Genomic DNA, 114351 nt, shown 5'->3' with positions numbered 1-114351 from the left:
GTGAGCTGTTCGAGGCCGAGTCGCTGCTGCAGGACTGCCTGCAGGTGTGCCGCGAGCGCGGGGAGTTGTGGGTCAGCTCCTACGCCCAGTGGGCGATGTCGCGCACCAGGCTCGCGACCGGCAGGGCGGACGAGGCGCTGCACAGCGCCCGCGAGGGCCTGCGGATCAAGCGGCACTTCCACGACACGCTCGGGACCCTGCTGGTCCTGGAGACGACGGCGCGCATCCTCATCACGCTCAGGCAGGCGCCCACGGCGGCCAAGCTGCTGGGCGCGTTGCAGCAGAACTGGCGGACGGCGGGTCTGCCGCAGATGGGCGCGCCGTTCCTGACCGACGATCACGACGCGTGCGTCGAGGACTGCAAGTCGATGATGGGCGACCTGGCCTACAAGAACGCCTTCGAGAACGGCGCCCGGCTCGACCTCGACGAGGCGTCCACGCTCGCGCTCGGCGACCTGGACGCCCCGGCCGAGGACTGACCTCAGGGCCCTCGACGGCCCAGGGCCAGCGGGCCCCCAGGGCTCAGACCGCCCGGGGCCACTGGCCTCCAGTGTCGGACCGCATGGGCCAGCGGGTGCCGTCCGGCCAGGCGTGCACGTAGCGCGCGCTGCCCAGCGAGAACTCGATGTGCCCCCGTACCCAGTGCTCAAGGCCGCGGACGTAGGTGCGGACCGGCAGCGGGGCCCAGCTCTCCAGCGCCGCCCGCCGGTCGAGGAACGCGGCGATCGCCTGGTTGTGCATCTCGGAGACCTCCAGCAGGGCTTCCTGGAGGGTGAGGTCCTTATGGGTGGCCAGCACGGTGACGAGATTGTGCCGGGCTTTGTCGTTGTCGCGCTCCTTGGCGTAGGAGAGAAGGTCGTTGTCCCAGCCGATGAGGTCGCAGGCCAGGTCCGACAACATGCGTACGTCGGGGTGGTGCCATTCCTCGGCTTCGAGGCGGTAACCGCCGCCGCCGTCGATGAGGGCGAAGCAGGTGTAGGTGGCTCCGGTGATACGGCGCATCAGGACGTAGTCCTGCGGCGTGGGGATCAGGTCGACCTCGCGGTTGGCGGCCTCCCAGATCTGGGCGAACAGGTACTCCTTGACCGTGATGCGCCACCGGTCCACCTGGGCGGGGGTGGAGGCGTCCATGATGCGGTGGAGGAGTTCGTTCAGGGCGACTCCGAAGGGGTCCTTCTCGTCGGGCTCCCTGCGGCCGTCCAGGATCTCCAGGAGCGGGGGCAGGGCGCGGGCGAGCGCCGAGGCGCGGTGGCCCATCAGCTCGCCCTCGCAGAACGCGTCGTCGAACGCGAAGAGCCAGTTGTACCAGTCGTTGATCAGCCGGAGGCTGTCTCGTGGGACGTCGGGGTTGGTACGTGCCGCGAGCAGGCCGATCTTGGAGCGCCGGAAGTGTTCGATGGTGTCGGCGCCCTTGAGCATGTTTGAGGCGGCCAGCCATGCGTGGCTCTCCGCGTCGACCTCCGCGGCGTGCACGTTGATCTCGTTCGGGAACGGGCACGGGAGCGGAGGGATGTGGAGTGGTCGCCTACCGAAGGAATGCGCAGAAGTAGCCACTCCTTCAGCATGACGATCGGCTGTTCAAAAGGCCACACTCGACAACTTGGAGCCCTTTAATGCCTTTTTCACACTATGGATCCCTTTAAGTGAACCATTGGATAAACTCGTCATTTTCGAACATTCGGGCTGTGTCCAATGCGGACGGAGCACCTGCCCGCGGATCCGCCCCCGCCTCCAGCAGCGCTCTGACCACGTCCGACTCCTTCTTGAACACGGCCCCGGCGAGCGGCGTCTGCCCGCGGTCGTTCGCGCGGTCGGGGTCGGCCCCGGACGCGACGAGCATCCGTACGGTCTCGGCGTGGCCGTGATAGGCCGCGAGCATCAGCAAAGTGTCACCTTTGCTGTTGGACAAATTAGCCGGAACGCCAGCCTCCACGTAGGCGCGCAGCGTCTCGGTGTCGCCCGCCCTGGCCAGGTCGAACATCCTGGTGGCGAACGCTTCCAGCTCCGGATCCTCGTCCATCTGTCCCATTGTGCCTCGATAGGGTGCCCTGCACGGAATCGATCCGACTCGCCATAGGTTCTGGGGAAGAGTACCTAGGGAAAGGCTGTCCAACCGTGTTCGACCCGAAGGATCTCTACAGGCTCGCAGACGACGCGCCCGAGCTGACCGATCCGGTGTTGCTGTACCACTTCGACGGTTTTGTCGACGCGGGCGGCGCCGGACGCCTCGCGCTGGGCCACCTGCTGGCCGAGCTGGAGCACCGGGTCGTGGCGACGTTCGACGTGGACCGGTTGCTCGACTACCGGTCCCGGCGGCCCATCATGACCTTCGACACCGACCGCTGGGTCGAGTGTGAGACCCCCGAGCTGGCCGTCCATGTCGCCAACGACGCCACGGGCACGCCGTTCCTGTTGATGAGCGGCCCGGAGCCCGACCGGGAGTGGGAGCTGTTCACCCGCGCGGTGGCCGAACTGGTGGAACGGTTGCGGGTGAGCAAGATCGTGACGATGCACGGCATCCCGATGGCGGTGCCGCACACCCGCCCGCTTGGCATCACCATGCACGCCAGCCGCCCCGAGCTGATCAACTCGCAGACCAGCGCCTTCGGCCGGGTCCAGGTGCCGGGGAGCGCGGCGGCGCTGCTGGAGCTGCGGCTCGGCGCGCAGGGGCGGGATGCGGTCGGGTACGCGGTGCACGTGCCGCACTACCTGTCGCAGGCGGAGTACCCCACGGCGGCGGTGACCGCGCTGGAGGCGGTGACGCGGGGCACCGGCCTGGTGTTCCCGATGGAGGGGCTGCACGACGCGGCCCACCGTACGACGGCGGAGATCGAGGAGCAGATCCAGGCGTCCTCGGAGTTGTCGACCGCCATCAGCGGGCTGGAGCAGCAGTACGACGCGTTCGCCGGCGGGTCGGAGCGGGAGAACCTGATGGCCGAGACGACCCCGATGCCCACGGGCGACGAGCTGGCCGCCCAGTTCGAACGTTTCCTCGCCGAACGCGACGACGAATGACTCCCGTCCGGCCGCTCCCGGTTCCGCCGGGGCGGCCGGATAGCCTGGCCGGATGAGCGAGATCCGGGTCGGCCTGATCGGATACGGCACCGCGGGCGCGTACTTCCACGCCCCGCTGATCCACGCCACCCCCAGCCTGCGGCTGGCCGCGGTCGTGACCCGCGATCCGGCGCGGCAGGCCGAGGTGGCCGACAGGTACGGCGCCGCCGGTGTGGCGGACGTACGGGAGTTGTGGGGGCGCAGCGACCTCGTGGTGGTCGCCTCGCCCAACCGGACCCACGTGAGCATGGCCGCCGCCGCGCTCGCCGAGGGCCTGCCCGTGGTCGTGGACAAGCCGGTGGCCCGTACCGCCGAGGAGGCCCGCGAGCTGGTCCGGCTGGCCGAGGCGGCCGGCGTCATGCTGACCGTGTTCCAGAACCGGCGCTGGGACGGCGACTTCCGCACGGTCCGCCGGCTGATCGCCGAGGGACGGCTGGGCGACGTGCTGCGGTACGAGTCGCGCTTCGAACGCTGGCGGCCGGTGCCGAAGGGCGGCTGGCGGGAGACCGGCGGCGCGGAGGAGATCGGCGGCCTGCTGTACGACCTGGGCAGCCACCTGATCGACCAGGCGCTGCAACTGTTCGGCCCGGCGCACGAGGTCTACTGCGAGAGCGACGTACGGCGGCCGGGTGTGGCCTCCGACGACGACACGTTCGTCGCGCTGAGGCACGCGGGCGGGGTGCGCTCCCATCTGTGGGCCGGCTCGCTGGCGGCACAATCCGGTCCGCGGCTGCGGGTGCTCGGCTCGGCGGGGGCGTTCGTCAAGTACGGCATGGACGTGCAGGAGGAACGCCTGCGCGCCGGCCTGACGCCGGACTCGCCCGGGTTCGGCGAGGACGAGGAGAGCCGCTGGGGGCTGCTCGGCGCCGACGGCGACGCCCGGACCGTTCCCACGGAGCCGGGCGCGTACCTGGACTTCTACCGGGAGGTGGAACGCGCCCTGCGTGAGGGCGCGCCACCCCCGGTCGATCCGCGAGGAGCGATCGACACGCTCGCCGTCATCGAGGCCGCCCACCTGTCAGCCACCCAGCGCATGGTCGTCCACCTGGGCTGACCGCGAGGGGCGAGCGAGGCTTCAGCGCAGGCGGGCGTTCAGCGCGGTGGTGTCGGCCTCGGTCCAGCCGTGGCCGTGCAGCCAGCCCATCGGGCCGTCGAAGCGGTCGTCCAGCACCTTCAGGAACTGCTCGATGTAGCGGGCCCGGGGGCGGTGGTCGTCCGCCGGGCGGGAGTCGAGGTCGTCCCGGTAGGTGGAGCTCGCGCGCAGGCGCTTGAGTATCAGCTCCAGCCGCTCGCCCGTCGCCACGTAGTCGTCCACGATCGCCGCGCGGGTGGCTCCGGCGACCTCCAGCGCCAGGGCCGACAGCACGCCGGTGCGGTCCTTGCCCGCCGCGCAGTGCACCAGCGCGGCCCCGTCGTCGCGGGCCATGGTGCGCAGGGCCGCCACGACGGCGTCCGGACGGTCGCGCAGGTAGCCGAAGTAGAAGCCGGTCACGCGGAGGTCCTCGTCGATGACCCGTTCCTGCCAGGGCAGCACGCGGTCGCCGTCGATGGAGCCGGCCTCGACGTCGGTGTGCCGGCCGCCCTCGGCGAACAATGTCAGGTGGTGGTGGGTCACCTCCGGCGTGAGGGTCAGCGGGCCGGGCCCCTCCAGGGAGACCTCGGGGGTCGAGCGCAGGTCCACCACGTGGCGCAGGTTCAGCTCGCTCACCAGGAGCGACACGTCCGCCGGGGTGAGGCCCTGCAGGTTGTCGGCTCGGAAGATCCGGCCGCGGCGGGTGAGCCCGCCGTCGCGGGTGGGAAGTCCGCCCAGGTCACGTACGTTGACGGCGCCTTCCAGATCGATCCATCTTGTCATCTCATTCATCAGCTTGACCCTATATGTCCTCCAATCATGAGCGAATTCCTTGTTCATAACGCAGCATGAACGTATGGATCCACGAGCGCTGCCACCCCGGCTGGTGATCGATCCATCGCTGCCCCCGGAGGTCTCGGTCGAGTTGCGGTCGAGCCCGCACATCCTCCGTATGGCCCGTTCCGGCAAGCGGATGGACCCCAGCTTCAGTCCTGTCCTGCTCTTCGCGCTTCCGGCTCTGCTGTTGATGGTCTGGATCGTGACCGGCCAAGGCGAAGTCGCCTTCATCTCCGGCATCGGCATGGGACTGATCGCCCTCATCCGCTGGATGGCGCTGGACAGCTCCCACCGGATCGTCAAACGAAGACTGCGCCTGGCCAACACCTACGCCGACCGTTTCATCCTTCCCGAGGACCTGGACCGTCCCTGCCAGATGTTGTTGCGCCGCGCCCAGGACGCGGCCGAGGCCGTCCTGAATTCCAAGGTCCACAAGGCCGGGCTGATCGACTCGGTCGAGAACCAGGTGTCGCTGCCGGAGGAGATCTGGCAGATCTCCCACCGGCTGCGGCGGTTGTCGTCCATGCACGCCGAGCACGGCCGGCTCATCCCCCGCGAGCTGCCGCCGGGCATGGAGGACGCGTTCAAGCCGTACACCAGCGCCCTCGACACCGCCTGGACGTCGCTCTCGCACCGCGTACGCCACCTGGAGAAGTACGCCAAGCAGGTGCTCAAGGCGGACAAGGTGTTCCACGCGCACAGACGCCTGGAGGCGCTGGCCGCCAAGACCCCCGAGTACCAGCAGCTCCTCGCCGACACCGTACGGGACGAACTGGCGCACGAGCGCATCAGGGAGCTGGCCGACCAGGCGGCGCACGTGCGCAAGCTGTTCGAGGAGAGCGTCATGCAGGCAAGGCAGGCGGCCGGCGAACTGCTGAGAACGCCCTTCAGCGACACGTACGGCACCGGCGCGATCGGCCGCCAGGCCACGACCGGCCCGCAGCGGCACCCCTCGCGCGACTCCTGAGCACCGGGACGATCAGGGCCTGGCCTGGCGCAGGAGCTCAAGGGTGCGGCGCATGCCCGCCTCGTTCCCCAGACTGCGGTAGATCTCCCTGGCCTGCTCCAGCGGCTCGACCGCCGCGCCGTGCCCGCCCCCGTCGAGGTGCGCCTCGCCGAGGTAGCGCAGGCTCCTGGCCATCCACCAGCGATCCTCCAGCTCCTGGAACCCGTGCACGGCCCGGCGCAGCTCGTGCTCGGACTCCTCGATCCGCCCGAGCCTGGCCAGCGCCCGCCCGGCCGAGACCGCGTTGCGGGCCACCCCCCACGAGTCGCCGAGCGCCACGAAGATCTCCTCGGCCCGGCGCACGTACCCCAGCTCCCGCGCCCCGCCCGCCGGGTCGCCCACCTCGCCGGCGGCGCGCAGGCAGCGGGCCTCCTCCCACAACTCGCCGCGCTGCCTGAACATCTCGGCCGCCCGGTCGAGGCTGAGCCCGGCCTTGGTGAACATGGTGGCGGCGGCCCTGTGGTCGCCGGCCCGCCGATCGCCGCGCGCCTGGGCGGCCAGCACCTCGCCGTACGCGCGCAGCGTCTGGGCCTCGGAGTAGCGGTTGCCCGCCCGTTCGAAGATGTCCAGGGCGTCTTCGAGCAGCTCGCGGGCCTCCTCGGGGCGCCGTTCCGCCATGCGCATCTCGGCCAGGTTGCGCTGGGTGCGGGCCATCCACCACAGGTCGTCCTCGCCCTTGAACGCGGTGATCGCCCCGATCAGGTAGTCCTGGGCGCGGTCGAGGTGCCCGTCGCTGAACAACGTCATGCCGATCGTGCGCATGGCCCTGGCCGCCCACCAGGTCTCGCCGAGCTCGCCGAAGATCTCCAGCGCCCGTTCGGCCTCGCGCAGCGCGCGGTCGCGCAGGCCCATGCCGCCCCGTACGGCGGCGCTGTCCAGCAGCGCGATGGCCAGCGCGCGCCGGTCACCGGTACGCCGCGCCGCCTCGCAGCCGATGTCGGCGACCGCCGCCCAGTCGGCCCAGTAGGCCCGCAGCGAGTGGCACAGCGAGCAGAACGCCCTGGTCAGCCCCCATGTCAGCTCCCAGAGCCGGAGCTGCGCGGCCAGGTTGATCATGCCGAGCAGCGTGAGCCGTTCGGCGTTGAGCCAGTCGCCCGCGCCGAGCTGGCCCTCCGCGCTGGCCCGGCGCCCGCCCTTGCTCCAGTCCTGGGGCCAGCGGTTCTGGGCGGCCTCCTCGGCCCGGCGGCGGTAGCCGTGCAGGACACGTTCGACGGCGGACCTGCGGCGTTCCTCCTCGTCCTGTCCGGCCAGCTCGGCGGCGAACACCCGGACGAGGTCGTGCAGGCGGTAGCGCATCGTGCCGGTCTGGTCGGTGCCGGAGCACTCGGCGAGCTGGGCGTCGATCAGGGCTTCGAGCTGGTCGGCGCCGTCGAGGCCGGAGATGTCGAGCAGCTCCCCGGCCACCCACCCGGGCACGTCGGGCGCGGGCAGCGCGCTGAGCAGGCGCAGCAGGCGGCGCTGGATCCCGGTGCAGTCGTCGTAGCTGAGCTGCACGGAGGCCCGTACGCTCTTGTCCACGCCGTTGGCCACCTGGAGCTGGTCGAGGCGGCGGCGTTCGTCGGCCAGCCGCCCGGCCATCTCGCGCAGGGTCCACTGCTCGCGGGTGGCCAGGCGTCCGCCGCAGATGTTGATCGCCAGCGGCAGATGGTCGCACAGCCGGACGATCTTCTTGGCCGACTCCAGGTCGTCGACGACCCGCCCGCCGCCGGCCAGCCGGGCCAGCAGTTCCACGCCGTGCGCCTCGGTGAACACGCCGAGCCGCGTGTCGTGCGTGCCGTCCAGGAACAGCGGGGCGCGCGAGGTGACCAGCACCGCGCAGCCGGGCTCGGCCGGGATCAGCGGTTTGACCTGGGCGGCGTCGTGGGCGTTGTCCAGGCCGATGAGGATCCTGCGGCCCTTGGTCCAGGTGAGCCAGAGCGTACGCAGCTCGTCGAGGCCGCCCGGGTCGGTGGCCAGGCGCACGCCCAGGCCGCGCAGGAAGCCGATCAGCACCTCGTCGGGGCGTACGGGGGCGTCGACGCCGCCGCGCAGGTCGGCGTAGAGGCGGCCGTCGGGGAACCAGTTCGCGACCTCCTGCCCGAACCTCGTCACCAGCGCCGACTTGCCGACGCCGCCGCGGCCGTACACGGAGACGACCAGGGGCGGTGACAGGGCGGTGGACCTGCGGCGGGCGGCGAAGACCTCACGCAGGGCGGCGAGGGAGTCGGCGCGGCCGGTGAAGTGCTCGGGCACGGGCGGCCACTGGTCGGGCGGCAGGGCGCCGGGCTCGACCGGCGCGCGGCGCCGGGGCTTGGTCTCGGTGGTGGCCCAGGTGGTCACCCCGACGAGCAGCGCCGCCGCGAGTGTCACCCCGACCTTGGCGACCGGCGGGATGTCCCATTCCAGCGAGGCGGCCAGCACGCTCGCCGCGGCGGCGGCGAGCCCGGCCGAGACGGGCGCCGCCCAGGCGGCCCGCTTACGTCGTGGCTTGTCCGGTAAGTTCCCCGTCACCGAACACCCCCTTCCCGGGGGTGATTCAAGCGGATGGGGCACGGCCCACGCCAGCCGTACCCCATCTTCGCGCTACAGACCGATCACGTGACAGGTGGCCGTGGCGGTCTTGGTCGGATCGCTCTCCGAGGTGGCGGTGAGCTTGACGCGGGCCAGGCGGTCGCCGCCGGACGCGCGCACGGCGTTGACCGTCACCGGCGCCTGCTTGCCGAAGGCCACGGAGGCCAGGGCGTTGGGCAGCTGGGCGCTCCAGCCCTTGCCCTGTACCTCGGCCGTGAGCCGGTAGACGTCGGAGTTGAGGTAGGCGCTGACGTCCTCGGGGTGCTGCCCCTGGGCGGGCGCCGCCTTGCCGGTGTTGAACAGCGGGAAGGTGCAGGTGGAGATGTTCTTGCCGGTGGGGACGCCGGCCCCGGGCAGCACGCGGACGCCGCGCTTCTGCGGGCCCGAGCCGTCGAGCGAGCGGATGGCGACGGTGTAGGACAGCTCGCCGTCACGGTTGCGCTTGAGGTCGGTGACGTAGAAGTGCAGGCGGTTGGCCTGGTCCTCGTACTCGTACTCGCTGCCGGAGTCGGTGCCGACGTGGAAGAGGGCGTCCGAGAGCTGGCGGAAGTCGCCGACGGTGATCGGCACCTTGGTCCCGTCGGGCATCACGTAGTCGGTCATGCCGATGTCCTGCGGGTTGGCGTCGATCACCCACTCGAACGGCGCCCGGTCCTCGTTCTTGGTCTTGGCCAGGAGCACGCCGGCGTCGGGAGTGAAGGAGTCGGAGCCCATGCGGTCCACGACCTCGACCGTGTAGTTCTGGTAGCCGCCGCGGTCGCACAGCGGGTCGGTCGTGGCGCAGGTGCTCTTGTCGCCGGGGGCGTCGAAGGAGATGTTGACGCCCGACAACTCGTTCTGCCCCGGCTGTACGGCGCGGGCCAGGACCTTGGCCGTCACCAGGCCCGACTCGTCGAGAGCCTCACGCGACAGGCGCAGGACGTTCTGCTCGTCGACCATGCCCAGCTTGAGCTTGTTGCGCAGCATGTGCTGGGCGCCCATGGACGCGCCCGCCGTGGGCGGGATCAGCCAGCGGGAGTGCGGACCGCCCGGGCCGTTGAAGCTGCCGCGGCTGAGCATCTCCCAGATGCCGGTGTAGGCCCGGATCGGCGGCACCCCGTACGGGTTGTTGTAGTTGTCCAGCACGCCGAGGATGTGGCTGAACTCGTGGGCATAGACGGCCATGCCCGAGCTCTCGGCCTGGACGGAGTCGACGCCGATGTTGGCGTTGGGCCAGAAGTTGGAGGCCGCCTGCCAGGAGGACCAGTCGACGTAACGGGTCTTCAGCCAGTTGGGCAGGGCCGGGTCCGGCGGGCCCCACTCGTCGGGCACGTCCTCCTTGGTCGGGAACTTCATCATCCCGAACTCCTGCCAGGTGGACGACTCGTCCTGGCCGGCGCTGAGGTAGAAGATGAAGTCGTACTGCTTGGCGACGTCCTCGCCGACGGCGTTGATCCAGGCGTTGTGGCCGTCGGTGCGCAGGTTCTTGTTGCACGTGTCGCCCGCCGGGCAGCCGGAGGTGCCGTTGAAGCCGGGCTCCAGGGCGTACTCGTGGTCCTTGCCCGGCATCGTGTACGGGCCGAACCCGCTCAGCTCGACGCCGTACCGGCCGCCGGAGTCCTCCATCCAGTACTCGTGGATGGTGTGACCCTTGTTGAGGGTGTTCGGCGTGTTGAGGAAGTCCTGGTAGAACTTGGCCACCTGGTCACGCGGGACGTCATGGGCCTCGGCGCTCGGGTTCGCGTAGATCGTCGAGCCCTTGGGCTGGGTGACGACGAACGCCTGGTTGGGGTAGTCGAGCAGCACCAGCGCGCCCTTGAACGTGCGCTTGGAGCCCTTGACGGCCGGGTCGTTCCACTTCGTGCCGGGCGGCTTCTTGTAGTCCGCCCACGTCATGTGGTCCGGGTTCTCCCAGTTCTGCGGGTCGAGGGGCGTGAGGCCACCGGGAGGACGGGCGCGCAGCGTCTGCGCGTCGGCCGATTCGTCCTGCTGCCAGGGCTGGGTCTGCGGCCAGTGGTTCTGCCGCCACGGGTACTCAGGATCATCAGTGGGGGGTGCTGCGGAAGCAGGGGTCGCCATCAGGCTCACCGGGATCAGCACGATGGCCGCCAGCAAACCCTTCAGCAGCTTCTTCGGGGCGTTCACGGATCGACGGTATAGACGATATTGACGGAGATCACCGATCAGCTGTAGGGAAGACGTGTAGCAAGGCTTCCGACATTTGTTGAAATATCCAGCTTGACCTAGGTGGGCCTGTGGCGGATCTCCAGCGGATCGTGGACGACCTCGCCGCCCGTCTCGGGCGCCCTCTGCTCCTGGAGGACCGCGTCCAGCGCGTGATCGCCTACAGCGAGCAGAACGGCGCCATGGACGACATCCGCCGCGACTCCGTCCTGCGCCGGCACACCACCGCCGAGGTGCGCGAGTGGCTGCGCGCGGCGGGCGTGCACGAGGCGCAGGCGCCCCTGCGCACGGCCGGGGCGCCGCACCTGGGCCTGCTGCCGCGCGTGTGCGTCCCGTTGCGGCACACCGACGGCCTGCTCGGCTTCCTGTGGTTCATCGACTCCGGTCCGGCCATGTCCGACGAGCAGGTGGCCGAGGCGCCCGCGGCCGTCCCGGGGCTGGCGCTCGCGCTGTTCCACGAGAGCCTGGCGACCGGGCTGGCCTCGCACCGGGAACTGGAGGCGGTCACCGGGCTGCTGCGCGGCGAGCGGGACGCGGCCAGGCGGCTCATCGAGGCCGGCGCGTTCCCGCAGGCGCAGCCGGTGACCGTGCTGGTGGCCCGGCCGCGTTCGACCGAGCCCGACGACGCGCTGCGCCTGGCGCTGGAACAGGGGCTGCTGGCCCTGCGGCGGCGGCTGAGCGGGCACCATCCGCTGCACCTGGTGCGCTACGACCACGCCGTGCTGCTCACCGCCGGGCCGCCGGTCCCGCCCGACGAACTGCACGCGGCCATGCCGGTCCCGGTGGTCGTGGGCATCGGGCGTACGCGGTGCGAGCTGGCGCAGGCCGCGGACTCGTACGCGGAGGCCAGGCACGCGGCCGAGGTGACCGCGCGGGTGCCGGGGCTCGGGCGGTCGGCGGAATGGGCGCGGCTCGGCGTCTACCGGATACTCACCCAGCTCTCGGACCAGGAGGTGCATCCCGGGCTCGACGGGCTGCTGGCCGACGAGCAGTACCTGCCGCTGCTGGAGACGCTGGAGACGTACCTGGACCTGGCGGGCAGCGCGGTGGCGACGTCCCGGGCGCTGCGGCTGCACCGTACCTCGCTGTACTACCGGCTGCAGCGGGTGGAGGAGCTGGCGCGTACGGACCTGAAGGACGGCGGCGAGCGGCTGGCGCTGCACCTCAGCCTGAAACTGGCCCGGCTGTCCGGCCGCTACCAGCCCCGGGACGCCCGCGGCGGCGACTGATTGCCTTCCCCACCATCGCTCGCGTTTAATGCCAAAAGGGCAAATCCGACGGGAGCGCCGATGGCGGGTGCGAAGCGTGCTGTGCCGGTTCTGGGCAGGCGCGCGCCCGCGCCCGTCGTGGCCCACTCCGCTCCCCTGGTGCTGCCGGTCTGCGCCGCGCCCGTCCGCGACGGGACGGTGGTGATCAGGGGCGAGCGGGTGCTCCAGGTGGGCTCGCGGGAGGAGCTGCTGTCCAGCTTCCCCGTCACGCGGGAGATCCGCTGGCCGGGCCTGATCGTGGCCGGGCTGGTGGACGCCTGCTCCGCGCCCGCGCCGCCGGGCCCCGGGGTGACGACGCGGACCACCGTACTGACCGGCCCCGCCGACCTCACGAGCCTGCCCGGCGTCTCGTACGTCGAGGTGTCCAGCGCCTCCGAGCAGGAGTGGGAGGACCACGACCGGGACGCGCTGATCACCGCCCTGCGCGAGGTGGACCGGCCGTGCCCGGTCGGGATCGCGGCCGGGACCCGCGACCCGCAGGTGCTGGAGGACGTGGCCGTGCTGGCCAGGACGTTCGGCCTGCGGCTGCTGGCCGGGCTGGACCGGCACTCGCCCATGGCCCTCGACGAGGCGGGCGTGCTCGGCCCGCACTGTCACGTGGCCTGCGCCCGGCCGCTCGACCCCGGCGAACGCAAGCTGCTGCGGCTGCGCCGGAGCGTGATCGCCCTCTGCCCGCCGGGGCAGACGCGGGCCGCCGACGTGCTGGCCCTGCTGGAGGAGGGCAACCGCCTGGCCCTGGGCACCCGCGATCCGGCGGGCGGCGGGCCGGGCGACCTGCTCGGGCTCGCGGCCGTCGTCCGGGAGCGGGCCCGGGAGCTCGGGCTGCGCGTACGGGGCCTGGACCGCCGGCTGGTCGAGGCCGCGACGCTGGGCGGGGCGCGAGCCCTGGGCCTGGACGCCGGGCCGGGCCGGATCGGCTCGCTCGGGCCGGGCAGCCGGGCCGACTTCGCCGTCTTCGACGCCCGGGGACGCTACCCGTACTCGGCCCTGATGGGCCGCCCGCCCTGCCTCGGCACGGTGACGGGCGGCACGGTGACGGGCACGGTGACCGGCGGCACGCTCACCTGAACTGGGCGTCCACGGCGCTCAGCAGGTCGCTGAGCTGGTCCCGCTGGTCCTGCGACAACACCGCGAACAGGCTCTCGCCGGCCTCCCTGCGCGCCTCCCGCGCCCGTTCGGCCATGGCCCGGCCCGCGTCGGTGAGCACGACGAGCGTCGAGCGCCGGTTGGCCGGATCGACCTCCCTGCGCACCAACCCCGACCCCTCCAGCGCGTCCACGACGGGCGTCAGCGAGCGCGGCACGATCCGCAGCTCGTCGGCCAGTTGCACCATGCGCAGCGGCCGGTCGGCGGCGCCGAGCGCGCGCAGCGCCCGCGCCTGACCCGGATTGAGCCCGAGCGGCACCAGCCGGTGGACGTATCCGTGGCGCAGACGCCTGCTGACCAGGTGCAAGAGCTCGGCGAGCTCCTTCTCTCCCATGCCGCCAAGTTTAGCCGGAACAATTATGAGTTAACCTCTGTTTGAGTGGACATCCGAAAGGAGGCCCCATATTGGCCGACGAACCACGCGCGCCGCTGCGGCGCATCATCGGACTCTTCACCCCCTACCGCGGCCGGCTGGCCCTGGTGGGCTCGTTCATCCTCCTGTCGTCCCTGGTCGGGCTGGCCTCGCCGTTCCTGCTGCGCGAGGTGCTGGACGTGGCGATCCCGTCCCGCGACGCGCTGCTGCTCACGCTGCTGGCGCTGGGCATGATCGCGGTCGCGGTCACGACGAGCGTCTTCGACGTGCTGCAGACGCTCATCTCCACCACCGTGGGCCAGCGGGTGATGCACGACCTGCGCATCTCGGTCTACTCCCACCTCCAGCGCATGTCGCTGGCCTTCTTCACCCGTACGAAGACGGGCGAGGTGCAGTCGCGCATCGCCAACGACATCGGCGGCATGCAGTCGGTGGTCACCTCCACCGCCACCTCGATCATCTCCAACCTCACCACCGTGATCGCCACGATCGTGGCCATGCTCGCCCTCGACTGGCGGCTGACCGTGATCTCGCTCCTGCTGCTGCCGGTGTTCGTGTGGATCAGCCGGAAGGTCGGCGCCGAGCGCAAGCGCATCACCGCCGACCGCCAGCGCAAGCTCGCCGTGATCTCCTCGATGGTCCAGGAGTCGTTGTCGATCAGCGGCGTGCTGCTGGGCCGGACCATGGGCCGCTCCCCCGAGCTGACCGAACGGTTCGGCCGGGCCTCCGACGAACTGGCCGAGCTGGGCGTACGGACGAGCATGGCCGGGCGGTGGCGGCAGTCGTCGATCCAGATCATCATGGCCGCGATGCCCGCGCTGGTCTACTGGGCCGTCGGGTACACCGGCATCATCTCCGTCGGCACCCTCGTGGCCTTCACCACGCTCCAGGCCGGCCTGTTCCGGCCGACGGTGTCGCTGCTGCGGCTCGGCGTCGAGGTGCAGAGCTCGCTGGCGCTGTTCGGCCGCATCTTCGAGTACCTGGACCTGTCGGTGGACATCCACCCCGGCGCCCGCACCCTGGAACGGGTACGCGGCGAGGTGCGCTTCGAGGGCGTCGACTTCGCCTACGAGGACGAACGCACCCTCGACGCCGTCGACGTCACCGTCCCCGCGGGCACGACGCTGGCCATCGTGGGCGAGACCGGCTCGGGCAAGACCACCCTCAGCTACCTCCTCCCCCGCCTGTACGACGTGACCGGCGGCCGGGTGACCATCGACGGCGTGGACGTACGCGACCTGACGTTCGAGACGCTGAGCGAGGTGGTCGGGGTGGTCTCGCAGGAGACGTACCTGTTCCACGCCACGATCGCGGACAACCTGCGCTTCGCCCGTCCGTCGGCCACCGACGAGGAGCTGGAGGAGGCGGCGCGGGCCGCGCGCATCCACGACCACATCGCCTCGCTGCCCGACGGCTACGACACGATGGTGGGCGAGCGCGGCTACCGGTTCTCCGGCGGCGAGAAGCAGCGCCTGGCCATCGCCCGTACGCTGCTGCGCAACCCGCCGGTGCTGATCCTCGACGAGGCCACCAGCGCCCTGGACACCCAGACCGAGCGAGCCGTGCAGGAGGCCCTGGACACGCTGGCGCGGGGGCGTACCACGATCACGATCGCCCACCGGCTGTCGACCGTCCGCGACGCCGACCAGATCGTCGTGCTCGCCCGCGGGAAGGTCGTCGAGCGCGGCACGCACGACGAGCTCATGACCCTCGGCGGCCACTACGCCGCCCTGGTCGACCGGGACCGCCCCCTGGAACTGGTCTGACTTCCCCGTTCACCCCGTTCAAGGCCAGGACCCGTTCTGCCGCCCCGCCCCCTTCCGCCCCCGGCTGGAGAACGCCTGACCCCGGGACGGGCTTAGTCTCTTCACGTGCACAACACCAGATACGCGCCCAACGGCATGGTGTGCAGCGTCGACCACCTGGCCTCGGCCGCCGGGGTGGCCGCGCTGGACCGCGGCGGTTCCGCCGCCGACGCGGCGATCGCGGCCAACGCCGTGCTCGCCGTGGTCGCGCCCCACATGTGCGGGCTCGGCGGCGACCTGTTCGCGCTCGTCCACGACGGCTCGGTGACCGCCCTGAACGCCTCCGGCCGGGCCGGGTCCGGCGCCGACCCCGCCAGGCTGCGCGCCGAGGGTCACACCCGCATGCCGCACCTGCACGACATCAGGTCCGTGCCGGTGCCCGGCTGCGTCGACGGGTGGCTCGCCCTGCACGTCCGGCACGGCCGTCTGCCCATGGCCGAGCTGCTGCGGCCGGCGATCGGACTGGCCCGCGACGGCTTCCCCGCCTCCCCGCTGATGGTCGCGGGCGCGCGTACGGCGGCCGGACGGCCGGGCGGCGGCGACTTCGCCGAGGTCCGCGCGGCCGGCGACCGGGTGACCCGCCCGGGGGTGGCCCGCGCGCTGCAGGCCGTGGCCGACGGCGGCCGGGACGGCTTCTACCTCGGCGAGTTCGGGCAGGGCCTGATCGAGCTGGGCGACGGCGAGTACACCGCCGCCGACCTGGCCGCCCCCACGGCCGACTGGGTCGAGCCGCTGCGCGTACGCGCCTTCGGCCACGACGTCTGGTCGATGCCGCCCAACTCGCAGGGCTACCTGCTGCTGATGTCCCTGGCCATCCTCGACGGGCTCGACCTGCCCGGCTCGCCCCGCCATCCGGCCTGGGCCCACCTGCTGGCCGAGGCCGCGCGGGCCGCCGGGCACGACCGGCCCGCCCTGCTGCACGAGGACGCCAAGGACCTGCTCGACCCCGGCGAGATCGCCCGCCGCCGGGCCCTGGTCCAGCCGGCCGGACGGCTGCGCGTGCCCGTCCCCGCCGCGGACGGCGACACGACGTACCTGTGCGCGGTGGACGGCGACGGCATGGGCGTGTCGCTTATCCAGTCGAACGCGTCCGGGTTCGGCGGCATGCTCTTCGAGCCGCGTACCGGGATCAACCTCCACAACCGCGGCATCGGCTTCTCGCTGCGCCCCGGCCACCCGGCCGAGTACGGCCCCGGCCGCCGCCCGCCGCACACCCTGGCCCCCGCCCTGATCACCCGCCCCGGCGGCGCGCTCAGGACGGTCGTGGGCACGATGGGCGGCGACGCGCAACCGCAGATCCTGGCCCAGATCATCACCCGCCTGCTGCACCACGGCGAGGAGCCCGGCCAGGCGCTCGCCGCGCCGCGCTGGCGGCTGGCCGGCGGCGGCACCGGCTTCGACACCTGGGACGCCCCCGACGACGTCGTGCTCGACCTGGAGGAGGGCACGACCTGGGCCGACGGCCTGGCCGCGCTCGGCCACCCGGTGCGGACGCTGCCGTACGGGGGCTCCTTCGGCCACGCCCATCTCGTCGACGTCCGCCCGGACGGGATGCTGGCGGGCGCCGCGGACCCGCGTTCTCTCGTCGGAGCCGCGCTCGGCCGTTAGCCCACGGACAAGGATGAGCTACAAAACCCCCTAAGGCAGGCCAAGTGTGAGGATTTCGGTCCGTACGGTGGGTAGGGGGCGCAGTATGAGCGAACTACCTCCGGACCGATTCGGCATGGCCGACGAGCAGGACATCGAGGTCAGGGAGTGGACCGACGACCTCGGCCTGCACCACGAGGTCAAAGAGGACGACCCTCAGCACGAGGCCACACTCGACGAACGGCTGCGCCAGGAGCTGCCCGACCGCCTGCGCCGCGGCCCACGTGCGGAGCACCGGCTGACCGAGCCCGACGAGGGCGCCCACCCCGACACCGAGGACGAGGCCATCGGCGTCGACTGGGACGCCGACCGGGAGGACCTGTCGGCCGAGGAGCGCGCGCTGCGCATCGACCCCGACGAGGACCTCAGCTGACCCGTACGGGCCCGGAAAACCTCAGGTGAGCTGTCGCAGGGCGGGCAGCAGCGCGTGCAGGTCGTCGACGATCACGTCGGCGGCCTTCGCCTGCGGACGTTCGGCGTGCAGGAAACCCCAGGGGCCGCGGCGCAGCAACGCCGTGCGCATGCCAGCCCTGGCCGCCGGGAGCACGTCGTTGTCGAGCCGGTCGCCGACGTAGAGGATCTCGGCGGGCTCGTGGCCCGCCACCGAGGCCACCTTGGCGAAGAACTCCGGGGCGGGCTTGGACAACCCCCAGCCCTCGGAGGTGTGCACGGAGTCCACCGGCAGGTCCATCGCCACCAGGGCGTCGAAGGCGCGGCGGGGCTGGTTGCCGGCGATGATCACCTGGTATCCGGCCGCGCGCACGGCCGCCAGCGCCTCCCGGACGTCGGGATAGAGGTCGCCGTCGTCGAAGTGGTTGCGCAGCCCGGTGGGGTCGTCGCGCTCCCAGGCCGCGATCTCGGCCTCCACGTCGAGGCCGGGGCGGACGAGCTCGAACGCCTCTCGGTGGGAGCGGTCCAGCGCCGCCATGCCGCCCAGCGCGCCCATGAGCACGAACCTGCTCACGCCCAGCCGGTCGGCCCAGCGCGACCAGATGCGGGTCTCGTCGATGAGCGTCTCGCCGACGTCGAGCACCACAGCCCTGACCATCATTCCCCCTGTTCGTACGTGCGCCGCCCCGAGCTCAGGGCCGCAGCTTCTCCATCGCCTTGGTGATGCGCTTCTCCGACACGGGTGTGGGGGTGCCGAGGGTCTGGGCGAAGAAGCTGACCCGCAGCTCCTCGATCATCCAGCGGACCTCCCCCACGTCGGGGTCGCCCCGGCGGGCCGGGTGCAGGTGTTCCAGCAGGTCCTGGTAGTCGTCCTCGATCTTGTGCACGCGGTCCATCCACTCCTCGTCCCGCCAGGGCTCCTCGGGGAGCTTGATGAGACGGCGCTCGATGGCCCGCAGGTAGCGCAGCACGTCGGGCAGGCGGCGGGTGCCGGTGGCGGTGACGAACCCCTTGTGGACGAGCCTGCCGAGCTGCTCGCGTACGTCCTCGGTCGAGGCGCCGGCGCGCAGGCCGTCGAGGCGGGTGCCAATGGCGTGCCAGACGCTCAGGATCTGCTCGCCCTTGGCCAGCACGTCGGCCGCCGTGTCGTGCAGCTCGGCCCGGACGTGCTGGTAGAGCCGGTCGAAGCCGACCGGGTCCCAGGCCGGGCCGCCGAGGTCGAGCATCAGCTTGTCGACGGCCGCGTTGACCACGTCGTCGAACAGCGCCACGGCCCCGCCGTGTGGGCTGCGGGACAGGGCCAGCTTGGCCTGGTTGGACAGGCCGCCGAGCAGGGACCTGGCCGGATTGGTGACGTTGAGCAGGAGCAGGCGGCGGGTGCCGGGCCAGTGGGCGCGGCGCTGCTCGGCCGCCGTCTCGAAGATCTTGACCGAGACCGAGTCGCCCGCGTCGACGAGCGCCGGGTAGCCCTTCATCCGGCCCTGCTCGAACACCTTGGGCAGGGTGCCGAAGCTCCAGGTGCGCTGGCCGGTGCGCTCCAGGTCGTCGCCGGCCTCCGACAGGGTCTTGCGCAGGCGCGGCGCGAGGCGGCGCTTGAGCGCGTCGAGGTCCTTGTCCTCGGCGACCGTGCGCTTGCGTTCGTCGATCACCCGGTAGGTGATGCGCAGGTGGTCGGGCACCTGGTCGAGCTGCCACGCCTCGTGCGGCACGCGGACGCCGGTCAGCCGCAGCAGCTCGCGTTCCACGGCCTCCAGCAGCGGCTCACCACCCTGCCTGACGCCGTCCAGCACCTGCTTGGCGTAGTTGGGGGCGGGCACGAAGTTGCGGCGCAGGTGTTTGGGCAGCGACCTGATCAACGCGGTGATCAGGTCTTCGCGCAGGCCCGGGATCTGCCAGTCGAAACCGTCGGAGTTGACCTGGTTGAGCACCTGCAACGGCACGTGGACGGTCACACCGTCGGCGTCGGCGCCCGGCTCGAACTGGTAGGTCAGCCGCATCCGCTGGCCGAGTTGCTTCCAGGTGTCGGGGTAGTCGCGGGCGCTGACGTCGGCGCCCTCGTTGACCAGCATCTCCGGCGAGAACGTGAGCAGCTCGGGCTGCTCCTGCCTGGCCTGCTTCCACCACGAGTCGAAATGCCTGGCCGAGACGACGTCGGCGGGGACACGATGGTCGTAGAAGTCGTACAGGGCCTCGTCGTCGACCATGATGTCGCGGCGGCGGGCCCGGTTCTCCAGCTCCTCGACCTCTTCGAGCAGCCGCCGGTTGTCCTTGAGGAAGCGGTGGTGGGTGTCCCAGTCGCCCTCGACCAGGGCGTGCCGGATGAACAGCTCGCGCGACAGGTCGGGGTCGATACGCCCGTAGTTGACCTTGCGGCCGACCACGAGCGGGACGCCGTACAGGGTGACCTTCTCCAGGGCGATCACCGCGCCCTGGTTCTTCTCCCAGTGGGGCTCGGAGTAGGTGCGTTTGACCAGGTGTTGCGCCAGCGGCTCGACCCAGTCGGGCTCGATCTTGGCGTTGACCCGGGCCCACAGGCGCGAGGTCTCGACCAGCTCGGCCGACATCAGCCACTGCGGCTGTTTCCTGGCCAGGGCCGAGCCGGGGAAGACGGCGAAGCGGGCGTTGCGCGCGCCGATGTACTCCTGGATGGGCCGCCGCCCGTCGGCGGCGCGCTGCTTGTCCATGACGTCCTTGACGCCGATGTGCGACAGCAGCCCGGCCAGCAGCGACACGTGCACCTGGTAGGGGTCGGCCACCCCGCTGCCGGGCTGGGCGCCGAGGGCCTGGCGGACCTGGCTGTAGATGTCCTGCCACTCGCGGACCCGCAGGTAGTTGAGGAACTCGGACTTGCACAACCGCCGGAACGCGCTGGAGGACAACTCCTTCTGCTTCTCGCGCAGGTAGTTCCACAGGTTGAGGTAGGTCAGGAAGTCGGAATCGGGGTCGGCGAAGCGCCGGTGCTTCTCGTCGGCCTGCTGCTGCTTGTCCGACGGGCGCTCGCGCGGGTCCTGGATGGACAGCGCGGCGGCGATCACCATGACCTCGCGCAGGCAGCCGTTCTTGTCGGCCTCCAGCACCATGCGGCCGAGCCGCGGGTCGACCGGCAGGGTCGCCAGCTTGCGGCCGACGCCGGTGAGCTTGCCCTGGGCGTCGAACGCGCCCAGCTCGTGGAGCAGGTTGACGCCGTCCTTGACCTGGCGGCGGTCGGGCGGCTCGACGAACGGGAACGCCTCGATGTCGCCCAGCCCGATCGAGGTCATCTGCAGGATGACCGAGGCCAGGTTGGTACGCAGGATCTCCGGGTCGGTGAACTCCGGCCGGGCGAGGAAGTCCTCCTCCTCGTAGAGCCGGATGCAGATGCCGTCGGAGGTACGGCCCGAACGGCCCTTGCGCTGGTTGGCGCTGGCCTGCGAGATGGCCTCGATGGGCAGGCGCTGCACCTTGGTGCGGTGGCTGTAGCGGGAGATACGGGCGTAACCCGGGTCGACGACGTACTTGATGCCGGGGACGGTCAGCGAGGTCTCGGCCACGTTGGTGGCCAGGACGACGCGGCGGCCGGTGTGGCGCTGGAAGACGCGATGCTGCTCGGCGGCGCTCAGCCGGGCGTAGAGCGGCAGGATCTCGGTGTTGCGGAAGTCGGCCTTGGCCAGCGCGTCGGCGGCGTCGCGGATCTCCCGCTCGCCGGACAGGAAGACCAGGATGTCGCCGGGGCCCTCGGTGACCAGCTCGCGGCAGGCGTCGACGATGCCCTGCGTCTGGTCGTCGTCCTCCTCCAGCGGGCGGTAGCGGACCTCGACCGGGTAGGTGCGGCCGGACACCTCGATGATCGGCGCGTCGTCGAAGTGGCGGGAGAAACGTTCGGGGTCGATGGTGGCGCTGGTGATGACGACCTTGAGGTCGGGGCGCTGCGGGAGGAGCTGTTTCAGGTAGCCGAGGATGAAGTCGATGTTGAGGCTGCGTTCGTGGGCCTCGTCGATGATCAGGGTGTCGTACTGGTCGAGCAGGCGGTCGTTCTGCAGCTCGGCCAGCAGGATGCCGTCGGTCATCAGCTTGACCAGGGTGCGCTCACTGGCCTGGTCGGTGAAGCGGACCTTGTAGCCGACCACCTCGCCGAGGTCGGTGCCGAGCTCCTCGGCGATGCGCTCGGCGACGGTACGGGCGGCGATGCGGCGGGGCTGGGTGTGGCCGATGAGCCCGCGTACGCCGCGCCCGAGTTCGAGGCAGATCTTGGGGATCTGGGTGGTCTTGCCGGACCCGGTCTCGCCCGCGATGATCACGACCTGGTGGTCGCGGATGGCGGCCAGGATGTCGTCCCTGCGCTGCGAGACCGGAAGGTTCTCCGGATATCGCACCTCAGGTACGGCCTCGCGCCGCCGCACCAGCCGCTGCTCGGCCCGTTCCACGTCGGCGAGGATCTCGGTGACGATCTTGTCCCGGGCCTCGCGGGAGCGGACCCGGCGCATGCCGTCGAGCCTGCGCCGCAGCCGCCGCTGGTCGCGCGGCATGAGCTCGGGCAGGCGGGACTGGAGGTCGGCGAGCGGAGAGGACAACGAAGGTGTTCCCATACTGCTTTCAGGATATTTGAGCCCCGTGGCCCCGGAGCCAACGGCCCATGGTGCCCCACGTGGGCCGCCTCCCGCATCCCAATATCGCGGCGCCGCCCCGCCGCCGCGGCCCCTACCTCGCCGACCGGGTGGCGGCGTGGCGGGCGGCGCCGATGATGCCGGCCTCGTTCTGCAGGGCGGCGGGCACCACGGGGGTGTCGATGGTGACGTGCGGCAGGAACTTGTCGGCCTTCTTGCTGACGCCCCCGCCGATCACGATCAGGGCCGGCGAGAACAACATCTCCACGTGCTTGAGGTAGGTCTCCACCCGTTCGGCCCACTTCTCCCAGCTCAGGTCGTGCTCCTCGCGGGCCCGCGCGGACGCGCGGTCCTCGGCGTCCTTGCCGTGCAGCTCCAGGTGGCCGAGCTCGGTGTTGCACACGAGTGTGCCGTCGACGAACAGCGCGCTGCCGATGCCCGTGCCGAAGGTCAGGATCAGCACGGTCCCGCCCCGGTCGCGGCCGTGGCCGAAGGTCATCTCGGCGATGCCCGCGGCGTCGGCGTCGTTCAGCACCGTCGCCCCGCCGAACAACTCGGCGGCGTCCACGCCGATCCACGAATGGTGGACGTTGGCCGCCGTCCGCACGACGCCGTCCACGACCACGCCGGGGAAGGTGATGCCGACCGGGCCGTCCCACTCGAAGTGCTTGACGATCCGGCCCACCACCTCGGCCACCCCTTCGGGCTTGGCCGGCTGGGGCGTGGCGATGCGCAGCCGCTCCTGGACGAGCTCCCCGGCCTCGGTGTCCACCGGGGCGCCCTTGATCCCCGAACCGCCGATGTCGATGCCCAACACGTTCATGCCTCTCCTTCTCCCCCTCCCCGGACGGGAAAACTCGCCCGCCGAGATTTCCGGCCCGGCTGAACCCGTTCCGCGCCCTTCGCGTATCTCGCGTCACAAGCGCTAACTAGGAGGCAAGGATGCGGCTCCGCATCATCACACTCTGCGCTGTCGCGGTCGTTCTGGGCGCGACTCTCACCACCCCCGCGCACGCGACCACCAGGACCCGTTTCGACGTCATCAACCTTGTGTCGGACGTCAAGGGCAAGGCCCCCGTGACCGACCCCAAGGTCGTCAACCCGTGGGGCCTGGCCATGGGCAAGACACTGTGGGTCTCCAACACGGGCACCGGCACCGCCACCGTCTACTCCGGCACGGGCAAGAAGGAGAAGACCGAGGTGTGGATCCCGGGCGGCTCCCCGACCGGCCAGGTGTTCAACCCGGGTGACGGCTTCACCGTGAAGGGCAGACCGGCCACGTTCATCTTCTGCAGCCCGAGCGGCGCGATCACCGGCTGGAACGCCGAGGCGGACCCGTCCAACGCGGTCATCGCCGCGTTCACCCGCGGCGCCGACTACAAGGGCCTGGAGCTCGTACGCACCGGCGACGGCGACTTCCTGCTGGCCGCCGACTTCGCGCACGGGCGCGTCCACGCCTTCGACGAGAACTTCCGGCGCATCCGCCTGGCCGGCTGGCAGTTCCAGGACTCGCAGGTGCCCCGCGGCTACAACGCCTACAACGTGGCCGTGGTCAACGGCAGCGTGTGGGTGTCGTACGCGCTGCGCGACCGTACCACCGGCAAGCCCGTCTTCGGCGCCGGCAAGGGCTTCGTGAGCCGGTTCAACGCCGACGGCCGCCTGACCGGCCGCGTCTCCAGGGTCGGGCTCAACGCCCCCTGGGCCATGACCGCCGCCCCGCGCGGCTGGGGCCAGTACGCCGGCGCCCTGCTGGTCGGCAACTTCGGCGACGGCACCGTGCACGCGTACAAGGGCAACCGCCACCTGGGCGCGATCACCGCCTCCAACGGCCGGCCGGTCGTGCTCCCCGGGCTGTGGGACCTCGAACCCGGCACCGCGGCCACCGGCGGCGTGAACACGCTGTGGTTCTCGGCCGGCATCGACGGCGCCAAGCACGGCCTGATCGGGATGATCGCCCCCACCGGCACCCGGCCGACCTCCTCGGCCGCCCCCGCGAGCACGCCCGCTCCGACGCGCGGCACTCCGAAGTCGCAGTCGCCCTACGGCGGCAGTGGCGGCTACTGACCGGGTGCTTCTCGGACGTTCCCGGCGCGGCCCGCGCCCGCCGCGCCGGGAACCGCCGGTTTTCCCGGCCAAAACTTCAGCGAGATATGGACACGGAATGCGACGGAGCAGATACTCATCGTGTCAGTACCCTCATCCCTGCTGCCACGTCTCCCCCTTCAGCACCGCATACGCCGGCGTGCGCCGTGCTGCCCGGAAACCCGTGTCTGTCAGGGAACAGGACAAGGAGAGACCATGCGTTCCAAGAAGTCTCTGTTCCTTTCCGTCGCCGCCCTCGCCACCGCGGCCAGCGTGACGGCCACCGTCGTCGCCCTCCAGGGCGCCAGCCCGGTCTCGGCGGCCAGCCGCCAGGCGGCCCTGCCGCCCGGTTACCAGCTCGTCACCCTGCCCAACGCCAACGTCCCCAACTTCCAACGCCGCACGCTCTACTGCCCGGGGTCCAAGCACGTCCTCGGCGGCGGCGGCGAGGCCCGCGGCAACGGCGCGATCCTGGTCGGGTCGTTCCCCACCGACGACGCGCGCGGCTGGATCGTCCTCGGCCGCCAGATCGGCTACAACGACGTCGGCATCAGTGTCTTCGCGATCTGCGCCGACTGACCTCCCATCGGCCCCGCCCCTCGGACGGGCGGGGCCGATGCCCTTCGAGAGCTAACCGAGGACGGCCGCCAGGTCGGCGACGGTGCGGTAGTGAACGCCCGTCATGCCGAGTTCCCTGGCGGCTTCCACGTTCGGCAGCCGGTCGTCGACGAACAGGCAGCGCGCGGGCTCGGCCCCGGCCCGTTCGGCGGCGATCTCGTAGATGCGCGGGTCGGGCTTGGCCACTCCCACCCTGGCGCTGCTGACCAGGTCGTCGGCGAAATAGGTGAGCCCCAGCCGGTCGAGGTGCTCCTCCACGGTGTCCATGGCGTTGGTCACGATGATCACCGGCACGTACTGCTGGGCCTTGGCCAGCAGCGACATGACCTCCTCGTCCACCCAGAACGGCACCGCCCCGAACTCGGCCACCGCCTGCCGGGCCCGCTCGTCGCCGCCGAGGGCGACCGCGACGGCCTCCAGCCATTCCCGTTCGGTCATCCGGCCCAGCGTGGCGGGCATGATCAGCTCGGGGGCGAAGGCCGTGGCCATGAGCGGCAGGCCGTACCGGGCCTCGATCTCGGCCTGGAGGGTGTGGTCGAAAAGGCGCAGCACGCCATCGAGATCGGTGAGAACCGCGTCAAAGGGGAGCACAGCCACCATTCTGCCGCGAAGCACCGCATCCGCTGCTCCGAGAACGTTTCGCGTGCCACCAAAGCCCCCGGGCGACCGGCGGCACTACCATCTCCGAGACGGGATTCGGCATCGGAATGGTAGGGCATGGACGATCACCAGCTGCCACCTGAGTTGTGCCAGCTGTTCGCCGACGGCGGCAGGGGGCGCGGCCTGCCGCCGGGCCTGCCCGCGGGCGACGTGGTCTGGCCCGATCCCGCCTACACCCGGCAGATCGTGCCGGCGCGGCCGGCGTTCTGGATGAGCGACGAGCCCGCCGCGGGCGAGGACTGGTCGCTCATGCGGACCTGGCACCGGCACAGCGGCCTGTGGCCGGTCCTGCTCGACGAGTCCGCCCAGCCTTGGGCGATCGGGCAGATCGTGCCGGACGACCCGATGTTGATCGGCCACTTCACCGCCGAGGGGTTCATGACCGAGGTGTGGCAGGAGTGGGTGTCGCAGATGCCGCGCGACGCCCTGGCCGAGTTGGAGCCGTTCGGCGGGCTCTGTCCCGGCCTCGCGCCGCCCGGCGTGCCGCGCGCCGAGCCCGGCGACGTGGCCGACTGGCTGGCCCGCGAGCTGGCGCCCAAGGGCATGCCGCTCGGGCTGGTCGCGGCCGGCAGGGGGGCCGACGCGCTGGCGGTCATGGGCTGGCAGGGCGCGCTGCACCACAACGAGTGGATGGTGCCGATGGCGGCCGTCGTACGGAGCTGGGAGGAGCGGTTCGGGGCGCGGGTGGTGAGCGTCGGGTTCAACACGCTCGACCTGAGCGTGGCCGCGCCGCCCGCCGACATCGAGCACGCCCTGCACGTCGCCGCCGAGCACTGGACGTTCTGCCCGGACAACGTCGTGCAGGGACCGGGCGACCTCCAGGGGTACGCCGAACAGATCCTCGGCGCGTACGCGTGGTCGTTCTGGTGGGACTGAATCCCCGGTTTCTACGCTACTTTTGACCGGCGACAGGGAGGCGCGATCACAGAATGACACGGGGAGATCTCACTCCGGAGCTCCTGCATTCCTCGTCCTGGACGGACTGGCTGGTGCAGTCGGCGGGCATCCCTGTGCACGACGTGCCGCTGGTGTCGGTGGGGGGCGGGCTCGGCTCGTTCACCCTGGTCGACGTGCTGCGCATCCGGGGCGTGCCGATCCCCGCCCTGCGCGTGCTCTCCACCAGCGACACCCCGTGGCAGACGTGGGAGTACCTGACGCGCGTCTCGCAGTTGCCCGCGCACGAGCGCATCCGCTCCGACGCCGGCGCCCGCCCCGACAACATCTGGGGTTTCCCGTCCTACGCCGTCCAGGAGGCGTGGCAGGACGGCTCGTTCGGGCCGATCCTCCAGGTACTCGCCGAGCCGCTGTTCACCGACTTCTACAGCCCGCGCGCCGGGCTGGTCACGCAGACCTTACGACGCGAGGCCGACCGCATCGGCTACTGGCACATGCTGGCCAAGGGCCAGGTGCGCATGGTCAGGAAGCGGCTGGGCGGCGGGTACTTCACCGTGCTCACCCCGCCGCCGGGCAGCTCGCCGACCAAACGGGTGGTGCTGCGCTCGCAGTACGTCCACTTGGCCGTCGGCTACCCGGGGCTGAAGTTCCTCGACGACCTCCAGGAGTTCCGGCAGGCGCAGGGCGAGCGGTACCGGGTGGTCAACGCGTACGAGCCGCACGAGCACGTCTACGACCAGTTGCGCAAGCGGCCCGGCGTGGTGGTCGTGCGCGGCGCCGGGATCGTGGCCTCGCGGGTGCTCCAGCGCCTGATGGACGACCGGGAGCGCTACGGCCTGCACACCCAGATCGTGCACCTGTTCCGCACGTACGTGGCCGGCCCGCACGGCCCCGGTGTGTTCATGCGGCGCAAGGGCGGCGACGGCTGGGCCTACCAGGCGTTCACGATGCCCAAGTCGGCCTTCGGCGGCCAGCTCAAGGCCCAGTTCAGAAGAGCCTCGCCCGAGCAGCGGGCCAGGATCTCCGCGACGGTCGCCGGGACCACCACGCCGAAGCTGGCCCGCTGGCAGGAGCAGATGCGCAGGGGCCGGCAGGGCAACTGGTACCACCCGACGCAGGCCGTGGTCGACCGCATCGAACGGGCCCCCGACGGCCGCCTGGTCACCCACACGCGCAGCGTCGACGCCGCCCCCATGCAGTACGCGTCCGACTTCATCATCGACTGCACCGGCCTGGAGGCCGACATGCCGGAGCACCGGGTCCTCGACGACCTGCTCAAGCACGGCGGCGCCCAGCCCAACAAGGCCGGCCGGCTGCGGGTCGGCCCGAACTTCGAGGTGCTCGGCGCCGAGAGCGAGGGCGGCGTCCTGTACGCCTCCGGCGCCGCCACGGCCGGCAACCACTTCCTGGCCGTGGACAGCTTCCTCGGCATGCAGACCGCGGCGCTCGACATCGCCGCCGACCTGACCAGGCGCGGGTTCTGCAAGGGGCTCGGGCCGATGCGGTCCACCGCCCAGTGGCTGAGGTGGGCGGCCAACAGGAGGCCCGCTTGATCCCCACGCTGGCCGGGCGGTTGCAGACCCGGCTGTTCACGCTGGCCACCGTGGGGGCGGCGCTGACCGCGCTGATCACCCTGGTGTTGCCGATGTCCTTCAAGGACGCCTATCTCGTGCTGCTGGCCGTCGCCGTCGTGGGCGCCGGCTGGGAGCTGCTGTACCACCTGCTGATGCAGTTCCGCTGGGACAAGGACTGGCCGACGCTGTTCGGGCTGGTCACGGCCGTGCCCGAGGGGCTGCTGATGTGGGTGCTGCTGGACCGCGGGCTCGTTCCAGGGGTTGGGGGCCCGGTCCGGGCGTGGGCGTTCGCGGTGATGTTCGCGTTCGTCTGGCTCGGCCAATGGTTGTTCGTGAACGGGCCGATGCGGGTGTTGTTCGTCGACTGGCGGCTGCGCGGCGGCCGCCTGCTCTGATCACGGATCTGATCACGGAGGGGCAATGGGGGGCGTCGAGCTGGCTCGACCTCTGTACTTCTGGCTCGGGTTCCTGGCCACGGTGGCCGGGGTCGTGCTGCATCTGCCGATGTACCTGCACGGGGCCGACATGCACTACCGCCTGGCGGGCATGCCGATGGACCTGCCGATGGCGATCGGCATGGCGCTGATCGTGGCCGGGCTGGCCGTCACCGCGTACGGGCTGATCCCGCCCGGCGCGCTGACCGCCAGACCGGCGGCCGAGGTGCGGGTGCGCGCCTTGGACGACGCACGGATGCGACCGGCCCACATCGGGCTGATCGTGGTCATGTCGGTCGCGGTGATCATCGATGCCATGAAGCCGATCACGCTCGGCTTCGTCGCCCCCGGCATGGCCAAGGAGTACGGGCTGAAGTCCGCGCTCAACCCGGCCGGCGAGCTGCCCGTGGCGCTGCTGCCGCTGGCGGGGCTCACCGGGACGGTGCTCGGCTCGTTGTTGTGGGGCTGGATGGGCGACAAGATCGGGCGCAAGCCGTCGATCCTGTTCGCCGGGGTGTTGTTCATCGGCACCGCGATCTGCGGCGTCATGCCGGACTTCGAATGGAACCTGGCCATGTGCGTGGCCATGGGGCTGGGCGCGGGCGGCATGTTGCCGATCACGTTCTCGCTGCTGGCCGAGACGATCCCGGCGCGGCACAAGGGCTGGGTGATGGTGCTCATCGGCGGCAACCTGGCCGTCGCGTACCTGGCGGCGAGCTGGTTGTCGGCGTCGCTGGCGCCGACGTTCTCCTGGCGGGTGTTGTGGCTGGTCGGGCTGCCGACCGGGGTGTTCCTCATCCTGCTCAACCGTTTCATCCCCGAGTCGCCGCGCTTCCTGCTCGCGCACGGCCGCGACGCCGAGGCCCGCGCGGTCCTGGCCAGATACGGCGCCGCCGTCACCCCCCAGGACGCCGCCGAGGACGCGGCGCGGGACGTCGAGCGGGTGGAGGACGAGCACGCGGGCGGCTACTCGCGGCTGTTCCGCCGCCCGTTCACCGGGCTCACGGTCGCCGTCGTGGTCCTGGGGCTGAGCATCGGCCTGGTCACGTACGGCTTCCAGCTCTGGATCCCGTCGAACCTGCAGAAGCTGGGCCTGGACCAGCAGACGGCCGACCGGGCACTGCGCGACTCGACGTTGCTGGGCCTGCCGCTGATCTTCATCTCGGCCGCCATGTACGGCCTGTGGAGCGCGAAGAAGACGATCGTCACGCTGTCCGCGCTGGTCGGGGCGGCGCTGGCGGTGCTGGCCTTCTCCGGCGAGACGCTGGCCCAGGACCGTACCTGGTTGTACCTGCTGCTGGCCGGGCCGATCGTGGGGACGGCGACGATCGCGGCGGTGCTGGCCGCGTACAGCTCGGAGATCTATCCGACCCGGGTGCGCTCGCGCGGCTCGGGGTTGTCGGCGGGGATGGGCAAGGCCGGCGGCGTGGCGGTGACCGCCGTGCTCGTGGGCGGCGCCGCGGCGCCGTCGATCGGCACGACCGCGCTGCTCGGGGCGGTCCCGCTCATCCTGGCCGTGGTGGCGGTGCTGGCCTTCGGGGTCGAGCCGTCGAAGGGCGCGGCCGACGATCCGGCCACGCCCGCCCCGGCCACCACCGGGGCCTGACGCTCACGGGACGCGCGCCGGGGCCTTCACCAGGGCCCCGGCGCTCATGGGATGCGCGCCACGGCGCCGTACGGGCTCGACGAGCTCGGCCGGTCGGCGCAGGCGGCGTCGGGGTCGCCGGGCCGCCACTCGGGGACCCACACCAGCCCCGGATCGACCAGCACCAGACCGTCGAGCAGCGCCGCCACCTCTTCCCTGCCGCGGATCGCGTGTCCGGGCAGCGTCATGGCCAGCAGGTCGCGGATCGCGGGCAGCAGCTCGCCGGGCACGCCGTCGAACGTGGTCTGCAGGAGCGTCAGGTAACTGTCGTCCGGCGCCACCTGGCGGAGCCGCTTGATCACATAGTGGACGTACTCGTCGTCGTTCAGGCTGTGGGTGGACAGGAGCAGCACGGCCATGGGGCGGTCCCAGTCGAGGAAGCCGCGCAGCACCCGGTCGTCCAGTACCGCGTCGATCTCGCGTAGATCGCCTTCGACCACGCGGACCAGATCGGTGGTCGGCTCGATGGTGGCCCGCGCGCCGGCCAGCACCATCGGGTCGTTCTCCACATAGACCACCCGGGCGGGCGCGCCGCCGAGGCCGTCCATGGCCACGTCGTGCAATTGGCCGCCCGCGGGCAGACCGCTGGGCACACCACTTCCCACAATGACGAACTGGTCCACGCCTTCGGCCGCCAGATGACGCACCACGCGGACCAAGAACTGAAGGACCGCCCGTGCCGCGGTGGTCGTCACGGAGGCGGCCAGGTCATATCGGCGTACCGCGTCACGGTCCGCCGAGAAATTGTTCTTCCCGCCCGCGGCCGCGTCGAGCACACGGGTGATACTCGCTCGGGTCATCTCCAGCTTCGCCAAGTTTCGGATGGCACGCTGACGCATTGAGTGTTGCCCCTTTCCCCTCGCCCACATTCTCGGGAAAAGCTGATCCTTTCGGACCCCACTCGATGACCCAGACCATATGATCCTCGTTGCACGCCGGAAGACAACAGGAAAAGCATGAATTCTCTGGAAATATGCGTTACCGGAATGGCGCACTGATCATTTACCGGTCGCTCGACCGGTGGCTGACTACCCAGGAAAGATCATTTTCCGATCGAGCGCGAGAGGCGTTCGCGGTGGAACTCCAGCACCTCGTACGTCTCCTCGCGCGTGGTGGTCGTCACCGACAACTTCGTGAACGCCTGGTGGTAGGTCTCGACCTCGGCGGCGTCGGTGATCAGCTCGTCGGACTCGATGCCGTGGGCGCAGGCCACGTCGGGCTCGAACGCCTCGGCGAAGCGCCACAACGTGAACGGGCCGGTGCGCGGCACGTACGCGGGGTCGTCGAGGGGCACGACGTGCAGTGAGACGTTGGGCCGCTTGGCGTGGTCGATCAGCAGGTCGAGCTGGCGGAGCTGGACGTGCGGGCCGACGATCGAGCGCAGCAGCACGGCCTCGTCGATCACCGCCCACAACACCGTGCCGCTGGCCGCGGCCAGCGCCTCCTGGCGGGCCATGACCAGCGCCAGGGCCTCCTCCACCGACGACTGGCCGAGCGTGGCCGGGCCGGTCACGGTGAGCGCGGCCCGCGCGTAGTCCTCGGTCTGCAACATCGGCGGCACGAACTGGGTGTGGTACGTGCGGATCACCGTGGCCCGCTGCTCCAGCGCGTACGCGGCGGACAGCCAGACGGGCACCGACTGGGCGTCGTACCAGGCGGTCTCGCGCTCGCCCCTGGCCAGCGAGAGGACGTACTCGCGGATGGGCGGGGCGGCGACGCCGTAGAGGCCGAGCAGGCGCTCGACCGTGATCGGCGCGGGCGCGATGCGGCCCTCCTCGATGGCGGGGATCGCGGCGGCGCCCTTGCCGAGCGCGACCTCGACCTGCTCGACCGAGAGCTGCGCGCCGGCGCGCAGGCTGTAGAGCCGCTTGCCGAGCGCCCGGCGCTGCGAGCCGTTGAGCGGCGTGGCGGCGTCGGGGATCTCGGGGGCCGGCTCGGGCTCGCCGGACAGGCCCTCGGCCCGGCGCGCGAGCTCGACCACGCCCCGCAGGACGGACAGCGAGCCCTCGGACAGCCCGGAGGCGGACAGGCCGATCGAGGCCGCCCGCAGTTGCAGGTCCTCGACCGCGCCGGACTCGTAGTGCTCGTCGCCGACCAGCCAGCCCACGCTCACCTGGAGGCAGGAGGCCAGCGCCCGGAGCACCTGAAGGGTCGGGTTGGTCTGCTTGCCCGTGCGCAACTGGCTGACGTAGGCGCGCGTGATGGGGATGCCCGCCTCGGTGAGGGCGGAGGCGACCTGGGCACCCGTGAAGCCGCGCTTGGTCAGCGCGAGATCGAGCCGTTCGGCGAAGTTCGCCACGGCGCACCTCCTACCGCCCGTGAACTTTTCCAGCCTAAGGTACGAGACCCCCACTGTCCCCTGCCACGCCGGCAAGCTCTGCCCGGCGGGTAGGTATCAACTTATTCGCAAAGTGTGAGTTGACATAGCCCCTCTTTCCAGCACAGTATCGGAGCGCGTGGTAACTGAGGCTTAACAGCCCGGACGATTCGCAAGAGTCTCCGGCGAGGAGGTGGCCGGACGTGACCATCGGTTCCCCCGACAGCTCCCGCTTCCTGGAGGATCCGGTCTCCCGGGGTCAGGAGCAGGTCGTCCGGCGCATCTGCGCGCGTGTCGCCGGGCCGCTGACGGGCCGTGACATCAATGTCGCCGGGCTGCCGCTCGGCGGGGTCGAGATCTGGCTGGACAACCCGCGCCACCGCTGGCGCCTCTACCACGGCATGGCCCGCGAGCTGCGGCTGGCGGGCTGGCACACCGAGCCCGGTCCCGACCGGCTGCTGCTGCTCGGCTGGAGCCCGGTCTGCCTGAGCCACCGCGCCAGGATGCTGGGCGCGGCCCTGTCCGGACGGCTGGCCGACTTCGACCGCACGTCGTTCGCGGCCGTCATGATCGCCACCCGGCTGCGGCACGAAGGGCTGCCCGCCGCCAGGCTGCCCGCCGAGGTGGTGTCCCGCTGCCGCGACGCGCTGCGCTGGCCCGCCCGGCTGGCCGATCTCGACGGCCTCGAACGCCGGTCCACGCTGGAGCCGATCCGGCTCAGGCTGGCCCAGGTGGCCGGGCTGGAGTCGAAGGTGAGCCGGCGCTGCGCCGAACACCTCGCGCTGGCCTCCAGGGTCGCGCGCACGGTGGCCGGCGGCGTGCCGCCCGCCCGTTCCCGCGCCTCCGGGCCCCGCGCGGGGCTGACGGAGCGCATGGTCTGCGTGAGCGTGCCCAACCGGGCGTCCGCCGCGCCGGCCGCGCTCGACCCGGGGGCGGCGCGATGACGTCGATCCCCCTCCCCCGGCGCCGGGCCTCGCCGCCCGCCGGCCCGCCCGCACCTCGTGCGGCTCCGGTGGCGGCCCTCATACGGCCGGCTCCGGCACCACCCCATCCCTCCGGCACCGTGCGTCACGTGCTCGACAAAGTCGGCGCGGTGCTGCCGGCCAGCGCGGTAGCGGCTGGCGTGCTGGCCAACTCAAGGGGTGGTGCCTGGGGCCGGCTTTCCTCGCGGTCGCCCGCCTGCGCTCAGGCGGCGGCCACCGCGATCGCGGCGTCCGGCGTGCCCGCCGCCGCGATCGATGCCACCGGCGCGGGGGCGCCGCCGGGCGGGACGCTCGGCGTGACGGGCGCCACTGCTCTGATCGACCGCCCCCCGCTGGGGCAGGCGCCCGCGCGCGCCCCCGTGCCGGTGGCAACGACGTCCGCGGGCCGGTTCCGGCCCGCGTCAAGCAGATCCGCGATCGACAGGAGTGATCATGCTCACCGACGAGGTGTCCAGGCGGCAGCCGCACGAGGTGCACGCGCGGGGCGCGCGTCCCTCGCCCCCGGAGCCCAGGAGCGAGGGCCGGGACGATCCGGCGCCCGTCCAGGCCCCGGCGCGCACCGTCCACCGGCTGCGCCGGATCCGGCAGGTGTCCGTCCAGGCCATCGGCGAGATCGATCAGGCGCTGGCCTGAACGCCATGCCGAAAGTCCTCGATCCCGGGGGTGTGGAATGAGCCGTGGCCGGGTGGGCGTGATCGTCGCCCCCGCCAACCCCTCGGCGGAGCCCGAGCTGACCCGCCTGCTCGGCTCACGCGCCGACATGCACGTCACCCGCTTCCCCGTACACCGGAACGTGTCACTCGCCGAACGGCTGGAGAGCTACAACCACGCCCTGCCCGGCATGGTCTGCGCGTTCGACGGCCTGCCGCTCGACGCCCTGGTCATGGCGTGCAGCGAGTCGCGCTACCTGCTGGGCCCCGACGACGACGCCGACCAGTGCGCGCGGTTGTCGGCCTCGACCGGCGTGCCGTTCGCCTCCTCCACGCAGGCGACCAGGGAGGCGGTCGAGCACGTCGGCGTGAGCGACATCGTGCTGGTCTCGCCGTACCAGCCGTGGCTGACGGAGCTGGCCGAGCGGTTCTGGAAGACGGCGGGGCTCAACGTGACGCAGGTCGTACAGGTGCGGGCGGCCAAGGGCGGCTACTCCTCGTACGCGGTCACCCCGGCCGAGCTGATCACCCAGGTCGAGCGGGCCGAGCATCGGCGCGACGCGGTGCTGCTGTTCACCGGCACCGGCATGGCCACGCTGCCCGTGCTCGGGCCGCTCAGCGCCGGCAACGACCGCACGCTGCTCACCTCCAACCTCTGCACCGCCTGGTGGGCCCTGTCGCACGCCATCGGCGAGCCCGTCACCCTCACCCGCGTGCCCTACCGCCGCCACATGGCGGAGCAGGGGAGGCGCCCCGCATGAACGGCGTCATCGTGGTCGGAGCCGGCCCGGCGGGGCTGACCGCGGCGCTCTCGCTGGCCAGGGCGGGGATTCCGGTCACCGTGCTGGAGCGGGAGAGCGAGCTCGCCGTGCAGGCGCGGGCCTGCACCTTCCATCCGGCCACGCTCGACCTGCTCGACGAACTGGGCGTGGCCTCGCAACTCGTCGCCAAGGGCCGCGTGGTCGACCGGGTGCAGTGGCGCGACCGGTCGGGGATCGTGCTGGCCGAGATGGGCATGAACCGGCTCAACGGCCTGACCAAACACCCGTTCAGGATCCACGCCGACCAGGCCGCGCTCACGCCGCTGCTGCTCGCGGCGCTGTCCGCCTACCCCGACGTCGACGTACGCTTCGGCACCCGCGTCGACGGGGTCTCCGAGGGCGGCACCGGCATCCGGGTCCGTGTCGGCCACACGTGGGCGCGGGCCCGGTACATGATCGCCGCCGACGGCGGCCACAGCACCGTACGCGGCTCGCTCGGGTTGCCCTTCCCCAGGTCGGCCTACCCGATGCAGGCGCTGCGGGTGTTCACCGACTCGCCGCTCGACCGGCTGCTGCCGAGCCTGGGGCCGCTCACGTACGTCCGCGACGTGCAGCAGTCGTGCACGCTGCTCGCGCTGCCCGACCACTGGCGGATCATCTTCAAGATCCCCTGTGACGCCACCGAGCCGCTGTCGTCGCCGAACGTCTCGATGCTGGTCCGCCGCGCCCTGCCGGGGGCCGGCGGGCCCATCCACGTGACCGGCGCCGACCGGTTCGGGTTGTCGAGGGGCGTACTGACCTCCTACCGGTGCGGACGGGTGTTGTTCGTCGGCGACGCGGCGCACCTGACCTCCACGGTCGGCGGCCTCCACATGAACGCCGGCATCCACGACGCCGTCGAGGTCGGCCAGGTGATCGCGGCCGTGCTCGGCGGTTTCGCGCCGCCGACCGCGCTGGAGGCGTGGGCGTGGCGGCGGCGGGCCGTGCTGCTGCAACGGGTGATCCCGCGCGGCGAGACGCGGCCGGCCGGCGTGCGCGAGCGCGACAGCGCCCGGCTCGCCGCGGCGATGGCCGGGCTGCGCGCCATCGCCGGCGACCCCGAGGCCACCCGCGCCTACCTGGCGCAGGCCTCGCTGCTCGACACCGTACCCGGCTCCGCCGGCGGAGCCCGGCCCCGCTGAGACCCTTGAGGAGGTGTGACACCGCATGTGGCGAACGCTCTCGGACGAAGCCCGCCAGGCCATACGCGAGATGTGCGACACGCATGGCTCCCGCCTCTACGACTACTGCCGCACCGAGCTGGCCGCGGGCGACGCCGAGCAGGCCGTCGCCGGCACGCTGGTGTCCGCCCACCTCTACGCGGACCGGCTGCCCGACCCGGCCCTGCACACGCCCTGGCTCTACGCCCTGGCGCGGGCCCACCGGGCGTTCGTGGCCAAACCGGCCAGCATCGGCTCGTGGTCGCGTCCCGGGCGGATGTCGGAGCTGCTGCCCGAGGCCCTGCTCTCCCTCGACCGCCCGCTGCGCGAGCTGCTCGACCTGTCCCTGCGCCACGGCCTGTCCGACACCGAGCTGGCCACGGTCTTCAGCCTGAGCCCGGACGAGATCCGGTCCGTCGTGGCGCGGGCCTCCGACGGGCTGGAGGGGTGGTTCGCCGCGATCATCGCCGCGCGCGGCCGTACCGGATGTCCTGATCTGACCACTCGGGTGGCGGCCTGGGTCACCTCGCCGGGCCGCCGGGCCCGCGCCCGGATCAGCCGCCACATCCAGGGCTGCGCCGCCTGCCGGGCCGCGCCCAGGACGATGTCGGCCGCCGCGCTGCTGCGCCGGCTGCCGATCGCGGCACTGCCCGGCACACTGCCCAACCGGTTCGCCTCGGCCCAGCCGCTGCCCGGAGAGAGACCCCTCTGGCGGGCGGACGGCTTCCCCGTGCTGGCACGCACCCTGGTGGAGCCCCTCGCGGCCCCGCCGGGCGTGGAGGCAACGCCGATGCCCCCGGTCGCCGACCCCACGACGGCGACACCGGGAAAGCCCTGGTCGGCGGCGGGCGCGGCTGCCGCCGACCAGGAGCATCCCGGGCGTACGGCGCGCGGGCGGCACCCGTTCACGGCGACGAGCCGTACCCGGGCCTTCCGCGGCGGGGTGCAGGGCGACAAGCTCGTCTACGGCGACCGCGCCGAGAGCGGCCTCAGCGGCACCGTGGTCAACGGTTCGGTCAACGGCACGGCCGGCGACGGCGACGCACCCCCCGGCGCCATGATCATCCGGTACGGCGGCCTCGGCTGGAACGGCGAGTCCGGCGACCTCGACCGGCTGCCCGGCGAGGCGCAACCCTGGCAGGAGTTCTGGCGGGAACAGCCCGAGGAGCCCGAGACCGAGACCGAGGCCCCGATCCGTACGGTGGCCAGGCTGGGCCTGCTCCTCGGCGTGGGGCTGCTGGTGGTGGGCCTGGTGTGGGCCGTGCTCAACGCCCGCGACCATCCCGCGACGGTCACCAAGGCGGTCACCAGGGCGGCCGCGCAGTCGAGTGTCCCGGCCGAGAGCCCGACACGGTGGGCGGCCCCCGTGGGCGCGGCCGCCGGCTCCGACCTGACGTCCCTGGACCGGAAGGCCGACCTGCCGAAGCCGGCGCCGCCCACGGCCCGCCTGTCGCCGCGGTCGGCCGCGCTGGGCTCCGGGCGCTCCGGGGCCTTCTCCCTGTCGTGCACGGGCACCTGCCGGGTCGTCTCGGCCGTCGGCTCGCGCGGCATCGTCGTCGACGGCACGACGTACCGCGTCACGGACCCGCGCTCGCGCCCCGCCTGCCCGGGCGCGCCGGACGTGCGCCGCGGCCGGATCACGATCGTGTGGTCGGGCCGGGCCACCGGCGACGGCCTGCGCACCGGCGGCACGGTGACCGCCGGCGGCACGCTCACCCTCAAGGTCGGCTGGACCATCGCCAGGGACAAGGGTGTGCGGCGGCTCGACTCCGGCGGCGTCCACTGGAGCAACTGCGGGTGAGGCCCCGGACCGGCCGGGGCCTCACGCCCTGTCAGAAGAACTGGAACCCGGGCTCGGGCTCCGGCAGGTCGAGCTGCTGCGGTCCCCTGAACCGCGACAGGTCCTTCGGCACGTCGGCCAGCGGCGTCCCGAGCACGAGCGGCACGGCGACGCTGCTCCTGGCCAGGTCGACGGTCACGTTCGCGCCGGTGCCCTCCTCACTGGTGTAGGTGGTGTCGGTCCCGGCCAGCACCAGGCCGATCCGGTGGCCCTTCCTGAAGGTGTAGTCCTGCGGCAGCGTCAGCCACTTGACGGTCCCGTACGTGCCGGCGGGCAGCGGCGTGGCCTGGCTGAGCGAGTCGCGGTTCTGGACGTCGATCCAGCCGCGGGCGACGATCTCCAGCGGGCGGGTGGCCACGTTCGTGGTGACCTTCTTGTAGCAGGCGTCGTCGGCCGCGGTGCTCTCGCCGTGGCAGTCCTCCTCGGTGAGCGTGGTGACGCCCTGGCCGCGCCGCCAGTCGACGCGGGTGTCCTCGCCGACCTGGTCGAGCAGGGCGGTCAGGTTGGCGGTCGGTTTGTCGAGTTTGACCCGCAGGTCGGCCGTCGGGGCGCCGGACAGGCGCAGGTCGAGCGGGAGCGCGCCGGTGGTGAAGGCCGCCCGGCCCGGCTGCGCCGTGCCGACGTCGGCCACCATCTCGGTCTCGCTCAGCGCGAGGTCGGTGAAGGTGGCGGTGCTGTTCTTGGGGGCCTTGAGCAGGCCGAGCGAGCCGTCGGGCGCGGGCCGCAGCACGGCCTTGAGCGCGTACGGGGCCGGCCAGTCGCGCTGGGTGATCCACTGTGTCGGGCCGAGCTGAACGTCGGCGCGGGGCTCGTTCGTGATCCCGTTGCGCACGCCGTGCAGCCAGTAGTCGAACCAGCGGTGCAGGGTGTCCACCCACAGGTCCCTGCGGCCCTCGAAGTCGAACGGGTCCACGTGCTGGTACTGGCCGACCCAGATCTTGCGCGGCACGTCGCGCTGCGCCAGGGCCTGCCACCAGGCGGAGAAGTTGTCCGGCCGGACGTTGAGGTCGTTGACCGTGTGCACGACGAAGACGCTGGCCTTGACCTTGGAGGCGTCGCCGAGCAGGCCCTTGATGTAGTCGCGCTCGTTCCAGAAGGCGTTGTAGTCGCCGGTGTCGTCGCCGTCCTCGGCGTCCATGCGGTCGCGGACCGCCTGGCACTTGGCCTCGGGGTCGGTGTCGACGTAGTTGGTCAGCCAGGAGGCGTAGTCGTAGTTGTAGACCACGCCGTTCGAGCGCTGGTACTTGTACCAGGAGCTGATGGCCGAGATGGGCACGATCGTCTTCAGGCCCTCGACGCCGGTGGCGGCCACGGCGTTGGCCAGGGTGCCGTCGTACGACTTGCCGATCATGGCGGCCTTGCCGGTGGTCCAGTCGGCCACGGCCGGGGTGCCGTCGGCCCTGAACGCCTTGGCGCGGCCGTTCAGCCAGTCGATGACCGCCTTGCCGCCCAGCACGTCGGCCTTGCCGCCCATGTCGGGGCAGCCGTCGGACCTGGTGGTGCCGAGCATGTCCACGTTGAGCACGGCGTAGCCGCGCGGGACGAAGTAGTTGTCGTAGAACAGCGGGAACTTCGTGACATTTCCGGAGGCGTCGTATTGCTTGCGCTCGCCCTCGTTGCCGCGCCCGGAGTTGTCGTAGTACGGACTCTCGTCGATGATCACGGGCACCTTGAGACCGGGACCGGACTCCTTGGGACGGATGACGTCCACCCTGACCTTGTCGAGCGCGCCGTCGAGGTCGCTGTCCACGGTGGACTCGACGTACACGTGCTCGCGGACGGCGTCGGCGTAGGAGAAGACCGGCTGCGTACGGCCGTTCTCGACGGTTATCTTGGGACCGGCAGCGGCCTGTGCCGGGGTCGCGATCGCCAGGGTGAGGGCGACGGCGAAGAGGGCCGGGCGTAATTGTGGCACGCGTGACCTCCGTGACGGGTGTCGTAATTTCCTCCGCAATCTCTCATTCGCCCCCGGAGCTGACAAGATCCCACTATGGACGTACAGGACCGGGTCCGTGGCTGTCTGCTCGGCGGCGCGATCGGTGACGCGCTGGGGGCGCCGATCGAGTTCCAGTCGCTGCGGGAGATCCGCAAGCATCACGGCCAAGAAGGCATTTCCGGATATGTCGCCACCTGGCGGGGAACGACCGGGCTCGTCACTGATGACACGCAGATGACCCTGTTCACGATCGAGGGCCTGACCCGCCGTACGGACGCGGACGGGGTGGCGGTCACTGACGTGCGTGAGGCGTACCTGCGGTGGCTCGACACCCAGGAGCACAAGGCGCCCCCGCCGGCCGACCGCCCGTACCGGACGGGGGCGCTGCGCGAGGAGGGCTGGCTGTACTCCCGCCGTGCCCCGGGCAACGCCTGCCTGTCCGGGTTGCACCACCCCTTCCCGGGCCCGTCGCCGCTCGGCACGCCCGGCCCGGTGAACCCCGGCTCCAAGGGCTGCGGGACGGTCATGCGCTCGGCGCCGTTCGGCCTGACCGCCCCGTACGACGCCCGGGCCGCGTTCGAGTTGTCGGCGGCCTGCGCCCAGATCACCCACGGCCACCCGACCGGCTACCTGGCCGCGGGCGCGTTCGCCGCGATCGTCGCCCGCCTGATGACCGGCGAACCGCTGGAGGCGGCCGTCCACCACGCCCTGGACCTGCTGGCCGGCCACCCGCTGCACGAGGAGACGTCCGACGCCCTGCGCGCGGCGCTGGCGCTGGCCGTCGGCGGCGAGCCCACCCCCGAACGGGTCGAGTCTCTGGGCGGCGCGTGGGTGGCCGAGGAGGCGCTGGCCATCGGCGTCTACTGCGCCCTGGCCGAGCCGTCGCCCGAGCGGGCGCTGCTGCTGTCGGTCAACCACTCGGGCGACAGCGACTCGACCGGCTCGGTCTGCGGCAACCTGGTCGGCGCGCTGCGCGGCGCCGACGCGCTGCCGGCCGCCTTCCTGAGACCGCTGGAGGGACGCGACACGATCGAGCGCCTGGCCGCCGCGCTCCTCTAGGCTGGAGGCCCTCCACCCGGACGGAAGAGATCGCATGCGAAACGTCGCGCGGACCTCGCTGGTTGACTCCGCCATCGAGGAGCTCCGCAAGGAGATCACCAGTGGCGCGTGGCCGGTCGGGACGAAGATCCCGTCCGAGAGCCGGCTCGCCGAGATCCTCGGCATGAGCCGGCTGTCGGTGCGCGAGGCCGTACGCGTGCTGGCCCATGCCGGGCTGCTGCAGACCAGGCAGGGCGACGGCACGTACGTGACCGCGACCGACGAGTCGCAGGTGGCCCTGCGCCGGCGGCTCGACCGGGCGGCCGCGATGGACATCATCGACGTACGCCGCGGGCTCGACCTGGTGGCCGCCCGGCTGGCGGCGGTCAAGCGCACCGGCGAGGACGTGGCCGCGATGCGCGAGGCGCTGGCCCGGCGCGAGGCGGCCGCGCGGGCGGGCGACCTCGACGGGTTCGCCGACGCCGACGTGGACTTCCACCTGCTGGTGGCCGACGCGGCCCACAACGCGCTGCTGGCCGACCTCTACCGGAGCATCCGCGACGCGCTGCGCGACAGCGTCAGGGACAAGGAGCACGCGGCGCTGGTGCCGGACCGTTCGCACGAGGACCTGCTGGAGGCGATCGAGGCGGGCGAGGCGGCCAGAGCGGTCGAGGTCTCGGTCGCCCTCCTCGACGACCAGGAACGCGACCTCTGACCCGCCCCCGCCCCCGAACGGCGGTGGACGGGGTGGTCAGCCGCCGATGACGAGCGTCTCCCCCGGTCCGTCCTGCGCGGGCGGGCCGGGGTCGGCGGCCTTCCGGTTCGTACGCCGTGACGCCCTCCACGGGCGGGGCAGCCGCATCGCCGCGAGCACCACCAGGGCCCCGCCGACCGCCGCCAGCACCAGCGTGTACCCGGGAACCCACCCACCTGGCGCCCCCACTGCCGAACCCCCTCCAACCGCGCTGTCTCCGACAAGCTGGACCGGGGTGGACTTGCCCGGAGGGAAGCCCGGCGGGCGGACGGCGCCCCAGGGGTCCTTGCCGTCGCCGCCGAGCGTGGCCACCATCTCCGGCGGCACCGGGTTGACCAGCAGCCGCCCGGGGACCGTGAGCGTGCCCAGCTCGTACGGCGCGAACCACCCCTGGACGCCCTCCACCTTCCACACCCCGTCGGGCACGACCACCGACGTGGCGTAGTGTCCGGCCTCCGGCAGGGCCGTGCCGTCGAAGGTCAGGACCTTGCCGTCGCCGCGGGTGAGGCGCAGGCCGACCGGGTCGAGCTTCCCCACGTAGGGATGTGTGCCGTGTTGCAGCACCCAGAACCCCACCGTGTACGCCTTCCCGCCCGCGAACTCCTCCGGCGGCGGATCGAGGTAGGTCACCGCCCACCCGCCCAGGACGGACGCGGAGACCGGGGCCTCCCACCAGGCGAACGCCAGCACGGCCACCACCAGGGCCAGAATCCTCTTCATCACGCACCTCCGACCTCCATACACCGGACCGCCCCGCGAGGTTCCGGGCCCGCGCCAGCGGATCAGCGCCCCGATCGCCCGCGCGACAGCCTCGGGCTGCGACTCGGGCAGGAAATGGCCTCGGGGGTGCGGCAGGCCGCCAGGTAGGCGGCGCGGACGTCGGGCGGGATCGGCGCCGCGCAGCGACGCCCACAGGTCGAGCACGGGGACGACGTGCCGCCAGGCCGGATGGGTCTGGGGGAAGTCGTGGAGCAGCAGGACGGGCGGCCCCTCGGCGCCCGAGGCGACAGGCAGGCCCGACACCGTGTGCCGGCGGAAACCGGGGACAGAGACGGCCATGCCCCGGAACGATGCCAGGCGGGTGCGACATTTTCCGGTACGGCGAGCACAATGGAGTCAGCACGGAAAAGTCAGGGCGACAATTCGGAGGAGCGAGGAGGCTTACGCCGTGTCCGCCGCCGGAGGCGAATATCTGACCGCGATGCTCGACGTTCTGGTTTACGAGAACGTATTGGTCGCGTGGCGGCGTGTGCCGCCCGGCGGCTACATGATCGTCACGCATGAGGGCGAGGAGGTCCGGCTGACCGCGCAGCAGGCCGGGATGTGGGCGCAGGGCGCGTTCGCGGTTTATCTCGCGCTGGTGGATCAGGGCCGGATCACTCCGCGCATCCCCGGTGACCCGGCGACACGATAAGCAGCGCCCGAACAAAAACCCATTTTTCCGGATTTATCGCTACGCACACCATGACCCGCCGAACCGGCCGGAAGTCAAACCGGTTTTCTGGCGCGTCCGAGAATGTGCGGAAGGCTCGGCGTCGCGGGCGACGGGCGGAACGCGAACCGTTCGCGTTCCTCGACCACCAGGCCGCTGTCGGTCATGGCGCGCTCGGTGTCCCGGTTGGGCCGGCAACCGCCCGCCAGCCGCCGCCACAACGGCGTCACGAGGTCCTGGAGCAGCGCCGCGACCGTCCGCGAGGAGCGCACGTGCTCGTAGAAGCGCACCTCGCCACCGGGCCTGAGCACCCGGGACACCTCGCCGAGCGTCGCCCGCTGGTCGGGCACCGAGCACAACACCAGCGAGAGCACGACGGCGTCGAAGGAGGCGTCCTCGAACGCCAGGTCCGCGCCGTGCCCGGCGACCACCCGTACGGGCACCTGAGCCGCACCGGCGGCGCGCACGGCGAGCTCCCGCAGCACGTCCTCCGGCTCGACGGCGACCACTTCGTGCACGGTCGTGGGGTAGTGGGCGAAGTTCATCCCGTTTCCCGCGCCGATCTCCAGCACCCGCCCGCTCAGCCCGGACAGCAAGCGCCGCCGATGCCCGGCCACGCCCCGCCGCTCCGCCTCGGCGCTCATCCGCTCGTACGCGCGGGCGAAACGGGGGTTCTGGAAGCGCGACAAGTCCTGCACGCCACCCACGCTAGCCCGCGCCCGTACGCGTCGCGCGCCGGGACGGCCCGTCACGAACGGATGAGCCGGGCGGATGAGCCGGGCGGAGGACCTGGGCGGAGGACCTGGGCGGAGGAACCAGGCGGAGGAGCCGGGCGGAGGAACCGGACGACGGCGCCGGGCGCGCCGTGCCCGGCCCTCGATCCGGCGCGGCGGCCGGACGTGGTCCTGTTCGCGCCGGTCAGGACGCCTGGTTGTTCATGAAGCGCGAGATCAGCCAGTGGCCGCCCTCTTGCGTGAGCACGAAGAGCTCGCGGTAGTTCGTGTCGCCCTGCTTGCTGGTCGAGCGCGCGATGGCGTCCTTGCCTCCGATGGTGCGCGTCTCGTCGATGGTGTGCGTCGCGCTCTTCAGGTCGTTGCCGTCCTTGAGCTGCTTCTGGAAGAGGGTGCGGATGGCCTGCGCGCCCGTCGCCGTGGCCTCCCCGTCCATGGCCACCACCGCGTCCTCGGTGAACGTCCCCACGACCTGCTCGACGTTCCCGCCCTTGAGGGCGTCGAAGTAGTTCTGGACGGCGGCGCGCGGCTGGGTGGCGGGCGCCATCGTGGCCGTCCCCGTGGGCGAGGCGGTCTCGGTGCCGGTCATCGTCTCGGTCGGCGACTCCATGCCGGTCTCGGTCTCGGAAGGCGTCATCATGGTGTCGGTCGGTGTCGCCGGACTGGCCTCCCCCTTCATCGCCTGCGTGTTGCTCCCGGCGGAGCAGCCCGCGACTAGGACGACGGGAACGATCGCGGCAAGCAGGAGTGCCCTGCGCTGAGAAATCTTGCTCATGGCCGGGTTGATGCCCCCGCCCGTCGTCACCGAATGCCCGGTTTATGCACTCCGCACGACCCCTTTACCTGGACCCGGTATTACTCACGGTAACGGTTCACTGTCATTGGTGAGACCGGTCAGAGCTGCGATCGTTGCCGCACCGAGACCGGGAGGGGAAGGGGCACCTATAGCGTCCCTCCAGTGCGGCCAACACAGGCGAACCCCGAGCCACTGCCCCAGCGCGAGGACGCCGAACGCTGCGCCAGCGTCCGGTACGACCGGAGGTGCGTCCTGCCCGCGGCCCACCGGACCCCACACGTCTACCCGCCGGTCGAGAGCGTCTAGAGCCGCGTCGTCGCAGGTGAGCGGGCGGCCCGGCGGGGCAGGTGACGGCGATGGGAGAACCGCCGGCCACCGTCACGCCCTGTGAGGACGGACCGCTGCTGATCAGAGGCCACTTCGAGCTGCTGACTCAGGAGGGCGAGCCGATCGACCCGGGAAGCGCCACGGTCGCGCTGTGCCGGTGCGGCCGGTCGTCGACCAAGCCGTTCTGCGATGGTTCGCACAAGTCCGTCGACTTCCGGGACGAGCACACCGCCCGCTCCAGCACCCACAGCGGTGCGAACAGCGAGGCCGAGGCGGGGAACACGCGCCGCCCGCCGGCCCGCCGCCGCCCGGCCTCGGCCACCCCGACGACGAGCCCGGCAGCGAACCCGGCGGCGGCCAGCACCGGCAGCGGCCGCCGCGCGAGCGCGAGCCCGGTCAGCACCGCCAGGAACGAGGCCGGCTTCACCGGCTGCGCGAAGTCGTCGTAGGCCTGCCGCAGCCGCTGCGACCAGAACCGCCGGGCGTCGCACGGCAGCCTGCGGACGTACAGGCCGGGCGGGCGCAGCTCGCGTCCGCCGTGGGCGCGCACGGTACGGATGAGCTCCAGGTTCTCGAACAGCACGTCGCCGTCGTAGCCGCCCATGGACAGGAAGAACGACCGCCTGATCCCGAACGTGCCCGGGTAGTCGGCGCCCAGGGCACGGTTGAGCAGGGTGCGCGCGGTGTCCCAGCGGGCGTGCCAGGGGGCGGGGTCGAAGTAGTTCTGCGGTCTGACCAGCTCGGCGCGCGCAGGCCCACGGCGTAGCGGCGGTTGGGCAGCGAGGAGGTCATCTCGATCGCGGCCAGGTGGCCGACCAGCGCGCCGCGCAGCCGCCGGTGCAGGCCGAACAGCGACATGGCGTTGGTGACGGCCAGGGTGACCGCCGGGACCCTCGGCAGGTACGCGCCGTAGGAGTCGTCGAGGCCGAGGCCGCGCAGGCGTGGGATCGCCCAGGTGTGCGGGTCGGCCTCCTTCAGGTGATAGATCGAACGGTGGACCACGAACTCGCGGAACGTCTCGATCCCGGCCTCGCGCTGAAGGTACAGCGACACCGACGCCCCGTCGTCGTCCTCGGCGGTCAGCGCGGTGAGCGCGCGCCGCATCCCGGCGGGCGGCACCGGCTCGGGACGCGGGACGGCCTCGGCCAGCTCCCGTTCGAAGCGCCGTTCCAGCAGGCCGCGCAGGCGCAGCAGGGACGGCTCGGGGGCGTCGGGCAGTGTCGCGGGCGGCCGGGTGAGCCGGTCGAAGAGCAGGTCGGTGAGCGGGCCACGGGCGGGCGGCAGGCGCATCAGGCGTTCCTGCGGTAGACGGAGACGTGCGCGCGGCTGTCGTCGGTGAACGGGGTGCCGAGCCAGTCGGCCCAGCGGTGTTCCAGGGCCATCCCGGCCAGCCGGGCCATCAGGTCGAGCTCGCAGGGCCAGGCGTAGCGGTGGTCGGCGGGCAGCAGCCGCACGCCCTCGGCGGTCAGCCGTACGCGGGTGGTGCGCATGTGCTGGGTGGCCGGGGCAAGGCCGGCCGCCTCGATGAGGACGGCGTCCTCGGCCAGCGACAACACCCGCAGCGCGGACCCGTTCCGGAAGGCGGCCGGGTCGGGCACCCACGCCTCGACCACGAACCGCCCGCCCTCGCGCAGGTGCCGGGCCGCGTTGGCGAAGCAGTTGACCTGCGCCTCCTGGGTGGGCAGCGCGAAGATCGTGTTGACCGCCAGCACCACCAGCCGGTACGCCCCCTCGACCCGCATCGTGGAGAAGTCCCCCACGGTGACCGGAATGGCCGCGCCACCGGGTTTGGCCCGCAGCTCGCGGGTCATCTCCGTGGAGGCGTCGATCCCGGCGACGGACAGGCCGCGGGCGATCAGCGGGAGCGCCAGCCGTCCGGTGCCGATGCCGAACTCCAGCACCGGGCCGCCGTCCGCCAGCGCGGCCAGCCGTTCGACGGCCGCGCCGGTCGGCAGCTCCGTGACCGTGGCGTCGTAGATGTCGGCGATGGAACGCCCGTAGGCGGAGGCGTCGTAGGCCACGCGCACCTCCTGTCCCCCGTGTTTCAGCAGGTCAATGCCCGTGGCCTGATCGGCTAAACGCTGACCTCCACCCGCCCGCCGGCCACCCGTACGGCGTAGACGGGCACCTGTACGGCCTCCTCGTCCAGGCACGTACCCGACACCAGTGAGAAGACCTGTTTGTGCAGCGGCGAGGCCACGGTGGGCTCGCCCTTCCTGGTGCCGACGATGCCGCGCGAGAGCACATACGCGCCGCTGAACGGGTCGAGGTTGTCCAGCGCGTGCACGTGCCCCTCGTACGTGCGGAACAACGCCACCTGCCGGTCGCCGACCAGCGCGCAGACGCCGCGCTCCGGCGGGATGGCCGCGTACGCGCAGACCGGGGTCCAGCTCATCGGGCCATCACCGGCCTGATCTGGCCGCGCTCGGCGGCGAACACGATCGACGGGTCGGGCACGCCGGGGGCGTTGACGAAGCTGACGAACCGGCCCAGCTTCTCCGGGTCGTCCAGGGTCGCCGCCCATTCGTCGGCGTACGTGGCGATGTGCCGGTCCATCTGGGCGTCGAGGTCGGCGCAGATGCCGAGCGAGTCTTCCATGATCACCTTCCGGAGGTGGTCGAGGCCGCCGTCGAGCGTGTCCAGCCAGGCGGCGGTGCGTTGCAGGCGGTCCGCGGTGCGGATGTAGAACATCAGGAACCTGTCGACGGTCCTGACCAGGTCGTCGGTGCTCAGGTCGGTGGCCAGCAGGTCGGCGTGGCGGGGGCTGAAGCCGCCGTTGCCGCCGACGTACAGGTTCCAGCCCTGCTCGGTGGCGATGACGCCGAAGTCCTTCGACCTGGCCTCGGCGCACTCGCGGGCGCAGCCGGAGACGGCCGACTTGAGCTTGTGCGGCGCGCGCAGGCCGCGGTAGCGCAACTCCAGGGCGATGGCCAGGCCGACGGAGTCCTGTACGCCGTAGCGGCACCAGGTGGAGCCGACGCAGGACTTCACCGTGCGCAGGGCCTTGCCGTACGCGTGGCCGGACTCGAAGCCGGCGTCCACGAGCCGCCGCCAGATCCGCGGGAGCTGCTCGACCCTGGCGCCGAGCAGGTCGATGCGCTGACCGCCGGTGATCTTCGTGTAGAGCCCGAAGTCGCGGGCGACCTCGCCGATGACGATGAGCTTGTCCGGGGTGATCTCGCCGCCCGGGATGCGCGGGACGACCGAGTACGTGCCGTTCTTCTGGATGTTGGCGAGGAAGGCGTCGTTGGTGTCCTGCAACGCGGCCCGCTCGCCCTCCAGCACGTGCCCGTTGTGCAGCGAGGCGAGGATCGAGGCCACGGCGGGCTTGCAGATGTCGCAGCCGCGTCCCTGCCCGTGCTCGGCGATGAGCCGGGAGAACGTGGTGATCTCCCGTACCCGGACGATGTCGTACAGCTCGGCCCGCGAGTGCGTGAAGTGCTCGCACAGCGCCTTGCCGACCTCGACGCCCGACCGCTCCAGGAGCCGCCTGAGCATCGGCACGCAACTCCCGCAGGTGGTGCCGGCCCGCGTGCACGCCTTGAGGCCGGGCACGTCGGTGACCCCGCGCTCGGCGACGGCGTGCCTGACCTCCCCCGCGCACACGTTGTTGCACGAGCAGACCTGCGCGTCGTCGGGCAGGTCGAGCTGTGCCCCCTGTGTCCCCGCGCCGCTGAACAGCAGGTCGGCGGGCGGCGCGGGCAGCGGCTTGCCGACGAAGGGCCGCAACGCCGAGTACGGCCCCGCGTCGCCCACGCAGACGCCGCCGAGCAGCGTACGGGCGTCGTCGCTGATGAACAGCTTCTTGTAGACCCCGGCCACCGGATCCATGTAGGTGACGTCGAGCGCGCCCTCCATCGCGCCGAACTGCGCGACCTCGACGCCGAGCAGCTTGAGCCTGGTGGACAGGTCGGCGCCGGTGAACGCGGCCGTCCCGCCGGCGATCCGGTCGGCGGCCACCTCGGCCATCGTGTTGCACGGTCCGGCCAGGCCGTAGACCGTGCCGCCGGCCAGCGCGCACTCGCCGATGGCGTAGACCGCCGGGTCGGAGGTGCGCATCCCGGCGTCGACCACGATGCCGCCGCGCTCCCCCACCTCCAGCCCGCACGCCCTGGCCAGTTCGTCGCGCGGCCTGATGCCCGCCGAGAACACGACGACCTGGGCCTCGATCAGCGTCCCGTCCGGCGTGCGCAGTCCGGCGACCTGGCCGTCCGGGCCGGTGACGATTTCCTGGACGCCCGCGCCGGTGTGCACGCCGAGCGCGAGCGCCTCGATGTGGCCCCTGAGCACCGCGCCGCCGCCCTCGTCCACCTGGCGCGGCATCAGCCGGGGGCTCATCTCGACGATGTGCGTCCGCAGCCCGAGCGCCCGCAGCGCGTCGGCCGCCTCCAGCCCGAGCAGGCCGCCGCCGACCACGACGCCCTCGGCGGCGTGCTCGGCGGCCGTTCGGATCGCGTCCAGGTCGTCGATGGTGCGGTAGACGTGGGCGTGCTCGTGGCCGGGCACCGGCGGCACGAACGGCGCCGACCCGGTGGCCAGCACGAGCACGTCGTACGGCTCGGTGTGCCCGTCCTCGGCGGTCACCGTACGGGCCGTCCGGTCGACGGCGACGACGCGGCTGCCGAGCCTCGTCACGATCCCGGCGGGCACCGGGTAGGCGAGATCCCGGTCGGTGGCCCCCGACAGGTACGAGGTCAGCGCCACCCGGTCGTAGGCCGGGCGCGGTTCCTCCCCGATGACGGTGATCCGCGCGCCGGGCTCCCGGCCCGCCATCGCCTCGGCGAAGCGGTGGGCGGCCGGGCCGTAGCCGACGACGACGATTCTCCTCATACCGGTACTCCTTCCTGATCGCACAGCCAGCCGACGATGCCCTCCACGGCGTCGCGGCAGGTGCCGCAACCGGTGGTGGCCCTGGTGGCGGCGGCCACCCCGGCCACGTCCCGGGCGCCGGCCTCCCAGCACGCCCTGATCTGTCCCTTGGTCACGCTGTTGCACCGGCAGACCTCGGCCGCGTCCGGCATCAGCACCGGGCTGCCGGCCACCGGCGCCGCCGACAGGCCCGGGAACAGCAGCCCGGCGCGGTCGCCGGGCACCGGCCCGCCGCGGTCGAAGAGCTGGGTGAGGGTGCCGACGGCGTCGCTCTCGCCCAGCAGGATCGCGCCCACCAGCCGCCCGTCGCGGATGACGAGCTTGCGGTAGGTGCCGCGGGCGCGGTGGCTGAAGCGCACCACCTCGGCGTGCTCCTCGCCGAGCTGCGTCTCGCCCATGGCGGCCAGCTCGACGCTCTTCGCCTTGAGCCTGGTGACCAGCCGGGAGCCGCGGTAGCGGGCCTTGCCGCCGGTGATCACCTCGGCGGCCACGGCGGCCTGTTCCCAGGCGGGGGCGACGAGGCCGTACACGGTGCCGTCGTGCTCGGCGCACTCGCCGATCGCGAAGATCGAGGGGTCGTCGGTGCGCAGCTCGTCGTCCACGACGACGCCGCGCCGTACCTCCAGGCCCGCCGCGGCGGCCAGCCCGGTGACCGGGCGCACGCCGCAGGCCAGCACCACCAGGTCGGCCTCGACCAGCTCGCCGCCGGCCAGCCGGACGCCGCCCGGCTCGACGGCGGTCGCGCTGACGCCGGTGCGGGTGGTCACGCCGAGCCCGGCCAGGGTCTCGCCGAGCACGTCGCCCGCCTCGGCGTCGAGCTGGCGGTCCATCAGGTGCCCGGCCAGGTGCAGCAGCGTGACCGGCAGGCCGCGTCCGGCCAGGCCGCGGGCGGCCTCGACGCCGAGCAGGCCGCCGCCGACGACGGCCGCGCCGCGCGAGCGTCCGGCCGCCGCCACGATCCGCTCGCAGTCCGCCAGCGTTCGGAACGGGACCGCCCGCCCGGCGCCGGGCACCGGCGGCACGACCGCCTCGCTGCCGGTGGCCAGGACCAGCAGGTCGTACGGCTCGCGCCGCCCGTCCGCGGTCAGCACGTGCCGGGTCTCCCTGTCGATGCATACGACCTCGGTCCCGAGCACGGCCTCGACGTCGTGCTCGGCGTACCAGGAGGGGTCGAGCAGGCGCACCTGCTCCGGACGGGAGCCGCCGGCCAGCACGTCCGACAACAACACCCGGTTGTACGGCCGGCCCGCCTCGGCCCCGAACACGGTGACCCGCATCTGCGGGTCGCGTGCCCGCACCTCGCTGACCAGGCGTGACCCGGCCATTCCGTTCCCCACGACGACGAGCCTCATGAGTCCCTCTCCAGCCTGACCGCGCAGACCTTGAACTCCGGCATCCCGGAGACCGGGTCGAGCGCCGGGTTGGTGAGCCGGTTGGCGCCCTCCCAGTGGAAGGGCATGAACACGGTGTCGCGCCTGATGGCGTCGCTGATCCTGGCCACCGCCCGGCTCTCGCCCCGGCGGCTGCTGACCCGGACCAGGTCGCCCGCGGCGATGCCGAGCTGCGCGGCCAGGTCGGGATGCAGCTCCACGAACGGCTCCGGGGCGGCCCGTACCAGCGGGGCGATCCTGCGGGTCTGGGCGCCGCTCTGGTAGTGGGCCAGCACCCGGCCGGTCGTCAGGCGTACGGGGTAGTCCTCGTCGGGCTCCTCGGCCGCGGGCCGGTGCTCGACCGGGACGAACCTGGCGCGGCCGTCCGGGTGGGCGAAGCGGTCCAGGAACGGCCGGGGCGTGCCGGGGTGGCCGGCGGACGGGCAGGGCCAGTGGAGGGCCGTACCGGCGGCGATGCGCTCGTAGGTGATGCCGGTGTAGTCGGCGACGCCGCCCGCGCCGGCCCGGCGCAGCTCGTCGAAGACGGCGGCCGGCTCGGTGTCGAAGCGGTGCCCGAGCCGCGCGGCCAGCCCGGCCAGGACCTCCAGGTCGCTGCGGACGCCCGCCGGCGGCGCGACGGCCCGGCGGCGCAGCAGGACGCGGCCTTCGAGGTTCGTCATCGTGCCGTCCTCCTCGGCCCATTGGGTGACCGGGAGGACCACGTCGGCCAGCGCGGCGGTCTCCGACCTCACCACGTCGGCCACCACCAGCAGGTCGAGCCCGGCGATCCGCCCGCCGACGCGCGCGGACGCGGGCGCCGAGACCACCGGGTTGGACCCGAACAACAACAACGCCCGCGGCCCCTCCGGCGTGCCGAGCGCGTCCAGCAGCTCGTACGCCGACCGCCCCGCCCCCGGCAGGTCCTCGGGCCGCACGCCCCACACGCCCGCGACGTGCTCCCGGGCCGCCGGGTCGTCGATCCTGCGGTACCCGGGGAGCTGGTCGGCCTTCTGGCCGTGCTCCCTGCCGCCCTGGCCGTTGCCCTGGCCGGTCAGGCAGCCGTAGCCGGAGCCGTACCGGCCGGGCAGGCCGAGCGCGAGGGCCAGGTTGACGAACGCGGTGACGGTGTCGGTGCCTTTGGCATGCTGCTCGGCGCCGCGCCCGGTCAGGATGTAGGCGTTCCCGGCGGCGGCCAGCGCGCGTACCGCCTGCCGCATCCGGTGCACCGGCACCCCGGTGACACGTTCGACGCGCTCGGGCCACCAGGAGGCCAGCGAGGTGCGCACGGCGTCGAACCCGGTGGTCCTGGCCTCGACGTAGTCCGCGTCCACGAGGTCGTCGGCGACCGCCAGGTGCAGCAGGCCGAGCGCGAGCGCCAGGTCGGTGCCGGGCGCGGGCTGGAGGTGCAGCCAGGCGAGCCTGGCCGTCGGGGTGCGGCGCGGGTCCACGACGATCAGCCGCGCCCCCGACAGGCGGCGGACGAACGGCGGCATGGTCTCGGCCACGTTCGCGCCGGCCAGCAGCACGACGTCGGCGTCGTCCAGGTCGGTGATCGGGAACGGCAGGCCCCGGTCCATGCCGAACGCCCGGATGGTGGCGGCGGCGGCCGAGGACATGCAGAAGCGGCCGTTGTAGTCGATCTGGCTGGTCCCGAGCGCGACCCTGGCGAACTTGCCGAGCTGGTACGCCTTCTCGTTGGTCAGCCCGCCCCCGCCGAACACGGCCACGGCGTCGGGGCCGTGCTCGGCGCGGATCGCCGACAGCCGGGCGGCGACGTGGTCGAGGGCAGCCTCCCACGACGCCGGCTTCCCGTTCAGCAGCGGCGTGGTCAGCCGGGCGCCGTTGGTGAGCAGCTCGCCCGCCGTCCAGCCCTTCTGGCACAGCGCCCCCGGCCCGTCGGCCGGGACGTCGGTGCTCGGGCTGATCTCCAGCCCGGGGCCGATCTCCATGCCGCACTGCAACGCGCAGTACGGGCAGTGTGTGCGCGTCATGTCAGATCCGGGCGTGGGCGAGGCCGGCGACCGACCTGACGGCGGCGGTGCGCGTGTAGCACCACCAGGTCAGCGCCAGGCAGGCGGCGTAGAAGACGGCGAAGGCCAGGAACGCCGGCGCCGGGGTGCCGGCCGCGGCGAACGCCATGCCGAAGGCCCGGTTGACGAGGAACCCGCCGAGCGCGCCGACCGCTGAGATGACGCCGATCGCGGCGGCGGCCTGGCGCCTGCCGTACAGCAGGGCCTCCTCGCCCTCGCCGCGCTCGGCCACCGCCCTGGCCTGGAAGATCGCCGGGATCATGCGGTACGTGGAGCCGTTGCCGACGCCCGAGGTGAGGAAGAGCAGCTGGAAGGCCAGGAAGAACAGCCAGAAGCGGCCCGAGACGCTGCCCAGCCACACCAGCGGCATGCCGGCGCCCATGGCCGCGAACGTCCACATCGTCACCGGCCCGCCGCCGAACCGGTCGGCCAGCCACCCGCCCACCGGCCTGACCAGCGAGCCGAGCAGCGGCCCCGCGAACGCGACCGCCGCGTACGGCGCGTCCGGGAACAGGCTCTTGCTGAGCAGCGGGAACGCCGTCGAGTAGCCGATGAACGAGCCGAACGTGCCGACGTACAGAAAGGACATGATCCACGTCTGCGCCCGCCGGGCCACCGCGAACTGCTCGCGCGGATCGGCCCTCGCGCTGGTCAGGTTGTCCATGAAGAACCAGGCGCAGGCCATGGCCGCCACGATGAACGGCACCCAGAACCACCCGGCGGCGGCCAGCCCCAGCGAGCCGATCACCAGCGGCATGACGAGCTGCACCGAGCTGACCCCGATGTTGCCGCCCGCCGCGTTCAGCCCGAGTGCCAGCCCCTGCCTGCCGCGCGGGTAGAAATAGGTGATGTTGGCCATGCTGGAGGCGAAGTTGCCGCCGCCGACCCCGGCCAGCGCCGCGATCACCAGGAACAGCCAGTACGGCGTGCCGGGATCGTTCACCGCCACCCCGAGCAGCACCGCCGGGACGAGCAGCAGCCCGGCGCTGACCACGGTGAAGTCGCGCCCGCCGAACCTGGCGGGCCCGAACGTGTACGGCAGCCGCAGCGCCGACCCGACGAGGTTGGGCAGCGCGACGAGCCAGAAGAGCTGGTCGGTGGAGAAGTCGTAGGCCCCCATCCGCGTGGCCACGACGCTCCACAGGGTCCAGACGGTGAACCCGAGGTGCTCGGCCACGATGGAGAAGACCAGGTTGCGCCGGGCGACGTGCCTGCCCGTGCGCTCCCAGAAGGCCGGGTCGTCGGGGTGCCACTCGGTGATCCAGCGCGCCATGGGTCTCTCCTGCACTCGGCGTCGGGAGCACCAACGTAGGAAGGGCGGGTTACACGCGCCGACCGCCGGCGACGGTGCGCCGGTTACGTGTGATTCACCACCGTAACGGGACGCGCACAAGCGTCACCTGCGAAACCTGCCGGTAATCAACGGAGATCCGGCAGGTTACCGGGTCTTCCCGGGGGTAACAGCACTCACAGCAAGGGGGGAATTATGATCAAAAAGCTGCACCAGATGGGGATCAAGTCAGGCCACATGTACGCCTGTGGGCTGGCGTCCATCGGCCTGTCCTTCTGTTCCTGGATGATCTCGCGGAACAACGAGACCGCGGGCCTCGACCGGGCCGACCGATGGGGGATCTTCATCGGCGAGTGGGCGCCCACGTTCTTCGCGATGGGCGTCGCGCTGCGGATCGAGGAGACCCACAAGGAGCTCGGCGAGCCGGGCTCGGAGATGTTCGACACCGCGCAGGGCCATCGGGCCAGGTCGCACGTCGGCGTTTGAGCACGACGCCGCGCAGGTCACGCCGGGGGGCGTACCTGCGCGGCACACCCCCGGCCGGCGGCCTCAGTGGGAGAGCCGTTCCAGCGGCTCGTCGGTCAGCCGGTACTTCAGCCACTCGTCCTGCCGTACGGCGCCGAGCTTGTCGTAGAAGGCGATGGACGGCTCGTTCCAGTCGAGCACCGACCACTCCAGGCGCTGGTAGCCGCGCTCGGCGCAGATCCTGGCCAGCTCCGCCATCAGCGCGCGGCCGTGGCCGCCGCCGCGGTGGGCGGGGCGCACGTACAGGTCCTCCATGTAGATGCCGTGCACGCCGCGCCAGGTGGAGTAGGTCAGGAACCAGACCGTGAAGCCCACGGCCGCGCCGTCCTGCTCGGCCATGTGGGCGAACGCGGCGGGCCGCTCGCCGAAGAGCGAGTCGCGCAGCATCTCCTCGGTCACGCGCACCTCGTGCGCGGCGTTCTCGTACGCGGCCAACTCACGGATCATGCTCACGATCGCGGGGACGTCGTCTGGGGTGGCGGGGCGAATCATGCGCACAGGGTAGCCACCGGATTTGGTTGAACCGTCCACCGCCCCGGTACGTGGTACCAGCAGAACGGTATTCGGGGAACCGTCTGAACGCTCAGCCCAGTTGACCGAATGGGGACGGAAACCGTGGGCGTTTTAGAGGAACTGGGGGTACGTCTGCCCTCGTATCCGGACATCAGGCTCGCACTCGTACTCGGAGAGCGTGCCCTGTACGTGAACGGGGATCTGCAGACCGCCAGGCGCTGGTTCGACTCGGCCTACCGGCAGGCCGAGTCGTGCGGCGACGTGCCTGCGCTGGCCAGGGCCGCGCTCGGCCAGGGCGGGGTGTGGGTGCAGGAGCATCGCACGTGCGCGGAGTCGGAGATGGTACGGGCGCGTCAGCGGCACGCGTTGTCGCTGGTCGATCCGTACTCGTCGCTGGCGCTGCGGCTGCGCATCAGGATGACCGGGGAGGAGGACTACGGCGCGGGCGGGCACGAGGCGATCCTGCGGCTCGTCGCGCGGGCCAGGACCGCGGGCGATCCGACGGCGCTGGCCGAGGCGCTGAGCCTGGCCCACCACTGCCTGCTCGGCCCGGAGCACGGGCCGCTACGGCTGGAGCTGGCCAGGGAGCTGATCGGCCAGGCGCCGGTCACCGGCCGCAGGGGCGACCTGCTGATGGGCCTGCTGTGGCGGACGGTCGATCTCCACCTGGCCGCCGATCCGCACGCCGGCCGCTGCCTGGAGGAGTTGCAGGGTCTGCTGGCCGAGCACGACCACCTGGCGGTCGGGTTCGTGGTCGACGTGATCAGGGTGATGCTGACGATCAGGGCGGGCCTGTTCGACCAGGCGGAGAAGATGGCCGGCGACTGCTTCGAACGCGGCGTCAAGGCCGGCGACATGGACGCGACCGGCTGGTACGGCGGCCAGATCGCCGCCGTCCGCTGGTACCAGGGCCGCGTGGCCGAGCTGCTGCCGGTGCTGACCGACCTGGTCAGCTCGCCCACGCTCAGCCCGATCGACAACTCCTACCTGGCAGGCTTCGCGCTGGCCGCGGCCACTTCGGGCGACCGCCGGCTGGCCGCCGGTCACCTGGCCCGGCTGCGCGGCCGGGACCTGGCCGACCTGCCGAGGTCGAGCTCGTGGTTGTTCTCGATGTACTGCGTGGCCGAGACCGCCCACCTGCTCCAGGACGCCGGCACCGCCGCCGAGGCGTACGCGCTGCTGCGGCCCTTCGCCGGGCTGCCGGTGATCGCCAGTCTGGGTGTGGTCTGCTTCGGCTCGGTGCACCACAGCCTCGGCATGGCCGCCCTCACCACGGGCGACGTGGACCTCGCCGCCGAACACCTGGGCGAGGCGGTGCGGGCCAACCTCGCGCTCGGCCACTGGCCCGCCGCGACGTTGTCGCGCTGGCGGCTCGGCCAGGCGCTCGCGCTGCGCGACGGGCCGCACGACAAGGCGGCGCGCGCCGCGCAGAGCACCGCCGCCCAGGAGGCCAAGGATCTCGGCATGGTGCTGCCGGCCATGGTCGGCAGGGCGACCGCGACGCACGGGACGTTCCGGCTGCGCCGGCACGGGCGGCACTGGCAGGTGGAGCACGCCGGACGGCTGGTGGTGGTCGAGCACAGCGTCGGCATGCAGCACCTCGCGACCCTGATCGCCAATCCGGGGCGCGAGATCCTGGCCGCCGACCTGGCCGCGGGGGCGGCGGCGCAGGAGAGCGAGCCCGCCTCGGCGCAACCCCTGCTCGACGACCAGGCCAGGGAGACCTACCGGCAGCGGCTGAGCGAACTACAGGCCGAGATCGACGAGCTGGAGGCGATGAACGACATCGAACGGGCCGGAGCGCTGCGGCTGGAGCGCGAGTGGCTGGTGGCCGAGCTGACGGCGGCGACCGGGATCGGCGGGCGGGTGGGGCCGTTCACGGGCACGGAGGAGCGCGCGCGGATCGCGGTCGGGAAGGCGATCCGGCGGGCGATCTCCCGCGTCTCGGCCGCCGACCGGGCGCTGGGGGAAGAGCTGCGGGCCACCGTGCACACCGGGGTGCGCTGCTGCTACCGCCCCCGCTGAGGGTCGTACGGGCGCGTCCGCGCGGCGTGCCCATCCCTCCCCGTCCGGGACACTGGTCGCAGGAACCAGAGGAACGGACATACAGCATGGAGCACCGCACACTCGGACGTACGGGACGCCAGGTGGGCGTCGTGGGCCTCGGCGCCTGGCAGCTCGGCGCCGACTGGGGCGAGGTGAGCGAGGACGAGGCGTTCGCCACCCTGGACGCGGCCGTCGACACGGGCGTCACCTTCGTCGACACCGCCGACGTCTACGGCGACGGCCGCAGCGAGCAGATCGTCGGCCGTTTCGCCAAGGCCCGCCCCGGGATCACCGTGGCCACCAAGATGGGCCGCAGGGCGGCGCAGGTCCCGGCCAGCTACGTGATGGACAACTTCCGGGCCTGGAACGAACGCTCCCGGCGCAACCTGGACGTGGACACCCTCGACCTGGTCCAGCTCCACTGCCCGCCCACCCCCGTCTACTCCTCCGACGCCGTCTTCGACGCCCTGGACACGCTGGTCGCCGAGAAGAAGATCGCGGCGTACGGCGTCAGCGTGGAGACCTGCGAGGAGGCGCTGACCGCCATCGCCAGGCCGGGCGTGGCGACCGTGCAGATCATCCTCAACGCCTTCCGGCTCAAGCCGCTGGAGCGGGTCCTGCCCGCCGCCCGCGCGGCCGGGGTGGGCGTCATCGCCCGCGTCCCGCTGGCCAGCGGCCTGCTGTCGGGCCGCTACGACGAGCACACCGTGTTCGCGCCCGACGACCACCGCACCTACAACCGGCGCGGCGAGTCGTTCGACGTGGGTGAGACCTTCTCCGGCGTGGACTTCGGCACCGGGCTGGAGGCGGTCCGCAAGCTGGCCGGGCTCGTGCCCGAGGGGGCGGCCATGGCCCAGTTCGCGCTGCGCTGGATCCTCGACCAGCCCGGCGTCTCCGTCGTCATCCCGGGCGCGCGCAACCCCGGCCAGGCGAGGTCCAACGCGGCCGCCGCCGGCCTGGCCACGCTGCCGCCGGAGACGCTGGAGGCCGTGCGGTCGGTGTACGACGAGCTGATCCGGCCCCAGGTCCACGGGCGGTGGTGAACGCGTTGACGGTCCGGCGTCCCGGCGCTTATATTTAGGAAACTTTCCTAAGCAATTCTCGCCGCGCGTACACCTCCGAGGAGCCTCCGCATGAACGCGAGAAGATGGGCCGCCGGCTGCGCGGCGCTGACCACGGGGGTGGTGCTGCTGACCGCCCCGGCCGCCTCCGCCGCCCCCACGGGCTGTACGTACCAACTCAACACGGGCGAGCGCTGGGCCACGAGCTACTGCCCGAGCGGCACCGGCGAGCACCGCATCCACGTGATCCAGCGCCACTTCCTGCCCGAGGTCGGCCTGATCGCGATCGAGGGGCCGTGGGTGCCGGCCGGGCAGACCTCCTACACCGGTATCACGGCGCACACCACCGTGAGCGTCTGGGTGGACACCCGCGGATGAACACCAACGGATACGGCGGCTTCCGCCGCCACCTGCCCCACGCCAACTAGGCGCCCGGCCCACCCGGCCACGCGCCTCGGCCCGCGGTCCCGTACGAGCGCGCGGTCAGCGGCGGACGTCGATCTCGTAGGAGTAGCGGTCGCCGCGGTAGATCGACTTGGCCGCCTCCACCGCCCTCCCCCGCTGGTCGTAGGCCACCCGCTCGACCAGCAGCGCCGGGGACAGCGGGGCCGCGCCCAGCAGCCCGGCCTCCTCGGGCTCCAGCACCGTGGCCCTGATCGACTGCTCGGCCCGCTCCAGCCTGATCCGGTACGCGCCCGCCAGCACCTCGTACAACGACCCGCCGAGCGGCCGGTCGAGCAGTCCGGGCACGAGCGCGGCCGGCACGTGCGCCCGTTCCAGGCACATCGGCGAACCGTCGGCCGTCCGCACCCGGCACAGCCGTACGACGGCGTCGGCGGGGCTGATCCCGAGCGCCTGCCCGACGCGGGCCCCCGCGGGCACCTCGGCCGCCTCCAGCAGCCGTGACCCCGGCTCCAGCCCCCTGCCCCGCATGTCCTCGCTGAACGACGTCAGCTCGATCGTCTTGGCGATGCTCCGATGGGCGACGAACGTGCCCGCGCCCTGCACCCGGTAGACCCGCTGGTCGGTCTCCAGCCGGTCGACCGCCCTGCGCACGGTCAGCCGGCTCACCCCGAACTCCTCGGCGAGCTCGCGCTCGGCGGGCAGCCGCTCGCCCGGCCGCAACTCGGTCTCGATGAGCGTGAGCAGGTGGTCTCTGAGCCGGCCGATCTTCGTCACGGGGGTCGTCCTCGGTCAGGGGTGCGCTCTTGACGCTCCGATCGTAATTGGGCTATACCAATCGGGCAACCTGGAGGCGGACCGCTGCCTCGCTACCTCGCTGTCGACAGATTGGGCTGTACCAGATGGATGTGGTGACCGCGATCGAAGGCGGGCTGGTGGTGAGCTGCCAGGCGCCCGAGGGCCATCCGCTGCGCGACCCGCGTGCCATCGTGCTCCTCGCCCGGTGCGCCGAGCTGGGCGGCGCGGCCGGACTGCGGGTGAACGGGCCCGAGGACGTCCGCGCGGTCAAGGCCGTCACCGACCTGCCGCTCATCGGCCTGGCCAAGGTGCCCCGGCCGCACGCCCGGCCCCTCATCACGCCCTCCTTCGCGCTGTGCGAGGAGCTGGTGCGGGCCGGGGCCGACCTGGTCGCCCTGGAGGTCACGGCGGAGGCCGAACCTTCGGCGGGCGACCTGCCGGGGCTGGTCGAGCGGGTACGCCGGGAGCTGGGGGTGCCGGTCATGGCCGACGTCTCGACGGCGGAGGAGGGGGTGCGGGCCTGGGAACGCGGCGCGGCGCTGGTCTCGACCACCCTGTCGGGCTACACCCCGTACACCCTTGCCTCCGGTCCCGAGCCCGACCTCGGCCTCGTCGGGGAGCTCGCCGCCCTGGGGATCCGTACGGTCGCCGAGGGGCGGCTGCGTACGCCGGGACACGTGGCGGAGGCGTTCGCGCAAGGGGCCTGGTCCGTGGTGATCGGCGGCGCGATCACCGACCCGCTCGCCATCACCCGCCACCTCACCGCGGCCACCCCGGCCGGAAGCCGCCGATGACGTCCCGGGCGTACGCGGGCGGCGGCGTCCGGGCCGTACTCGGCATCGACATAGGCGGCACCAAAACCGCCGCCGCCCTGATCCAAACCACACAGCCCCAAGCCCCCACACCCCCGGAACCCGCTACCCCAGGATCCACGACCTCGGGCTCCACCGCTTCCCCAACCACCGCGCCCCCGGGATCTCCTTCCTCAGGGTTCCCCGGGGCGGAGGTGTGTTTTTTCGCTCGGGTCCGGACGCCTGCCGAAGGGGGTGCGGCGGCGGTGCTGGCCGCCGCGCTGGACCTGGCCGCCGACCGGCTCGCCCAGGCCCGCGCCGCCGGGATGGACGTCGTCGCCTGCGGCGTGGGCAGCGCGGGAACGGTCGACGCGAAGGGCGTGGTCACGCACGCCACCGACGCCCTGCCCGGCTGGCGGGGCACCGACCTGGCCACCGCCTTCGCCGACCGGCTCGGCCTGCCGGTGACGGTGCTCAACGACGTACACGCCTGGGGGCTCGGGGAGGCCCGGCACGGCGCGGCCAAGGGCAGCCGCCTGGCCCTCGTCCTCACGATCGGCACCGGCGTCGGCGGCGCACTCGTACGGGACGGCGAACTGCTTCGAGGCCGCCACGGCATGGCAGGCTCCCTCGGCCACACCCCGGCCCTCTTCCCCACCACTCACGCAACCACCGGCCCGAGCACCGGCACCGATGTCGACACGGCTCGCCCGTGTCCGTGCGGGGCGGCCGGTCACCTGGAGGCGTACGCGGCGGGCCCGGCGATCCTGGCCGCCTACCGCGCCCGCGGCGGCACCGCCGCCGACCTGCGCGACCTGGCCGGAACCACCGACCCCGTGGCCCGCCAGGTGATCCACGAGGCCGCGGGCTTCCTGGGCAGGTCGATCGCCGCCGCCGCCACCCTCCTGGACCCCGACGTGATCGTCCTGGGCGGCGGCGTCACCGGCCTCGGCGACCTCCTGACCGTCCCGTTGACCGAGGCCGTCCGCCGGCACACGCCCCCCGGCCTCGGCCCGATCCCGGTCAGGCTCAGCACGCTCGGCCCTCACGGGGCGGTGCTGGGCGCCGCCTCGGCCGCCCTCACCCCGTGACGTCCCACCGGGCCGGAAGGCGCAGCCAAAGGTCGGGCGGTCCGAGCACGGGCCGGGCGTCGGTCAGCCGCAACCCCGCGTACGCGCAGGCGTAGGCGACCGCCTCCTCCTGGTACAGGAAGGCGGCCAGCACCTCGCCGGCCGAGCTGTCCGGCGACACCCGGCCGCCGCCCGGACGCGCGTCCCACTCCTCGATCACGCCGTCCCGCGAGCTGGAGCCCCGGTCGCCGCTCGTCGGGTCGGCGACCAGCGCGTAGCAGACGGTCCCCGCCGAGAGGCGGTTGATCACGTCGGCGCCCGCCACCTCGAACCCGTCGCGCCGGCTGACCACGCACCCGCCCGGCACGTCGGTGGCCCCCACCAGGCCCACCTCCTCGCCCGGGTACGGCCCGTCGAGGACCCCGTCGATCCCGGCCCCCTCGGCGACGGCCGCCCCCAGCCGCCGCGCGGCCTCCGCCGCGGTGATGCCCGCGACGCACGCCAGCCCCAGCCCTTCGTACGTGAAGTCGCCCAGGGCCTCGATCAGCCGCTCGGCCTCCAGCACGGCCGCGTTCTCCGCCTCCGACAGCGTGGGCTTGTCCCGGGGGAAGGGGAAGAACAGGCCGGGATTGGGCCCGGCCAGGCTGAGCCGCCCTGGCGACCAGCCGCCCGTCATCGGCCGCCACGGGTCGGCCCCGGCCGCGGCCAGGGCGAGCGCGTTGTCCCTGCGGTTGGCGAACACGGCCTGCCAGAGCGCGCTGCGCCCTTCGTGGACGGCGTCCACGTCGCCGACGCGGCGGGCCAGCTCGGCGATCACCTCGGGCGAGCCGTACTCGGCCGCGAGGTGCAGCGGCGGCCCCTGATGCCACAGGTCCGCATGCGGGTCGGCGCCGGAGACGAGCCGGGCGCGGATCTCGCCCAGGTCGGACCAGTCATTCCAGCCCAGCCCCACCCATCCGGCTTCCTTGGTGACAACCACGGCACTCCCCCAGAGGCAGTTCTCGAACACCAGTACGAGCATACCGTGATCCCCGTGGGCCGCTCCACAACTCCGGCCGCTGCCGGAGGGGCCTCGACCGGCGACCCGACAAACCCTAGACGTAGGGTCGCCGCACCTCGACCAGGAGTGACATAACCGTTCCCTCCCGGAGGTACACCTCTGTCTACCCAAGCGCGTCTCCTCCCGTCCGGATTCCGCGTGCAGCTCCTGGAGGTGGACACCCCGGAGCGCGGGCAGTGCTGGTTCAAGGCGTCGGCGGCCCGTACGGCGGCGCTCCTGCCGCCCGGGACGACGGCGTACCTGCTCGCCGACAGGACGCCGAAGGACCGCTACGGCCGCCGGCTCTTCTACGTGTGGAACGCCAAGGGCTTGCACGTCAACCGCAACCTGGTCCGCTACGGCTACGGCAAGGCCGTCCTGGTCAAGCCGGACGACAAATACATCGCCGTCTTCAAGGCGGACGAGGCCAAGGCCAGAGCGGAACGGCTGCGGATCTGGTCCGGCAGGTGCGACACGACCGGCTCCACCCCGTCCCCGAGTCCGACCCCGCGCCCCACCAAGACCCCACAGCCCACCAAGACCCCGCGGCCGACGGCGACGCCGCGTCCCACCACGAGCCAGCGGCCCACGCCGACGCCCACCACGAGCGCCCCGCCGTCCGGCACCGACCCGCGTTTCCGTACCTGCGCCGAGGCGAACGCCGCCGGCTACGGCCCGTACCGCCGCGGCGTCGACCCCGAGTACGCCTGGTACCAGGACCGCGACGGCGACGGAATCGTCTGCGAACGATGACCACCCCGGCCGGACGGAGCCCGCCCGCGCCTCCCGCCCGCGCCTGCGCCGGACGACAGAACCCGGAGGGTGACAGCGACCCGCCGGGGTGCGTTGACGTGGTAGCGGGTGTCCGGCGGGTTCGAGCTGCCAGAAGGCTGTGGCAGCATGGCAGCGCGGATGGTCCGGCCCCTTGGTCACGTCGGGTCGCCTCGGTCCGATGGACGCCGTCCCCCCGGCGGTTGATGTCGTCGACACAGCTCACGGGCGGCGAGATCGTCCTGCCCGCCGCCCCCCGGTCCCGGCCGGACCGCGGGCCGGTCCGCGCCCGGCCCCTTGGTGCCGCGCGGGCCGGGCTGTCGTCGTCGTCAGAGCCTCTGTCCGCCGCGCCTCCAGGTCATGGGCGCGCTCCACCGGCGTCCGGCGGGCTGGACCGACACGGACCGAAGGTCCACTCGTGGTGAAAGGCGGGTCAGGTGGATGTGAACCTCGCGGAGCTGCGCGCCCGGGTCGACGGCTCCCCGATGTCACGTGCCCAGTGGTCGGCTGTCGCCGTGTGCGTGCTGCTCAACGTGGTGGACGGCTTCGACATCATGGTCATGTCCTTCACGGCCGCCGCGGTGTCGCAGGAGTGGTCGTTGTCGAGCTCACAGCTCGGCCTGCTGCTGACCGGCGGCCTGGCCGGGATGGCGGCGGGCTCGTTGCTGCTGGCCCCGCTGGCCGACCGCGTCGGGCGCCGGACGCTCATCCTGGCCTGTCTCGTGCTCGCCGCCGCCGGGATGCTGGGCTCGGCGCTGAGCCGGGACGGCGGCCAGCTCGGCCTGCTGCGCGTGCTCACCGGCCTCGGCACCGGCGGCATCCTGGCCGCCGGCAACGTCATCACCGCCGAGTACGCCAACAGCCGCTGGCGGGGCCTGGCCGTCAGCCTGAACGTGACCGGCTACGCCGTCGGCGCCGGCGCGGGCGGCGTCCTCGCGGCGGCGCTGCAGGGCGGGAGCGGCTGGCGGTCGGTGTTCGCCTTCGGCGGCGTCGCCACGGCCCTGCTGGTCGGCGCGGTGTCGTGGCGGCTTCCCGAGTCCCTTGACTTCCTGCTCACCCGCCGTCCGCCGCACGCCCTGGACCGTCTCAACGGGCTGCTGCGCGCGATGGGCCGGCCGCGCCTGGAGTCCCTGCCCGGCGCTCCCGCCAGGCGGGCGTCACGGATCCGGCTGCTCCTCACCCCGCGGCTGCGCCGTACCACGCTGCTGATCTGGACCGGTTTTCTCGTCGCCATGTCCACGTTCTACTTCGTCTCCAGCTGGACACCGAAGCTGCTGGTGGAGGCGGGCCTGACGGCCGAGCAGGGCATCGTCTGGGGGGTGGCGCTCAACCTCGGCGGCGTCGCCGGCACCCTGCTGCTGGGCCTGCTGGCCGCCCGGTTCGGGATCAGGCGCCTGCTGATGGTCTACACCCTCGCCGCGGCCGTGCCGCTCGCCGCGTTCATCCCGGTCGTCTCCCTGTACGGGCTGTCGCTCGCGCTGGGCGTGCTGATCGGCGTGTTCGTCAACGGCTGTGTCGCCGCCCTGTACACCCTCGCCCTGTCCGCCTATCCGCCCGAGGTCCGCGCGACCGGCCTGGGCTGGGGCGTCGGCGCCGGCCGTATCGGCTCGCTGGCCTCGCCGCTGCTGGCCGGCGGGCTGCTCGACGCGGGCTGGGACGTGGCGCGGCTCTACCTGGCGGTGGCGGCCGTGTTCACGGCCGGCGGCCTGCTGGCGGCGCGGGCGGCCCGTCTCCCGTCCGGCGCGCCGCGCTCGCCTCGCGCGCTGCCACGCCGCTGACCTGCGTTCATATCGAAGTCTGAATGACAGAGGAACCCATCACAATATTGGACATATAGCCGCTGCCCGTGGTCTTCTGATCGCCGCCGAGAACGATCAGGATGAAGACCAGGGGGCTGACATGAAGCACGTTCGTCACGGCCGGCCAGGCTGGGGAGGCTCCATGGCGGCGATCGCCACCGCGCTCGCGGCCGTCGCCGCTTTGGGCGCACCCGCGGGAGCCGAGGCGCGCCCCGCGTCCGCCGCGCGCCCTGTCTCCGGTACGGCCGAGGTCAAGGAGCAACTGCGCGCACTCGAAGTCTCCTACCGGGGACGCATCGGGGCCTACGCGATCGACACGGGCACCGGCAAGACCCTCTCCTACCGGGGCGGCGAGCTTTTCCCCAGCCGCTCCACCTTCAAGGCCATCTTGTGCGGCGCCATCCTGACCAAGGCCCGCACCACCGACCCCGGCCTGCTCCAGCGCACGCTGCACTGGACCGCGCAGGAGGTGGTCGCGAACTCGCCGATCAGCGAACTGCCGGAGAACGTGAAGAACGGCATGACCGTCGATCGCCTGTGCCACGCCGCGATCACGGTCAGCGACAACACCGCGGGCAACGTACTGCTCAAGCAGATCGGCGGGCCCGCGGGCCTGACCCGCTACTACCGCTCGCTCGGCGACCCCGTAGGACGGCTCGACCGCTGGGAGCCGGAGCTCAACGACTGGAAGCCGGGCGAGAAGCGCGACACCGTCAAGCCGGCGTTCATGGCCCGCAGCCTGAGCAAGCTCACCGTCGGCGACACCCTGGAGCCCAAGGACCGGCAGCGGCTCAACGAATGGCTGCGGGCCAGCACCACCGGCCCCGAGCGCATCCGCAAGGGGCTCCCGTCCACCTGGACCGTGGGCGACAAGACCGGCGGGGCCGCAGGGGCGTACGCACCGGGCAGCGACATCGCCGTCGCCTGGCCGCCCACCGGCGCCCCGCTGATCATCGCCGTCTACACCAACCGCGACGACCCGGCCGCGACCATGGACGACAGCGTGATCGCCAAGACGGCGACCTTCCTGGCCCGCGGCCTGGGCCGCCTGTAGTGGGCGTACGCGCCTGAAGCACCGCGGCGGTCGACAGGCGTGCGGTGAGCGCGCCGCCCCAGGTGTGCGGGCGGCGCGGAGACGGCCACCGGGCCCTCTGGGCGTGGGCGCAGAGGGCCACAGGGCCCCTGGGGCCGGCCCCTCAGGGAGGTGTCCCCGGAGGAGGGGTCAGAAGTAGCGGGAGGTCAGGTCCGTTGTGGGCCAGGAGGTTACGGTGACCTTGTTCATGTCGTCGTCGATCGTGTCGAAGTCGAGCGACCCCGTCTCCTCCCGCCGGTTGAACACGACCGCGTAGCTGAAGCCGTTCTGCAGCCGGGCCAGGTACGAGAACGTGCCGGGCATCGAGCCGTCGTGCCAGGTGTTGAGGTGGCCGGTGACCTGGCGCACCCACCAGCCGCCGCCGTACCAGGAGCCGTACTGGTTGACGCCGATCTCCGGCTTGGCGAACAGCTTGGCGATGGAGGCCGAGCTCAGCACCGTGCCGGGCCGGTCGAAGGCGAGGGTCCAGCGGACGAGGTCGACGGCGGAGGCCAGCCAGCCGCCGTTGGCGTCCTGGTTGGGCATGTTGAAGCCGCCGTACGGGTAGGGCACGACCGTCCCGGAGGTGTCCACCACGGACTTGTTCGTGTACTGCGACTCGTAGCCGACCTCGCCCGGCGCGGCCTCGCTCTTGAGGCTCCGGCCGAGCCGCATGCGGGTGATGCCGAGCGGCTGGAGCAGCTTGGTCCGGATGTACGACTCGTACGACATCCCGGAGACCTTCTCGATGATGCGCCCCAGCAGCAGGTAGCCGTAGTTGCTGTAGACCATCTTGGCGCCGGGGGCGAAGTCGAGCTGCCGGGCGGTGGCGTACTTGATGATATCGGCGTGGCGGATCGGCAGCGGCACGTCGAGCGCGGCCGAGATGGTGTGGTCCAGCCAGAGCTGGTCCTTGGAGACGTCGCGGTCCCAGCCGCCGAGGTGCTGCATGAGCCGCAGTACGGTGACCTGCCCCATGCGGGCGTCGGCGGGGGTGAGCCCGAGGAGCTGGGTGACCTTGGCCGACAGGCTGAGCTTGCCGTCCTGCACCAGGCGCATGATCGCGGCGGAGGTGATGTTCTTGCTCAGGCTCGCGACCCGGAACAACGACGTCGGCGACACCGTGGGCAGGGCCCTGGAGAAGTCGTTGTAGCGGTAGCCACGGGCCAGGACGATCTTGCCGCTTTTCATGATGGCGAGCTGCGCGGCCGTGATCTTTCGGTCCAGCACGAACTTTCGCACCAGCTTGTCGAACCCGGCCAGCGAGGCGGGCGGCCCGGCGGACACCTCCACCCCCGGCACGGGCGCCGCCGCCCGCGCCGCCGTTCCGGGCGCCAGGACCGCGGCCGGTACCGCGATCGCACTCGCCTTGAGCAGGTCTCTCCGGGAAAGCAGCGTCACGTCAGGCTCCCAAGTCACATCCGTACCGTAGAGCCACGTATCTTACGGATGTTTCGGTCATCCTTGACAAGAACCTGCCAGATCGACCCCCGCTCGGGGCGGACACGATGACGGCTGGTCGCCGGGTGGATCGGCGCTCCACAAGCCGGCCGAAAACAGGTTGAATACTATTCATCGCGTCGAGACAAATATGACCGAGCAGTGAGGCGTCATGACTCGGTCCTCCACAATTTGCCATAACTCAGCTAGCATCATGAATCACTCGGATTTTTCCGGCGGGTGCGGGGTGTTCCAGGTTGACCTACCAGGTGGAGGACCTAGCTGGAGAGTGGCCCGCTACTCTCAATGTCCCCGAAATGCTGCGAAACGGATGGCGTCCTCATCCCTTCCGGCAATACCTCCTTAAAGTGCACAGTCGTTGCAACCTCGCGTGCGACTACTGCTACGTCTACACCCTCGCCGACCAGAGCTGGCGCTCGCGGCCCATGGTCATGACCCCCGAACTCGTCGCGATCGCCGCCGAGCGCATCGCCGAGCACGCCGCCGCCCACGACGTACACTCCGTCAAACTGATCCTGCACGGCGGCGAACCCCTGCTCGCCGGCCACGCCTACCTGCGCGAGATCGTGGAGACCGTACGCGGCAAGGCGGGCCCCGACCTGCGCGTCGACGCGGCGGTGCAGACCAACGCGGTGCTCCTGAACGAGGACACGCTGCGCTCCTTCAGCGACCTCGACCTGACAGTGGGGGTGAGCCTCGACGGCAGCCGGCGCGCCAACGACCGCAACCGGCGCTTCGCCAACGGCCGCAGCAGCTACGACCTCGTCTCCGACGCGCTCGGCCTGCTGCTGACCCCGGAGTTCCGGCACCTGTACAACGGCCTGCTCTGCACGGTGGACCTGGCCAATGACCCGATCGAGACTTATGAGTCCCTGCTGCAATTCCGGCCCCCCGCGATTGATTTCCTGATCCCGCACGGCACCTGGGAATCGCCGCCGCCCGGCCGCTTTCCGGACTCACCGAAAACCCCGTACGCCGACTGGCTGACCGCCATTTTCGACCGCTGGTACGGGCAGAGCGGCGAAACCGTCGTACGCCTTTTCCAGGAGATCATGAATGTGCTGATGGGCGGTTCGTCGGCCAGCGAGGCCATCGGGCTGACACCGTCCACCGTGGTCGTGATCGAGACCGACGGGACGATCGAGCAGACCGACTCCTTGAAGGTGGTCGGGCAGGGCGCCCCGGGCACCGGGCTGAACATCGTCGACCACCCCTTCGACGCCGCCCTTGAGTACCCCGGGATGGTGGCCAGGCAACTCGGCTGGGACGCCCTGGACGACACCTGCAAGGCGTGCAGGTTCGGCCGGGTGTGCGGCGCCGGCCTCTACCCGCACCGCTACCGGCCGGGCAGCGGCTTCCGCAACCCCTCGGTCTACTGCCCCGACCTCTACCGGCTGATCGAGCACATCCATTCCCGCCTCGTCAGCGATCTCCGCCGGGCCACCCGCTGAAAGGACCGCGCATGCCCCCCAGGCACCACCGGATACCCGACGACGTGCTGACCCGGCTCGCCGCCGGGGGCGGCGGCGCCGAGGCCGCGCGTCACCTCGCCGCCGCCGAGTGGAGCAAACGCCGGTTGCTCGTGCTGCGCCTGGCGCGGCTGGCCGCCGACTCCGGCCACCCGCACGCCGAAGCCGCCGACCACGCCTACGACGTGCTCGCCGAGGTGGAGAAGAAGCGGCCCGACGCCGTACGGACCGCGCTCGGGCACCCGGCGGTGGGCGCGTGGGCGGCGCAGACGGTGGGCGCGCTGGAACAGGGCCGGACGCCCGCGCTCGGCCCCGGGCACCTGGGCGCGGTGGCGGCCGTCGCGGCACTCAAGGCGGGCATGCCCTGCCGGACCGAGGCCCCGGCGCCCGGCGGCGACCTCGCACTGCCCGCGCTCGGCCGGCTCTCGCTCCCCGGCCCGGACGTGCCCGACCTCGTCGAGGTGCCCGTCCACGCCGACGGCCGGATGACGGCGGGCGGCGTACGGCTGCGGCCCGGCCAGGGCGAGCACCCCGGCTGGCGGCCCCTCCACCGGCTGGCCACGGCGGACGGCCGCCTGAGCCTCCTGGTGGACGACCTCCACCCCTTCCGCTGGACCCCCTCGACCCTGATCGAGGGACGACTGCCCGAACCCGAGCTGCCCCGCTGGCAGGAGTGCCTGGACTCGGCCTGGCAGACGTTGCGGCGGCACCACTGGACGATCGCGGACGAGACCCGCGAGCTCGTCTCCGTGCTCACCCCCGTCCAGGGGCCGGCTCAGGGGATGAACAGCGCGTCGGCGGCCGACCGGTTCGGCACGGTCGCCATGTCGACGCCTCCCGACGGCCGCTGGCTGGCCTCCACCTTCGCCCACGAGGTCCAGCACGCCAAGCTCGGCGCGATCCTGGACGTCCTGCGGCTGCTGGAACCGGACGACGTCGTCCACTACGCGCCGTGGCGGCCCGACCCCCGCCCCCTGTCGGGCCTCGTCCAGGGCGCGTACGCCTACCTCGGCGTGTCCGGCTTCTGGCGGCGGCAGCGCGAGCACGAGAGCGACCTGCGCCCGCACATCGAGTTCGCCCGCTGGCGGGAGTCCGCGTACGCGGTGACCGGCACGCTGCTGGACAGCGGCCGGCTGACCGACATCGGCGAGCGGTTCGTCTCCGGGATGCGGGCCACCCTGGCGGCCTGGCTGGCCGAGCCGGTGCCTCCCGCCGCGCTCGACGAGGCGAGGCGGGAGGCGGAGGCTCATCTGGACGCGTGGCGGGCACGCAATCCGGGCTTCTCACCCGACGGCGGCACGATCACAGCGTGAACGGGTCGAAGTCCCAGTTGAACCGCTCGCCCCTGGCCGCGACCACCCGCTCCGGGTGGTTCGGCGGGAGGAGCCGCTCGTATCCGGCCATCGTCCTGTCGTACAGGGCCTTGCCTTCCGACTCGTCGCCGGTGGCGCGCATGTCGATCGACAGGTTGATCGCGCCGGCCAGCGACAACAGGTTGTCCGGCCCGTAGAAACTGCGGATCTGCTCCAGCACCTGCTCGTCCAGCTCGCGCGCCGCGACCGCGTCGCCGAGTGCCGCGTGGTCGCTGGCCAGGTTGATCGTGCTGCTGCAGGTGTAGAGGTGGGTGGGGCCGAGCTTGTCCATGAGCCCGGCGCGCGCCGCCGAGTCCAGCTCGCTCGCCTTGCGCGCGTCGCCGCGCAGGCGGTGGAGCAGCGCCAGGTTGATCATGCAGCCGTACGTGAAGGGGTGCTGGTCGCCGAACGCGTGCTGGTACAGGGGCAGCGCCTTGCGGGCCAGTTCCATGGCCTCGTCGGGGAGGTCCGCCTGGCGGAGGGTGTTGCTCAGCGCGACCGCGGCGGCCATCGTCTCCGGGCTCTCGTAACCGTAGAGCTTCAGCAGCCGGTCGTGGGTCTCCCGGATGAGTTCGAGCGCTCCTTCGAGGTCGCCCACCCGGCGCCGGGCGATGGCGAGGTCTCTGGCGGTCATCAGGGTGAGCGGGTGCTCGATCTGCAACTGCCTGATGCCGTGGGCGTACGCCTCCTCCCCCACGTCACGGGCACGGGCGTGGTCGCCGACCAGCCGCGCCACGCGGGCCAGGCCGTTCCAGGCCATCTGCTCGTCCCAGGTGCTGACACCCTGACGCGCGCTGCTCTGCTCGATGAAGGCGAGTTGCTGGAGTTCGAGGGCGGTGTCGTACTGGCTGAGCAGCGCGTGGTCGAGCGCGAGATTGTTGATCGCGCGCAGGGTGGCCGGGTCGAGCGGCCCGAACACCCGCTCGTGCGCCTCAAGGGACGCCTCGTCCTGCTGGTACGCCTCGCGGAACATGCCCTGGGCGCGCAGGTTGGCGCCGTAGGTGAGGGACATGCGCAGCGTCTCCTCATGGTCGGGGCCGAACGTCTCCCGCATGAGGTCGAGTGTGCGCTCGTTCAGCTCGCGCGAGTCGTTGTAGGCGCCCATCTGCCACAGGACGTTGCCGAGATGCCTGCGCAGGCGCAGCACGTTGGCGCTGTTCGGGCCGCTGCTCACGGTCCACTGGGCGAGGAACTCCTCGGCGAGCGTCTTGGCGGAGGTGTAGTTGGCCACGCGGTAGAGGTAGCGGACCACGTCGATGCCGAACCGCTGGACGCCGTCGTCGGTGCTCAGGACGAGCCCGGACGGGCGGACGTGCGGCAGGAGGTTGCCGAAGTCGTCCCAGCTCGACGTGTTCTCCGGGTCGGCCGGGGCGCCGCTCGCCAGCAGCAGGTGCACCTCGCGGCGGATCTCGTCGCGTTCCGGCTCCTTGAGCGAGTCGCGCAGGAGCGCCTGGACCAGCCGGTGGACCTGCACGGTGCCCGCGTCCTGCTCGATCTTCACCAGGGCGAACCGGTTGAGCTCGGCGAACGCCTGGTTGAGCACCAGCGGGTTGGCCAGGATGGGCCCCATACGCTGGGCGCCGCTCTTGTTGCCGCGCCGGAACACCACGCGCGGGATCGGGTCGGGGCCGAAGAAGGCCAGGCAACGCAGCACCTCGGCGGCCTCGGGCAGCCGGTTCTCGATCTCGTGCACCGACAGCTGCCAGGCCGCCGTCATCGAGTGGGGGTATTCGGTGGACTTGCCCATGCCGAGCAGGGCGCGGGTCTGCCTGGTCAGCAGCTCGACGTACTCGTCGGTGGACATGCCGGTCATGACCTGGAGGGCGGCGCCCTGCTCCAGCGCCAGCGGGAGGTCGCCCAGCTCGCCGGCCAGGCGCTCGGCCTCCTGCTGGGCCACGTTGCGCTCCAGGCGCTTGCGCAGGAACGCCACGCTCTCGGCGGTGGAGAAGACGTCGACGGGGACGGTGTCGGCCACGCCGCTCCACCGGCTGTTCCTGGAGGTGATCAGCACGTGCCCCGGGCCGCCCTGGGGGATGAAGTCCTTGATCTCCTCCGGCTCGTCCGCGTTGTCGAAGACGAGCAGCCACCTGTCGATCGGGTCGCCACGCTGGAGCGCGTCGCGTACGGACGCCGCCGCCTCCTCGATGCCCGCGCTGCCCGCCGAAGGCAGCTTCAGCTCGTTCGTGAGCGCGGCCAGGGTGCTCGGCACCAGCATCGGCTGGTCGGCGGGCACCCACCAGACCAGGTCGTAGAAGCCGCGGTACTTCCACGTGTACTCGACCGCGAGCTGGGTCTTGCCCACGCCGCCGAGCCCCTGCAAAGCCTGGGGCAGAGGCACGACCGCGGCCTTCGTCGTGGTCGTGAGGCTCTCCCGCAGCTCCTCGAGGAGACTTTCGCGCCCGGTGAAATGCTTATTACGGCCTGGAATCTTCTTGCCCCAAATGGGGGGCATCCGGGGCGTCGCCTGAGTACTGGCCTGCTCGCTCACGTCGCCTCCGCTCTTCCTGCACGTTATTACCGATCCTACGATTGATTTCTGCCGAATGGAGACCAGACAATCGTAATCGAGACCCGATCGGGGCGTCCGGCGAAAGGGAGCCGTTTACGGGCGACCGTAAACCGGCAGAAGGAGGGTTTATGGGCGACGACCGCGGGACCGAGCTCATCGATGTCAGCGACGTGAACCTGGAGGACCTCAAGCGCCTGCAGAACCCGGCGCTCCTACGGGCACTGAAGGCGTGCACCGAGGGTGAAGGGCCGGTGGCGGGCTTCCAGTCCGTGATCTGATCCGCGGCGGTATTCAACCACGACCCCGGAAAACAGGCGGCGGCGGCGCGGGCGGAGTACGGTGGGGGTACTTCCCTTCGCGTTTATCGCCCGGCAACCGCATTTCCATCCCGCGACGAGACGACGGACGAATATCGCCCCCTACGGCACCGACGGAGTGTGGCATGACTTCCAGCGGCAGAGGCCTGACGCCGTTCGTCGGCCCACACCCCTTCCGCCGGGACGACGCGCCGAAGTTCTTCGGCCGCGAACGGGAGATCGACGAGCTGACGAAACGCTGGACGCAGAGCCGGCTGACCATTCTGCACGGCGCTTCCGGGGTCGGTAAGACGTCGCTGGTGACCGCCGGCGTGCTCCCCCGGCTCGACGCCACGCGCGCCGACGTGCTGCCGGTGGGCACGGTGTCGCGGCCGCCGTTCGTGCCCGCGGCCGTCATCCCCGGCGACAGCGATCCGCACGTCTTCGGCCTGCTGGCGTCGTGGTCGCCGTACGAGAACCCCATCCGCTTCGCGGGCCTGACCGTGAGCGCCTACCTGCGGCGGCACCACTGGAGCCCGCACGGCGGGCTCATCATGGCCGTGCTCGACCAGGCCGAGGACGTCTTCACCACCTTCCGCCGCGACCGCGGCGCGCACCCGCACCTCCTCGACCAGCTCAGCGACGCCGTCGGCGCGTGCGACCGGGACCTCCCGCTGCGCCTGCTCGTCGTGGTCGGCGACGAGCACGTCGAATCCCTGCGCAGGCACGACGGGTTACGCGCGCACATCATCCAGGGCGCCTCCTACCGGCTGAAACCGCTGGGCGTCGAGCCCGCTCTTCAGGCGTGCCGGCGGCCGTTGGAGGCGGCCGGCCGCGCGTTCCGTCCGGGGGTGGCCGAACGGCTCGTCGACGAGCTGCGCCGCACCGGGCCCGGACCTCTGGGACCGGGCGCCGTCGAACCCCTCCATCTGCAACTGGCGTGCGCCGCGTCGTGGGAGTCCGTGAGCGAGGGCTCGGCGGCGATCGGGCCGACCGACCTCGCCGACGTCGACGAGGTGCTGGCCGGTTTCTGCCATCGCGCGATCGCGGCGGTGGCCCGCGACCATCTGCGCGAGGACGCCGACGGGCTGCGCGCGCTGCTGCGTCCGCTCGCCCGGGTGCGCGGTCTGCGCGGCGCCGGCGGCGAACGGCTGCCGGAGCCGATCGCCCGCGCGCTCCTGGCCCACCACGTGATCCGGCCGGGCCGCAAGCACCGCTGGGAGATGCCCGCCCGGCTGGTACGGCCGTTCCTGCGCGGCCCGTCCTCGCCCGCGCCGCCGCCCCCGCCGGCCGACCGCCTGGCCGCCACGAGCGCCGCGCTGCACCAGGGCTGGTTCGCCCTCGCCGAGGACCTGGCCGGCCAGGAGGTCCGCGACCCGGCCGGCACCAGGTCGCGGGCCCGCGCCGAGTCCCTGCTGGGAGACGCGGCCTACCTCCAGAACGACCTCGGCGGCGCGCTCGCCCACTACCGCGAGGCCGCCCGGCTGTTCGACACCACGCGGGGCACCGACCAGATCGTCGCGACCCTGCTGACCGCGGCCGGCCGCATCCTGATGGACCAGGGCGCCTACCGGGCCGCCGTCACGGAGCTGCGCTCGGCGGTCCGCCGCAGCACCGAGCCGGTCATCCAGACCGAGCTGGCCTGGGCCCTGTGGTACCTCGGCCAGGAGAGCGGCGCGGTGGACGTGCTCGACGGCGCGCTGCGTTCCGACGGCGACACCCCCGAGGCCCTGCGTGCCCGCGGGGAGATCCTGTCCGACCTGGACAACCCGGAGCGCGCCCTGCGCGACCTGGACAAGGTACGCCCGCACGAGCTGGCCTCCACCCGGGCCGCGTACGCGCTGGCCCTGGCCCGCAACGGCGACGTGGGCAGCGCGGTCAAGGCGATGCCGCCGCTCGACGTGCACAGCGACCCGGCGACCCTGCTGCGCGCCGCCCGGGTCATGAAGGCCGCGGGACGCGACTCGGAGGCCGCCCGGCTGGCCCGGCAGGCCCGCCGCGGCACGAGCCGGCGCCCGCTGCCGCCCCAGCTGACCGCCGAGGACGACCGGCTGATCGTCACGTAGCGGCAGCTCAAAGAGATCTTCACGGAAAGATCGCCCAGAGCTGGCAAAGTGGCGGCCAGCGGTGCTCTATTCTCTGAGCGTGCCACGGCTCCGATCCGTGCGCCGGATCGTAGCAAGCGCTACCCACGCCCGAAGTTCGCGAGCCGTGATGGCGGGCGTGCAGCAGATTCGGTGCTTCAAAGAGCTTCTCACCGACTATCCGGCATTTCGGCGGTCATGGGTGGGATCCACCATCTCCATGCTCGGCAGCCGCACGATCGGCGTGACGTATCCGCTGCTGGCCTACACGCTGACCGAGTCCCCGACCTGGATCGGCTGGGTCATGTTCGCCTCGACCGTCCCAGGGCTGCTCTGGTACGTCCCCGCCGGGGCGCTCATCGACCGGCTCGGCCCGCGGCGGGTGATGGTGTGGAGCGAGTACGCCCGCGGGATCCTCGTCGCCCTGCTCTGCGCCGCGATGGCGTTCGACGTGCTGCGGCTCCACCATCTCGTGATCGTCGCCCTGCTCGAAGGCACACTCTCGATCAACTCGTCGGTGGCCGAGACCGCGCTGATCCCGACCACGGTCAAGCCCGGCAACGTCGAGACGGCGCTGGCCCTGCACGAGGGGTCCGTGCACGGCATGGTCCTGGCGGGCCGCCCGCTCGGCGGGATGTTGTTCGGGCTCGGGCCGATCGTGCCGTTCCTGGCCAACACCCTCATGTTCTTCTCGGCCGGCCGGGTGCTGAGCAGACTGGAACGCGACATCACCGCGAAGGGGCCGCGCGGCAGGCTGCTCGCCGACATGCGCGCCGGGCTCGTCGAGTTGTGGAACCACCGGTTCCTGCGGGCGGCGACCATCGTCACCGCGCTGATGAACCTCATGGTGCAGGGCCTGATCGTGGTGTTCCTGTCGAAGGCGACCAATGACGGCCTGCCCTCGGCGCTGGCGGGCGTCATCCTGGCCGCCTCGGGGATCGGGGGGATCGCCGGGGCCCTGCTCTCGCCCAGGTGGCGGCACATCTGGCAGCGGGTGGTACGGCGGGCGTCCCGCCGGCGTCGGGCCGCCGTCCTCATCGACCGGTTCGGGCTGGCGCGGCTCGACGGGTCCATGATGCTGGCGCACACCTGGATGTGCGCGGCCGCGCTCACCCTGCCCCTGGCGCTCAACCAGGCCCCGCCGGTGTTCGCGGTGTCGCTGGCCGCCATCGGCCTCACGGGCGGGCTGAGCAACGTCACGATCCGCACGGCGCTGAGCCGGGTGCCGTCCGACCTGGTCGCGCGGGTCGTGGGCGTCTCCCGGCTGGGCAGCTACAGCGCGGTCGCGCTCGGCCCGCTGCTGGCCAGCCTGCTCATCGGGCGGGTCGAACCGTTCGCCGCCCTGCTGTTGTTGTCGCTGACCGTGCTCGTGCTGGCCCTGGTGGTGACCCTGGTGCCGGTGCTCCGGAGCAGCCTGATCCCTCAAGAGGGACCGGAGAGCGTGCCTGTCACGTCGTGAGCGATTCGCCGGGATCACGTGCATCGGCGATCGTTTTACGTTGCAATGCAGGCATGGCGAGTGCCCGGCGCGTGTTGTCGTCCTCCTGCCTGCTCGTGCTCCTCGTGCTCGTCTGGCTTCCGGCGGGCGCTCTGGCCGCGCGGGCGGCGGCGGGGCCGGAGTTCCTGGAGCAGGAGCAGTTGTCCATCCCGCTGGAGCGGGTGCCCGGCGGCAGGTGGGACGTCGTGGTGATCAACCCGGGCGCGGCGGTGGCCGTCGAGGTACGGCTCGCCGGGTCGCAGGCCGACGCGCTGGCGGTCCAGGGCGGGCGGGCGTACGTCCCCGGCGGCGGCAGCGCGACCTTTCGGCTCGTGCCCGGCAGGCGGCCCCATGCGGGGACCGGCGAGCTGGTGCTGATCTCGGCGGACGGCGTGGACCGGCTGCGTGTGACGGTGACGCCGCCCGCCCCCTTCCTGACCCGCTACCCGTTCGTGCCGGTGCTCGGCGGTCTGCTGCTGCTCGCCGGATTCGTGGTGCTGCCCCTGTGGCGGCGGCGCCGTACCGCGTCCGGCGAGAGCCGCCCGCCGCGTACGGGCGGCGCCGTACGGCCGGGTCTGCGGGGCTTCACCCACAGCGACGAGCCGGCCCACGCGGACGAGCTGAACCGTGCCGAGTACGCCCGCCACCTCGCCGAACTGGCCCGCCACGCGACCCCGCCCATGGTGATCGGCGTCTACGGGGAGTGGGGCACCGGCAAGACCTCGATGCTGATGCAGGTACGCGACGAGCTGCGCGACGCCCCCGAGTGCGCCCACGTCTGGTTCGACCCCTGGCGGCACCAGTACGACGAGAACCCCGTCCTGCCCCTGCTGCACGTCATCGTCAACGACCTCGGCCTGGCGGGCCGGGAGAACGTGCGCCGCACGCTGCGGACGATCTCCGACGTGCTCGGCTCGCTGGTCATGTCCGCGTCACTCAAGATCAACTTCTCCGACGTCCGCAAGTCGATGGAGGACTACGACGCCGAGCACTTCCGCGTCCGCTCCGAGCTCACCCGCCTGGACGAGCACCTCGGCGAGCTCATCTACGACGAGCTGGCCGCCCGCGGCAAGCAGCGCCTGATCGTGTTCGTCGACGACCTCGACCGCTGCGACGCCGACCGGATCACCTCCTTGCTGGAGGTGCTGAAGCTGCACTTCAACCGCAACAACTGCGTGTTCGTCCTGGCTCTGGCCAAGGGGCCGCTCATGGCCGCCGTCAGGGAGAAGTACCAGGACCCGGTCGGCGACTACCTCGACAAGATCATCCAGTTCCCGTTCGAGATGCCGCGGCTGTCCGAGCGGGACTTCACCCGCTACCTCGACGGCCTGCTCACCCTCACCGACGACATCAGGGCCGCCGGCGGCATGCTCAGGTGCGGGCTGCGCCGCAACCCGCGCGCCGTCAAGCGGTTCGTCAACGTGCTCATCCTTCAGGACCGCGTCGCCAAGGCCAGGAAGCTGGACCCGTACGACGTCTCCGTGCTGGCCGCCGTCCTGCTGCTGCGCGACGGCGCCCCGAAGGTGTACGCCGAGCTCATGGACGACCCGTCGCTGCTCCAGCGCATCGCCTGGCAACTCGGCGCGCCCGAGGCCGGCGAGCCCGGGGAGCCCGGGGAGTGGGGCGAGCTGGCCACGCGGATCGTACGGGAGCTGGCCGGGTCGCCCGCGGGCGTGCCCGACGACGTGCGGACGTACATCGACCTGGTGCGCGACTCCCCGCTGCCGCAGCCCGGCGACCTGTCCGACGGCCCGCCGCAGGGCCGGCCCGAGGTGCCGGAGCTCATCCGGCTGAACGAGCTCTCGCTGAAGGCCGTACTGGAGAGCCTGGCGGCGGCCGTGCGCGAGCGCACCGGACGGCCCGCCGGGGACGGCCCCCGGGTGCTCGACCCGGTGGTGCGCTTCCGCGGCCAGGACCACACCGGGATGGCCGCCGTCGAGGACGCCGTCACCCGCGGCGGCGCGAAACTCCTGGTCACCGGCCCGCCCGGGGCCGGGAAGACGGTGCTCGCCGAGCGGCTGGCCGCCGACCTGGCCGAACGGCGCGCGCCGCAGAGCCCGGCGTTCCTGCCGTTCGCGGCGCTGAAGACCGAGTTCCCCGAGCACGACCGCTGGGTGACGCACGCGCTGGTGTCCGAGTACCGGATCTCCCTGCCCGACGCCAACGCGATGGTGCGGCGGGGCTCGTTGTCACTGATCCTCGACGGCCTGGAGACGCTGGACCAGGACAAACGCGCGGCGTTCCTGCAATGGGCCCGCGACGCCGCCTGCGGCGTGGTGATCACCAGCCGCGACGGGCCGGTCCCGGGCCTGGAGGAGGTACGGATGCTCGGCGTGCCCGCCACCGAGGTGCGCCGCCAGTTCGAGGCGGCGCTGGCCGCCCACGGGATCGAGCCGGACCGCCTGCTCGGCCTGACCTCCGAGCTGCTGAGCTCCCCCCAGCTCCTCACCGTCCTCACCGGCGGCCAGAAGTGGATCGAGGACCTGCCGGACCAGCCCGTCCGCTTCGTGCCCTGGTACGCCGACTGGACCCTGAGGGCGACGGCCGCCGCCGGGTTCGCTCCGGACGCCGTCGCCCAGGGCCTGCGGGACCTCGCCAGGTCGACCCGGCACGACGGTCACCACATGTTCTCCGGCGAGGACTCCGCCGTCCGGACCGTCCTGTGGCGCGCCGGCGTGCGCACGGTGGAGGCTCCGGCGCTGCTCGCCGCCGCGACCCGGGCGGGCCTGCTGCGCGAGTGCGGGCCGCGGGTCTACCACTTCCTCCACCCGCTGCTCCGGGAACACCTGGCGGGGCTGGAGCTCTGAGCGGGGCTCAGACCCGGGTCATGGTGGACTGGTAGCCGCCGCCCGGCCACTCCCAGGCGCCGCTGTTGGTGCTGCGGTCCTCGTTGAACGTGCCCACGAAGCGGGCGGGCGAGCCCTGGTCGCCGTACCAGATGGTCAGCGTGTCGCCGTCGACCTCCCAGGTGTACTTCAGGATCTCGGCGGACTGGCCGAACAGGTGTGACTTGAGGGTCTTGCTCTCCTCGTCGTAGCCGATGTACTCCACGGCCTTGGTGTCGGCCAGGTCGACGTGCTGGACCAGGAAGTTGCCGCCCTCCAGCCAGGCGAAGCGGACCGTGCCGGCGTCGGTCGCCTCGCCGTCCTCGACGTTGCTGACCCGCCAGGTGCCGATGAGGACGTCGAGCTGCCGGAGCGCAGGGTTGGGGGATTTATCGGTCATGGTGGTTTTCCCTCCGTTTCAGTGTGACAAAGCACGGCTTGGCGCGGTGGGACCAGCGGCCCGGCGCCGTACGGCGAGGGCGGGAATCTTGCGGCCCGGCCCGCTGACCAGCGAGGACACCGATCGGCCGCACGCCGGTCGCGCGTCAAGCATCCCTTGGGTGCCAGCCGATTGTCCACCGGAAGAGCACGTTGGAAGAAGCCGCGACACGGGGGCCGTGCGATTGTCGGGAGAAATGCTTTCGTGCGGGAATTGTCGCGCGGCAGCGAATCGGCTGGAGGATTTTCATGGATTCGCCGGAGGTCTTCCGCAGGCCACCGCCCCGCATCCCCGGCCCCCTTCCCCCGCGCGACCCCTGCGACCCGCGCGACCTGCGCGACCTGCGCGGCGAACCCCGACCACTCTCGCCCGACGTGGGCCGGAGGGTGTCCGGCGGTTCGTCGGCCGCGCACGCCCGCGTCCCGTCGCCGGGCCGTTCGACCGCCCTTCCCCCTGCCTTCGCGCAGACGTCCCTCTCGATCCCAAGGAGCCGCATGTGAGCCGCCGTGGCTGGGTGCTGTTCGCCCTGATGTCCGTGATCTGGGGCATCCCCTACCTCCTCATCAAGGTCGCGGTCGGCGGCGTGCCGGTGCCCGTGCTGGTCTTCGCGCGCACCGCGATCGGCGCCGCGCTGCTCCTGCCGCTGGCCATCCGCGGCGGACAACTCGCGATGGTACGGCGCTACTGGCGGCCGGTCATCGGCTTCGCCTGCCTGGAGATCCTGGCCCCCTGGTGGCTGCTCTCGGACGCCGAACGGCGGCTGACCAGCTCGACCAGCGGGCTGCTGATCGCCGCGGCCCCCATCCGCGGCGTGGCGCTGGCCCGGCTGACCGGCGGCGGCGAACGGCTGGGCAGGGCCCGCTGGGCCGGGCTGGTGGTCGGACTGGCCGGCGTGGCCGTACTGGCCGGGCCGCACCTGGGCGGCGGCGACGCCTGGGCGATGGGCGAGGTGCTGCTGACCGCGCTCTGCTACTCGATCGCCCCGCTCATCGCCGACCGCCATCTCCGGGACCTGCCCACGATCCCGCTGACGGCCGCCTGCCTCACCCTGGCCGCGCTGGTCTACACACCCGCCGCGATCTGGACGTGGCCGTCCGCCATGCCGAGCGGCGAGGTGCTGGCGGCGCTGGTCGGGCTGGGCGTCGTCTGCACCGGGCTGGCGTTCGTGGTGTTCGTGGAGCTGATCAAGGAGGCCGGGCCGTCACGCGCGCTGGTGTCGACGTACATGAACCCGGCGGTGGCGATCGTCGCCGGGGTGATGATCCTGAACGAGCCGCTGACCGCCCTGATCGTCGTCTCCTTCGTACTGATCCTGGGCGGCTGCGTGCTCGCCACGCGCGCCGAGGAGGAGCCACCCGCCCCCGCGGCGGAACGGGAACCGGAACTGGAAGTACGGTCCTGACACTTTCGCGTAGCAGGAAGCTGCACCACGCGGGCAATTAGCTGAAGCTCCCGATCCCGATACCGAAGTCGCACATCGAAGAAAATCATTGGTATCCGGCAGGACCCCGCCAACCAAAGAAATCGATGGGTGACCTCAGATGACCACACAATTGATTCGCGATTTCATCGCGCACGCCAGGAAACGGCCGTCCGCGCCGGCGCTGCGCACCAGAACGGAAACCGTCGGCTACGCCGAACTGGCCGCGCTGTCCGGCCGGGCCCAAAAAGAACTGGACGCCCTTCCGCCGGGCCCGGTCGCGGTGCTCGCCCGTAAATCCCCGCAGGCGGTCGCGCTGGTGCTCGGCTGCCTTTCGGCCGGGCGGCCGGTGCTGCTGCCGCCGATCGACCTGGGAACGGTCGCGCTCGGCGAGTTGTGCGCGCGGGCGGGCTGCGTCCAGGTGCTCGCCGCCACCCCCGAGGACGCCGCCGAACACCCGGAAGCCGTCACCGCCGTCATCGGCGGGCCGAACGGCGGACCGGGCGGCGGCACCGGAGGCGGGCCGGGCAACCGGCCGGGCTCCCGGGCCGTGTTCCCGGAGCCGGTGGCGGTCGGCGACGCGGACACCGCGTTCATGCTGACCACCTCCGGCTCGACCGGCGCCCCGAAGATCGTCCCGCTGTCGGCGGGCGCGGTGACCCGGTTCACGGACTGGGCCGGCGACGCGTTCGGCCTCGGCCCCGGCGAGGTGGTGTTCAACTACGCGCCGCTCAACTTCGACCTGTGCCTGCTGGACGTGTGGGCCACACTGCGGAGCGGCGGCTGCGTCGCCCTGGTCGACCCCGCCCTGGCCGCCAACCCACGCTATGTCTCCGGCTTCTTCGCCTCCTCCGGGGTCACCGTGGTCCAGGGCGTGCCGATGTTGTACCAGTTGCTGGAGGAGGACGTCTTCCCCGGCGTACGGCACGTCATCGTCACCGGCGACCACGCCCCCGTCCCGGTACGCGCCGCCCTGCCGCGCAGGTTCCCCAACGCCCGCCTGCACAACGTCTACGGCTGCACCGAGACCAACGACAGCTTCTGGCACGAGTTCGACGCCGCCGAGGCCGTCCAGCCGGGCCCGCTGCCGATCGGCGAGCCGCTGCCCGGCGTCATCGCCGCCTTCGGCCCGGATCTGGCCCCCTTCCCGCCCGACGACGGGGGCAGCGAGCTGCTGGTCAGGACGCCGTTCCAGACCGCCGGCTACGTGACGCCCGACCCGGCGGCGGCGACCGGCCGGTTCGTGACCGGCCCGGACGGCAGCCGCTACTTCCGCACCGGCGACCTGGTCCGCCGCGGCGCCGGCGGCCGGCTGTTCCTCGTCGGCCGGGACGACTTCCAGCTCAAGGTACGCGGCATCCGGGTGAACCTGGAGCAGATCGAACGGGTGCTGCTGGAGCACGACGACGTCGTGGAGGCGGCCGTCGTCCCGGCCGTGGACGGCGCCGAGACCCGGCTCACGGCGTTCGTGCGCGGGAGCGGGCCGGGCCGGCTGTCGGGGCTGCGCCTTCGTACGCACTGCGCGATGCGGCTGCCAAGGGCCGCGATCCCGTCCTCCATCCGGCTGGTCGAGCAGCCGTTCCCGCGTACCTCGACCGGAAAGGTGGACCGGAAGCGCATCGGCTGACGTACGAAAAGGCAATTGCGGGCACGCGCATTCTCGGAGATGCGACCGCGTGCGCGCGCGTGTGATGCTGCCTTTCGTGGACATCACACTTCAGATTAAAGAATTCGTGGTGACCGAGTATCTCCCGGATACTCCGCCAGACGAACTCGAGGCCGACTACGACCTTTTCCGCAACGGGGTCATCAGCAGTCTGGGCCTGTTGAAGCTCATCGGCTGGATCAAGGACCGGTTCGACATCCCGGTCGACGAGCTCGACATCGCCCCGGAGAACTTCCGGACCGTGGCGGCCATTCGCGAATTCGTCGGAACAGCATTGTCAGCACCAGCAGAACGGACACTGAAATGATCATCCGCAAGATCTCGGACGTGACGCCGGTCGAGTGGGGGAACGGCCTCAGCCACCGTTTCCTGGTCGAGCGCGACGGCATGGGCTACTCGCTCACCGACACGATCGTCTGGGCCGGGACCAGCTCCCCCCTCCAGTACCGCAAGCACCTGGAGGCCTGCTACTGCATCAGTGGGCGCGGCGCCGTGATCGACGCCGACGGCCGCCACCACGTCCTGGAGCCGGGCACCATGTACGCCCTCGACCAGAACGACCCGCACCACCTGATCGCCGACCCCGGCGAGGACCTGCGGCTGATCTGCGTCTTCTCCCCCGCGCTGCAGGGCGACGAGCGCCACCAGCTCGCAGAGGCTCAGTTCTCCCACTACTGACGGATCTGGTCTCCCATGGATGAGTGGAGCGACACACACCGCGAGCTCCGGGCCGAGTTCGCGGACTGGTACGAGGTGCTGGGCGAAGGCCACCTGGACGCCGACCGCGACGCCGGACTGCCGGCGCGGAAGTGGGAGCAGGTGCGCGCCTCCGGGCTGCTGCGCCTGCCGTTCGCCCCCGAGTGGGGCGGCCGCGGGCTGGACCTGCTCAGCACCATGTACGTCCTGGAGGGCCTCGGCGAGGGCTGCAGGGACGGCGGGCTGTGCTTCTCGCTCTGCACGCAGATCGTCAGCGCCGGGATCCCGCTGCAACGCTTCGGCAGTCCCGAGCTCAAGGCCCGCCACCTGCCCGGCATCTGCGCCGGGACGACGATCACCGCGCACGCCATCACCGACCCCGGGGGCGGGTCCGACGTGCTGGGCATGGGCATGACCGCCAAGCCCGACGGCGATCACTGGATCCTCGACGGGGACAAGGTGCTCGTGACCAACGGCCCGGTCGCCGACCTGATCGTGGTCTACGCGGTGACCGACCGCGATCTGGGCCCGTTCGGGCTGACCGCCTTCCTGGTCGAGCGGGACACCCCGGGCGTGCTGGCCGGCCCGGACGTGCCCAAGATGGGTCTGCGCACCTCGCCGCTCGGCGAGCTCACCTTCCGCGACTGCCGCGTCCCGGCCGGGAACGTGGTGGGCCGGCCCGGCATGGGCTTCACGGTGCTGGAGCACGTGATGCGCTGGGAGATCCTGTGCTCCTTCATCGTCCAGGCCGGCGCGATGCGGCACCGGCTGGACCGCTGCGTGGAGCACGCCTCCCGGCGCCGCCAGTTCGGCCGTCCCATCGGTTCCTTCCAGATGGTCGCCGGCCAGATCGTCGACATGAAGATCGGCCTGGAGACCGCCCGGCGCTGGTTGTACGACGCCGCGCGCGGCTTCGCAGCCGGCCGGGACGTCGCCACCGACATCGCGATCGCCAAGGTGCTGACCAGCGAGGCGAACGTGAAGTCGGCGCTGGCCGCGATCCAGGTCTTCGGCGGCAGCGGCTACCTGACCGAGACCGGGCTGGAGAAGGACCTCCGGGACGCGGTCGGCGGCACCATCTACTCCGGCACCTCGGAGATGCAACGGATCCGCATCGCCCGGATGCTCGGACTCAAGGAGTCACACACATGACCGCTGACCTGGCCGCCACCACGTTCCTGGACGCCGGCCACCCCGTGGTGCACGAGTTCGCCCGGCGGGCCGTCGAAGGCGCCACCACCCCCACCGAACAGGCCGTACGCCTCTACTACACGGTGCGGGACACCATCCTGTACGACGTCTACGACATCGACATGTCCCGCGACGGCCTGCGGGCCAGCACGATCATCTCCCGCGGCAGCGGCTTCTGCCTGCACAAGTCGGTCGTGTACGCCGCCGCCGCCCGTTCGCTCGGCATCCCGGCCCGGCTGGTCTTCGCAGACGTGCGCAACCACCTGGCCTCGGGGCGGCTCAGGGAGCTCGTCGGCGGCGACGTGTTCCGCTTCCACGGCCTGGTCTCCGTCCAGCTCGAAGACCGCTGGGTGAAGGCCACCCCCGTGTTCAACAAGATGCTCTGCCGGCTGTACCGCCTGAAGCCTCTGGAGTTCGACGGCACCGCCGACAGCGTCTACCACCCGCACGACGAGTCCGGTCGGCGGCACATGGAGTTCCTGCACTGGCACGGCGAGTTCGACGACTTCCCCTACGAACTGGTCCTGGACGCGTTCCGGACGTCCCACCCGGGGCTGCTGGGCGAGCAGGACCAGACCGTGAAGGGCTCGCTGACCGCAGAAGCGGGCGTCTGACATCCCATCGACGAAGTCCCCTTGAGAGGTATCCGTTGAACGAGCGCGTCAAATACACGCTGAACGAGGACGACATCCCGTACACGTGGCTGAACATCGCCGCGGACTTCGGCGAGCCGGCCCCGATCCTCGACCCGGCCACCGGGGCGCCGATCACTCGGGCCGAGCTGTGCAGGACGATCGCCGAGCCGCTGGTGGACCAGGAGCTCAGCACCGAGCCGGAGTTCGAGATCCCCGGGCCCGTCCGCGACATCTACCGGCAGTGGCGCCCGACCCCGCTCTACCGGGCCCGCCGCCTCGAAATCGCCCTGGACACCCCCGCGCGCATCTACTACAAGTACGAGGGCGTCTCGCCGGTCGGCAGCCTCAAGCCCAACTCGGCGGTGCCGCAGGCGTACTACAACAAGCAGATCGGCAAGACCGGGCTGGTCACCGAGACCGGCGCGGGCCAGTGGGGCAGCTCGATCGCCTCCGCCGCGGCGATGTTCGGGCTGACCGCGCAGGTCTTCATGGTCGGCGTCAGCTACCGGCAGAAGCCGTACCGGCGGGCCCTGATGGAGGCGTACGGCGCCGTCTGCAACTCCAGCCCCAGCCCGCTCACCGCGGCCGGACGGGCCGTGCTGGCCGAGGACCCCGACCACCCCGGCAGCCTCGGCATCGCCAAGTCCGAGGCCCTGGAGATCGCCTACGCCAACCCCGACCTGGGCTACACCCGCGGCAGCTCGCTGAACCACGTGTGCGCGCACCAGACCGTCATCGGCCAGGAGGCGATGCTCCAGATGGAGCTCGCCGAGGACTATCCCGACATCGTGGTCGGCCCGTGCGGCGGCGGCAGCACCCTGGCCGGGATGTGCTTCCCGTTCCTGCGCGACAAACTCCGCCGCGGCCGCGACATCCGGCTCATCGCCGCCGAGCCGGTGGCCTGCCCCACCCTGACCCGCGGCCGCATCGCCTACGACCACTCCGACGCGGCCCGGCTCACCCCGCTGTCGCGTATGCACACGCTGGGCCACAAGTTCGTGCCGCCGCCCGTACACGCCGGCGGCCTGCGGGCCCACGACATCTCGCCGCTGATCAGCCGGGCCGTCGAGAACGGGCTGATGGAGGCGGTCGCGGTGCGGCAGCACGCCTGCTTCGAGGCCGGTGTGCTGTTCGCCCGCGAGGAGGGCATCGTGCCCGCCCCCGAGTCGGCGCACGCGGTGCGAGCCGCCATCGACGAGGCGCTGCGCTGCCGCGAGCAGGGCCAGTCGAAGGCGATCCTCATCGCCCTGTCCGGCCACGGCCACTTCGACCTGGCCGCGTACGAGAAGTTCCAGGCCGGGCTGCTGCCCGACGACGAGCCGTCGGACGAGGACCTCGAACTCGGCCTGTCCAGCATCCCGGACCTCGCCCGCGCCTGACCGCCGCGCCCCTCACCCAGTACGCCACCGCCTTCACAGTGAAGGTGGTGGCGTACTTGTCAGAGGCGGTTTACGCGCTCAGCGCTGCTTGAGCCGGGCCGCTTCCTTGCGGTTCTCGGCCTGGACGGTCCGCTCCCGCTCCAGCCAGTCCGGGTTGTCCGCCTTCAGCGCGTCGATCTCGGCGGTGGTGAGCGGCTCGGTGATCCCGCCCCTGAGCAGCCCGGAGATCGAGACCCCGAGCTTCGCGGCGATGACCTGCCTGGGATGCGGCCCGTTACGCCGCAGGTCGGCGAGCCACGCGGGCGGCTTTGCCTGCAACTCGTTGAGCTCGTCCCTGGAGACGACGCCCGCCTGGAACTCGGCGGGCGTGGCCGAGAGGAGGACACCCAGCTTCTTGGCCGCCGTCTCGGGCTTCATCGTCTGGATGCTCTTCGGTTTGGACGAGGTCATGGCCCCAAGCGTAGCCAGTCGGACCGGTATCCCTGACATCGATACCCTGTGGAGGTGACTGACGAGACCGGCAACACCTTCCGCCTGGCGTACGTGCCCGGGGTGACCCCCGCCAAATGGGTCGGCGTCTGGGCCGAAAGGCTGCCCGACGTGCCGCTCACCCTGGTCACGGTCCCGGCCGGGGAGGCGGTCGGCCTGCTGCGGGACGGCGCCGCCGACGCCGCGTTCGTCAGGCTGCCGGTCGACCGCGACGGCCTCAGCGTGATCCCCCTCTACGTCGAGACCACGGTGGTCGTGGTGCCCAAGGACCACGCGGTGGCCGCCGCCGACGAGGTGACCGTCGCCGACCTGGCCGACGACGAGGTGTTCCACCCCCTCGACGACACCATCGAGTGGACGGCGTCCCGCCCGGGGCAGCCCGCGTTCACCCGTCCCGCGACGACGGCGGACGCGATCGAGATGGTGGCCGCAGGCACCGGCCTCCTCCTGGTCCCGCAGTCATTGGCCCGCCTGTACCACCGCAAGGACCTCATCTACCGCCCGGTGACGGACGCCCCCCAGTCCCAGATCGCCCTGGCCTGGCCCACGGACGCGACCACCGACCTGGTGGAGGACTTCATCGGCATCGTCCGCGGCCGGACGGTGAACAGCTCCCGAGGCCGTACCCCCGCCGCCGCCCCCGCGGAGAAGCCGGCCCGGCGGCAACCTCAGAAGCCCGCCCAGAACCGCTCCGCCCGCCGTGACGTCGCCGCCAACCGCCGGCGGAAGGGCCCCCGCCCCCGCTGACCACCTATCTGATGATGAGACCGGCATCGGCGAGAACGGACAGGAACAGCCCTCCGCACAACAGCGCCACGGGCCATACCTTCTGAGTGAGGGCGACCAGGATCCCGGCGAGCAGCGCCAGCAGGGCGATGATGGTGAGGGCGTCCATAGGAGTGTTCCTGCCCGTACGACGCGATCTCAGGCCGCGATCAGAGCTCACCGAGCCGAGGAATGATCTCGCTCAGCACCCAGAGCGCCAGGCCGAGCGCGAGCAGATTGATCCGCGCGCCGCCGATGTTGAACGCCGACAACACGAAACAGGCCAGAGCGAGAACGAGCAGAAGAAGAGTGATCATGCCGGCTTCCACTTCTGTAGCTGGGGTGGTCGCACAGCACTACCCATGATCATCGAACATAGGCACTCGACGTGGCGGCGTCCGCACGCCGCTCCCTAGCTCGTGTGCGTGCACCCCGGAGCCGTACGACGGGCGACCCCGGCGAGCACCAGGTCGAGTTCCGCCAGCGTGTCCTCCAGCGCGGCACGCTGGTCCGGGGCGCGTGCGATGTCCAGGGCGCTCTCGCAGATCCCCCCGTACAGCAGCGAGGTGGCGGGGTCCAACGGCCGGTCCGGGATGCACCCGGCCTCGATCGCGATGGCCAGCCCGCGCCGCATCTGCTCCTTGCACCCGGCCTGGATGTCTCGCATGGCGGTCCAGCCGAGCGCGCCCGGCGCCTCGACCAGCGTGATCCGGCGTACGCCGGGTTCGAGGGAGGCCTCCAGCAGGCGCCGGCACCCGGCCGACACCCCGTCCCAAGGATCCGGCTGGGCCTGGAACGCCTGCCGGACGAGCGTCGCGAGCGCCTTCTGGTCGGCGGCGTAGACCTCGCGGAAGATGTGTTCCTTGTTGCTGAAGTGATGGTAGAACGCGCCACGTGTCACGCCGGCCCTGGCGCAGATCCCGTCCACCGCGGTGGCGGCGAAGCCGTCGCTGATGAAAAGCTCGCGCGCCGCCGCGACCAGGGCGGCCGTGGTGGCCTGGGTGCGCTCGTGCTGGCTCCGTCGTACGTTCGTCTTCTCTGCCACCCGCGTACTTCCTCCTCTTGTTCTGCACCTGGCCGATCACGGCACCAGGGGTTTCGTCGTTGCGGAGTGCCATCGGCCCCTGTCCCGCGGCCAGGCCGGCCCCTCATCCCTGGATTCGTCGCGTCCGATCAGCTGTACGGTCCGGCTCGATCAGGTGATCCAGCAGGACCTGGCCGATGTCGGCGAGTTGCCGCAGTTGTTCCGGGGTGAGCAGGTCGATCAGGTGCTCGCGGACGCTGGCCACGTGCTCGGGGGCGGCGGCCAGGAGCGCGGCGGCTCCGTCGTCGGTGAGCCGGGCCAGCCAGCCGCGCCGGTCGTCGGCGTAGTGCTCCCGGCGCACCCAGCCCTTCTGTTCGAGCTTGTTGACCGCGTGTGAGATGCGGCTGGGCTTGGAGTTGGTCCAGTGCGCCAGCTCGCTCATGCGCATGGTGCGCTGAGGCGCCTCCGACAGCAGGACGAGCAGCTCGTAGTAGGTGGGCGGCATGTCGGCCGCGGCCAGCAGATCGCGCTCCAGGCGGTCGGTCAGCAGGCGGACGGCCAGTCCGAAGGTGCGCCAGGTGTGCTGTTCGTCGTCGGTGAGCCATCGCGTCATGGAAGCGATCGTACTTGAAGGTTGCGTGCTGAAATAAAATCAATGTACTGTCGTGCCGAAATTTCCAGTACTGAACTAAATGTGAAGGCGGGCACGACCATGTATCCGAGCGAGCTCACCGGCGCCTACACCATCGACCCTGCACACAGCCGGTTCGGCTTCGTCGCCCGCCATGCGATGGTGACCAAGGTGCGCGGCAGTATCCCCGTCCAAGAGGCCACCGCCCAGCTGAACGCCGGCAACCCGGCCGCCTCCACCGTCCGCGTGGTCCTCGACGCGACCGGCATCCACACCGGCAACCAGCTCCGCGACGACCACCTGCGCACCGGCGACTTCCTCGACGCGACCGCGCACCCCCACATCACCTTCGACTCCACCTCCGTCAAGCACCTCGACGGCGACAGCTTCGAGGTCACCGGCGACCTGACGATCCGCGGGACGACCCGGCAGATCACCGTCCCGCTCGACTACGCCGGCACGGCCGTCGACGCCCAGGGCCTGACCCGGGTCGGCTTCGAGGGCAGCACGGTGATCAACCGCAAGGACTTCGGCATTACCTACAACGCCGTCCTGGAGACCGGCGGCGTGATGATCTCCGAGAGGATCACACTCGAGTTCGACCTGTCCGCCGTCAAGACCGCCTGACCAGATCGACGGGACCTGCCGGTCAAGCGCGGCGCCGGACAACGGCGCCCGCCGGCGATCCGGCCCGACGGATCGTTCTCGCCGCGTACGGCCAGGGCGCGGGTGGGCGGCAGGTGGCCGATCTTCACCTCGGTCACCTCTCTTCACGGGTTCCGCGCCGAAACGGCACACCCGGCCGCCCGATCCGGCAGGGAGCCGCCTGGTCCGTGCCTGTCCGGGACGCGTACGCGGGTCAGAGCAGGACGTCCGCCAGTTCCCGCGGCGCGGTGACCATGGCGTCATGGCCGACATCCAGGACGGTCGCCGCCCAGCCGTGCTCCTCGGCCAGCCGCGGGAACGGCATCGGACCGCCGGGTGTGCAGATGACCGCTCGGCACGGGATCGTGTCGACGGCCCCCGACAACCGGGTCGGCTCGGAGAACGTCCGCCGCGGGTGGGCCGTCAGCCGGGACTCGACCCATGCCACCTGATCCGGTTCCGTCACGCCGACGGTGGCCGCCGAGGAGGGCGGCATCATGCCGTTCACGGTGGCCGACTCGATCCAGTCGAGGAAGAACGTGGGAGCCAGGTCTTCCAGCGACTCCCCGTCCCGGGCCGCCCAGGCGTCGATCATGACGATCCGGGAGACACGTTCCGGGGCGCGGTCGGCGGCCTCGCGTACGACCAGACCGCCGTAACTGTGCCCGACGAGCACGACCTCCCGCAGATCCTCGTACGTCAGCAGGCCCAGCAGGTCGTCCACGTGCGTCCGCAGCCCGATCCCGGGATCGGCCAGATGGGCGCGCTCGCCGAGACCCGTCAGCGTCGGAGCGTGAACCTCGTGACCGGCCTCCCGCAACCGCGCGGACACGTGCCGCCAGCACCACCCGCCGTGCCAGGCCCCATGCACCAACACGTACGTCGTCACATCGCCACCGCCTTCGCCCTTGCGTGGGCCCGGCCCGTGTCAGCGGGCGTGCTGTGCTGTTGCGTCACTGCTCCTCCTCAGTTCAGCTCGCCGACGGCGAGCACGACCTTGCCCTTGGTACGTCCCGAGCCGAGGAGCTCGTGCGCCTCGACCGCCTCCGCCAGCGGGAACACCGCGTCGACGTGCACCGTCAACCGCCCCTCCGCCACGAGTCCGGCCAGCGCGGCGAGCCCGGCGCCGTCGGGATCGACGAGGTAGGCCTCGGCACGCACACCGAGTTCGCCGGCCCGCTCGCGCAACCCGGGGGTCCAGGCCGCCTGCGCGCTGACCAGGACGCCGCCCGGCCGCAGGCACTCCAGCGCCTTGAGCCCGGCCTCACCCCCGAACATCTGCACCACGACGTCCATGTCACGCGCCGCCGCCGAGACCTCCGCCGTGGTGTGGTCGATCACTTCGTCCGCCCCCAGTCCGCACACGAAGGCATGTTTGGCGGCGCTCGCGGTGCCGGTCACGTGCGCGCCGCGGGCCTTGGCGATCTGGACCGCCAGGTGCCCCACGCCCCCGGCCGCGCCCGCCACCAGGACCCGCTGTCCCGGGACGACGGCGGCGACCTCGGTGAGCATCTGCCACGCCGTCAACCCGGCGAGCGGCAGCGCCGCCGCCCCGGTGAAGCCCAACCCCTCCGGCATACGGGCGAAGTGGCGGGCGGGAGCGGTGACGTACTCGGCATAACACCCCGCGGCCCGGGGGAACCACGGCATCCCGAACACCCGATCGCCGGGCCGGAACCGCGTCGTGCCGTAACCGGCGCTCACCACCGTCCCCGCGACGTCCCAGCCGTTGATGAACGGCAGGCCGAGCACCCGGTTGTACACCTGCCCGCGGCGCGTGAAGACGTCCACCGGGTTGACCCCGGCCGCCATGACCCTGACCAGCACCTCCCCGAACTCCGGCACAGGCTCCTCCACCTCGACCACCGCCATGGCCTCGGCCTCTCCCCACGCCGACTGCTGCACCGCTCGCATGACCGCCCCTCCCGGAGTGATGACGACAAGGATGATACATACATACACCATGTACGTAAATGCGAGCAGTCGCCCATGCCCAAGCCGGACTCGTGCACCCCCGCAACATCCCCGACAGGCGCGTGAACCGCCCGGGAAGAGCGCGCGCCGAGCGTGTCAGCAGGTTGCGAAGTTACGACTTCCGGCGCCTGCGCTGCCGGCGGGGAGCGCGCCCCCGCCGCCGCTCACGACTTCAGTTCCAGCCTCTTCCTCGACGCACCCGGGAACACGACGACCAGGTGCTGCTCCTCCCCTGCGTCGACCCGCACGTAGACGCGCAGCCGGTAACGCCCCTTCCCCGCGATCGCCAGGTTCGGCATCGGAGCACCCGCGCCCACCTCCCCCTCGCCCTTCTCAGGCACGGTGAGCCGACCGCCACGGCTGACGATCGGCACCTCCATCACCTGATCCCACCCGGCCGTCCGCGATGGCGGCGCGGCGCGAAGGGCCTTCACCGTGAGGCACAGATCACTGACGTCCCCGACGTGCCCGATGAGCACCGCGCTGCCGGCCACCCCGATGAGGGCGTTGTCGTCGTAGGACCTGTCCGTCGCCAGCTCCGCCATCTCGTCGACGACTTCGTCCTCGGGGTCATGGACCAGATAGCCGGGATCGCCGTCGACGAACAGGAAGTACTTGGCCGTGGCCTGGACGACACCCTTCGTCCGGGGCCACGGGTCGCGGCACTTCGCGTTCTCCTCGGCGGTGTAGGCGGTGTCCGCCGCCGCCGTCTCCGCGGTGGACCGCAGCAGCTCGGGACGGGTCGCGCCGACGATCTCCGGACAGACATAGACGAGGTCCCACGAGTCCACACCCCAGGCGGGCCGCGCGCTCCCGGCCCGCGTCAGAATCGCCTCCTGCTCGTCACGGTCCTCCGTACGGCACAGCACCCGCCCGTACGCGAGGATCGCCTGGTCCGACAGGCTGTCCGGGAACATGGGCGGGCCTCCGCCCTCTGTACTCCGCGCCCGGCACAGGAACGCGGCGTCGCGTTCCGCGGGTTTCAGATCGCCGAAGCCGGGCCGGTCATAGCAGTCGATCGACCAACCGCTGTAGGTGAGATACGCGTTCTGCTCCGGGCTGATCACCACCATGATCGGCAGTACGGCCATGGCCGCCATCGCGACGCGGCCCACCGGCCGCCTGGCGGGAGGAGGCTCCGCCGGAAGCCTCTCGGCGGACAGTTCACGAGCGGTCGCCACGATCCACACGGTGCTGACGAGCCCCACCGCGTCCATCAGGACCAGCATCGCCGCAGTGCCGCTGGAGATCCTTCCGATGAGAACGTTGAACGGGAGCACCAGCGCGTAGGCGCCCACCGACCACCATCCGGCGATCAGCGTGCCACGGCTCCACCGGCCGTCACGCCACTGCCCGATGACGGTGACGACGGTCGCCGCCACTCCGCCCAGCATCAGGCCCGGTTGAACGAGGTCGCCCGATCCGAGCTCCGGGAGATCGAGTTCGTCGAGCAGTTCGTTGGCCATCCCGGTCAACTCGACCGCGAACAGCACTCCGGCCACCGCGCGCAGCACGCGGGACCGCCAGCGGATGACCAGCAGATAGAGGACGTCGATCGCGGCCCACAACACGAGCTGGAACGCCGCATCGACCGAGCCGGGCAGCAGCGCGATCGGGTACCACAACACGAGGGCGACCGCCGCCGCCAGACACAGCAGCCGGCGCAGCGCCTTCTCCCTGCGGTCCAGCGATCCCGGCACGGGGGCGCGCAGGATCAGCCACAGGAACGCGGCCTTCACCGGGACAACCAGGAGCAGCACCACAACGGTTGGGGCATCAAGCCCGCCACGCGCGTAGAACTCGCCATAGGCCGGCGGCGACCATTCAACGGCCACCTAGAGCCAGGCGTCGCCGAGCACCAGCCCCACAACCGCCGCCCCGAGAACCAGCCCGACTAACGCAACCCTAAGAATCCGCCATAAACCATCCGACAACACGGAACGCGATCTTAGTCCGACACTCCCCCGCGATTTCACCACCGAATGCGCGGAGGGTTCGCGACCAAACCGAAGCCCGAACTCTCAGCGTTCAGCAGCAACCACGAAGCCGACCCCGAGACACCATCCGACCAGACTCGACCGAAGCTCCCCGAACGGGATCCACGTGTACAGCAGGGCGGGCCTGACCAGGCGGACCAGCGACGTCAAAGCACGCGCGATCGCAGGAACGTCAAATCGCTCTCAGCACCATTCGCGGCAAGCTTGAACGTCGTAGCGGAAGCACCGTTTCGCCCCGCCAACAGCGCCGTTCACTACTTGAGGCGCTCGCGCCCCTTGTCCGTCAAAGACGCCAGGTGTACTGCCACCCCGAAGGTGGTGAAACCCGACCTGGCCGCATCCGTGAACCCTGCGATCACCGCCTCTGACGGAAAATCCTTGACCAGGACGTCATAAGCCGCGAAGTCGTGGTCCCGGATAGCGGCGAGGACCATGTTCGTGGTCAACTCGGAGCGATTCACGATCTCCTCCAACAGGTCGTCTTCCCCCCTTACAGTCCCACCGTCTGCCGAAGCCCGCCACCCTTAACGACCTTCCCAGACCCTCCGATCCGCCACCCAGCGCCCGCGCGCCGGCGCTTGCAGACTGCACACCAGGTGACGTGGCCCCGACCAGCAGACTCGTCAAGGTCGCGGGAGATGAACTGCCGGGCCTGTCGCAAAGGCTTGCCGCTGGCGGCGTGCATGTCACACCCGCAACGGCGACCCTGCGCAGAGCTTCGGTAAGGCCATCAGGGTTGTCCGGCAGGGCTGCTGTCTCCCACTGCGTGCGATCATCAACGCATGGATTCCGCCTCCGATCGCGGCACCACAGCTGGGGCTTCCCTCTTGGCCATCGCAGCCCTGCTCGCGCTCGCCCTCTACGTACTGCTCGTTTGGGCGATCTGGGCCGCCTGGGAGCCGTCCGCGGCGTGGTTGCTCGGATCATGCGTCGCCGGCCTGATCGTGCCAGGTGCCGGGATGGCCTTGGGGTGGGCGATCGCGTCACACAGAGGACGCGGCAAACAGGTTGTCGCGGGGACGGGGCGAGGGGCGGCGGGCGCGTGGCTCCTGCTGCTCGGCTCCATCGCACTCCAGTGGTTCAGGATGCTGGACAACCTGTAGCCAGGCGTGCGACGGCTCAGCATCCATTGTCCCCTCCTTCGACGCCTTGGAGGCAGGGTGGACAGGCGTCACAGGCACCGCTGGGAGCGGTAGGCCTCATGGGTCCGAGTACCTCGAAGCGAGGATGTGAAGAGAAGGACGCACGCTCGGTTACTTCGTGCCGACGCGCCTTCAGGAACATCGCCAGCTCTTCATCCGTGGCTCTCAGTCTCCTCAGAGGGCAAGCTGGACAGCCACTCGTCGAGATCATCCCGCAGAGCCTTCACCTGCGCCCTGTCCAACACGACAGTGGCCGACGCTTCCAGCCCCGGCTCCCTCCCGTTGTAGCCGTCCATGGACAGCCGGAGGTACGGCAGCGGCGGGCCCGCCTCGTCGACATCGACGGGTTCCACGCCGTAAGCACACCAGGGCGGGATGTGGGCGGTGCTGAGGTGCCCATGCCGCCGCGGATCGGGCTCAATGCGGACATGGGAGCCGAGGTAGGCGATCGGCGACGGCAGACCGTCGGGGCAGTCGTCGGCCATCAGCAGGCGAGTACAGTAGATCGACATCGAGCCTCCTAGGCATTCGGCATAGCGGTGGCGAACGTCTTGAGCCAGACGAACCCATACTCGTCGCGAAAGTCGATCCGTTCCGCGCATACTTCCTCACGCCCGCCAACATGCGCACACCGCTGCACACAGCGGAACAGGGGCAGTTGCTCGCTCTCGGCGAGAGTGTCACTTCCCTCAGGACGACCCGACGATCTCATCCGAGCCCTCGTGATCGCCTGCTGCACTCCCGGTGCTCGCCGACCTCACCGCACCGGCCTGGCCCGGTGTCGTACGCCGATCGCGACTGTATGTCTGGACCCCAAAGCCTGTGGAGCCAGACGGACACACGATCGTTCGCCTCAGCTTCAGAACGACAGCTTGAACCCGTCGTGGCTGCGAACGAAGCCGAGGGAGCCGTAGAAGCGATGGGCCTCGGTACGCCGCTTGTTGCTGGTGAGCTGCACCAGGGTGCATCCGCGGGCCCGTGCGCGTTCGATCGCCCAAGTGATCAGCTCACGCCCAAGTCCTGCCCCACGTCGATCGGCACGCACTCGCACCGCCTCGATCAGCGCCCGCTCTTGCCCATGTCGTCCCAGCCCAGGGATGTACGTCAGCTGAAGACAGCCAAGAACCGTACCGTCTCCGTCGTCCAGAACGATCATCTCGTTCCGCTCATCCGCGTCGATGGCCTTGAAGGCACACTCGTACGCCTCGTCGACTTCAACGGTCCGGGGATCAACGACGGTGTCCTCATCAGCCAGGAGCGCGATGATCGCGGGCAGATCCCGGCGCGTCGCAGTACGAATTATCACGCCACAGAGCATGCCAGGCACCCGAGCACGGCCGAGCGGCGCTCCTCAGAGGCAGCGTCATCGTCGGCGTCTCAGGAGCCTCGAAGATCTCATGCAGCGTTTGGGACACGCCTCGGTCCGGGCCGCGCCGATCTGCCGGCACAGCACTACGGAGGTAGACCGAAAGATCGCCAACGGCACGAAGCCCCGTCTCCAAGATGGGAAACGGGGCTTCTTCTGCTGGTGGGCGGTACTGGGTTCGAACCAGTGACCCCTCGCTTGTAAGGCGAGTGCTCTACCGCTGAGCTAACCGCCCCCGATCGGCACTACACCTTACGACACCAGAGGGGCCGATCGCACATCCATCGTCCAGCCGGGGCCCAGTTCCGGGCGGCCGGCTGCTCGCCAGCCCAGCAGGGCAGCGCCCAGCATGCCGGCGTCCACGCCCAAAGCCGCCGGTACGAGCGGAGGGGCGTCGCGGAAGGCGAGGTCCTTGACCAGGCGGGTACGTACGGGGTCGAACAGGGCGGGACCGGCCTCCGCCAGGCCGCCGCCGAGGACGATCACCGAGGGGTCCAGCAGCAGCGTGTACGTGGCCAGGGCGAGTGACAGGGCCTCCACGGCCTCGTCCCACACCTCTATGGCGATCGGGTCGTCGGAGGCGACGACCTGCTCGGCGCGTACGCCCTCGACGCCCGCGCGCTGGCTGTAGCGCCGGCCGACCGAGGCGGCCGAGGCGTACGTCTCCAGGCAGCCGAACTGACCGCACGCGCACTGCTCGCCGTCGGGGAAGACGGGGGTGTGGCCGATCTCGCCGGCCCAGCCCGAGGAGCCGCCGTACGGGTCGCCGTTGATGATGGAGGCGCCGGCGATCCCGGTGCCGATGGGGAGGAAGAGGAAGTCCGAGACGCCTTTTCCGGCGCCGAGGATGCTCTCGGCCAGCCCGCCGGTACGGACGTCGTGGCCCAGCATGACGGGGATGTCCAGGGTGGTGAAGTTCGTGGCGGGGACGTCGCGCCAGCCGAGGTTCGCCGCGTAGACGGCCGCGTTCTCGGAGACCAGCCCAGGGACGGCCAGACCGACGCCTGCGGGGTCGCTGTCGCCGGAGGCGGCCAGATGGCCGATGAAGTCGGAAATGGCGGATACGACCGCCTCAGGGCCCTCCTCGCGAGGGGTGTGGCGGCGCTCGCTCAGCAACACCTCGCCGGACTCGCTGACCAGGCCGCCCTTCATGGACGTGCCACCGACGTCGAGTGCGACAACGAACGAACTCATAGCGGACACGAAAGGAGACGATAGCGCAGGTCAGCAAATGTCTGAAAAGACGCTTGAGAATCTCTCAGGCAGGAGGGGCTGGGACGGCGGGCGGTGGCGAGCTGGAAGCTCGGCGGGGGCGGTTTCGGGCAGGTGCCGGACGAGGACCGTCCGATCAGGCTCTGCCCAGCACCCGGTTCAGCGCCGCCTCGACCTCGGCCGACAGCCCCGGCGGAGCCCCCGACCCCACGTACGCCCCCGACTCCCCGAACCCCTCCGGCGTCCTGGCCATCCGCACCGCGCCGCAAGCGCGGCACTCGATCTCCCCCAGGCGGCAGATGAGCGCCGTGGACCCGCAGGTTGCGCAGGAGTCGAGATCGAGGTCGTGCAGGCGTTGACAGTCCGGGCAGATCAGCACCTGGGACTCGTTGCGCACCCCGCGCTGCCACGGGCTGGCGCCACGTACCGGGTCGGTCTGCCGGGCCCCGCATCGGTAGCAGGGCATGGTTCCCTCCGAAGTCAAGAAATGTCGGCGAGTGCCTTGACGTAGTCGGCGACGTCACGTGCCGAGGAGATCGGATTGACCACCGACCACCGGATCACGCCCTCGCCGTCGATGACGAAGGTCCCCCGACGTGCGAGCCCCTTCGCCTCATCGAACACACCGTACGCCCGGGCGACCTGTCCATGTGGCCAGAAATCGGAGAGTAGGGCGAATCCGTAACCTTCCCGATCGGACCAGGCACGCAAGGCGAACACGGAGTCGACGGACACGGCGAGCACCCGCGCGTCGAGAGGCTGGTCACGCAGCGCGGTGAGCTCGCCCTCGCAGATCCCGCTGAAGGCAAGCGGATAGAAGACCAGCACCACCTTCTCGCCCCGAAGACCTGACAGTCTCACCGGGGCGCCGTGCTGGTCCTGCAGCTCGAAGTCCGGAGCCAGTGCGCCGACCTCGGCAGGATGTGCGTTCACAGCCACCATCCTGCCGTATCGGCCGGCCTCGGAGTTTCCTAACGTCGGCCCTTCGGGGCGACGAGCCTGGTCCCGGACCAGTCGGGTGCGGCTGAGATGCTGCTGGTCTGCGAGAGACCCGCGGTAGCGGCATCCTCCCCGATGTCGCTCGGCTCCACGTGGCCGTCGCGCCCGGCCTTTGGAGTCAGCAGCCAGATCTGGCCGCCTTCGGCGAGTGCTCGCATGGCGTCGCTGAGGGCGTCGAAGAGGTCCCCGTCGTCGTCGCGCCACCACAGCAGCACCACGTCGACGACGTCGTCACTCTCCTCGTCCAGCAGCTCGTTGCCGGTCAGGTCTTCGATGGAGTCGCGAAGCTCGTCGTCGACGTCCTCGTCCCAACCGATCTCCTGCACCACCTGACCCGGCTTGAGGCCGAGTCGTTCGGCCAGGCCGCGCTCGCCCTGCGCCTGACCCGCGGTCGCGCTCACGTTTATCCCTCCTGCTTGAGTGGCCCCGCTCTATGCGGTTTATCGCTTCGGCACAGTCCACACGCTGTGACCCTCAGTCGTCAACGGTCGCCACGGGTACGGCCGTAGTCGGTCAGAATCAATCCGACAAAAACGACAGGCGAACCTGGCGTTGCGTGTTGTCGACGTTGAGGTCGACGAGCGCGACGGACTGCCATGTGCCCAGCGCCATTCTCCCGCCCAGCACGGGGATCGTGGCGTACGGCGGGATCAGCGCGGGCATGACGTGTGACCTGCCGTGACCGCGCGAACCATGAGCATGGCGCCAGCGGTCGTCCGCCGGAAGCAGGTCACGCAGCGCGGCGAGCAGGTCGTCGTCGCTGCCCGACCCTAGCTCCAACAGGGCCACGCCCGCGGTCGCGTGCGGCACGAAAATGTGCAGCAGGCCGTCTTCTCCCTGCGCGCGTACGAAATCGGCGCACTCGGCGGTGATGTCGTGCACGGTCTCACGTGAACCCGTGGCCACGGAGATGATTTCTGATCTCACAGGGAAATTCTACTGAGGTACAACGACGGCATCAGGGCCGGGAAACACCAGCCCGGTGTGGCCGTCGTCGAACCGCACGATGTACGGAGGCCCGCCGTTCACGCCGTGGACCTCGATGATGACGCCGCTCCGCTCCCTTTCGCCAACGGTATTCCCGTGCATCAGGAGCCGGTCTCCTACCGTCGCATTCATACCTTCCACATTGGTACGCCGGAGGGCGGAGGAAAAGACCGGATCGCAAGATCGGCGATTTTTTGCCTCCCCTTCGGAGGGGGAAAATATGATGACCGAAACGTTACGTCCGGCGGGGCGGAGTTTCGGGCTCGGCGGGCCGATGACGGCTTCGTACGGGGTACTCGCCGCTGCTGGTCGCGGGCGGTGTGACCGGGCCGGATGGGCGATCATTCCGATCTGGCCTCATTTTCGGCCAGGACCGTCGTTCGGGGGCGCCAAGGCGGTGTGCGGGGGGCTCGGCCGAAGCGTCTCGACGCCTGAGGCCCCGCACGGACGCCTCCGCGCGGGGCACGGTCTGACGCTTTAGTACGGAACGTTGCGCGTGGAGCTCGGCCCGCTGATCCGTGATCGCGTCGGGCTCCCTGCGGTGCGGTGGCGGGTCGTTGCTCGTGTGGCGCGCCGATGGATGCTGACCACACAGTAATTACGACGGTACATCCGGCGTCGCCGTCAGTTGCAAGGACGACGAGGTCCACGAAGAGCGGCCCCTTGCGCAGGGCCCCACGAACAGCAGGCCGCCTCACCCAAGAGCCAGTTCCTCCAAACGGCCCCGGCATCAGCAAGTCCCTCCCCTCACGGCCAGTCCCGTTCCCATCGACGCCGACAGTCAGCTTTTGCGCGCAGCGAAACCCACCCACAGCAGACCCCACAAGAAGAGAGGGAGCGGTGGCAGTGCTACGCGGGAGTTGCGGGGCGGGAGGCGGACCCGCGGAGTCGCACTTCAGGAGCGGAGGCTAGACTCGCGCGGCGCGGTGCCGTCCCCCCGCTCGGGTGAGGATCTTCCTCCCGCGGGGCAGGGGTTCAGGGCGGAGGCCGACCCGCCGGTACGGCCCCCTAGGATTGGGGTGAAATTTCGTCCGTTTTCTAGTCTTGTTAAATTCCTCCACCGATGTAACCTTTGGTGGCAATTCGTCCTACCATCGGTGGTCTAGGCCACCAACATGGCCCTGCCAGCAGGGACGCTCTGGTTACCGGTCAGTAGAGATGCGTTTTCTACGACTAGCGACCAGGATGGAAGGCGACCCAGACCAGACTTCAGTCATTCTCGGAAGGCGAGACCCAGTGGCTTCCGGACGCCAGCGATTCTCGATCATCAGCGACGGCCTACCCAGCCAGCTGCCTGATGTCGACCCCAGTGAGACCAACGAGTGGCTCGAGTCTCTCGACAATGTCGTCAAGACCGAAGGCCGCACCAGAGCCCGCTACCTCATGCTGCGCATGCTGGAACGGGCCCGCGAGCACCAGGTCGGCGTGCCGGGCCTGCGCAGCACCGACTACATCAACACGATCCCGCCGGAGCGCGAGCCCTGGTTCCCGGGCGACGAGCACGTCGAGCGGCGCATCCGCGCCTACATCCGGTGGAACGCGGCGGTCATGGTGTCGCGGGCCAACGCCCGTACGAACGTCGGCGGCCACATCGCCACCTACGCCTCGGCGGCCTCGCTCTACGAGGTGGGCTTCAACCACTTCTTCCGCGGCAAGGACCACGGCGAGTCGGGCGACCAGGTGTTCTTCCAGGGCCACGCCGCGCCGGGCATCTACGCCCGCGCCTTCCTGGAGGGGCGTCTCAACGAGGCCCAGCTCGACGCGTTCCGGCAGGAGTTGTCGCACGGCTTCCACGGCCTGCCCTCCTACCCGCACCCGCGGCTCATGCCCGACTTCTGGGAATTCCCGACGGTCTCCATGGGTCTCGGCCCGATCGGCGCGATCTACCAGGCGCGGTTCAACCGCTACCTGCTCAACCGCCAGATCAAGGACACCTCGCGCAGCCACGTGTGGGCCTTCCTCGGCGACGGCGAGATGGACGAGCCCGAGTCGCTCGGCGCGATCGGCCTGGCCGCGCGTGAGGAGCTGGACAACCTCACGTTCGTCATCAACTGCAACCTGCAGCGGCTCGACGGCCCGGTACGCGGCAACGGCAAGATCATCCAGGAGCTGGAGTCCTACTTCCGCGGCGCCGGCTGGAACGTGATCAAGGTCGTGTGGGGCCGCGACTGGGACCCGCTGCTCGCGGCCGACGTCGACGGCGTGCTGGTCAACCAGATGAACACGACGCCCGACGGCCAGTACCAGACCTACTCGGTCGAGACCGGCGGTTACATCCGCGACCACTTCTTCGGCGGCGACCCGCGCCTGCGCAAGATGGTCGAGCACCTGTCCGACGACGACATCCGCAAGCTGTCGCGCGGCGGCCACGACTACCGCAAGGTCTACGCGGCCTTCAAGGCGGCCCGTGAGCACGTCGGCCAGCCGACGGTGATCCTCGCCCAGACCATCAAGGGCTGGACCCTGGGCAAGGACTTCGAGGCGCGCAACGCCACCCACCAGATGAAGAAGCTCACGAAGGCCGAGCTGAAGGAGTTCCGCGACCGGCTCTACCTGCCGATCCCGGACTCCGCGCTGGAGGGCGAGCTGCCCCCGTACTTCCACCCGGGCGAGAACGACCCGGAGATCCAGTACATGAAGGAGCGGCGCGCGGCGCTCGGTGGCGTGCTGCCCAAGCGGGTCATGCGCGCCAAGCCGGTCAAGCTGCCCGGCGACGACGTCTACAGCCAGTTCGGCAAGGGGTCGGGCAAGCAGCAGGTCGCCACGACCATGGCGTTCGTACGGCTGCTGAAGGACCTCATGCGCGACAAGGAGATCGGCCACCGGTTCGTGCCGATCATCCCCGACGAGGCCCGTACGTTCGGTCTCGACGCCATGTTCCCGACGGCCAAGATCTACTCGCCCCACGGGCAGACGTACGAGGCGGTCGACAGGGAGCTGCTGCTGTCGTACAAGGAGGCCGTGCAGGGGCAGATCCTGCACGAGGGCATCAGCGAGTCGGGCTCGATGGCCTCGACCATCGCGGCCGGCACCGCCTACGCCACGCACGGCGAGCACATGATCCCGATCTACATCTTCTACTCGATGTTCGGGTGGCAGCGCACCGGCGACCAGATGTGGCAGATGGGCGACCAGATGGGCCGCGGCTTCCTGCTCGGCGCCACGGCCGGCCGCACCACGCTCAACGGCGAGGGCCTGCAGCACGAGGACGGCCACACGCCGCTCATCGCCTCGACGAACCCGGCCGCGGTCTCCTACGACCCGTCCTGGGCCTTCGAGGTCGCCCACATCGTCAAGGACGGCCTGCGCCGCATGTACGGCGAGCAGCCCGAGGACGTCTTCTACTACCTGACCGTCTACAACGAGCCCTACCTGCAGCCCGCGCAGCCGGCCGATCTCGACGTCGAGGGCCTGCTCAAGGGCCTGTACAAGTTCGCCGAGGCGCCGCAGACGCAGGGTCCGAAGGCCAACATCCTGGTCTCCGGCGTGGCGGGTCCCTGGGCCATGGAGGCCCAGCGGCTGCTGGCCGAGGAGTGGGGCGTGTCGGCCGACGTGTGGTCGGCGACGTCGTGGACCGAGCTGCGGCGCGAGGCGCTGGCGTGCGAGGAGTACAACCTGCTCAACCCCGACGCCGAGCAGCGCGTCCCGTACGTGACGCAGGCGCTCTCGCAGGCCAGCGGGCCGTTCGTGGGCGTCAGCGACTACATGAAGGCGGTCCAGGACCAGATCTCGCAGTGGGTGCCGGGTGACTGGTCCTCGCTGGGCACCGACGGGTTCGGCCTGTCCGACACCCGTTCGGCGCTGCGTCGCCACTTCCACGTGGACGCCGCCTCGATCACGCTGGCCGTGCTCACCCGCCTGGTCAAGCGGGGCGAGCTCGACGGCGAGGGGCTGCGCGAGGCCATCGCCCGCTACCACCTGAAGAACGGCGTCACCGAAGCCGGCGGCGCGGAGAGCAACGACACCCAGTCGATGGGCGTCTGAGTCATCCGGAGACGGCGCTCCCGCGAATTGTTCTCGCGGGAGCACCGTCATGTCCGGCCCTCCGCTCCGTTTGATGGTTGAGGCGGCACGTTCAGGAGGGGTACGTGCCGCCTCACCCAGGTTTGCTGCCAGGTCCCGTATCGTGGGCACTGCTTCCCCCGGAGACACGAAGGGGAATGTTCGTATGCGACGCGTCCTAGCGGCCGCCCTGCTCGTGACGACCACGGGCTGCGCGAGTGCACCCGCCGAGCCCGCCACCGACGGTCCCGTGGCCGAGACCGACAAGATCTCGTGGGGGCCGTGCACCGACATCAAACGTCCGGACGGCGAGCCGCCGGCCCAGCAGGACGCCTCGGTGCGCTGCGGGAAACTGGCGGTGCCGCTCGACTACGCCCGCCCTGACGGCGAGAAGCTGGAGCTGGCGCTCATCAAGCTGGCGGCCACCGATCCGAAGAAGCGGCTCGGCTCGATGGTGTTCAACTTCGGCGGGCCGGGCGCCTCCGGTGTGGACACCCTCGACCAGGCCGCCAAGGCGCTCACCAGCCTGCGCGCCCACTACGACCTGGTCAGCTTCGACCCGCGCGGCGTCGAGCGCAGCTCGGGCGTACGGTGCGGCGACAGCGCGGAGATGGACAGGTTCGTCAGCCTGGACACGCTGCCCTCCAACGCGCAGACGCACCAGGAGAGCGTCGACGCAAACAAGGAGTTCGCCCGGCTCTGCCAGGAGAACTCCGGCAAGATCCTTCCCTACGTCGGCACCGTGAACGCCGCCCGCGACATGGACCGCATCCGCGCCGCGGTGGGCGACCCCAAGCTCAACTACGTCGGCATGTCGTACGGCACCCAGCTCGGCGCCGTCTACGCCACCGAGTTCCCCAAGAACGTCGGTCGCATGCTGCTCGACGCGCCCCTCGACCCGACGGTCACCTTCGAGCAGCGCACGCTGACCCAAACCCGCGGCTTCCAGAAGGCGTACGAGAGTTTCCTGCGCAGTTGCGTCAAGGGCGGCTGCGAGGTCGGCAAGGACGTGACCACCGCGAACGCCAACGTCGAGAACCTGATGAACGAGCTCGCCGCCAAGCCGCTGCAGGTGGACGGCCGGAAGCTCACCCAGGGCCTGGCCTCCACCGGCGTGGCCGCCGCCCTGTACTCGGAGCTGACCTGGCCGTTCCTGGAGAAGGCACTCGGACAGGCGCTGAAGGGGCAGGGCGACGCGCTGATGTACCTGGCCGACTCCTACACCGGCCGCGCCGAGGACGGCACCTACTCCACCCAGATGACCAGCTTCCCGGCCATCACCTGCGTGGACACCGCCGAGCGGCCCAGCGAGGCCGAGCTGCGGCGTACCGAGGCGGCGGCGCTGAAGATCTCGCCGCTGTTCGGCAGCGAGGGTTCGGGCGGGTTGTGCCGGGTGTGGCCGGCCAAGGGCAGCAACCAGGCGCGGCACGTCAACGCCACCGGGTCGGCGCCGATCGTGGTCGTGGGCGGCCGGGGCGACCCCGCCACGCCGTACCAGTGGGCGCCGCGGCTGACGGCCCAGCTCAGGACCGCGCGGCTGGTGACGTACGAGGGCGAGGGGCACGGGGCGTACCTGTCGGGCAGCAAGTGCGTGCAGGAGCTCGTGGACGCGTATCTGGTGCAGGGCACGCTGCCGAGCAAGGGCGCGACCTGTCCGGCGGCCTAGTGTGTGACGGGTGACAGACAACGACACCTTCATCCCCAGGATCGAGGAAGAGGCGGCGCGGCTGGCGGCGCTGGCCACCGACCTGTCCGTCCCGCTGCCCACGTGCCCGGGATGGACGTTCGGCGAGCTCGTCACGCACGTCGGCCGGACGCATCGCTGGGCCACGCACGTGCTGCGCGACCAGGTGCAAGAGCGCATCTGGTCGCGTCAGGTGCCCAGCGGGCTGGCCGAGGGCCAGAACGGCGACGCCGCCTGGCTCATGGCGGGCGCCGCCGACCTGCTGGACGTGCTGCGCACCACCGACCCCGCCCTTGAGGTCTGGACCTGGGGGCCGGACCGGCGGGCCGGGTGGTGGCCGCCCAGGATGCTCTTCGAGCTGGTGATACACCGGGCCGACGCGGAGCTGGCGCTCGGCCTCGACCCGGTGATCCCGGCTGCCACCGCCGTGGACGGCATCGACGAGTTCCTGCACAACCTGCCGTACGCCACCTGGATGGCCTCGTCGCTGGCGGAGCTCGGCGCGGAAGGGGCCACGATCCACCTTCACGCGAGCGACGTCGACGGCGAGTGGACGATCACGCAGGGCCCCGCCGGGGCGGTCACCTGCGAGCGCGGCCACACCAAGGGCGACGCCGCCGTACGCGGCCCGGCGAGCGAACTGCTCCTCCTGCTGTACGGCCGGCGCCCCCTCGAGTCGGCGGCCGTCTTCGGCGACCGCGACCTGCTGACCCGCTGGCTGGCCGCCGCCGCCTTCTGAAACCCCCTCGCACGGGGACGAACGGGCCCTGGACGCGCCGCCGCTCGGCGATCGGCGGCGTGTCCAGGGCGGGTGAACCACTCCCGGAACGAACCCGTCGCGCGGCCCCGGTTGGGCGGGGAAGGTGCTTCCCCGGGGGCGCGATCGCGGGAACGGGAGCCGGCGGCCTCGGCCGCCGGGCGGCTCACCTGCGGCGGAAGATCCCGAAAAGGCTCCCTGAGACGTCACGCAGGTAGGCGAAGTCGGTGCCGGCGTCTTCGCCGATCATCTTCATGACCACCTTTCCGCCGAGCGACTCGCTCTTGGCGCACGACGCCTCCACGTCGGCCACCTGCACGTGGAACACCGCGTGGGCGGGGAGGTCGCCCTTGGTGTTGAACAGCCCGCCACCGGACTGCCCGCCCGGGTAGTTGATCAGCCGGTAGTCGAGCGGGCCGTCGCCGCCCTTGTCGAACGACCAACCGAACAGCTCGCCGTAGAAGCGCTCGGCGCCTTCGGGGTCGTCGGTCGCGACCTCGAACCAGGTCACCGTGTTGTCCATCGTCGTCTCCTCGTCTTTCGAACAAGACAACGATGTATCGCTTTGGCGACAACCCTATGTCGGTGTTTTCGCATCTTCAGTCGAGCAGGGTTCCGTGGACGACCATCTCTGGCACGTCGGGGGCGAAGCCTTCGAGCGGCCGGTCGGGGCAGCGCTCCATGGTGACGACGGCCGCGGCGGCGCGGTCGAGCCGGAAGACGCGTACGTCCTCCCGCAGGCGGCACCACGCCACGAGGTACCAGAAGCCGCCGCGCCCGCCCAGGAACACCCCTGGCTCGACGTCGCGCGAGGTGAGCGCGCCCTTGGCGTCGGCGTAGTCGAGCCTGAGCACGCGCCGCCGCAGCAGCGCCTCCTCGATGGCGCGGGAGATGCCCTCGGCCCCGAGCGGCCGCGCCTGCGGGCCGGGCTCGGACGGCGGGCTGACGAGCTGCACCCGCCGCGCCAGCTCCCTGGCCAGGTCGCCCTCGCGCCCCGGCATGGCCGAGACCACCTTGTGTAAGGCGCTGCGGGCCTGGCGGCCGAACGGCTGGTCGCCGGCCTGGCTCAGCGCCACCGCGATGGCCACCGCCTCGGCCGGGGTGAAGTTGAGCGGGGGCAACGACATCTTCTTGTCGAGGGCGTAGCCGCCCCTGCGACCGGGCTCGGCGTAGATCGGCACCCCGGACTCCTGCAACGCGGTGATGTCGCGCTCGATGGTGCGCACGCTGACCTCGAACCGCCCGGCGAGCTCGCGGGCGGAACGGCAGCGTGGCGAGATGGCGCGCAGGTCCTCGACGAGCGCATAGAGCCGGTCGGTACGGTTCACAGCCGGAACGCTACGCGCCGCCACCGACAATCGCCGGGCCCGCGCGGCCCGCGCCACCCCGGCCTAACCGGGCCGACACCCAGGTCTCACGCCACAGTCCACTCCAGCAGCCGTTCCAGGGGCCAGGTGTTGACGACGCGCTCGGCCTCGATCCCGCAGCGGGCCGCCCGTTCGCAGCCGAAACGCTGCCAGTCGAGCTGGCCGGGCGCGTGCGCGTCGGAGTCGATCGAGAACACGCACCCCATCTCGTACGCCAGCCGCATCAGCCGCTTGGGCGGGTCGAGCCGGTCGGGACGGGAGTTGATCTCCACGGCCACGCCGAACCGCCGGCACGCCTCGAAGACCAGCTCCGCCTCGAACTCCGACTCGGGCCGCTTGACCCCGCGCTCGCCCCCGCCCTGCACGACCCGCCCGGTGCAGTGGCCGAGCACGTCGACCAGGGGGTTGGCGACGGCGGTGACCATGCGGCGGGTCATGTCCTCGCGGCCCATGCGCAGCTTGGAGTGAACGCTCGCCACGACCACGTCGAGCCGTTCCAGCAGCGCCGGGTCCTGGTCGAGCGAGCCGTCGAGGTTCACGTCGACCTCGATGCCGGTCAGGATCCGGAACGGCGCCAGCCGCTCGTTGAGCCCGGCCACCACGTCGAGCTGCCGCTCCAGCCGCTCGGCCGACAGCCCCTTGGCCACGGTCAGCCGCGGCGAGTGGTCGGTCAGCGCCCAGTACTCGTGCCCGAGCCCCACGGCGGCCTCGGCCATCTCCTCGATCGGCGAGCCGCCGTCGGACCAGTCGGAGTGGCTGTGCAGGTCGCCCTTCAGCGCCTCGCGCAGGGCCGCGGTCTCCGCGTCGAGCTCGACGCCCTCGGTGGCGCGCAACCTACGCAAATATGTAGGAACCTGGCCGTCGAGTGCTTCGTTGATCACGAGGGCGGTGACCTTGCCGATGCCGGGAAGGTCGCCCAGCCCGCCGGTGCCGGCCAGCCGTGCCAGCTCGCCTTCCGGCAGGTCGTCCACGACCGCGGCCGCGCGGCGGAACGCGCGGACCCGGTAGGTGGGCTCACCTGCGCGTTCGAGCAGGAAGGCGATCTCGCGCAGGGCCTGGACCGGTTGCATGAGTCATTCATACCCGAGCGGACGACCACCGGCATTGAACGGGGACGAGCCCGACCTATAGGCTGATCGGCCCAGGAAAGCAGGAGCTAGATGGCACACCCGCCGCACAAGCCGGCCGCACCGCCGCCGCCGCCGCGCAAGGCGTCCAAGGTCGTAACTCTGACCGTTCTCGGGGTCCTTTCGGTGATGCTGGTGGGCTACTGCGCCGCCACGTCCGACGACGACGACGTCACCGCCGACTGCGTGATACGGCTCGACGACGGCACGTACGAGGTCGTCGACGACGACTACTGCGACGACGACGGCGGCAGCGGCGGGTCCCACTACTACGCGGGCTCCCGTGGCGCGTACATGTGGTACTACGGCGGCACCCGGGTCGGCAACCGGATGCAGGGCGGCACCACGCTCCGGCCGTCCGACGTGACCATCTCCAGCCGCAACGGCAAGTCGATCCAGCGCGGCGGTTTCGGCAACAGCTGGGGCGGCGGGAGCTGACGTGCGCCGCGAGCATGGCGATCCCCGTCCGGGCTGGGAGAAGACGATCGAGGGCCAGGGCCTGGCCTACCACCGGGCGGCCCACCCCGAGGGCCTGAGCAGGCCCTACTGGGACGAGTCGGTCCACTACGTCCTGTCCATGGAGGAGGTGGAGTCGCTGGAGGAGCAGGTCGAGGAGCTGCATGCGATGTGCCTGCACGCCGTCGAGCACGTCGTCTCGACCGGCCGCTACGCCGACTTCGCCGTACCCGAGTGGGCCAGGGACGAGGTGGCGCGCTCGTGGGAGCGCCGCGACCCCCACCTCTACGGCCGCTTCGACCTGCGCTACGACGGCACGGGCCCGGCCCGGCTGCTGGAGTACAACGCCGACACGCCGACGTCGCTGCTGGAGTCGTCGGTGATCCAATGGTTCTGGCTCCAGGACACCCACCCTGGCGACGACCAGTGGAACTCCATCCACGAACGCCTCATCGAGCGCTGGCGCGAGCTGCGCCTGCCGCCCGGCCCCACGCACTTCGCCTTCACCAACGCCGACGAGACGGGCGAGGAGGCCATGACGGTCGCCTACCTCCAGGAGACGGCCGAGCTGGCGGGCCGTACGACGGTGGCCGTGGCCATGGAGGACATCGGCTGGGACGACCTCAACCGCCGTTTCGTCGACGCCGGGAACCAGATGATCCGCTCGGCGTTCAAGCTCTATCCCTGGGAGTGGATGCTGGCCGACGACTTCGGCCGCCACGCGGTGCGTCACTCCACCTGGATCGAGCCGCTGTGGAAGACGCTGCTGTCGAACAAGGCGCTGCTCGCCGTGTTGTGGGAGCTATACCCCGGCCACCCCAACTTGCTGCCCGCCTACCTCGACGGGCCGCGCGAGCTGACCTCCTACATCGCCAAGCCGCTGCTCGGCAGGGAGGGCGCGTCGATGCGCATCGTCACCCCCGAGGGCACCCAGGAGACCCCGGGCCGCTACGGCCGGGAAGGCTACGTGTTCCAGGGTTTCGAGGCCCTGCCCGCGTTCGAGGGCCAGCGGCCGGTGCTCGGCGCCTGGATGGTCGCCGACGAGGCCGCCGGGCTCGGCATCAGGGAGACCACCGGCCTGATCACCGACGACACTTCCTCTTTCGTTCCGCATCGCATAGCGGGCTGAAGCCCCCCTTGATTGGAAATGACGTGACTCTTCTCGAAGTCCTGGCCCGCGGCGCGGGCGCCATCGCCGCCTACGCGGCCGTCGGCGTGGTCCTGCTGATCATCGGCTTCTACGTGATCGACTGGGCCACGCCCGGCAAGCTGAGCGAGATCATCCGTACCGAGCGCAACGCCAACGCCACGCTGCTCACCACGTCCGCGCTGGCCGCGATCGGGCTCATCGTGGCCGCCTCCATCTGGTCCTCCGGCGGCCGGCTGGCCGAAGGGCTCGCGGGCACGGCCGTGTTCGGCCTGGTCGGCATCGTGGTGCAGACCGTGGCGATGCTGGTGTTCGACAAGGTCGTGGGCATCTCCGTACGTGAGCTGGTGAAGGAGCCCGAGCTCCAGCCGGGCGCGCGCCTGCTCGCGGTGACCCACGTGGCGATCGGCCTGATCACGGCGGTTGCGGTCATCTGAAACACCACCGTTCCGGTCATCGGAACCGACCTGGCACTCTAGGAGGCGTGACAGACCGGACCCGGGAGGACACGACGCGCAGGCTCGAGCGCGCGATGGGCGCGCTCGGCACGGCGGCGATGGCACGCATGGACGACCAGCTCCCCTGGTTCCGCGCGCTCAGCGCCGAGGACCGCTCGTGGGTGGGCCTGGTGGCCCAGGCCGGCATCGCCGCGTTCGTGGAGTGGTTCCAGCACGCCGGCGAGAACCGGCCCACGCCCAGCATCGAGTTCTTCGGCACGGCCCCGCGCGAGCTCAAACGCTCGATCTCGCTCCAGCAGACCGTCGACATCGTCAGGATCGTGGTCGAGGTGGTCGAGGCCCAGACCGACGAGCTGGCCGCGCCGGGCGGCGAGGACCAGCTCCAGCAGGCCATGCTGCGCTACACCCGCGACGTGGCCTTCGCCGCCGCCCACGTCTACGCCCGCGAGGCCGAGGCCCGCGGCTCCTGGGACGCCAGGCTGGAGGCGCTGATCGTCGACGCGCTCGTCCGCGGCGAGGTCGACGACGGGCTCCACTCCTGGGCCGCGGCCCTCGGCTGGACCTCCTCCCCCGTCGTCGTGATCGCCGGGCACGCCCCCGACGACGACCCGCGCGCGGTCATCGACGGCCTGCGCGAGAAGGGCCGCCGCATCGGCATGGACCTGCTGGCCGGGGTGCAGGCCGACCGGCTGATCGTGATCGTGGGCGGGGCCGACAGCGTGCACGACGCGGCCCGGCAGGTCGTGGCCCGCTTCGGCGTCGGCCCGATCGTCATCGGCCCCGAGGTGCCCGACCTGCACGCCGCCGCACGCTCGGCGCGGGCCGCGCTGGCCGGGCTGAAGGCGTCGGCGGGCTGGCCGGACGCCCCCAGGCCGGTGCACGCCGAGGACCTGCTGGCCGAACGCGCGCTCGACGGCGACGCCGACGCCAGGGAACAACTCATCGAGAACGTCTACCTTCCTTTGGCGGGCACCCCCCTGCTCGATACGCTGGCCACCTACCTCGAACAGGGCACCTCCCTGGAGGCGACGGCCCGGCTGCTGTTCGTACACCCGAACACGGTCCGCTACCGTCTGAAGAAGATCACCGAACTCACGGGCTACCAGCCCACCGAGGGCAGGTCGGCCTTCACGCTTCAGGTCGGCCTCATTCTGGGCAGGCTTTCCGAGGGTGCCGCGACCTGGCGGGCTCTAACGTAACATTCCCGAAATCTTCACTGTAGGGTTCCTACAAATCACCCCGGACAAAGTTCGTACGGATCTCCATCCGCGTGTCGAAGTTCTACAGGGCATGGTGGTTTTTGTGCTTGTACTCGTCGCTCCGGGCCAAGGCGCCCAAACTCCAGGCTTCCTGACCCCGTGGCTCGAGCTGCCCGGTCTGGCCGACAGACTCGGCGCGTGGTCGGAGGTCGCGGGGATCGACCTGGTCGCCTAAGGCACGACCGCCGACGCCGACGAGATCCGCGACACGGCCGTCGCCCAGCCGCTGCTCGTGGCCGCGGCACTGGCCGCCGCCGAGGCGCTGGGGGCCGTGCCCGACGTGCTGGCCGGCCACAGCGTGGGCGAGTTCGCCGCGGCCGCGCTGGCCGGGGTGCTCACCCACGAGCAGGCGCTCGGCCTGGTCCGGGCGCGTGCCCAGGCCATGGCCAAGGCCGCCGCCGTCACCGAGACCGGCATGACCGCCGTGCTCGGCGGCGTGGAGGAGGACGTACTGGCCGCGATCGAGCGCCACGGACTGACCCCGGCCAACATCAACGGCGCCGGCCAGATCGTGGCGGGCGGCACACTGGAGCAGCTCGCCGCCTTCAAGGACGACGCGCCCGCCCGCGCCAGGCTCATCCCGCTCAAGGTGGCCGGAGCGTTCCACACCAGCCACATGGCGACCGCCGTCGACGCCCTGAGCGAGGCGGCCTGGGACGTCGTGCCCGGCGACCCGCGGGTCACGCTGCTGTCCAACGCCGACGGGCGGCCCGCCGCCTCCGGCGCCGAGTTCGTCCAGCGGCTCATCTCGCAGATCAGCAGCCCGGTCCGCTGGGACCTGTGCATGGCGACGATGGCCGAGCTGGGCGTGACCAGGATGATCGAACTGCTGCCCGGCGGCACGCTGACGGGGCTCGCCAAGCGCGGCCTGCGCGGCGTCGAGACCGTGGCGCTGAAGACCCCAGACGACCTCGACGCGGCCAGGGAGCTGATCAAGTGAGGATCCCCGACATCGCCCCCGGCGCCCGGATTCTGGCCCTCGGCCACTACCAGCCGGACAACGTCGTCACCAACGACGACCTGGCCAAGAACATGGAGACCAACGACGAGTGGATCCAGTCGCGCGTCGGCATCAAGGAGCGTCGCGTCGCCTCGGCCGGTGAGTCCGTCGAGGACATGGCCGTCCAGGCCGGCGGCAAGGCGCTGGCCGCCAGCGGGCTGACCCCCGACGAGGTCGATCTCGTGATCGTGGCCACGTGCACGCTGGAGACCCAGATCCCCAACGCCGCGGCGGTCGTGGCCCACCGGCTGGGCATCAAGTCCCCCGGCGCGTTCGACGTCAACGCCGCCTGCGCCGGCTTCTGCTACGCGCTCGCCACGGCCAGCGCCGCCGTACGCGGGGGCGCAGCCAGGAACGTGCTGGTCATCGGCTCGGAGAAGCTGTCGCAGTGGGTCGACTGGACCGACCGGTCCACGGCCGTGATCTTCGCCGACGGCGCCGGCGCCGCGGTGGTCGGCCCGACGGAGACGCCCGGCATCGGTCCCGTGGTCTGGGGCAGCTCCGGCGACAGGTCCGAGGCCATCTCCATCGCCGACCGGACGAAGTTCCTCTTCCAGGAGGGCCAGACGGTCTTCCGCTGGGCCACCACCGCGCTGCACCCGGTGGCCCTGGAGGCGTGCGCCCGCGCCGGGGTCGACCCCTCGGAGCTGTCGGCGTTCGTTCCCCACCAGGCCAACCTCCGGATCATCGAGGCCATCGCGCGCAAGCTCGGGGCCGACAAGGCCGTCGTCGCCCGCGACATCGTCACCGCGGGCAACACCTCGGCGGCCTCCATCCCGCTCGCGCTCTCGCGGATGCTGGAGCGCGGCGAGGTCCGCTCAGGCGACCTCGCGCTCATCCTCGGCTTCGGCGCCGGTCTGACGTATGCGGGCCAAGTGATCGAGATTCCGTAGGATCCGGTACGGCGTCCGCCGTACCTGTCAGAGCTCGTACGGCGCAAGCCGTACAGAAT

General features: G+C 71.4%; 110 protein-coding genes and 1 tRNA gene (1 of these 111 running past the window's edge). 60 read left to right on the top strand and 51 right to left on the bottom strand.

Going from position 1 to position 114351, the window contains the following annotated elements; all coding sequences use genetic code 11:
- Positions 1-479, top strand: the final stretch of a protein-coding gene (locus tag DMB42_RS32225) for an ATPase (RefSeq protein ID WP_125640143.1). It extends 1630 nt beyond the left edge of the window; the window shows 479 of its 2109 coding nt (coding positions 1631-2109); its start codon lies beyond the left edge, outside the window; the stop codon is at positions 477-479.
- Positions 480-522: 43 nt separating this feature from the next.
- Here the strand turns inward: DMB42_RS32225 and DMB42_RS32220 are convergent, their stop codons facing one another.
- Together DMB42_RS32220 and DMB42_RS32215 are read right to left on the bottom strand one after the other, a co-directional pair.
- Positions 523-1473: a terpene synthase family protein gene (locus tag DMB42_RS32220; RefSeq protein ID WP_125640140.1), complete on the bottom strand. Its 951-nt coding sequence runs from the start codon at positions 1471-1473 to the stop codon at positions 523-525.
- A 166-nt stretch (positions 1474-1639) separates the two neighbouring features.
- Entirely contained in the window at positions 1640-2029 is a 390-nt protein-coding gene (locus tag DMB42_RS32215; protein ID WP_221762444.1) for an ankyrin repeat domain-containing protein, read from the bottom strand.
- Positions 2030-2115: 86 nt separating this feature from the next.
- Between DMB42_RS32215 and DMB42_RS32210 the strand changes: the two genes are divergently transcribed.
- Together DMB42_RS32210 and DMB42_RS32205 are read left to right on the top strand one after the other, a co-directional pair.
- Positions 2116-3015, top strand: coding sequence for a proteasome assembly chaperone family protein (locus DMB42_RS32210; RefSeq protein ID WP_125640135.1), 900 nt, complete (start codon positions 2116-2118; stop codon positions 3013-3015).
- A 52-nt stretch (positions 3016-3067) separates the two neighbouring features.
- Positions 3068-4108 carry a Gfo/Idh/MocA family oxidoreductase gene (locus DMB42_RS32205; RefSeq protein ID WP_125640132.1) on the top strand — a complete coding sequence of 347 codons (1041 nt, stop codon included), beginning with the start codon at positions 3068-3070 and terminating at the stop codon, positions 4106-4108.
- Positions 4109-4129: 21 nt separating this feature from the next.
- Here the strand turns inward: DMB42_RS32205 and DMB42_RS32200 are convergent, their stop codons facing one another.
- The gene (locus tag DMB42_RS32200) at positions 4130-4909 is read right to left on the bottom strand and encodes a tyrosine-protein phosphatase (protein ID WP_312024773.1); all 780 of its coding nucleotides are present in this window, start codon (positions 4907-4909) and stop codon (positions 4130-4132) included.
- 73 nt (positions 4910-4982) lie between these two features.
- On the opposite strand from DMB42_RS32200, the gene DMB42_RS32195 reads away from it, so the two are divergent.
- Positions 4983-5930 carry a hypothetical protein gene (locus DMB42_RS32195; protein ID WP_125640125.1) on the top strand — a complete coding sequence of 316 codons (948 nt, stop codon included), beginning with the start codon at positions 4983-4985 and terminating at the stop codon, positions 5928-5930.
- Between the two features lie 12 nt (positions 5931-5942).
- Here the strand turns inward: DMB42_RS32195 and DMB42_RS32190 are convergent, their stop codons facing one another.
- Together DMB42_RS32190 and DMB42_RS32185 are read right to left on the bottom strand one after the other, a co-directional pair.
- Positions 5943-8459 carry a tetratricopeptide repeat protein gene (locus DMB42_RS32190; RefSeq protein ID WP_125640123.1) on the bottom strand — a complete coding sequence of 839 codons (2517 nt, stop codon included), beginning with the start codon at positions 8457-8459 and terminating at the stop codon, positions 5943-5945.
- A 72-nt stretch (positions 8460-8531) separates the two neighbouring features.
- Positions 8532-10643 carry a M6 family metalloprotease domain-containing protein gene (locus DMB42_RS32185; RefSeq protein ID WP_260478069.1) on the bottom strand — a complete coding sequence of 704 codons (2112 nt, stop codon included), beginning with the start codon at positions 10641-10643 and terminating at the stop codon, positions 8532-8534.
- A 110-nt stretch (positions 10644-10753) separates the two neighbouring features.
- Here DMB42_RS32185 and DMB42_RS32180 point away from each other — a divergent pair, with 110 nt between their 5' ends.
- On the top strand, positions 10754-11911 hold the full coding sequence (locus DMB42_RS32180; RefSeq protein WP_125640119.1) for a CdaR family transcriptional regulator: 1158 nt from the start codon (positions 10754-10756) through the stop codon (positions 11909-11911).
- A 60-nt stretch (positions 11912-11971) separates the two neighbouring features.
- Positions 11972-13018 carry an amidohydrolase family protein gene (locus tag DMB42_RS32175; protein ID WP_125640116.1) on the top strand — a complete coding sequence of 349 codons (1047 nt, stop codon included), beginning with the start codon at positions 11972-11974 and terminating at the stop codon, positions 13016-13018.
- Here DMB42_RS32175 and DMB42_RS32170 read toward each other — a convergent pair.
- Complete coding sequence (locus DMB42_RS32170; protein WP_125640113.1) at positions 13011-13430, bottom strand: MarR family winged helix-turn-helix transcriptional regulator; 420 nt, start codon at positions 13428-13430, stop codon at positions 13011-13013. The genes DMB42_RS32175 and DMB42_RS32170 overlap by 8 nt on opposite strands.
- A gap of 71 nt (positions 13431-13501) precedes the next feature.
- Between DMB42_RS32170 and DMB42_RS32165 the strand changes: the two genes are divergently transcribed.
- The 3 genes from DMB42_RS32165 (at position 13502) to DMB42_RS32155 (ending at position 17294) form a co-directional block, all read left to right on the top strand.
- Positions 13502-15235, top strand: coding sequence for an ABC transporter ATP-binding protein (locus tag DMB42_RS32165; RefSeq protein ID WP_312024772.1), 1734 nt, complete (start codon positions 13502-13504; stop codon positions 15233-15235).
- A gap of 105 nt (positions 15236-15340) precedes the next feature.
- Complete coding sequence (locus DMB42_RS32160) at positions 15341-16882, top strand: gamma-glutamyltransferase family protein (RefSeq protein ID WP_125640107.1); 1542 nt, start codon at positions 15341-15343, stop codon at positions 16880-16882.
- Between the two features lie 85 nt (positions 16883-16967).
- Positions 16968-17294 carry a DUF5709 domain-containing protein gene (locus DMB42_RS32155; protein ID WP_229823225.1) on the top strand — a complete coding sequence of 109 codons (327 nt, stop codon included), beginning with the start codon at positions 16968-16970 and terminating at the stop codon, positions 17292-17294.
- A gap of 21 nt (positions 17295-17315) precedes the next feature.
- On the opposite strand, the gene DMB42_RS32150 is transcribed toward DMB42_RS32155, so the two are convergent.
- The 3 genes from DMB42_RS32150 to ppgK form a co-directional block, all read right to left on the bottom strand.
- Positions 17316-17969: an HAD family hydrolase gene (locus DMB42_RS32150; protein WP_125640302.1), complete on the bottom strand. Its 654-nt coding sequence runs from the start codon at positions 17967-17969 to the stop codon at positions 17316-17318.
- A 34-nt stretch (positions 17970-18003) separates the two neighbouring features.
- Positions 18004-21876, bottom strand: a complete 3873-nt coding sequence (gene hrpA, locus DMB42_RS32145; RefSeq protein ID WP_125640104.1) for an ATP-dependent RNA helicase HrpA — start codon at positions 21874-21876, stop codon at positions 18004-18006.
- Between the two features lie 112 nt (positions 21877-21988).
- Complete coding sequence (gene ppgK, locus DMB42_RS32140) at positions 21989-22717, bottom strand: polyphosphate--glucose phosphotransferase (protein WP_125640101.1); 729 nt, start codon at positions 22715-22717, stop codon at positions 21989-21991.
- Between the two features lie 119 nt (positions 22718-22836).
- Here ppgK and DMB42_RS32135 point away from each other — a divergent pair, with 119 nt between their 5' ends.
- Both DMB42_RS32135 and DMB42_RS32130 read left to right on the top strand, forming a co-directional pair.
- Positions 22837-23958, top strand: coding sequence for a TIGR03118 family protein (locus tag DMB42_RS32135; protein ID WP_125640098.1), 1122 nt, complete (start codon positions 22837-22839; stop codon positions 23956-23958).
- A 234-nt stretch (positions 23959-24192) separates the two neighbouring features.
- On the top strand, positions 24193-24555 hold the full coding sequence (locus DMB42_RS32130) for a hypothetical protein (protein WP_125640095.1): 363 nt from the start codon (positions 24193-24195) through the stop codon (positions 24553-24555).
- A 51-nt stretch (positions 24556-24606) separates the two neighbouring features.
- Here DMB42_RS32130 and DMB42_RS32125 read toward each other — a convergent pair whose 3' ends face one another.
- Positions 24607-25185 (bottom strand): HAD family hydrolase, encoded by a 579-nt coding sequence (locus DMB42_RS32125; protein ID WP_221762443.1) that lies wholly within the window; start codon positions 25183-25185, stop codon positions 24607-24609.
- Between the two features lie 126 nt (positions 25186-25311).
- Here DMB42_RS32125 and DMB42_RS32120 point away from each other — a divergent pair, with 126 nt between their 5' ends.
- The 4 genes from DMB42_RS32120 to DMB42_RS32105 are packed head-to-tail and all read left to right on the top strand — an operon-like array spanning position 25312 to position 29762.
- Positions 25312-26130, top strand: coding sequence for a DUF4253 domain-containing protein (locus DMB42_RS32120; RefSeq protein ID WP_125640090.1), 819 nt, complete (start codon positions 25312-25314; stop codon positions 26128-26130).
- Positions 26131-26183: 53 nt separating this feature from the next.
- Positions 26184-27701, top strand: a complete 1518-nt coding sequence (locus DMB42_RS32115; protein ID WP_125640087.1) for a hypothetical protein — start codon at positions 26184-26186, stop codon at positions 27699-27701.
- A complete protein-coding gene (locus DMB42_RS32110; RefSeq protein ID WP_125640084.1) occupies positions 27698-28117 on the top strand; it encodes a hypothetical protein in 420 nt (139 codons plus the stop codon). The genes DMB42_RS32115 and DMB42_RS32110 overlap by 4 nt, the downstream gene beginning before the upstream one ends.
- A 25-nt stretch (positions 28118-28142) precedes the next feature.
- Positions 28143-29762 (top strand): MFS transporter, encoded by a 1620-nt coding sequence (locus DMB42_RS32105; RefSeq protein ID WP_125640081.1) that lies wholly within the window; start codon positions 28143-28145, stop codon positions 29760-29762.
- A gap of 44 nt (positions 29763-29806) precedes the next feature.
- Here DMB42_RS32105 and DMB42_RS32100 read toward each other — a convergent pair whose 3' ends face one another.
- Positions 29807-30601, bottom strand: coding sequence for an SAM-dependent methyltransferase (locus DMB42_RS32100; RefSeq protein ID WP_125640078.1), 795 nt, complete (start codon positions 30599-30601; stop codon positions 29807-29809).
- A gap of 242 nt (positions 30602-30843) precedes the next feature.
- Complete coding sequence (locus DMB42_RS32095; RefSeq protein ID WP_185844961.1) at positions 30844-32100, bottom strand: Scr1 family TA system antitoxin-like transcriptional regulator; 1257 nt, start codon at positions 32098-32100, stop codon at positions 30844-30846.
- A gap of 221 nt (positions 32101-32321) precedes the next feature.
- Between DMB42_RS32095 and DMB42_RS32090 the strand changes: the two genes are divergently transcribed.
- The 5 genes from DMB42_RS32090 (at position 32322) to DMB42_RS32070 (ending at position 37512) form a co-directional block, all read left to right on the top strand.
- Positions 32322-33062: a hypothetical protein gene (locus tag DMB42_RS32090; RefSeq protein ID WP_125640072.1), complete on the top strand. Its 741-nt coding sequence runs from the start codon at positions 32322-32324 to the stop codon at positions 33060-33062.
- Between the two features lie 471 nt (positions 33063-33533).
- Entirely contained in the window at positions 33534-33734 is a 201-nt protein-coding gene (locus tag DMB42_RS32085; RefSeq protein WP_125640069.1) for a hypothetical protein, read from the top strand.
- A gap of 37 nt (positions 33735-33771) precedes the next feature.
- A complete protein-coding gene (locus DMB42_RS32080; RefSeq protein WP_125640066.1) occupies positions 33772-34512 on the top strand; it encodes an arylmalonate decarboxylase in 741 nt (246 codons plus the stop codon).
- Entirely contained in the window at positions 34509-35693 is a 1185-nt protein-coding gene (locus tag DMB42_RS32075) for an NAD(P)/FAD-dependent oxidoreductase (protein WP_125640063.1), read from the top strand. The genes DMB42_RS32080 and DMB42_RS32075 overlap by 4 nt, the downstream gene beginning before the upstream one ends.
- A gap of 25 nt (positions 35694-35718) precedes the next feature.
- A complete protein-coding gene (locus DMB42_RS32070; RefSeq protein WP_125640061.1) occupies positions 35719-37512 on the top strand; it encodes an RNA polymerase sigma factor in 1794 nt (597 codons plus the stop codon).
- Between the two features lie 31 nt (positions 37513-37543).
- Here the strand turns inward: DMB42_RS32070 and DMB42_RS32065 are convergent, their stop codons facing one another.
- On the bottom strand, positions 37544-39466 hold the full coding sequence (locus DMB42_RS32065; protein WP_125640058.1) for a Xaa-Pro dipeptidyl-peptidase: 1923 nt from the start codon (positions 39464-39466) through the stop codon (positions 37544-37546).
- 75 nt (positions 39467-39541) lie between these two features.
- Here DMB42_RS32065 and DMB42_RS32060 point away from each other — a divergent pair, with 75 nt between their 5' ends.
- A complete protein-coding gene (locus tag DMB42_RS32060) occupies positions 39542-40546 on the top strand; it encodes an ADP-ribosylglycohydrolase family protein (protein WP_125640054.1) in 1005 nt (334 codons plus the stop codon).
- A gap of 34 nt (positions 40547-40580) precedes the next feature.
- Positions 40581-41240, top strand: coding sequence for a FadR/GntR family transcriptional regulator (locus DMB42_RS32055; protein ID WP_125640052.1), 660 nt, complete (start codon positions 40581-40583; stop codon positions 41238-41240).
- 36 nt (positions 41241-41276) lie between these two features.
- Here DMB42_RS32055 and DMB42_RS32050 read toward each other — a convergent pair whose 3' ends face one another.
- Positions 41277-42338, bottom strand: coding sequence for a hypothetical protein (locus DMB42_RS32050; protein ID WP_125640049.1), 1062 nt, complete (start codon positions 42336-42338; stop codon positions 41277-41279).
- Between the two features lie 109 nt (positions 42339-42447).
- Here DMB42_RS32050 and DMB42_RS32045 point away from each other — a divergent pair, with 109 nt between their 5' ends.
- Positions 42448-42693 (top strand): hypothetical protein, encoded by a 246-nt coding sequence (locus DMB42_RS32045; RefSeq protein WP_125640046.1) that lies wholly within the window; start codon positions 42448-42450, stop codon positions 42691-42693.
- Between the two features lie 74 nt (positions 42694-42767).
- On the opposite strand, the gene DMB42_RS32040 is transcribed toward DMB42_RS32045, so the two are convergent.
- Positions 42768-43409 carry a class I SAM-dependent methyltransferase gene (locus DMB42_RS32040; RefSeq protein ID WP_125640043.1) on the bottom strand — a complete coding sequence of 214 codons (642 nt, stop codon included), beginning with the start codon at positions 43407-43409 and terminating at the stop codon, positions 42768-42770.
- A 220-nt stretch (positions 43410-43629) separates the two neighbouring features.
- Entirely contained in the window at positions 43630-44217 is a 588-nt protein-coding gene (locus DMB42_RS32035) for a nuclear transport factor 2 family protein (RefSeq protein WP_125640040.1), read from the bottom strand.
- 183 nt (positions 44218-44400) lie between these two features.
- Here DMB42_RS32035 and DMB42_RS53520 point away from each other — a divergent pair, with 183 nt between their 5' ends.
- Together DMB42_RS53520 and DMB42_RS32030 are read left to right on the top strand one after the other, a co-directional pair.
- On the top strand, positions 44401-44544 hold the full coding sequence (locus tag DMB42_RS53520) for a hypothetical protein (protein WP_185844960.1): 144 nt from the start codon (positions 44401-44403) through the stop codon (positions 44542-44544).
- A 50-nt stretch (positions 44545-44594) separates the two neighbouring features.
- Entirely contained in the window at positions 44595-45014 is a 420-nt protein-coding gene (locus DMB42_RS32030; protein WP_125640038.1) for a CDGSH iron-sulfur domain-containing protein, read from the top strand.
- On the opposite strand, the gene DMB42_RS32025 is transcribed toward DMB42_RS32030, so the two are convergent.
- Genes DMB42_RS32025 through DMB42_RS31995 form a run of 7 tightly spaced genes read right to left on the bottom strand, consistent with a single transcriptional unit; the run spans position 44989 to position 54107 of the window.
- Positions 44989-45855, bottom strand: a complete 867-nt coding sequence (locus DMB42_RS32025; RefSeq protein ID WP_125640035.1) for an iron-containing redox enzyme family protein — start codon at positions 45853-45855, stop codon at positions 44989-44991. The genes DMB42_RS32030 and DMB42_RS32025 overlap by 26 nt on opposite strands.
- A complete protein-coding gene (locus DMB42_RS32020; protein WP_260478068.1) occupies positions 45855-46586 on the bottom strand; it encodes a class I SAM-dependent methyltransferase in 732 nt (243 codons plus the stop codon). The genes DMB42_RS32025 and DMB42_RS32020 overlap by 1 nt, the downstream gene beginning before the upstream one ends.
- A gap of 53 nt (positions 46587-46639) precedes the next feature.
- On the bottom strand, positions 46640-46960 hold the full coding sequence (gene nirD, locus DMB42_RS32015) for a nitrite reductase small subunit NirD (protein WP_125640030.1): 321 nt from the start codon (positions 46958-46960) through the stop codon (positions 46640-46642).
- Positions 46957-49395: a nitrite reductase large subunit NirB gene (nirB, locus tag DMB42_RS32010; protein WP_125640027.1), complete on the bottom strand. Its 2439-nt coding sequence runs from the start codon at positions 49393-49395 to the stop codon at positions 46957-46959. The genes nirD and nirB overlap by 4 nt, the downstream gene beginning before the upstream one ends.
- Positions 49392-50786, bottom strand: coding sequence for an FAD-dependent oxidoreductase (locus DMB42_RS32005; protein ID WP_125640024.1), 1395 nt, complete (start codon positions 50784-50786; stop codon positions 49392-49394). Before DMB42_RS32005 ends, nirB begins: the two co-directional genes overlap by 4 nt.
- Positions 50783-52795 (bottom strand): molybdopterin oxidoreductase family protein, encoded by a 2013-nt coding sequence (locus DMB42_RS32000; RefSeq protein WP_125640021.1) that lies wholly within the window; start codon positions 52793-52795, stop codon positions 50783-50785. The genes DMB42_RS32005 and DMB42_RS32000 overlap by 4 nt, the downstream gene beginning before the upstream one ends.
- A gap of 1 nt (position 52796) precedes the next feature.
- Entirely contained in the window at positions 52797-54107 is a 1311-nt protein-coding gene (locus DMB42_RS31995) for an MFS transporter (protein WP_125640017.1), read from the bottom strand.
- 213 nt (positions 54108-54320) lie between these two features.
- On the opposite strand from DMB42_RS31995, the gene DMB42_RS31990 reads away from it, so the two are divergent.
- Positions 54321-54611, top strand: coding sequence for a hypothetical protein (locus DMB42_RS31990; RefSeq protein ID WP_260478067.1), 291 nt, complete (start codon positions 54321-54323; stop codon positions 54609-54611).
- A gap of 63 nt (positions 54612-54674) precedes the next feature.
- On the opposite strand, the gene DMB42_RS31985 is transcribed toward DMB42_RS31990, so the two are convergent.
- On the bottom strand, positions 54675-55142 hold the full coding sequence (locus tag DMB42_RS31985) for a GNAT family N-acetyltransferase (protein ID WP_125640014.1): 468 nt from the start codon (positions 55140-55142) through the stop codon (positions 54675-54677).
- 123 nt (positions 55143-55265) lie between these two features.
- Here DMB42_RS31985 and DMB42_RS31980 point away from each other — a divergent pair, with 123 nt between their 5' ends.
- The 3 genes from DMB42_RS31980 (at position 55266) to DMB42_RS31970 (ending at position 58648) form a co-directional block, all read left to right on the top strand.
- Positions 55266-57188 carry a hypothetical protein gene (locus DMB42_RS31980; RefSeq protein WP_260478066.1) on the top strand — a complete coding sequence of 641 codons (1923 nt, stop codon included), beginning with the start codon at positions 55266-55268 and terminating at the stop codon, positions 57186-57188.
- Between the two features lie 86 nt (positions 57189-57274).
- A complete protein-coding gene (locus DMB42_RS31975) occupies positions 57275-58252 on the top strand; it encodes an aldo/keto reductase (RefSeq protein ID WP_125640009.1) in 978 nt (325 codons plus the stop codon).
- 90 nt (positions 58253-58342) lie between these two features.
- Complete coding sequence (locus DMB42_RS31970; RefSeq protein WP_125640006.1) at positions 58343-58648, top strand: hypothetical protein; 306 nt, start codon at positions 58343-58345, stop codon at positions 58646-58648.
- Between the two features lie 105 nt (positions 58649-58753).
- On the opposite strand, the gene DMB42_RS31965 is transcribed toward DMB42_RS31970, so the two are convergent.
- Positions 58754-59449, bottom strand: coding sequence for a GntR family transcriptional regulator (locus tag DMB42_RS31965; RefSeq protein ID WP_125640003.1), 696 nt, complete (start codon positions 59447-59449; stop codon positions 58754-58756).
- 125 nt (positions 59450-59574) lie between these two features.
- On the opposite strand from DMB42_RS31965, the gene DMB42_RS31960 reads away from it, so the two are divergent.
- Complete coding sequence (locus tag DMB42_RS31960) at positions 59575-60264, top strand: N-acetylmannosamine-6-phosphate 2-epimerase (RefSeq protein WP_125639999.1); 690 nt, start codon at positions 59575-59577, stop codon at positions 60262-60264.
- 263 nt (positions 60265-60527) lie between these two features.
- Complete coding sequence (locus DMB42_RS31955; RefSeq protein ID WP_125639996.1) at positions 60528-61352, top strand: ROK family protein; 825 nt, start codon at positions 60528-60530, stop codon at positions 61350-61352.
- Here the strand turns inward: DMB42_RS31955 and DMB42_RS31950 are convergent.
- On the bottom strand, positions 61342-62352 hold the full coding sequence (locus DMB42_RS31950; RefSeq protein WP_260478065.1) for an ankyrin repeat domain-containing protein: 1011 nt from the start codon (positions 62350-62352) through the stop codon (positions 61342-61344). The two genes, DMB42_RS31955 and DMB42_RS31950, sit on opposite strands and share 11 nt — an antisense overlap.
- 177 nt (positions 62353-62529) lie before the next feature.
- On the opposite strand from DMB42_RS31950, the gene DMB42_RS31945 reads away from it, so the two are divergent.
- Complete coding sequence (locus tag DMB42_RS31945; RefSeq protein WP_221762442.1) at positions 62530-63123, top strand: thermonuclease family protein; 594 nt, start codon at positions 62530-62532, stop codon at positions 63121-63123.
- Positions 63124-63578: 455 nt separating this feature from the next.
- Complete coding sequence (locus DMB42_RS31940) at positions 63579-64919, top strand: MFS transporter (RefSeq protein WP_221762441.1); 1341 nt, start codon at positions 63579-63581, stop codon at positions 64917-64919.
- Between the two features lie 7 nt (positions 64920-64926).
- On the opposite strand, the gene DMB42_RS55280 is transcribed toward DMB42_RS31940, so the two are convergent.
- A complete protein-coding gene (locus DMB42_RS55280) occupies positions 64927-65058 on the bottom strand; it encodes a hypothetical protein (RefSeq protein ID WP_260478064.1) in 132 nt (43 codons plus the stop codon).
- 24 nt (positions 65059-65082) lie between these two features.
- Between DMB42_RS55280 and bla the strand changes: the two genes are divergently transcribed.
- Positions 65083-65994, top strand: coding sequence for a class A beta-lactamase (bla, locus tag DMB42_RS31935; protein WP_260478063.1), 912 nt, complete (start codon positions 65083-65085; stop codon positions 65992-65994).
- Positions 65995-66162: 168 nt separating this feature from the next.
- Here bla and DMB42_RS31930 read toward each other — a convergent pair whose 3' ends face one another.
- Positions 66163-67413 carry a serine hydrolase gene (locus DMB42_RS31930; RefSeq protein ID WP_125639990.1) on the bottom strand — a complete coding sequence of 417 codons (1251 nt, stop codon included), beginning with the start codon at positions 67411-67413 and terminating at the stop codon, positions 66163-66165.
- Between the two features lie 356 nt (positions 67414-67769).
- Here DMB42_RS31930 and DMB42_RS31925 point away from each other — a divergent pair, with 356 nt between their 5' ends.
- Both DMB42_RS31925 and DMB42_RS31920 read left to right on the top strand, forming a co-directional pair.
- Positions 67770-68924, top strand: a complete 1155-nt coding sequence (locus DMB42_RS31925) for an FxsB family cyclophane-forming radical SAM/SPASM peptide maturase (RefSeq protein ID WP_125639987.1) — start codon at positions 67770-67772, stop codon at positions 68922-68924.
- A gap of 11 nt (positions 68925-68935) precedes the next feature.
- Entirely contained in the window at positions 68936-70255 is a 1320-nt protein-coding gene (locus DMB42_RS31920) for an HEXXH motif domain-containing protein (protein WP_125639984.1), read from the top strand.
- Here DMB42_RS31920 and fxsT read toward each other — a convergent pair.
- A complete protein-coding gene (gene fxsT, locus DMB42_RS31915) occupies positions 70245-72746 on the bottom strand; it encodes an FxSxx-COOH system tetratricopeptide repeat protein (protein ID WP_125640287.1) in 2502 nt (833 codons plus the stop codon). The genes DMB42_RS31920 and fxsT overlap by 11 nt on opposite strands.
- Positions 72747-72931: 185 nt before the next feature.
- Between fxsT and DMB42_RS53515 the strand changes: the two genes are divergently transcribed.
- From DMB42_RS53515 to DMB42_RS31900, 4 genes are all read left to right on the top strand, one after another.
- On the top strand, positions 72932-73081 hold the full coding sequence (locus DMB42_RS53515; protein ID WP_185844959.1) for a hypothetical protein: 150 nt from the start codon (positions 72932-72934) through the stop codon (positions 73079-73081).
- A 164-nt stretch (positions 73082-73245) separates the two neighbouring features.
- Positions 73246-75165, top strand: a complete 1920-nt coding sequence (locus DMB42_RS31910; protein ID WP_125639981.1) for a tetratricopeptide repeat protein — start codon at positions 73246-73248, stop codon at positions 75163-75165.
- A gap of 148 nt (positions 75166-75313) precedes the next feature.
- Positions 75314-76642 carry an MFS transporter gene (locus DMB42_RS31905; protein WP_125639978.1) on the top strand — a complete coding sequence of 443 codons (1329 nt, stop codon included), beginning with the start codon at positions 75314-75316 and terminating at the stop codon, positions 76640-76642.
- Positions 76643-76695: 53 nt separating this feature from the next.
- A complete protein-coding gene (locus DMB42_RS31900) occupies positions 76696-79467 on the top strand; it encodes a P-loop NTPase fold protein (protein WP_125639975.1) in 2772 nt (923 codons plus the stop codon).
- Between the two features lie 7 nt (positions 79468-79474).
- Here DMB42_RS31900 and DMB42_RS31895 read toward each other — a convergent pair whose 3' ends face one another.
- On the bottom strand, positions 79475-79885 hold the full coding sequence (locus DMB42_RS31895; protein ID WP_125639973.1) for a hypothetical protein: 411 nt from the start codon (positions 79883-79885) through the stop codon (positions 79475-79477).
- A gap of 287 nt (positions 79886-80172) precedes the next feature.
- Here DMB42_RS31895 and DMB42_RS31890 point away from each other — a divergent pair, with 287 nt between their 5' ends.
- The 8 genes from DMB42_RS31890 (at position 80173) to DMB42_RS31855 (ending at position 86911) form a co-directional block, all read left to right on the top strand.
- Positions 80173-80424: a hypothetical protein gene (locus tag DMB42_RS31890; protein ID WP_125639970.1), complete on the top strand. Its 252-nt coding sequence runs from the start codon at positions 80173-80175 to the stop codon at positions 80422-80424.
- Positions 80421-81326 carry a DMT family transporter gene (locus tag DMB42_RS31885; protein WP_125639967.1) on the top strand — a complete coding sequence of 302 codons (906 nt, stop codon included), beginning with the start codon at positions 80421-80423 and terminating at the stop codon, positions 81324-81326. Before DMB42_RS31890 ends, DMB42_RS31885 begins: the two co-directional genes overlap by 4 nt.
- A gap of 139 nt (positions 81327-81465) precedes the next feature.
- On the top strand, positions 81466-82971 hold the full coding sequence (locus DMB42_RS31880; protein ID WP_125639964.1) for an AMP-binding protein: 1506 nt from the start codon (positions 81466-81468) through the stop codon (positions 82969-82971).
- Positions 82972-83047: 76 nt separating this feature from the next.
- The gene (locus DMB42_RS31875) at positions 83048-83317 is read left to right on the top strand and encodes an acyl carrier protein (protein ID WP_229823216.1); all 270 of its coding nucleotides are present in this window, start codon (positions 83048-83050) and stop codon (positions 83315-83317) included.
- A complete protein-coding gene (locus DMB42_RS31870; protein ID WP_125639961.1) occupies positions 83314-83688 on the top strand; it encodes an ectoine synthase in 375 nt (124 codons plus the stop codon). Before DMB42_RS31875 ends, DMB42_RS31870 begins: the two co-directional genes overlap by 4 nt.
- Positions 83689-83703: 15 nt before the next feature.
- Complete coding sequence (locus tag DMB42_RS31865; RefSeq protein ID WP_125639958.1) at positions 83704-84858, top strand: acyl-CoA dehydrogenase family protein; 1155 nt, start codon at positions 83704-83706, stop codon at positions 84856-84858.
- The gene (locus DMB42_RS31860; RefSeq protein WP_125639955.1) at positions 84855-85511 is read left to right on the top strand and encodes a transglutaminase family protein; all 657 of its coding nucleotides are present in this window, start codon (positions 84855-84857) and stop codon (positions 85509-85511) included. Before DMB42_RS31865 ends, DMB42_RS31860 begins: the two co-directional genes overlap by 4 nt.
- Before the next feature lie 35 nt (positions 85512-85546).
- The gene (locus DMB42_RS31855; RefSeq protein ID WP_125639952.1) at positions 85547-86911 is read left to right on the top strand and encodes a TrpB-like pyridoxal phosphate-dependent enzyme; all 1365 of its coding nucleotides are present in this window, start codon (positions 85547-85549) and stop codon (positions 86909-86911) included.
- A gap of 78 nt (positions 86912-86989) precedes the next feature.
- Here the strand turns inward: DMB42_RS31855 and DMB42_RS31850 are convergent, their stop codons facing one another.
- On the bottom strand, positions 86990-87361 hold the full coding sequence (locus DMB42_RS31850; protein ID WP_125639949.1) for a DUF5997 family protein: 372 nt from the start codon (positions 87359-87361) through the stop codon (positions 86990-86992).
- A 54-nt stretch (positions 87362-87415) separates the two neighbouring features.
- Here DMB42_RS31850 and DMB42_RS31845 point away from each other — a divergent pair, with 54 nt between their 5' ends.
- Positions 87416-88147, top strand: a complete 732-nt coding sequence (locus DMB42_RS31845; RefSeq protein ID WP_125639946.1) for a LysR family substrate-binding domain-containing protein — start codon at positions 87416-87418, stop codon at positions 88145-88147.
- Positions 88148-88151: 4 nt separating this feature from the next.
- Here the strand turns inward: DMB42_RS31845 and DMB42_RS53510 are convergent, their stop codons facing one another.
- The 4 genes from DMB42_RS53510 to DMB42_RS31835 all read right to left on the bottom strand — a co-directional run bounded on the left by DMB42_RS53510 (position 88152) and on the right by DMB42_RS31835 (position 89802).
- Entirely contained in the window at positions 88152-88295 is a 144-nt protein-coding gene (locus tag DMB42_RS53510; protein WP_185844957.1) for a hypothetical protein, read from the bottom strand.
- A 40-nt stretch (positions 88296-88335) separates the two neighbouring features.
- A complete protein-coding gene (locus DMB42_RS53505; protein WP_185844956.1) occupies positions 88336-88482 on the bottom strand; it encodes a hypothetical protein in 147 nt (48 codons plus the stop codon).
- A gap of 95 nt (positions 88483-88577) precedes the next feature.
- Positions 88578-89210: a TetR/AcrR family transcriptional regulator gene (locus tag DMB42_RS31840; RefSeq protein ID WP_125639943.1), complete on the bottom strand. Its 633-nt coding sequence runs from the start codon at positions 89208-89210 to the stop codon at positions 88578-88580.
- Positions 89211-89313: 103 nt separating this feature from the next.
- Complete coding sequence (locus DMB42_RS31835) at positions 89314-89802, bottom strand: MarR family winged helix-turn-helix transcriptional regulator (protein ID WP_125639940.1); 489 nt, start codon at positions 89800-89802, stop codon at positions 89314-89316.
- A gap of 81 nt (positions 89803-89883) precedes the next feature.
- On the opposite strand from DMB42_RS31835, the gene DMB42_RS31830 reads away from it, so the two are divergent.
- A complete protein-coding gene (locus DMB42_RS31830) occupies positions 89884-90447 on the top strand; it encodes a YceI family protein (RefSeq protein WP_260478062.1) in 564 nt (187 codons plus the stop codon).
- A gap of 232 nt (positions 90448-90679) precedes the next feature.
- Here the strand turns inward: DMB42_RS31830 and DMB42_RS31825 are convergent, their stop codons facing one another.
- The 4 genes from DMB42_RS31825 to DMB42_RS31810 all read right to left on the bottom strand — a co-directional run bounded on the left by DMB42_RS31825 (position 90680) and on the right by DMB42_RS31810 (position 94909).
- Positions 90680-91354 (bottom strand): alpha/beta fold hydrolase, encoded by a 675-nt coding sequence (locus tag DMB42_RS31825; protein WP_125639937.1) that lies wholly within the window; start codon positions 91352-91354, stop codon positions 90680-90682.
- Between the two features lie 77 nt (positions 91355-91431).
- Positions 91432-92379, bottom strand: a complete 948-nt coding sequence (locus tag DMB42_RS31820; RefSeq protein WP_125639934.1) for an NADP-dependent oxidoreductase — start codon at positions 92377-92379, stop codon at positions 91432-91434.
- Between the two features lie 224 nt (positions 92380-92603).
- The gene (locus DMB42_RS31815; RefSeq protein ID WP_125639931.1) at positions 92604-94199 is read right to left on the bottom strand and encodes a hypothetical protein; all 1596 of its coding nucleotides are present in this window, start codon (positions 94197-94199) and stop codon (positions 92604-92606) included.
- A gap of 491 nt (positions 94200-94690) precedes the next feature.
- Positions 94691-94909: a hypothetical protein gene (locus tag DMB42_RS31810; RefSeq protein WP_125639928.1), complete on the bottom strand. Its 219-nt coding sequence runs from the start codon at positions 94907-94909 to the stop codon at positions 94691-94693.
- A 309-nt stretch (positions 94910-95218) separates the two neighbouring features.
- Here DMB42_RS31810 and DMB42_RS31805 point away from each other — a divergent pair, with 309 nt between their 5' ends.
- Positions 95219-95539 carry a hypothetical protein gene (locus DMB42_RS31805; RefSeq protein WP_125639925.1) on the top strand — a complete coding sequence of 107 codons (321 nt, stop codon included), beginning with the start codon at positions 95219-95221 and terminating at the stop codon, positions 95537-95539.
- Between the two features lie 191 nt (positions 95540-95730).
- On the opposite strand, the gene DMB42_RS31800 is transcribed toward DMB42_RS31805, so the two are convergent.
- The 9 genes from DMB42_RS31800 to DMB42_RS31760 all read right to left on the bottom strand — a co-directional run bounded on the left by DMB42_RS31800 (position 95731) and on the right by DMB42_RS31760 (position 100274).
- The gene (locus tag DMB42_RS31800) at positions 95731-96090 is read right to left on the bottom strand and encodes a hypothetical protein (RefSeq protein WP_125639922.1); all 360 of its coding nucleotides are present in this window, start codon (positions 96088-96090) and stop codon (positions 95731-95733) included.
- A 347-nt stretch (positions 96091-96437) separates the two neighbouring features.
- The gene (locus DMB42_RS31795) at positions 96438-96884 is read right to left on the bottom strand and encodes a GNAT family N-acetyltransferase (protein ID WP_260478061.1); all 447 of its coding nucleotides are present in this window, start codon (positions 96882-96884) and stop codon (positions 96438-96440) included.
- A 220-nt stretch (positions 96885-97104) separates the two neighbouring features.
- Positions 97105-97179: transfer RNA gene (locus DMB42_RS31790), tRNA-Val, on the bottom strand.
- A gap of 17 nt (positions 97180-97196) precedes the next feature.
- Complete coding sequence (locus DMB42_RS31785) at positions 97197-98138, bottom strand: ROK family protein (RefSeq protein ID WP_125639916.1); 942 nt, start codon at positions 98136-98138, stop codon at positions 97197-97199.
- Between the two features lie 154 nt (positions 98139-98292).
- The gene (locus tag DMB42_RS31780; RefSeq protein ID WP_125639913.1) at positions 98293-98622 is read right to left on the bottom strand and encodes a hypothetical protein; all 330 of its coding nucleotides are present in this window, start codon (positions 98620-98622) and stop codon (positions 98293-98295) included.
- Positions 98623-98636: 14 nt separating this feature from the next.
- Positions 98637-99098, bottom strand: a complete 462-nt coding sequence (locus DMB42_RS31775; protein ID WP_125639910.1) for a peroxiredoxin — start codon at positions 99096-99098, stop codon at positions 98637-98639.
- A gap of 29 nt (positions 99099-99127) precedes the next feature.
- Positions 99128-99556 carry a DUF3052 domain-containing protein gene (locus tag DMB42_RS31770; protein ID WP_125639907.1) on the bottom strand — a complete coding sequence of 143 codons (429 nt, stop codon included), beginning with the start codon at positions 99554-99556 and terminating at the stop codon, positions 99128-99130.
- Between the two features lie 118 nt (positions 99557-99674).
- The gene (locus tag DMB42_RS31765) at positions 99675-100082 is read right to left on the bottom strand and encodes a secondary thiamine-phosphate synthase enzyme YjbQ (RefSeq protein ID WP_125639904.1); all 408 of its coding nucleotides are present in this window, start codon (positions 100080-100082) and stop codon (positions 99675-99677) included.
- A gap of 9 nt (positions 100083-100091) precedes the next feature.
- Positions 100092-100274 (bottom strand): DUF1918 domain-containing protein, encoded by a 183-nt coding sequence (locus tag DMB42_RS31760; protein WP_125639901.1) that lies wholly within the window; start codon positions 100272-100274, stop codon positions 100092-100094.
- Between the two features lie 1104 nt (positions 100275-101378).
- On the opposite strand from DMB42_RS31760, the gene aceE reads away from it, so the two are divergent.
- From aceE to DMB42_RS31745, 3 genes are all read left to right on the top strand, one after another.
- Positions 101379-104126 carry a pyruvate dehydrogenase (acetyl-transferring), homodimeric type gene (aceE, locus tag DMB42_RS31755; protein WP_125639898.1) on the top strand — a complete coding sequence of 916 codons (2748 nt, stop codon included), beginning with the start codon at positions 101379-101381 and terminating at the stop codon, positions 104124-104126.
- 184 nt (positions 104127-104310) lie between these two features.
- A complete protein-coding gene (locus tag DMB42_RS31750; RefSeq protein WP_125639895.1) occupies positions 104311-105810 on the top strand; it encodes an alpha/beta hydrolase in 1500 nt (499 codons plus the stop codon).
- Between the two features lie 10 nt (positions 105811-105820).
- Positions 105821-106567, top strand: a complete 747-nt coding sequence (locus DMB42_RS31745) for a maleylpyruvate isomerase family mycothiol-dependent enzyme (RefSeq protein WP_125639892.1) — start codon at positions 105821-105823, stop codon at positions 106565-106567.
- Between the two features lie 184 nt (positions 106568-106751).
- Here the strand turns inward: DMB42_RS31745 and DMB42_RS31740 are convergent, their stop codons facing one another.
- From DMB42_RS31740 to DMB42_RS31730, 3 genes are all read right to left on the bottom strand, one after another.
- Positions 106752-107108 (bottom strand): VOC family protein, encoded by a 357-nt coding sequence (locus tag DMB42_RS31740; RefSeq protein ID WP_125639889.1) that lies wholly within the window; start codon positions 107106-107108, stop codon positions 106752-106754.
- A gap of 76 nt (positions 107109-107184) precedes the next feature.
- Positions 107185-107913 carry a YafY family protein gene (locus tag DMB42_RS31735; protein WP_125639886.1) on the bottom strand — a complete coding sequence of 243 codons (729 nt, stop codon included), beginning with the start codon at positions 107911-107913 and terminating at the stop codon, positions 107185-107187.
- An 86-nt stretch (positions 107914-107999) separates the two neighbouring features.
- On the bottom strand, positions 108000-109022 hold the full coding sequence (locus DMB42_RS31730; RefSeq protein WP_125639883.1) for a PHP domain-containing protein: 1023 nt from the start codon (positions 109020-109022) through the stop codon (positions 108000-108002).
- 90 nt (positions 109023-109112) lie between these two features.
- On the opposite strand from DMB42_RS31730, the gene DMB42_RS31725 reads away from it, so the two are divergent.
- The 6 genes from DMB42_RS31725 (at position 109113) to DMB42_RS31700 (ending at position 114292) form a co-directional block, all read left to right on the top strand.
- A complete protein-coding gene (locus DMB42_RS31725; protein ID WP_125639881.1) occupies positions 109113-109517 on the top strand; it encodes a hypothetical protein in 405 nt (134 codons plus the stop codon).
- 1 nt (position 109518) lies between these two features.
- On the top strand, positions 109519-110664 hold the full coding sequence (locus DMB42_RS31720; RefSeq protein WP_125639878.1) for a glutathionylspermidine synthase family protein: 1146 nt from the start codon (positions 109519-109521) through the stop codon (positions 110662-110664).
- 23 nt (positions 110665-110687) lie between these two features.
- Complete coding sequence (locus tag DMB42_RS31715) at positions 110688-111119, top strand: DUF350 domain-containing protein (protein WP_125639875.1); 432 nt, start codon at positions 110688-110690, stop codon at positions 111117-111119.
- Positions 111120-111214: 95 nt separating this feature from the next.
- Complete coding sequence (locus tag DMB42_RS31710; protein ID WP_125640279.1) at positions 111215-112339, top strand: CdaR family transcriptional regulator; 1125 nt, start codon at positions 111215-111217, stop codon at positions 112337-112339.
- A gap of 259 nt (positions 112340-112598) precedes the next feature.
- Positions 112599-113339, top strand: coding sequence for an ACP S-malonyltransferase (locus tag DMB42_RS31705; protein ID WP_260478074.1), 741 nt, complete (start codon positions 112599-112601; stop codon positions 113337-113339).
- The gene (locus tag DMB42_RS31700) at positions 113336-114292 is read left to right on the top strand and encodes a beta-ketoacyl-ACP synthase III (RefSeq protein WP_125639872.1); all 957 of its coding nucleotides are present in this window, start codon (positions 113336-113338) and stop codon (positions 114290-114292) included. Before DMB42_RS31705 ends, DMB42_RS31700 begins: the two co-directional genes overlap by 4 nt.
- The last annotated feature ends 59 nt before the right edge of the window (positions 114293-114351 follow it).

The sequence above is a fragment of the Nonomuraea sp. WAC 01424 genome (genome assembly GCF_003947315.1).
Classification (GTDB): domain Bacteria; phylum Actinomycetota; class Actinomycetes; order Streptosporangiales; family Streptosporangiaceae; genus Nonomuraea; species Nonomuraea spiralis.
Note: the sequence above shows the minus strand (reverse complement) of the source record. Positions and strands in the feature narration are given on the sequence as shown.

Bases quoted from the DNA above. Each gene is read 5' to 3' on its own strand.
- DMB42_RS32215 (WP_221762444.1), bottom strand. From the start codon at position 2,029: ATGGGACAGATGGACGAGGATCCGGAGCTGGAAGCGTTCGCCACCAGG.
- DMB42_RS32205 (WP_125640132.1), top strand. From the start codon at position 3,068: ATGAGCGAGATCCGGGTCGGCCTGATCGGATACGGCACCGCGGGCGCG.
- DMB42_RS32200 (WP_312024773.1), bottom strand. From the start codon at position 4,909: ATGACAAGATGGATCGATCTGGAAGGCGCCGTCAACGTACGTGACCTG.
- DMB42_RS32195 (WP_125640125.1), top strand. From the start codon at position 4,983: ATGGATCCACGAGCGCTGCCACCCCGGCTGGTGATCGATCCATCGCTG.
- DMB42_RS32175 (WP_125640116.1), top strand. From the start codon at position 11,972: ATGGCGGGTGCGAAGCGTGCTGTGCCGGTTCTGGGCAGGCGCGCGCCC.
- DMB42_RS32170 (WP_125640113.1), bottom strand. From the start codon at position 13,430: ATGGGAGAGAAGGAGCTCGCCGAGCTCTTGCACCTGGTCAGCAGGCGT.
- DMB42_RS32155 (WP_229823225.1), top strand. From the start codon at position 16,968: ATGAGCGAACTACCTCCGGACCGATTCGGCATGGCCGACGAGCAGGAC.
- DMB42_RS32150 (WP_125640302.1), bottom strand. From the start codon at position 17,969: ATGGTCAGGGCTGTGGTGCTCGACGTCGGCGAGACGCTCATCGACGAG.
- hrpA (WP_125640104.1), bottom strand. From the start codon at position 21,876: ATGGGAACACCTTCGTTGTCCTCTCCGCTCGCCGACCTCCAGTCCCGC.
- ppgK (WP_125640101.1), bottom strand. From the start codon at position 22,717: ATGAACGTGTTGGGCATCGACATCGGCGGTTCGGGGATCAAGGGCGCC.
- DMB42_RS32135 (WP_125640098.1), top strand. From the start codon at position 22,837: ATGCGGCTCCGCATCATCACACTCTGCGCTGTCGCGGTCGTTCTGGGC.
- DMB42_RS32130 (WP_125640095.1), top strand. From the start codon at position 24,193: ATGCGTTCCAAGAAGTCTCTGTTCCTTTCCGTCGCCGCCCTCGCCACC.
- DMB42_RS32120 (WP_125640090.1), top strand. From the start codon at position 25,312: ATGGACGATCACCAGCTGCCACCTGAGTTGTGCCAGCTGTTCGCCGAC.
- DMB42_RS32115 (WP_125640087.1), top strand. From the start codon at position 26,184: ATGACACGGGGAGATCTCACTCCGGAGCTCCTGCATTCCTCGTCCTGG.
- DMB42_RS32105 (WP_125640081.1), top strand. From the start codon at position 28,143: ATGGGGGGCGTCGAGCTGGCTCGACCTCTGTACTTCTGGCTCGGGTTC.
- DMB42_RS32100 (WP_125640078.1), bottom strand. From the start codon at position 30,601: ATGACCCGAGCGAGTATCACCCGTGTGCTCGACGCGGCCGCGGGCGGG.
- DMB42_RS32085 (WP_125640069.1), top strand. From the start codon at position 33,534: ATGCTCACCGACGAGGTGTCCAGGCGGCAGCCGCACGAGGTGCACGCG.
- DMB42_RS32080 (WP_125640066.1), top strand. From the start codon at position 33,772: ATGAGCCGTGGCCGGGTGGGCGTGATCGTCGCCCCCGCCAACCCCTCG.
- DMB42_RS32075 (WP_125640063.1), top strand. From the start codon at position 34,509: ATGAACGGCGTCATCGTGGTCGGAGCCGGCCCGGCGGGGCTGACCGCG.
- DMB42_RS32070 (WP_125640061.1), top strand. From the start codon at position 35,719: ATGTGGCGAACGCTCTCGGACGAAGCCCGCCAGGCCATACGCGAGATG.
- DMB42_RS32060 (WP_125640054.1), top strand. From the start codon at position 39,542: ATGGACGTACAGGACCGGGTCCGTGGCTGTCTGCTCGGCGGCGCGATC.
- DMB42_RS32055 (WP_125640052.1), top strand. From the start codon at position 40,581: ATGCGAAACGTCGCGCGGACCTCGCTGGTTGACTCCGCCATCGAGGAG.
- DMB42_RS32050 (WP_125640049.1), bottom strand. From the start codon at position 42,338: ATGGCCGTCTCTGTCCCCGGTTTCCGCCGGCACACGGTGTCGGGCCTG.
- DMB42_RS32035 (WP_125640040.1), bottom strand. From the start codon at position 44,217: ATGAGCAAGATTTCTCAGCGCAGGGCACTCCTGCTTGCCGCGATCGTT.
- DMB42_RS32030 (WP_125640038.1), top strand. From the start codon at position 44,595: ATGGGAGAACCGCCGGCCACCGTCACGCCCTGTGAGGACGGACCGCTG.
- DMB42_RS32025 (WP_125640035.1), bottom strand. From the start codon at position 45,855: ATGCGCCTGCCGCCCGCCCGTGGCCCGCTCACCGACCTGCTCTTCGAC.
- nirD (WP_125640030.1), bottom strand. From the start codon at position 46,960: ATGAGCTGGACCCCGGTCTGCGCGTACGCGGCCATCCCGCCGGAGCGC.
- nirB (WP_125640027.1), bottom strand. From the start codon at position 49,395: ATGAGGAGAATCGTCGTCGTCGGCTACGGCCCGGCCGCCCACCGCTTC.
- DMB42_RS32005 (WP_125640024.1), bottom strand. From the start codon at position 50,786: ATGAGGCTCGTCGTCGTGGGGAACGGAATGGCCGGGTCACGCCTGGTC.
- DMB42_RS32000 (WP_125640021.1), bottom strand. From the start codon at position 52,795: ATGACGCGCACACACTGCCCGTACTGCGCGTTGCAGTGCGGCATGGAG.
- DMB42_RS31995 (WP_125640017.1), bottom strand. From the start codon at position 54,107: ATGGCGCGCTGGATCACCGAGTGGCACCCCGACGACCCGGCCTTCTGG.
- DMB42_RS31990 (WP_260478067.1), top strand. From the start codon at position 54,321: ATGATCAAAAAGCTGCACCAGATGGGGATCAAGTCAGGCCACATGTAC.
- DMB42_RS31985 (WP_125640014.1), bottom strand. From the start codon at position 55,142: ATGATTCGCCCCGCCACCCCAGACGACGTCCCCGCGATCGTGAGCATG.
- DMB42_RS31975 (WP_125640009.1), top strand. From the start codon at position 57,275: ATGGAGCACCGCACACTCGGACGTACGGGACGCCAGGTGGGCGTCGTG.
- DMB42_RS31970 (WP_125640006.1), top strand. From the start codon at position 58,343: ATGAACGCGAGAAGATGGGCCGCCGGCTGCGCGGCGCTGACCACGGGG.
- DMB42_RS31960 (WP_125639999.1), top strand. From the start codon at position 59,575: ATGGATGTGGTGACCGCGATCGAAGGCGGGCTGGTGGTGAGCTGCCAG.
- DMB42_RS31950 (WP_260478065.1), bottom strand. From the start codon at position 62,352: ATGCTCGTACTGGTGTTCGAGAACTGCCTCTGGGGGAGTGCCGTGGTT.
- bla (WP_260478063.1), top strand. From the start codon at position 65,083: ATGGCGGCGATCGCCACCGCGCTCGCGGCCGTCGCCGCTTTGGGCGCA.
- DMB42_RS31925 (WP_125639987.1), top strand. From the start codon at position 67,770: ATGCTGCGAAACGGATGGCGTCCTCATCCCTTCCGGCAATACCTCCTT.
- DMB42_RS31920 (WP_125639984.1), top strand. From the start codon at position 68,936: ATGCCCCCCAGGCACCACCGGATACCCGACGACGTGCTGACCCGGCTC.
- fxsT (WP_125640287.1), bottom strand. From the start codon at position 72,746: ATGCCCCCCATTTGGGGCAAGAAGATTCCAGGCCGTAATAAGCATTTC.
- DMB42_RS53515 (WP_185844959.1), top strand. From the start codon at position 72,932: ATGGGCGACGACCGCGGGACCGAGCTCATCGATGTCAGCGACGTGAAC.
- DMB42_RS31910 (WP_125639981.1), top strand. From the start codon at position 73,246: ATGACTTCCAGCGGCAGAGGCCTGACGCCGTTCGTCGGCCCACACCCC.
- DMB42_RS31905 (WP_125639978.1), top strand. From the start codon at position 75,314: ATGGCGGGCGTGCAGCAGATTCGGTGCTTCAAAGAGCTTCTCACCGAC.
- DMB42_RS31900 (WP_125639975.1), top strand. From the start codon at position 76,696: ATGGCGAGTGCCCGGCGCGTGTTGTCGTCCTCCTGCCTGCTCGTGCTC.
- DMB42_RS31895 (WP_125639973.1), bottom strand. From the start codon at position 79,885: ATGACCGATAAATCCCCCAACCCTGCGCTCCGGCAGCTCGACGTCCTC.
- DMB42_RS31890 (WP_125639970.1), top strand. From the start codon at position 80,173: ATGGATTCGCCGGAGGTCTTCCGCAGGCCACCGCCCCGCATCCCCGGC.
- DMB42_RS31880 (WP_125639964.1), top strand. From the start codon at position 81,466: ATGACCACACAATTGATTCGCGATTTCATCGCGCACGCCAGGAAACGG.
- DMB42_RS31870 (WP_125639961.1), top strand. From the start codon at position 83,314: ATGATCATCCGCAAGATCTCGGACGTGACGCCGGTCGAGTGGGGGAAC.
- DMB42_RS31865 (WP_125639958.1), top strand. From the start codon at position 83,704: ATGGATGAGTGGAGCGACACACACCGCGAGCTCCGGGCCGAGTTCGCG.
- DMB42_RS31860 (WP_125639955.1), top strand. From the start codon at position 84,855: ATGACCGCTGACCTGGCCGCCACCACGTTCCTGGACGCCGGCCACCCC.
- DMB42_RS31850 (WP_125639949.1), bottom strand. From the start codon at position 87,361: ATGACCTCGTCCAAACCGAAGAGCATCCAGACGATGAAGCCCGAGACG.
- DMB42_RS53510 (WP_185844957.1), bottom strand. From the start codon at position 88,295: ATGGACGCCCTCACCATCATCGCCCTGCTGGCGCTGCTCGCCGGGATC.
- DMB42_RS53505 (WP_185844956.1), bottom strand. From the start codon at position 88,482: ATGATCACTCTTCTTCTGCTCGTTCTCGCTCTGGCCTGTTTCGTGTTG.
- DMB42_RS31835 (WP_125639940.1), bottom strand. From the start codon at position 89,802: ATGACGCGATGGCTCACCGACGACGAACAGCACACCTGGCGCACCTTC.
- DMB42_RS31820 (WP_125639934.1), bottom strand. From the start codon at position 92,379: ATGCGAGCGGTGCAGCAGTCGGCGTGGGGAGAGGCCGAGGCCATGGCG.
- DMB42_RS31805 (WP_125639925.1), top strand. From the start codon at position 95,219: ATGGATTCCGCCTCCGATCGCGGCACCACAGCTGGGGCTTCCCTCTTG.
- DMB42_RS31800 (WP_125639922.1), bottom strand. From the start codon at position 96,090: ATGTCGATCTACTGTACTCGCCTGCTGATGGCCGACGACTGCCCCGAC.
- DMB42_RS31785 (WP_125639916.1), bottom strand. From the start codon at position 98,138: ATGAGTTCGTTCGTTGTCGCACTCGACGTCGGTGGCACGTCCATGAAG.
- DMB42_RS31780 (WP_125639913.1), bottom strand. From the start codon at position 98,622: ATGCCCTGCTACCGATGCGGGGCCCGGCAGACCGACCCGGTACGTGGC.
- DMB42_RS31775 (WP_125639910.1), bottom strand. From the start codon at position 99,098: ATGGTGGCTGTGAACGCACATCCTGCCGAGGTCGGCGCACTGGCTCCG.
- DMB42_RS31760 (WP_125639901.1), bottom strand. From the start codon at position 100,274: ATGAATGCGACGGTAGGAGACCGGCTCCTGATGCACGGGAATACCGTT.
- DMB42_RS31750 (WP_125639895.1), top strand. From the start codon at position 104,311: ATGCGACGCGTCCTAGCGGCCGCCCTGCTCGTGACGACCACGGGCTGC.
- DMB42_RS31740 (WP_125639889.1), bottom strand. From the start codon at position 107,108: ATGGACAACACGGTGACCTGGTTCGAGGTCGCGACCGACGACCCCGAA.
- DMB42_RS31730 (WP_125639883.1), bottom strand. From the start codon at position 109,022: ATGCAACCGGTCCAGGCCCTGCGCGAGATCGCCTTCCTGCTCGAACGC.
- DMB42_RS31725 (WP_125639881.1), top strand. From the start codon at position 109,113: ATGGCACACCCGCCGCACAAGCCGGCCGCACCGCCGCCGCCGCCGCGC.
- DMB42_RS31710 (WP_125640279.1), top strand. From the start codon at position 111,215: ATGGGCGCGCTCGGCACGGCGGCGATGGCACGCATGGACGACCAGCTC.